Raw genomic sequence first — 115,343 nt, forward strand, 5'->3', positions numbered from 1 at the left:
AATCGCCATGCACCCCGACTGCATACTCCTTGACGAACCCACAGCTATGCTTGACCCTAAAGGACGCGAGGAAGTCATGAAGACGATAAAGCTTCTGAATTCCCAGGGCGTGACGATAGTTCTCATAACCCACTACATGGAAGAAGCCGCACAGGCTGACCGCGTTGTAGTCATCGACGGCGGCGAGGTCGTTATGGACGATGTGCCGCGCAAGATATTCTCGCAGGTGGAGAAGATGAAAGAACTCGGTCTGGACGTTCCGCAGGTGACAGAACTTGCATGGGAACTGCAGAAAGCAGGGTTCGATATATCCACCGAGATAATAGATGAAGATGAATGTGTTAAGAAACTGGCGGAGCTTTTTGGCATATAAGGATATCATCAATAGAAAATAATGACAGATGGAGACAGTTTAAAATAAGAGGTAAAGATATGTATGTGATCGGTTCGGTAGTATTGGCGGTATTGCTGATAGTGCTTATAAAGACAGGAAAACTTAAACTGCACAAAACTTCCGCGGCGATTGCGGCTATGCTTATGACAGCGGCATCAGCAGGGCTGTATTTTGCTGAGGGCGCAAGGATACCGGGTGCTCTGAGTGCGAAATTGTTCGGCACTAACATCAAGGAGATCGCGGACGTAAAGATGTACGGCGATACGTCAAAAGCGGCAATAGTAGCAAAGATCATTCTTATGATAGTCTGCGCAGTTCCCGTGGCGGCAGGTATAATATACTCGGTACAGGCACTGGTGCGCAGGGCGGCAGTGCGTGAGGGCTATGAGGCTGACAATGTTTTCAATTCAAGACGTGCCAAGGCTTCCGCCGCACATGGGATATCGGCATCTGTACTTATGATAATAATGACGGCGCTCATGGTGATGCTTGCTTATCCGCATATCGACGACCTTATGAAATCGATGATACTTGTGAACCCTGTGATACTGCTGATATTCTCTCTGCTGACCTTCGGTATCGCCATAATACCCCTGACAGGATATTTCCTGGCGATAAACGGAGTGCTGTTCATGATAGTCAGCGGACTTGGCGCGGCGGCAGTTGTGCTGTATATACTGTCGGTGCTTTTCGGTATTTCCTCAGCGGCAGGTGCGGCTAAAAGCGGAGCGGTAAGCAAGGGAAAAAGCACGATATACGGTCTGTTGAGTCTGCTTGCAGGCTGGAACATACTGGTATTCATAAGCCTGAAAAAAGAGATATCAAAGAACGCAGTGCAGTAAGGAAAAATATGGAGAAAGTAAAATGGCAGTGATTAAAACCGAAAAACTCACCTATGTATACGGTGAGGGCACGCCCTTTCGCAAGGTGGCAGTGGATAACGTCGATCTTGAGATAGAAAAGGGCGACTTTGCAGGGATAATAGGCCACACTGGCTCGGGAAAGTCCACGCTGATACAGCATTTCAACGGACTTCTCAAACCCACGAGCGGTGCGGTATATATAGATGGTGAAAAACTCTGGGACGACAAGGCTAAGCTTCGTCCTGTGAGATTCAAGGTGGGGCTGGTGTTCCAGTACCCCGAGTATCAGCTGTTTGAGGAAACAGTGGCTAAGGACATAGCTTTCGGTCCCAAGAACATGGGTCTTGATAAGGACGAGATAGCCCGCCGCGTCAAAGAAAGCGCGGATATGGTAGGGCTTTCGGCAAAAGCTTTGGAAAAATCCCCCTTTGAACTATCGGGCGGACAGCGCAGACGTGCGGCGATAGCAGGCGTTATGGCAATGGAACCCGAGGTGCTGATACTGGACGAGCCCGCATCGGGGCTTGACCCCAAGGGCAGGGAACAGATACTGGGCATGATAAAGGATTATCACAGGCAGAAAGGCAATACCGTACTGCTTGTATCCCATTCCATGGAGGATATAGCCAAGAATGTGGATAAGATACTTGTTATGAACGATGCGAAGCTGTTCTGCTATGATGAAACGGTGAAGGTATTCCACCGTGCAGAGGAACTTGAAGCCATGGGGCTTGCAGTGCCTCAGATAACGAGGGTGTTCAACAGGCTCAAAGCCATGGGGATAGACCTTGGAGAAGATGTATACACAGTCGGGTTCGGCAGAGACCTTCTGCTGGACAGGCTCGGGAAGAGGGTATAGGTTTGATAAAGGATATTACGATAGGACAGTACTTTCCGGGCAAGTCGGTACTGCACCGAATGGATGCCAGGGTGAAGATACTGCTGACAGCGGTGTTCATAGTCATGCTGTTCATGGCGAAAAGCATACAGGCGCTTTCGGTGGGGATACTGTTCACGGTGGTTACGTTCATAATATCGCGGATACCGCTTAAAATGATGGGCAAGAGCCTGAAGCCCATAGTCCCCATAGTTATATTCACGGCGGTGCTGAATTTATTTTTCATACGCACAGGCGATGTCCTGTGGGAATGGAAGATAATCAAGCTTACACAGGACGGCGTTGACACTTCACTGTTCATGGTGATAAGGATAATCTGTCTGATATGCGGAAGTTCACTGCTGACGTATACCACTTCACCGATAGAACTTACGGACGCTATCGAAAAGCTGCTGGGACCGCTTAAAAAGATAAAAGTCCCTGTGCATGAACTGGCTATGATGATGACCATAGCGCTCAGGTTCATACCCACCCTAATAGAGGAAACGGACAAGATCATCAGTGCGCAGAAGGCGCGCGGTGCGGATATGGAAACAGGCGGTCTGATACAGAAGACGAAGGCGCTTATACCTATACTGATACCGCTGTTCGTGGCAAGCTTCCGTCATGCGGAGGAACTGGCGCTGGCTATGGAATGCAGGTGCTATCACGGCGGTGAGGGCAGGACACGAATGAAACAGCTGAAAATGAGCATCACCGACCTATGGGGTAGTTTTTTCTGCGGAGTGTTCTTGGCAGGAGTCATAGCCGTGAATATTATCACTAAGTGATAAGGGTGAGCGGCTCGGGTACATAGTGTAAAAGCAAACGGAAATAAGGTGTAAAAATGGAGAGATATATCCGCTTTTGAGGAGAGTTTATGATGAATGATACTTATTACCCCGAACTGGGAATGAGCGAGAAGGAACTTATGAAGAAACTGCCGTTTACAAAGGCGACAAACGGTGCTACGGGAAAAACACTGGACTTTTCGTGGTACGGAAGGATACCGAAGGGCTGGCGCACAGCATTCGGTATGGATATGCTGAAGGAAATGGCAGCCGAATACAAGAATTTCACAAGACACGACAAAAAGCAGTGGCGTGTTACGGGCGTTATGGAGAAGTACGGTGAGCTGCGTATATACACAGGGCTTACTACACCGAACATGGATGCTATACTAGAAAAGTACACGTCGCTGAGCCATAAAAGGTGTATGGAATGCGGCAAACCCTGTGTTCAGCGCGGCGACGGCTGGATATATACCATGTGTGAGGACTGCTATGAGGCGATGGTTGAAAGAATGGGTCACGGTGCAGGCATAAGGACACCTTTTGACTGATAACATAGAAAGGAGAGGTCTGTTATGGGCGGTTTGATAACCGATATGGATCAGGATCACAAGATAATGATACTTGAGAAAAAATTACGCAGACTTGAAAACAAACTGAACGGAGGAAACGGTATGTCAAAAATACTTGAAACACTGATAGGACAGGATGTAACACTGAATATATCTTATGAAGAACTCAAATGCAGGGTGCTTGACTGCGATGAGGACTGGATAAAACTGCTGGTATACGGCAAGAAAAAGGATATCACAGTGATACGCCCCATTTACGAGATAACAAAAGTAACACTTGACAAAGACGGGATATAAGTTTATAATATGAGATACTTCAAAATGACGCTGGCTTATGACGGCAGCAATTATCACGGCTGGCAAAGACAGTCAAATGCACTGGCTGTGCAGGAGGTAGTGGAAGATGCTATCTTTAAGCTGACAGGCGAAAATGTGGTGGTGCAGGGCTGTTCGCGTACCGATGCGGGAGTCCATGCAAGGGAATATGTCCTTTCTTTTGGACTTGAACTGCCCATAAACTGCCGTGGCATACAGCTGGGGCTGAATTCATGGCTGCCCGATGATATAAGCGTCATAGGGTGCGAGGAAGCCGATGAGGGCTTTCACGCGAGATATATGTGCAAGGGCAAGGAGTATGAGTATATCGTACACAACAGCAGGATAAAAGACCCTTTCATGCGAAATACTGCTTTCAGGAACACTTATCCCATAGATGAGGTGCTTCTGGACAGGGCGGCAAAGTATTTTGTCGGTGAGCATGATTTCAAGGCATTCTGTTCAACTGCCTGCGACAAAGAGATAACGGTAAGGAAGATATATCGCTTCGATGTCAGACGTGAGGGCGACAAGGTGATCTTCACGGTGGCAGGAAACGGATTTTTATACAATATGGTCAGGATAATGGTGGGGACCCTGCTTTTCATAAACGAGGGCAAGATAGCCGCTGATGCTATACCCCGTATACTGGATTCAAAGGACAGGAAGAAAGCAGGCAAGACAGTACCGCCACAGGGATTATACCTGAACAAAGTTTATTATGATGAGGTATCGGTAGATTGAGCAATAAGAATAAGAACAGAAAAGGCAGAAAAAGGGATAGCCGCCCCGATGACATCATCAGGGAGTTGGATGAAGTGACCGAGGTCACCGAGGATACGGAGGAGCCTGAGGCAAAAGCCGAGGACACCGATGATGGTGCTGAGGAGAAGGCAGCGGTCAGGAAAGAGAAAAAAGTTCCCGAAAAAGAGGCTTTGAAAGATAAGCCCAACAAGAAAAAACACAGGCAGGCTCCGCCGGCGAAGAAAAATCCTCCGCCGACTAAGAAAAAAACTCCCCCGCGGGATGAAGCCGAGCTGGCGAGAAAGAGCATAAAGCATACCCGTACAGGCGGCATACCCGATGAGGAGCCGCGCAGACGACGCAGACGCACTGCACCCTCTGCCGAAGAGATACGTACAGCAAGACACAAGGAAAAGAGGAAACGTCAGATAAGGACAGTTGCAGCTGTGCTGATAGTAGCAGTGTTCGCATCGGGCGCATACCTCACAAGGGCTAAGTGGGTGCCTAAGCTGGAGAGCGTTCTTTACAGACCAAAGGAAACGATAGTGAACGATGGTGAGGTAAAGAAGGGCAACTTCCCCCTGAGCTTTGATGATGGCTCGGTAAACAGCATAAATTATACGGGCAGCTATCTTCTGTGTCTTGACAAGAACCAGCTGAGGTTCTATAATGAGGACGGTGTTGAGGACAGCGCCTTCAACCATAATTATGCGGACCCTGTTATGAGAACATCGGACAAGAGAGTGCTGCTGTATGACAAGGGCGGAAGCTCACTGATGGTAGTCGGCAGGAAAAACGAGCTGTTCACCAAATCAGTTAAAAACAGGCTGATAATGGCAGAACTGGCACCTAACGATAATGTGGCTGTAGTCACATCGGACGAGAAATATTCGGGTATACTGACGATATACGACGGCAACGGCAGGGAGATATACAAATGGTCAAGCAGTGCGGCAGTACTCAGCGTCACATTTGATGACAGCGGCGACGGCTGCTTTGTGACGACCTATTCTACCAAGAACGGTATGCTGGGTTCGGTGGTAAGGTATCTGACATTTGACTCGGAGAAACCTGAAATGGTCAGCGATACACTTCCCGTACTGGCACTTCAGGCGATGAAGAATGACAACGGTGATATCTGGGTAGCAGGTGATACGGCATTTTACAGGCTGAACGCCAACGGTAGGATCGTTACCGAATACAGATATGAAGGTAAGATCGCGGACTTTGCCCTTAGCAGGAGCTGTGCGGCGGTAGTGATCGGCGGAATGCAGCGGAGGTCATCGGAGCTGCTGATATTTGACAGCAGCACAGAGAATGACGAGCCTGACAAGAGGGTCAGGGATACTGATGGAGAGTCTGAAAGGCTGAAGATAAGCGACAGCAAGATAGTAGTGCTCAAAAATCACTGTATAGACTGCTATGACAAGTTCGGCAACCTTGCAGCCACAGCTGAGTGCAGCTCGGATTACAGCGACTTTGTATATTTCGATGATAATGTATACTTCTGCGATTACCGTGAAGTAAACAAGATATCCTTTACCACATAGGAGGAGGCTTATGGCTTTATTACTTGATATAGCTGTGATGCTGATAATGGTGGTGACCTGCATAGCAGGTTATATCAAAGGATTCCGCAGATATATAGTTGGTATGATCGCTGCTGTCATAGCAACAGTGGGTGCCTCGGTCTTTTCGGAGGCGCTGGCTGAACCCGTATATGACAGGTATATGCATGACAGGGTCAAGACCCATGTTATGAGGGCGATAGAGGATGCAGATCCCAAGCAGGTCGTTATGGATAAGCTGGCAGAACGCGGGTACGGGCAGTACTTCACGGAGGATGAGATAGGAGAAGCCGTCCAAAAGGGCGGCGATATCACGGATAATGTCAGCGGACTTATGAAAAGCAAGGGTCTTGGAGATGAGGCTGTAGGTGATGTTGACCGTGAGATCGACAGTTATTTTGACAACGAGCTTCCCGAGGAGATCGGCAGGCAGCTGGATAAGGCTGGATATTCCGGGTATTTCGACAGGATAAAGATATCATCTGAGGATATGCACGAATGTGTGAAGCGTGCAGCAACTCAGAGCAGGGAAGATGCTGCGGACTTCATAGTTGAGAAGGCAGTATCACCCTTATTTATCGGCATGATAAGGTGTCTGCTGTTTGTTATAACATATCTGGTGCTCATACTTCTTATAAAGCTGATAACAGCCATAGCAGGTGCCCTTGACGGAGAGGGCGAGGAAAAGGCGGCTGACCGTTTTGCAGGACTTCTGCTTGGCGCTGTTAAGGGACTTATGTACTGTGCGGTCATCGCATGGGCGCTGAGCAAGCTTTGCAGGGCTACCAGGGACAGCCTTAGTGTATTCAATTCGGGAATGCTTGAACAGAGTTACCTGTTCATATATTTCTTTGACTTTTTCTACGGCTGACGTAAAGTCGGTGTTATATAAATGATATTTACGGCTCTGCATTAAGGCGGAGCGGAAAGGAGAACGATATGATAAAGTGTTCAAGGTGCGGTAAAAGACCTGCGGTGGTATTCGTATCATCCGCAAACCCCAATGACCCCACAAAGGCTATGAAAAATGAGGGGCTTTGTCTTAGCTGTGCGAGAGAACTGAAGATCCCGCAGGTAGAGGACTACATCAAGAAGATGGGTATCTCGGATGAGGAAATCGAGGCAATGAACAACACATTTGATGAACTGGACGACGGCACGGATTTTGAGCCGGGCGGAAGCGGCACTATGCCCGATATACTGTCGAACCTGTTCGGCGGTATAAAGAATATGGCTGACAGCCTTGAGAAGAACCTGACAAACGGTGAAGGCTTCGGCAGCATGATGTCCGAAGCACCCAAGAAAAAATCTCCCGAGCAGGCAGAGAAAGAGCCGAGAGGCAAGAACGGCAAAAAGCTGAAATTCTTAAACAACTACTGTACTAACCTGACCAAGAAAGCCCGTGACGGTGAGCTTGACAATATCATCGGCAGGGACAGGGAGATATCGAGAGTTGAGCATATCCTTTCAAGAAGGCAGAAGAACAATCCCTGCCTGATAGGTGAACCCGGTGTCGGAAAGACTGCCATCGCTGAGGGTATCGCTCAGAAGATAGTTGCAGGTGACGTACCTTTTCATCTGCTGGATAAGGAGATATACCTGCTTGACCTGACATCACTTGTAGCAGGCACACAGTTCCGCGGACAGTTCGAGAGCCGCTGCAAGGGTCTTGTGGAGGAAGTAAAGGCAGAGGGCAACATCATACTATTTATCGACGAAGTGCATACCCTTGTAGGCACAGGCGATTCCGAGGGCAGCATGAATGCGGCTAATATACTCAAACCCAGCCTTTCAAGAGGTGAGATACAGGTCATCGGTGCAACTACTTTTTCGGAGTACCGCAAGTACATCGAAAAGGATTCCGCACTTGAAAGACGTTTCCAGCCTGTTACAGTAGGGGAGCCTACAGTTGAGGATACCATATCGGTGCTGGAGGGCATAAGCAAGTATTACGAGGAGTATCACAGGGTACACGTTTCAAAGGAGACCCTGAGAAAGTGCGCAATACTTTCCGAGAGATATATCAACGACAGATTCCTCCCCGACAAGGCTATCGACCTGCTGGACGAAGCCTGCGCCTGCACAAGCATACGCACTCCCGAGATAGCTGACTATATAAATGCCAAGGACGAGCTGAAAAAGCACACTGACCTTATAGATACCTACGAGCAGAAAGACGAGCCCGATTTTGAGATAATCGCAAGGGAGAAGAGCGAGATAAGCCGTCTGCAAAAGCAGATAGAAGACCTTGAGCAGAAGCTTTCCGAGGTATATGTTACCGACGAGGATATCTCCAAAGTCATCGAACTGTGGACTGGTATACCCGCCAACAAGATAGCCGAGAGCGAATTCGAGAAGATACGCAATCTCAAAGACGAGATGTCCAAGAGGGTCATCGGTCAGGACGAAGCTGTTGACAAGGTGGCTAAGGCTATCAAGAGGACAAGAGTACAGCTGGATAAGCGCCGCAGACCTGCATCTTTCATCTTCGTAGGTCCCACAGGCGTAGGAAAGACCGAGCTTGTAAAGGTGCTGGGCGAATCCCTCTTTGATGCTACAGAGCCCCTTATCAGGATAGATATGTCGGAGTATATGGAGAAGTACAGCGTATCCAAGCTCATCGGCTCACCTCCCGGATATGTGGGCTACGATGAGGCAGGTCAGCTGACTGAAAAGGTAAGGCGCAGACCTTACAGCGTGGTGCTTTTCGATGAGATAGAAAAGGCTCACCCCGATGTTATGAATATACTCCTCCAGATACTTGACGAGGGCAAGATAAACGATTCACAGGGCAGGAGCGTTTCCTTTGAGAATACTGTCATCGTTATGACCTCCAACGCAGGTGCCGCTGATAAGGACACTGGTGTGGGTTTCAACAAGACCGACACGGAGATAGCCGAAAACAAGGCTATGAAGGCACTGAGAGAGTTCCTGAAACCCGAGTTTCTCGGCCGTGTGGACGAGATAGTTATGTTCAACGCCCTGACTAAGGAGAACTACGAGAAGATAGCTGCGCTGATGCTGGACGAGATGAAGCAGCCGCTTTCGGAAAAGGCTATAAAGCTGGAGTATACCGATGCTGCGCTTAAACTTATCGCAGAAAAGAGCCATGGCAGAAAGCTTGGTGCGAGAGATATCCGCCGCGTGATAAGGGCAGAAGTCGAGGACAAGATAGCAGAAGTCATCGTTGAAAACGGTGAGGGCTGTATAGGTCTTGTTAAGGTAGACGCAGACGGCGACAAGCTTATCGTTAATACCGATAAGGACAGCAGCGTGAAGCTTGCCAAGTAAAATGTAAACCGAACTGCCTCCGCGGGAGAATATCCTGCGGAGGTTTTTTATTTGTTTAAGGTAAATTTTAGCCGGAGGTGTTATTATGTATACAGGCTTAAAAAAGAACACAAGAGCTAATGATAAGTATTCTCCTCTCCTGTAAAATAGTTTTACCGCAAAATAGTCCGCGAATCAGATTTCGTGGGCTGTTTTGTTTATGGGGATATATACAGTTGAGCAGCTGTGTATATACAGTCAGAGGTCTTGCAGTACAGTTGTGTGATGGAAATAGTGCATAATGCTGAGAAATACATTGAATATCTTGCACTGACTTGTGTCATCCTACAAAGAAAATGCTGATGTGTTGACAAATCTGTGCAAACTGTGTATACTGTATACATACAGTTCAAACTTAGTGAACAGTGAATACAGTTTTACACGAAAAAAACTGGTTATCCCGCTGACACACCCAATTAATTTGTGTAATATCAGAACTTGAAATACTTGGCGGTTATCCCGATGATTCATAGTTATATAACACTTTGTGGTGTGATAAAGATAATGCCATGAAAATATATAGACCCATGTGTAAAACTGTGAACGAAAGACAGGACACAGCAAAACAGAATGAAAAACATGAAAGGAGCGGCAGTTATGACAAAGATAAGAAAGATATTCGAGAGCAGCCCGAAAAACAGAGAAGCAAGAGGGCGCAGGATTTGTAGCACTGGGGCTTATGTGGATGCTGATGGACGGCATGATGCCCATTGGGATCGTATTTATGGCGATAGGCATCGGTGATATGGCAAGGGGCAGGAAAGAGAAAAAGAACAGAGGATAGTCTGCGGTAAATAACAGAAAGACAGGACATAAAAACGGAGGCAGCAAAATGAAAAGTACAGATAAGATACTGGATTCCATATGGAGCGTAATTCTTGTAGATGTTATGATTGCTTTGGCGCTGTTTTCGCAGGGTCGTACGGCAGGCGGAGTGATATTCACGGTGGGTGCGGCTATGATAGCGCTTATAGCGGCGGTGCTCGGCAGAAAAAGACAGAAAAACTGCTGAGCACAAAGATATACCAAACGAAAGATAGGAAACAGCAAAACGGAAAAGAGGACAACATGGATATAGAGATAGATGCGCAGAGCCGTCTGACGATAACAGAACAGATAGTCGGGCAGATAGAAAGGCTTATTACTGAGGGGAAGCTTAAAGAGGGCGATGTGCTCCCCGCAGTAAAGGATATGGCTGACAGATTACAGATAAGCCGTATGACTACTGCAAAAGCATATGCTCTGCTTTGTGAGAAAGGTCTTGCAGAACAGAGCGACGGACGATTTATGATAAGGGTAAAAAAGTGATGCGGATATACCCGCGTATGACAGGGGTGAACTGATGAACATATTTATTGATAACAAAAGCGGTGCGCCGATCTATGACCAGATATTCAATCAGATAAAAAGTCAGATAATCAGCGGGGCGCTGAAAGAGGACGAGGCTTTGCCCTCGATACGAAATCTTGCGAAGGACTTGAAGATAAGTGTGGTAACGACAAAACGCGCTTACGACGAGCTGGAGCGAGAGGGATTTATTTACACGATAGCCGCCAAGGGCTGTTTCGTTGCGCCAAAAAATGTTGAACTTATAAGAGAAGCCAATCTCAGAAAAATAGAAGAACTGATGGCTGAGATAGGAAAGCTCGGGGCAAGCTGCGGGCTTTCAAAGAAAGAACTTATTGAGATGTTTGAGTACATCACTGAGGAGGAGTAACAAATGGAGAATGCTATAGAGATCAGGGGTCTTGTTAAGGAATACAAGGATTTTAAGCTGGATAATGTTGACCTTACCCTCCACGGGGGATGCATACTGGGTCTGATAGGTGAGAACGGTGCAGGCAAATCCACGCTGATAAAATGTCTGCTGGGTATAATACACAAAAACGAGGGAAGTATCACTATACTCGGAAGAGATGCCGACAAGGAACTGGCAGATATCAAGGAAGATGTGGGCGTAGTTCTTGATGATGTGGGCATACCCGATACTTTCAAGTACAAGCAGATAAATTCGGTGATGAAATGTACTTACAGAAACTGGGACGAAGCTGTGTTCGAGGGATATATGGAAAAGTTCGGACTGCCAAAGAACAAGAAGTTCAAGGATTTCTCCCGCGGCATGAAGATGAAGATGGGCATAGCCATAGCACTTTCACACAATGCAAAACTGCTGGTGCTGGACGAAGCTACAAACGGTCTTGACCCTGTTATAAGGGACGAGGTAACGGATATCTTCTACGAGTTCACGAGAGATGAAGATCATTCGATACTCATATCCTCGCACATCGTAAGCGACCTTGAGAAGCTTTGTGATTACATATCCTTCATACACAAGGGCAGGGTACTGCTTAACGAGGAAAAGGACATACTCCTTGAGGAGTATGGTATACTCAGCTGTACCGAGGAAGCCCTGAAAGAACTTGACCCCCATGCGATAAGGGGCAAGAAATCGGGAAAATACGGTGTTCAGGCACTGGTAAAGCGTGACGGAGTTCCTGCGGGAATGGATATCAGCCCTGTGACTATCGAAGAACTGTTCGTGTTCATGATCAAGGAGATAGCCTGATGAAAGGTCTGCTGGTAAAGGATATGCTGTATATCCGACAAAACTTGGGAATATTTGCATTATCTTTATTCGTGACGGTAATTTGTGCTGTTATTACGGCGATCACGGGAAAGGTACCTGCGGGGATAGGTGTTGAGGCAACGGCATTCATAGGCATTCTTCCTATGGTGTTCATAGCGGACGACCGCCGTACGGGATATGAAAAAATACTGGCATATGCCCCCATATCAAAGGATGATATGGTTAAGGCAAGATATCTGATGATGTTGGCATTGAGTCTGGCTGGCGGCTTAATATTATCGCTGATACTGGGTATAGGCGCATGGATAGGTTCTGCACCTATGGGGAAAGTTTTGGCTGCGGCACTGTTGTTTATGACAACTATGCTCCTATTCTCGGCGTTATTCCTGCCGCTGGTATATTACTTCAAAAAATCAAACGCTGTAATGCTGATAGCGATGACAGTGAGCAGCTTCATAAGTATGGGTTCGGCGGTGATACTGTTAAAAAAGCAGTTTGATGTATCAGCGGGTGCGGCGGCTGTGATGTTCGTGACAGCTTTGGTGATGACGGCAGTATCTTACGTGATATCGGTAAGGGTATTCAGAAAAACAGATATATGAAAGAAATAAAAAGATGGTGATGATAAGATGAAAGGTCTGCTTGTAAAGGAAAGGTACAGTTTATTTAACACCTGCAAAGTGTTTTTGCTGATACCCGTGGTGATAAATATAGCACTGATGATAGGGATAATGGTGAAAAGGCAGGAGATATCGGGTTTCCCTGTGGGACTTATATTCGTGATGATGGGAATAATGCCTGCATCGGTAATAAATCAGGAGATGAGGAGCAACTGGCACGTCGGTGTGCTGACTATGCCCTACACCCGCACACAGATAGTCAGCGCAAAGTACATAATAACACTGATAATAACACTGCTGACACTGCTGATGAATGCGGCTTGCCTGGGAGTATGTCTTGCATTCAGCAGCGGTCTCAGTGCTCATAACATTGTGGAGACAGCAAAGATACTTTTCAGCGGTATCGGCATGGGGCTTTTGCCTACGATAATAATAATGCCCCTGACCTTTAAGTTTTACGGCAACGGTGTAAGACTTATGGGTGCGTTGTTGGGCGGATTCATAGGCGGCTCGAATATGATGATAATGGAAAATGCACAGCACGGCGGGTTATTCGGGAACGGCTTTATCTTCATGTGTGTTACGATAGTTCTGTTCTTTATATCATGGGGGGTATCCATACTCCTTTTCAGAAAGAGGGATGTGTGATATGACAGGCAGTAAGATAAAGGGATTGCTTCTCAACGAATGGTACACCATAGGAAAGATGTTCATAGCTGTATGTGTTATGGTTATAGCAAGCCTTTTCGGCAGTTTATGCATGGCAGCCGCTACGGGTGAAGCGGTGGTAGGATTTTCGTCGGTGACAGGCGGTATGGGTATTATGCTTCTGTCCTCGGGATTTTCATACGACAACTGGAAGAGTATAGGTTCATTCAAGAAGTCGATGCCCTATTCTGACAGTGAGGTGGTACTGGTGAGGTTTCTGCCGCCTGTTATCATCGCAGCTGCGGAAGCTGTATTTACCCCGATAATGCTTACTATAGGCGGCATGATACATGGTGATCTCAGTGATGGCTTTGCAGGTCAGGCGGCATTTGTGACTGTTGTAAACGTACTTTATACGGCAATACCCATGCTGATATTCTATCCGATGTTTTTTAAGTACAACTATCAGAAAGTGCAGACGATCTTTGGTCTTTTGGGCGGTCTGGCAGTTGCGAGTTCGGTGGTGCTTTCAGCGTGGAACCTGGATAAAAGTTCGGATAAGTTTACGCTTATCAGTATGCCTGTGCCTGTATGCGTTATCATTATCGCGGTAGTTGCGGTGCTGATAGTTGTGGCTTACAAAGTATCAGTGGCAGGATATTCAAAGAGAGATGACTGATGCGTATATAATAAATGACTGCTGTTGTCCGATGGTGCTGCGGACGGCAGCGGTCTTTTGTTTTGGAAGAAGCGGCGGTATAGTTGCATATATGATTATTATTGACAAATCTGCACAAAAATGATATAATGATCATATCAGAGTTTTACGTTTTATTCACAACAACAGGCGGTGCGGTAAATGGAAAAGATAAGGAAACATATAATATTCCGTGGCAGTGTACAGGGGGTTGGATTCAGGTATACTGCATACTACGCTGCACAGCAGTACGGTGTATCGGGCTGGGTGAGAAATCTTTATGACGGCTCGGTAGAGGCTGAGTTTGAAGGTACGCAAGCCGATATTGACAGCACTGTAGCTTGTATAGACAACGGAAGATTCATTCGTATAGAAAGTATGGAGGTAGAACGTATACCAACTGAGGGCGGCTCTGTGTTCAGTATTCGATAAAAAGGGAGCATACGGACTATGAAAAAAATAAATATAAACAAACTCAACGGCAAGGTGGCAGAACAGGGCGCATATATCGGTGAGTGCAACGAAAAGTACGAAAAGAAGCTTCGCCGTGCTGCGGAAAAGATAGCTGATGAGCACAGGGAACGTCCTATAATTCTGCTGGCAGGACCTTCGGGCTCATGCAAGACTACCACTGCGCTTAAAATAGATAATATGCTGGATACAATGGGGATACATACCCATACTATCTCCATGGATGATTATTTTCTGCCTAAGGGATATTTTGAGCATATAGTCAATGAGGACGGCACACCCGATTACGAATCTCCCATGCGGATAGATATCACCAAGCTCAATGAGCACATGGAGAAGATATCCAGATGTGAGGAAGTGATCATACCCAAGTTCAATTTTGCGGAGCAGTCATCATCGGACGGTTTCCCTTTCAAGCGCGGAAATGATGATATCATAGTATTCGAGGGCATCCATGCGCTTAATCCTCAGGTGACGGGCGGTGCAGGCGATTTCGCAAGATGTATGTACGTAAGTGTCAGGACACGTATAGAGCTTCAGGACGGCACACTTGTACATCCTTCCATGATAAGGCTCATGAGGAGGATAATCCGCGATGAGAGGTCTAGGGGCAGACAGCCTGCGGATACGATGGATATGTTTAAGAATGTTTCACGCGGAGAGGAGCGTTACATACTGCCCTTCAAGTACCGTGCCGAGGAGGAGAAGGACTTCTCGCTGGATACATACATAGGCTATGAGCCTGCGGCATACAAGGGATTGCTGCTGGAAAAGATGAGGGATGTAAGCAAGACCTACAAGGATTTTGACAAGTACAAGAGCATCCTCGGGCTGCTGGAAGAGGTAGACCCCATAGATACTGAGCTTATCGGAAATGACTGCCTGGTGAGAGAGTTCCTGGGCGGCAGCATATACACAGACTAGGCGGTGCGTAATGATAGGCAGACTGCTTAAACGTGAGGAATGTGCTGAGTGCAGGCTTTGCTGCTGCTTTGACAGCTATGACCTGTGGGAAACACCGATCATTGAAAAGGACATACATGACAGGATACTCAGTGAGTTCAAGCCTGATCAGGATTTCCTTGACCTGGAGGATCACTATCTGCTGAAAATGCAGAAGGAGCCTGACAGGGATCTGTATTACTGTTCGCTGCTGGATCACGGAAAGGGCTGCGTAATGGGTACGGAAAAGCCTTTTGACTGCAGGATATGGCCGTTCCGTGTCATGGACTTCAAAGGGACGAGAGTTATAGTACTATCGACGGTATGCCCTGTGGTGCAGACAAGACCGCTGTGTGAGATACAGGCGGTGGCGAAGGAGCTTGCTCCGCAGATATTCGCTTATGCGGACAGAGCGCCTTTCGCGGTGAAAAAATATATCAGCGGCTATCCCATAATGGTCGCGGAGGAGTGTTGAAAATGACTGAGATAGATGTTGCCTGCCCCATGTGCGGAGATATCAACCGTGTAGACGGCGGACTTTCCGCTGCGGTATGCCAGAGCTGCGGTGCGGCTTTTGCTGTGCCCATGCAGAAGGCTGATATATTCATACCGCAGCAGGAACCTGTGAATGAATGCCCTGAATTTGCGGTTCGTGCGGGAGTCCTTGAAAGCTACAACGGAAATGATCCTGTGGTGTATGTACCCGATGGTATAACCGCCATAGGCGCACAGGCTTTCAAGGACAAGGTGAATATCCACAGGGTAGTACTCCCCGAGGGCGTGACGGAGATACAGAGCGCCGGCAGCGGTATGTGGGGCGCATTTTTCGGATGTACCTCACTTGAAAGTGTTGAGCTGCCGAATAGTCTGACAAGGATAGGCTCGAATGCGTTCAACGGCTGTGTAAAGCTGGCAGGCATTGATCTTCCTGACGCGGTATCGCAGATAGGTGCGGGGGCATTCAACGGCTGTACGGATCTGTCATCGGTGAAGCTTCCAAAAAGTCTGCGTGAACTGAGCAACGATATTTTCCGCGGCTGTGTTTCGCTGACGGGTATAAAGCTGAACGGCAATATAAAGAATATCGGCAGCAACGCCTTTGCGGACTGCAGAGAACTGCGCGGACTGACCATACCACCCGGAATAAAGACAATAGGTGCGTATGCGTTCTCGGGATGCTACGGACTTACGGACATACTTCTGCCCGGTACGGTGATATCGCTGGGAGCATCGGCATTTACTGAATGCCGCAATCTTTCGGTGATAACTGTTCCTGCATCTATAGAAACCTTTGAGAATGACGGTGCAGGTGTCAGGACGTTTGCAGGATGCAGTTCGCTGCGAAGGGTGAATATGGGCAAGCTGCCGCCTAATTATATGGATGTATTTGCAACTACTCCGTGGCTCGATGAATTTCTGGTGAAGCAGGGTCTTTGCAGACACTGCGGCGGACAGTTCAAGGGAGTATTCAAAAAGACCTGTTCGGTATGCGGTCTGCCTAAGGACTACTGATATGGATATACGTCACGAGCTGGAGGAGCTTGCGGATAAGGAGTACCGTGATTTTCAGGGCAAGCTGCTGCCGGATGTACCCGATGAAAAATTCCTCGGTGTGCGCACTCCCGATATAAGGAAACTTGCCAAAAGGCTTATAAAAAGCGGTGAAGCTGACAGCTTTATGAACAATCTGCCCCATGAACTTTTTGACGAAAATCAGCTGCATTCACTGACAGTTACCGAGATAAAGGACTTTGGAAAAGCCCTTGATGAGGTGGAAAGATTTCTGCCCTATGTGGATAACTGGGCTACCTGCGATCAGATGAACCCAAAAAGCTTCAAGGGCAGGCAGGAGGAACTTCTTGCGCACATAAAACGCTGGATAGAAAGCGGCAGGTGCTACACGGTGCGCTTTGGCATGAAAATGCTGATGATGCATTTCCTTGGCGGTGATTTCAGGAAGGAGTACCTGGGGTGGGTAGCTGAAGTGCAGTCTGAGGAATACTATGTTAAGATGATGCAGGCATGGTTCTTTGCAGAGGCACTCGCGCTGCAGTACGATGCTGCGCTGCCATATATAACGGAAGGAAAGCTCGGTATATGGGTGAGCAATAAAGCCATACAAAAAGCAAGGGAGAGCCTGAAGATACCGGATTACAGGAAGGCATATCTTTTGGGCTTCAAGCGGAAAATGCCCAAATAGAACTTATAACCGGTGAGTAAATTTCTGTAAAAATGACATTGACAATTCTTACGGGATATGTTAAAATAATAATACTATAAGATAAGTATGGCAAAGACGCTGTAATATGATATTACGGCGTCTTTGTCTTTTTTTTGCGGAGGTGAGGGGATGACAGCCCCGATAAAAGTTCTGCTGGCGGAAAGCGATACCGTCAGGCTGAAGCGATATAAGTCGATGTCCCTGTGGAGAGAACTGGGGATGTCGGCTGAAAATACGGCATCTACAGCTTATGAAGCTGTGAAGATACTGGATAATGAGGAAATAGGTCTTGTGGTAGCGGTAGACCGTCCGCCTGTGAGCAGTGCGGATATCGTACTTAAAAAATGTGCAGAAAAGGGTATACCTGCAGTGGTCATAGTGCCGCGCACAGAGGGTGCGGGAATAGGCAGGTATTTCTCAATGGGAGCCTGTGATGTGATAGCAGAGCCGCCCTCTCGCACAAGGCTTCGCCATGCACTGATGACAGCACGGCGCTATACGTTAAAGGATCAGGCAGGGGAGGAATACTGCCGCGCTGCCGAAAAAGCTTTTGCGGTACTGAAACGCGGAGATCAGGGGTTCATATCAAAGCTGAAGGAGCTGATAGTCCGCAGTGAGGGCGAAACGGTTACTACGGGAGCGGCGGCGGAGTACTTCAGGTTCAACCGTGACTATTTCGGCAAGCTTTTCAAGCAGGAGACCGGTATGACCTTTAACAGCTTTTACAACAACTTCCGTATAGAGTACGCCAAGGAGCTGCTGGGAACAGGCAGGCTTAGGGTATGTGAGATCAGCGAACTGCTGGGCTTTTCATCGGTGGATTATTTTACGGGAGTATTCAGGCGGCAGACGGGTCTTACGCCAACAGGTTACCGCGCTGCCTGTCAATAGTTAATAATTGGAAAAAAATCTTCCGCCGACTGTTTTAGAGCAAGACAGAAGACTGTTATAATAAAAAACGAGTCCCATGCCGCAAGCAGGGACTCGTATATTTTTAAATAATGAATTTTTTTGCCTTATTTACGATGCTTCTGTCGTTCTCGTAGGCGAGCACCTGGCTGCAGCGGTCGATCTCGACCCAGCGAATCTCGGAGATCTCGTCCTCCTGAGGGCGGTAATCGGTGTTTTTGGCTTTGCCGATGAAATACACCACGATCTTCTGAGTATCCTTGCGCGGCGAATAAGACACTATCTCACGGAACGTGGTGTCAAGGTTGACTTCGATGCCTGTCTCCTCGAAGATCTCACGCTTGGCGGTCTCCTCCTCAGTCTCGTCACCCTCAACATGGCCTTTCGGGAAAGACCAGTGTCCGCTGTTGATGTGCTTTATCAGCAATATTTCCGTGTTGCCGTGGTACTTGCGGTACACAATGGCGCCACAGGATTTTTCATGCAGCATTATCCAGCTTCCTTTCTTTGCGAGCCTGCCCCATGCGCCAATGAAGCAGCTCCTTAGATATATCACACTAATTATACCACATATGTGACGATTTGTCTATACCTATCTTCAAAATTATTCACAAAAATCCCCTTTGAAGCAAGGCGAAATGACATGGAGGGAGATACGGATATCCCGAAAAATTAAGCTTTAACTGTATTTTATGTTAAAATTGATGATAACAATTTATAAAAGTTAATTAAATTAAAGTATAGCAGAGGTATCACAGCTATTAATAATTAAATTCTTTTTTTGATTTATCAGTTTTGCACATTTACACTAAAAAATGAGGTGCAAATTCTCCAAAAAATTAATTGACTTGTTAGGTTTTGTGTGCTATAATATAACATAACTAAAAGCGTGTTAATTAATTGTGATTGGTTTATGAATTTTACCGAAGGGTTGTGGTACTATGAAAAAGGTGGTTTCAATTTTTGCAGGAATGGCTATGGCAGGTATCATGAGTGCTTTTGCAGTATACGCTGATGATGTTGAGCTTGCTCCCAAGCACGCGCTCATACAGGAGAACAATGCGGTGTATACAGTTGAATCCTCAGAGCTTGCTGCGTCAAGATTCACAGAGGATACTGAGATAACAGTAGTATGTGACGGTGTGGCAGGTGATGTCAGCCCTGTCAAGCTGGTACTGGATTACTGGGATTACAATGAGATCACAGAGTTTGAAGCAGGTTCACCTGCATGGGTCGAGGTAGAGGCTTCCTCATACAAGGATGGTTCGGCAGTTTTCACTTATGCAGATATCGTAAAAGCTCTTGGTAAAAATGAGCTTTCGACAGTATATGCTATTGACGTAGCATCCGAAACAACTGATATAGTCTGCAGCGGATTCAATGCTACTAATGTTATCTCCGCAGAAGATGCAGAGGAAAATGATCTGCGTACTACTGTACGTATACATGCAAGAAGACCTCGTCAGACATCCGGCTGGGGACAGAGCATGACTATTACTGTAGATCAGTTCGATATCAGTAATATGGATATGGATTCAAAGATCATAGCACAATATGAATGTGATATGGAAAAGGACAATCCGAATTCACCTGTAGAGTTTATTCTGCAGAGTACAGACGATCAGATATCACCTAAGGCGAAAAGCGGTATCGTATGGGCTAAGGTACCTCCGATTATCTTCACCGACAAGTATGCAGAGTTCGACTATCTGGATATGGCGGATGCATACGGCACAGAAGATTTTTCCTATGTGACTATCATTCACGTGGGAGATACCGATAAGACACCTATAACCTGTACTGATGTATATGCGCTTAATGTAAAGATGAAGGTACCTGTAGTGCCTGAAGAACCTGAAGACAGCAGTGTGGCAGAAGAAGCTGAGGAGATCACAGCATCTGAGGACAGCGTTAAGCCTGTTGAATCAAAAGCACCCGCTGCTGATACTAAAGACAGCAGCTCAGCAGCTGAGGAGAACACAGGCAAGAAAAATATCGTGCTGATAGTTGTAGGCATAGTTGGCGGCATTATTGTTGCAGGTCTTGCAATATTCCTGATACTGGGCAGAAAGAGCCGTGAAACTTACGATGTTAACAAGCACAGATTTGTGAAGAAATAATATACCTCGTCAGATAATAATTTTGTTTACAAGAAAACTCCCCCGATTTTTTTCGGGGGAGTTTTCTGCTGTAAAAAAGCGGATTAAAAAAGTCTGTTTTATCAATAATTAAAAGCAAAAGTATGACCCCAAACCAAACAAACAAATAATCCCCCACCCTGTAGAGGGTGAGGGATCGGCCTGACCGGCCCTAGGTCTGGTGGAGATGAGGAGAGTCGAACTCCTGTCCGAAAGCCCATCCAAACGAATTTCTACGAGTCTAGTCGGTTATTTCAGCTTGCGCCGATTCCCTCGCCGCGGGCAAACAGACACGCCCCTCGGTTCGGTAGGCTGCGATACACCTGCGGGTCACAGCCATCGCCCGCAGACGTTCACCACTAGTCGACGCCTTTACCCGAGCCGTGGTACTCTCAGGCAAGACGGGCTGCCCTTAGGCTGCCATTGCAAAATTATCGTTGTCGTCTAATTTTAAAACGTACGCCGTTTAAGGAGAGTGCGCTCCTCCACTCGCTTATCGTCCTTCAAGACCCCCGTCGAAACCTTTACATCCCCTTTTTTGACTTCGCACGCTCGTAAATTAAGCGTCTGCGAAGTTTATTTTATATCTCAAAGCGATCGTTGCCGATCACTCCGATGTCGTTGTAATTTCTTAACGTAATGAATCCGTTGCTTCTTTGATTTTTTCGGCGTTATCATCCATCATTTCTTTGACTTCGTCTAGGTCAATATTAAATGGTTCGTCCGAAAATTCTGTCAGTGTGGATTCTTTATCGTCATCCATCGGTGTACATCCGCGACATAGCCAGCTGCCGTCAGGCTGTTTTTCAATTGCCCAGTAGGCTTTATGATATTTGCCTTGATCCTCGGGATTTACACTATTGCCATAGCCTGTATACATATATGATTCCAGATATATCCATTCGCCCTCGTTTTCGTCCTTTTTAAGTTCGTTGAGTTCTTCTGAATATCCAAGCTGCAAAATATATGTGCCGTTATAACTGTACCACTCTTCCTCGTAGCACTTTTGGGTAGCCTTGACTGCTGCCATGATATCATCGTGGCTGTGAAGTTCAGATGCGGGTATCGATACTGTGTAATCGGGTCTTTTCCACGGCAGTGCTCCAATATCTTTGTACAGCTTTGACATGGAACCGTCTGTGAAAAACAGCACCAGCGTTATCACAAACCAAAAGCCTACCAGCGAAACCAGTGTTATCGGAAAAGCATATTCTATCCCGAATTTTCTTTTCGTAGCCATTGTCAGTAATTCTGTCTGTCCTTGAGGGCTCGCTCGATCTCGCGGTCAGCGGCTTTTTTAGCCATATCGTCGCGCTTATCGTGCAGCTTTTTACCTTTGCAAAGCCCCAGTGCCAGCTTGACCCTGCTGCCTTTGAAATACAGCGAAAGCGGTATCAGTGCCAGACCCTCCTGCTGTACCTGTCCGAAAAGCCTCATGATCTCTCTTTTATGCAGCAGCAGTCTGCGGACGCGCCTTGGGTCTTTGTTGAATATATTGCCCTGTTCATAGGGACTTATATGCATACCCTTGACCCACATCTCACCGTCATCAACACTGCACCAGCTATCCTTGAGGTTAACGCCGCCCTTGCGGATACTCTTCACCTCGGTGCCGACAAGTTCGATACCGCACTCGATAGTTTCAAGTATAAAGTAGTCGTGCCGCGCCTTGCGGTTATCGGCTATCTGTTTTGTGCCTTTTTTGTCGATCGCCACAAGCGTGACCTCCCTTGATTTACTGACATAGAATAGTATACCACATATTCAATGTTTTGTCAAAGGGTATATCATATATTTTTCTCCGAAAAAATGTCGAAAAGGGATGTTGCAGGTTTAAATATTAACAAACCATTTTTATTAACAAATAGCATGAACGAGAGATTGTTATTAAAATATCATGCAATATGTCTTTGTTTTAATTATTTAACATAAAATTGACATAATGCATGATAAATAACCGAGACACACACCATTAATGAAATATCGGTTTCAAAAATCATAATATATGAAAGTAATTATATGTAGTAAACGTTTACATTTTAAAAATATGCATGAAAATACATATAATGGAAAATCGAGGTTTGTATTAAACACAATGCACAAAGAAATTATGTATAGTACATGTAGAAATTATATAAATTAATTCTTGAAAACTTTTGTGAAATATGCTATAATCAATTCAAGATTTAAACAGTGTGTTAAATTGCTTGCATTAAATTAACAAAACGCACATAGATATGACAAAAGAAAGGAATGATCGTAATGGCAGCCATGTTAGTATTTACAGTTCTGATGAATCTTTTTGCTTGGGCAGCGTACACCCTGACAGATGTTTTTCTCGGCGGATACTCCTTTGTGAACATGATAGTGCTGGCGGAGTGGTTCGTAATGCCTATGGCTGCTTCAGCGATATACAGAAGTGTTACCGAACGCAGGGCAGAGCGTGATTCTTCGGATAAAGTAATGTTTATGCTGGTATGGTTCGTGTTATCTACCGGATTTTCCGGGGTGATGTGCAAGTTAAGAGAATCCGGTTTCTGGTTTGAAGCATCGGTCTTCAACAAATTTGACTATCTTACCTATGCATCGGCATTGGTGTTCGGATTCATAGTTTATTCAATAACATATGAGATAATAGGGTTCTTTGTGGACGGTGGTTTTGCGGCACACAAGGCTGCGAGATGAAAAAGTGCTTTAATTAAGGTATATATGATTACGCCAACACCTATATTCTAAGCAGGACGTTCGCATAATGCGGACGTCTTGTCCATTTTTTCGGTTTTTCGGTTTAATTTAAGTAAAACATTTTCCTTTTTGAGAAAATATTTGAAAAGCCTTGACAATTGTGTTCGATTTATGTATAATAAATGTATATATAATGGGTAAATAGGAGGTGTTTTAATGGGGAGAGTGTCATGCCCCGATATCTGGGAAAAATACGGGACATGATAGATTACCTGCCAGCCGGTGTGATGATACAAAAGAATGGACAGGTCAGGTCCATCTCTGATGCGGAAAAAGATCTGCGGACAGCTTCGTACTTTTGGACAGGTATTTGGACAGGTAAATAAATCTTATGAAAGGAAATATGTAATGAAAAAGACATTTGGCAAAAGATTTATCAGTGGCATGACATCTGCTGTACTGGCTGCGTCTTTTGTGTTCGGCGGGTTCCCGGGTATTTCGTCTGTGATAATGTCATCCTCTGCAGAAGCTGTTACGGGCTTCAGCCGTGAGAATAATGATAACAGGATGAATTCGGGCAATACCAAGGTGAACATCAGATTCAGGAACACGACGGGCGAAAATGTGAATGTTGAGACCGCGGATAATACCTATTATCTTCTGGTGCACTGTGTTGGTGAGGATCCGGAGATAGCGGGCAGTACCGTAGAGTATTTCAACAACGGCGAGTCAAGGGATGCCTATGATCTCATAGAGATCAATGCCAACGGAACAGATTGGACTTCACCCGCTTTTTCACTTTGGGAAACACGCGAAAAAGAAGTGCCTTCGTGGGGCTCACAGAAAAGTGATGTTCGCCCTGACGTAGTCAGCATTGACGGTGTATTCCTGAAAAATTCCGCTCCCGACAGGGAACTTACACTGAGTGATGCGAAAGAACTCAGGAATTGTACGGTAGTGAATAATATCAAGGGCATGGAGCTTACTGACGGCGGCTATGAGGGTGACAGCTATAATGGAGGTACCTTCAGCTTTTATGCTACAGGCGGACAGACAGTAAGTGTAAACATCTTCGACTATAACGGAACGACTCTTAAACCGCTGACTGCAGGTGATGATGCAAATTACTATCTGCTGTCATGCTTGTTCGACAAGGGCACTGCGAACACAGATCCCTTCAGCAACAAGAATGGTATAGAGGGCTGGTCACTGACACAGTTCTATCCAGAAGATAATGCTAATACACAGATTAAACTCTGGGATTACACATCAGCAGGAAACACTTCCGGAACTTTACACTATGATCCCGATGCTTATGAGATCTCCTACACTGTTGTAAAAACACCTGACGGAAATACTGCTTTTAGCAGTCTTGATGACACCCTGAGAAACGGCAGTGACAATATACCTAACTACCGTACCGAAGGACCTACCACCTCAGGCAATAATACTGAACTCAGGCTGATCAGGGACGATGTAAGGTATGAAGCACAGCTGGATTTCGAGGAAGAGATCTCGATAACCGAGGCTGACAATATCTACCTGTTCATTGAGCTGGAGCAGACAAATTCAGAGTACAAGTATATCCTTGACAAGGTAACTGTTGACTATGATCTGACAAAGACGATTGAACTTGGTAATCTGGTGGACAGAAACGGTAATTCGTCACAGGATCACATCGGTTATAACGGTTCACCTGCTAAGGTAAGACTTCTGAAGGCAAACACCGGTAATCTGACAGTGAACAATGCTGTGAACGGCAGCAACTGCAGTGAGATCGCTGAAGAAGGATTTATCAAGGGATTTATCGTAAATTACGGCGATCAGACATCCAGCAAGGATCAGGATACTCACGTATCTACATATACTGAGCATATCAGATTCTTTAAGGTGCCCGGTTCCAAGAAATATGATTTCCGCTCGATACTGGGCGAGGGTCTGTACTATGGTATGACCATTGACAGATTTGAGCTGGGCAACCATACCGAGACCAACTACGCAGTTAACTTCTACGAGGGCAACGGTCAGCCGAATACTCCCGATATCAGCGGCAAGTTCGGCGGACATTTCTACTTTGCTGATTTCGTTCATTTCAATGATGAGATCAATGACTATGCAGAGCCTTCGGAATATGTGAACTTCGATTCAAGGGATTTCGACGTGGATCCCGACGGCACATTCTTTATCGACAACTCCGATGCTTGCTGTGAGGAGGGTGCTATCCTCCATTTTGACAGCGAGGACCGCATGAAGGAATCTGCAGGCAGAGATGGTATAGCGAGGGAGTACGAAACACCATCGGCTATGCATGGGGTCGTTGATTCTATCATAAAGAATATGCAGTCTGTATCAGAAGAACTGGCTGCTATACCCGTAAATGCGGAAGCTACAGTTATCGGCAACAATGCTTACATCAGCGGTGACGGTTATCCCGACAATGCTGTGCTGGTAGTTGACGGTGATAAGATAGCTCCCTATGTTGCTGAGAGCGGTAAGCTCCATATTGAGCTGAAGGGTGAGCAGATGGTCATATTCAACTTTGATGAACTGACCGAAGCAAGGATAGACGAATTCAACATCAAGAGAGCTGAGGATAATGATTATCAGATTTCTACAACACCTTCAAACGAGAATACTCTCGAACACGGCAAGAACTACTGGCTGGATCAGAACGCTACCAGATATGTGGTATGGAACCTGAAGTCAGTCAAGGCTCTTGATATCAACAAGGCAACAGGTATATTCCTTATACCCGATGATGATTCTGTTACACGTATCAAGGGTACAAGCTCGGGCTGGCTGGAATCTGCAGGCTATGTCAACAACCCTGACGGTGAGTGGCACTTCCTGTACACAGACCTGCCGAGAAATACCACTGTGATCTCTGTAGATAAGAAAGATATCACAGGAGAGGCAGAGGTAAAGGGCGCTCAGCTGCGCATAACCACTGCTGAAGGTGAACCTGTATTCTCATGGGAATCCGACGGTAATACACACGAACTCAGACTTGCACCCGGCGATTATGTGCTGGAAGAAACAGGCAACGAGTTTGAAGCTGATGACGGTACCATATATAAGGTAATACCTTCAAAGGTAAGCTTTACTGTAAAGGCTGATGCAGATCAGGAATCCTACGGCTGCACAGTTGAGAACGTAAAGGGCACTCAGCGTGCTGCTGACAGTGATTCGGACACAGGATATTATCTGTATAACGGCAGCAAGCAGCTGTTCACAGTATGTGATGCTGAGAGAGTATCTACCACAAAGGTAACTATCAACAAGCTTGATATAACAGGTGCTGAAGAACTGAACGGCGCAGTGCTGACCATAAAGGACAGCAAGGGCAGAACAGTAACAGGTACACCATGGACTTCTGCTAAGGGCAAGAAGCTTGAGGTCGAGCTTGCAGACGGTACATACACCCTGACCGAGACAGGCGACATGATCACTGATTCGGAAGGAAACGAGTACGAAGTAATTGACAGCACACTCACCTTCAAGGTTGAGGACGGAAAGGTCACTACAGTAAAGAATGATACTGTAGATGACGGTGTGAGCAGCTATTACGACGTTGACAGCTTTAACAATACTATCACTGTCAACGATGCTATGAAGCCTGCCGCAGCACCTGCTAAGGTCACTATAACCAAGACCGATATCACAGGTGAAAAGGAGATCATAGGTGCTATACTGACCATTGTGGATCAGAACGGCAATACTGTTGAGGGAACACCCTGGACTACCCGCAGGAACAACAACAAGCTGGAGCTTGAACTTGCTGAGGGTACTTACACACTGACCGAAACACAGGGCAACAACCATATCGTTGACGAAGATGGTAATGAGTATGAAGTGATCGAGAGCTCACTGGTATTCAAGATCGAGGACGGCAAGGTGACCGAGGTCATCAACGATACAAGCAGAGACAACGGCGAAGGCTTCTTCAACGTTAACAGTGATACCAACGATATCATTATCAACGATGCTATGAAGTCCAACGACATAGTTACTGCAAAGGTCAAGATAGGCAAGACCGATATCACAGGTGAGAATGAGGTCGAGAACGCAAGGCTCAGCCTTTCCGTAAAGGGACTTTCCTATGATATGATCCAGACTATCATTGATAGTAATGAGGGTAATGGCCTGAAGAACTGGACTACAGCTCAGAACGGCGAGATCTTCACAATGAGCTGGGTATCCGGCAATAAGGCAGCGAACATCAAGGGTCTTGTTCCTGCAACTTACACACTTACCGAAACAGGTGACGCATTCGAGTATAACGGTGTTACCTATGAGGTGCTTGATTCTGAGGTAGTATTTGTTGTCAATGAGAGCGGAAAGATCGTTTACAGATCAGTACCTGCTCCATCTGATGAGAGAGTTCCTGCGAATTCCACAAGAAGCTATGCTAAGGCAAGCGGTACTACCATAACGATATGTGATGCTGCCAGAACAGATATCACAGTTTCCAAGAAGGACATAACCGCTTCTGAGGAAGTAAAGGGCGCACATCTTGTTATTGCGAACCGCGTCGGCGATGTCATCGAGGAATGGGATTCAAACGGCACAGATCACATTGTCAAGGGTCTGGCAAACGGCACTTACACACTGACCGAAACAGCTGTTGATGCTGAACAGGCAGGCGCTGAGTACAAGATCATTGATTCTGTAGTTACCTTTACTGTACTTAACGGCAAGATAACTGATGTATCAAGCAGTGTACTTGCTGACAAGGCAGAGAACGGTTCTGAGGACGGTTTTGTTCTTTGCGACAAGGACAGCAACACCATAACCGTATGCGATGCAAAGAAGACCACCAAGGTAATAATCAACAAGTTCGACATAACAGGCAAGGAAGAACTGGACGGCGCAGTGCTGACCATCAAGGACAGCGAGAACAGAACCGTAACAGGCACTCCCTGGACATCACAGAAGGGCAAGAAGCTTGAAGTTGAACTTGAAAACGGCACATATACTCTGACCGAAACAGGTGACAAGATCACCGATGCAGAGGGCAACGAGTATGAAGTTATCGACAGCACTCTGACCTTCAAGGTAGAGGACGGCAAGGTAACAGTTGTTGAAAACAACACAAACAGCAACAATGGTGAAGGCTTCTATGCAGTAGATAGCGATACTAATACTATCACAGTAAATGATGCAAAGAAGACCACCAAGGTAATCATCAACAAGTTCGACATAACAGGCAAGGAAGAACTGGACGGCGCAGTGCTGACTATAAAGGACAGCGAGGGCAGGACAGTAACAGGTACTCCCTGGACATCACAGAAGGGCAAGAAGCTTGAAGTTGAACTTGAAAACGGCACATATACTCTGACCGAAACAGGTGATAAGATCACCGATGCAGAGGGCAACGAGTATGAAGTTATCGACAGCACTCTGACCTTCAAGGTTGAGGACGGCAAGGTAACAGTTGTTGAAAACAACACAAACAGCAACAATGGTGAAGGCTTCTATGCTGTAGATAGCGATACTAATACTATCACCGTCAACGATGCTAAGAAGACCACCAAGGTAATAATCAACAAGTTTGACATAACAGGCAAGGAAGAACTGGACGGCGCAGTGCTGACCATAAAGGACAGCGAGGGCAGGACAGTAACAGGTACTCCCTGGACTTCCGCTAAGAATAAGAAGCTTGAAGTTGAACTTGAAAACGGCACATATACTCTGACCGAAACAGGTGACAAGATCACCGATGCAGAGGGCAACGAGTATGAAGTTATCGACAGCACTCTGACCTTCAAGGTAGAGAATGGCAAGGTAACAGTTGTTGAGAACAATACAAATTCCAACAGCGGTGAGGGCTTCTATGCAGTAGATAGCGATACTAATACTATCACAGTAAATGATGCAAAGAAGACCACCAAGGTAATAATCAACAAGTTCGATATCACAGGCAAGGAAGAACTGGACGGCGCAGTGCTGACTATAAAGGACAGCAAGGGCAGAACAGTAACAGGTACTCCCTGGACTTCCGCTAAGAATAAGAAGCTTGAAGTTGAACTTGAAAACGGCACATATACTCTGACTGAAACAGGTGATAAGATCACCGATGCTGAGGGCAACGAGTATGAAGTTATCGACAGCACTCTGACCTTCAAGGTAGAGGACGGCAAGGTAACAGTTGTTGAAAACAACACAAATTCCAACAATGGTGAAGGCTTCTATGCAGTAGATAGCGATACTAATACTATCACCGTCAACGATGCTAAGAAGACCACCAAGGTAATAATCAACAAGTTCGATATAACAGGCAAGGAAGAACTGGACGGCGCAGTGCTGACTATCAAGGACAGCGAGGGCAGGACAGTAACAGGCACTCCCTGGACTTCTGCTAAGGGCAAGAAGCTTGAAGTTGAACTTGAAAACGGCACATATACTCTGACCGAAACAGGCGATAAGATCACCGATGCAGAGGGCAACGAGTATGAAGTTATCGACAGCACTCTGACCTTCAAGGTTGAGAATGGCAAGGTAACAGTTGTTGAGAACAACACAAACAGCAACAATGGTGAAGGCTTCTATGCAGTAGATAGCGATACTAATACTATCACTGTAAATGATGCTAAGAAGACCACCAAGGTAATAATCAACAAGTTCGATATAACAGGCAAGGAAGAACTGGACGGCGCAGTGCTGACCATAAAGGACAGCGAGGGCAGGACCGTAACAGGCACTCCATGGACTTCACAGAAGGGCAAGAAGCTTGAAGTTGAACTTGAAAACGGCACATATACTCTGACCGAAACAGGTGACAAGATCACCGATGCAGAGGGCAACGAGTATGAAGTTATCGACAGCACTCTGACCTTCAAGGTAGAGGACGGCAAGGTAACAGTTGTTGAAAACAACACAAACAGCAATAATGGTGAAGGCTTCTATGCAGTAGATAGCGATACTAATACTATCACAGTAAATGATGCAAAGAAGACCACCAAGGTGATCATCAACAAGTTCGACATAACAGGCAAGGAAGAACTGGACGGCGCAGTGCTGACTATCAAGGACAGCGAGAACAGAACCGTAACAGGCACTCCCTGGACTTCACAGAAGGGCAAGAAGCTTGAAGTTGAACTTGAAAACGGCACATATACTCTGACCGAAACAGGTGACAAGATCACCGATGCAGAGGGCAACGAGTATGAAGTTATCGACAGCACTCTGACCTTCAAGGTTGAGAATGGCAAGGTAACAGTTGTTGAGAACAACACAAACAGCAACAATGGCGAGGGCTTCTATGCAGTAGATAGCGATACTAATACTATCACCGTCAACGATGCTAAGAAGACCACCAAGGTAATAATCAACAAGTTCGATATCACAGGCAAGGAAGAACTGGACGGCGCAGTGCTGACCATAAAGGACAGCGAGAACAGAACCGTAACAGGCACTCCCTGGACTTCTGCTAAGAATAAGAAGCTTGAAGTTGAACTTGAAAACGGCACATATACTCTGACCGAAACAGGTGACAAGATCACCGATGCAGAGGGCAACGAGTATGAAGTTATCGACAGCACTCTGACCTTCAAGGTAGAGGACGGCAAGGTAACAGTTGTTGAAACAACACAAACAGCAATAATGGTGAAGGCTTCTATGCAGTAGATAGCGATACTAATACTATCACAGTAAATGATGCAAAGAAGACCACCAAGGTGATCATCAACAAGTTCGACATAACAGGCAAGGAAGAACTGGACGGCGCAGTGCTGACCATAAAGGACAGCGAGGGCAGGACAGTAACAGGCACTCCCTGGACATCACAGAAGGGCAAGAAGCTTGAAGTTGAACTTGAAAACGGCACATATACTCTGACCGAAACAGGTGATAAGATCACCGATGCAGAGGGCAACGAGTATGAAGTTATCGACAGCACTCTGACCTTCAAGGTAGAGGACGGCAAGGTAACAGTTGTTGAAAACAACACAAACAGCAATAATGGTGAAGGCTTCTATGCAGTAGATAGCGATACTAATACTATCACCGTCAACGATGCAAAGAAGACCACCAAGGTAATAATCAACAAGTTTGACATAACAGGCAAGGAAGAACTGGACGGCGCAGTGCTGACCATAAAGGACAGCGAGGGCAGGACAGTAACAGGTACTCCCTGGACTTCCGCTAAGAATAAGAAGCTTGAAGTTGAACTTGAAAACGGCACATATACTCTGACCGAAACAGGTGATAAGATCACCGATGCAGAGGGCAACGAGTATGAAGTTATCGACAGCACTCTGACCTTCAAGGTAGAGGACGGCAAGGTAACAGTTGTTGAAAACAACACAAATTCCAACAGCGGTGAGGGCTTCTATGCAGTAGATAGCGATACTAATACTATCACCGTCAACGATGCAAAGAAGACCACCAAGGTAATAATCAACAAGTTTGACATAACAGGCAAGGAAGAATTGGACGGCGCAGTGCTGACCATAAAGGACAGCGAGGGCAGGACAGTAACAGGCACTCCCTGGACTTCACAGAAGGGCAAGAAGCTTGAAATTGAACTTGAAAACGGCACATATACTCTGACCGAAACAGGTGATAAGATCACCGATGCAGAGGGCAACGAGTATGAAGTTATCGACAGCACTCTGACCTTCAAGGTAGAGGACGGCAAGGTAACAGTTGTTGAAAACAACACAAACAGCAACAATGGTGAGGGCTTCTATGCAGTAGATAGCGATACTAATACTATCACTGTAAATGATGCTAAGAAGTCTAATGTAACTATTACCAAAGTAGTTATCAAGAAGACTGATATCACAGGTACAGAGGAGATCACAGGTGCTGTACTGACAGTCAAGGATTCTGACGGCAATACTGTAACAGGTACACCTTGGACTTCCGGCAAGGACGGCAAGGAACTGGAACTCGAGCTGACAAACGGTACTTATACTCTTACTGAGGAAGCCGGCAACAATCATATAGTTGATGCGAACGGCAACGAGTACGAGGTGATTGAAAGCGTTCTGACTTTCAAGGTCGAAAACGGCATGGTAACTGAGGTCATCAATGATACTGAAAAGGGTAACGGCGAGGGCTTCTTTGAAGTTGATTCTGATAGCAATACTATCACGGTCAACGATGCTATGAAGTCCAATGAAACTACTACCATTGTAGTTATCAAGAAGACCGATATCACAGGTACAGAGGAGATCACAGGTGCTGTACTGACAGTTAAGGATTCTGACGGCAATACCGTAACAGGTACACCTTGGACTTCCGGTAAGGACGGCAGTGAGCTGGAGCTCGAACTTGAAAACGGTACATATACTCTGACCGAAACAGGTGACACCATTACCGATGCAAACGGCAACGAGTATGAAGTTATCGACAGCACTCTCACCTTCAAGGTTGAGGACGGCAAGGTAACAGTTGTTGAAAACAACACTGATAAGGACAGCGGTGAAGGCTTCTTTGAGGTTGATTCCGATAGCAACACTATCACCGTCAACGATGCAAAGAAGACTGATAAGACTACTACCAGAGTTGTTATCAAGAAGACCGATATCACAGGTACAGAGGAGATCACAGGTGCTGTACTGACAGTTAAGGATTCTGACGGCAATACCGTAACAGGTACACCTTGGACTTCCGGTCAGGACGGCAGTGAGCTGGAGCTCGAACTGGAGAACGGCACATATACTCTGACCGAAACAGGTGATACCATTACCGATGCAAACGGCAACGAGTATGAAGTTATCGACAGTACTCTCACCTTCATGGTAGAGGAAGGCAAGGTAACAGTTGTTGAAAACAGCACCGATAAGGACAGCGGCGAGGGCTTCTTCGAGGTCGATTCCGATAGCAACACTATCACTGTCAACGATGCAAAGAAGACTGATGACAGCTCGAAGCGTGATCGTGATGATGATTCTGCTACGGTAGAAGATAGTGACGATTCGGATTCCGCTTCTTCAAGCGGAGGTCCTGACAGCTCTAGCAGCAAGACTTCGACAACTTCGTCTTCAACATCTACCTCTACAAACACAAGCAACCCCAATACAGGTGCAAGAGTTCTGATAAATACAGCAGAATTCGTAGCAGCGGTAGGTCTGGGCTTCCTGGCTATCAGACGCAAAAAGAACGACGAAGACGATCAGTGATCGCTGAGCCGATAAAAGAAGAGCCACCCGCGAGGGTGGTTCTTTTTTGCCAAAAAATAACCGCAGCGATGTAATTTTCGCTGCGGTGTTTTTATTCAGTAAATTCTTCTCTGTGCCGAAGGACGTGAGCCTGATGCTCTGCCGTCCATTGATACATCAACGCCAGAGGCGCGTTCTTCGGGCTGGATGATCACGGTAGCAGGTGCCTGCGGAGGCCATTCAAACATATAGGATTCGCCTGAACTCTGACCGATGAAGTTTCTCCATGAGATATCCGTCCTCAGTGTGGGATCGGCACCTATCCAGCATACGGTTGCATCGGGGTCTGCTTCAAGTGTTGCCCCGGACTGGATATTTGAAAGCACCAGCGGGTTGCCGTCCACAAGGATAGCTACATAGGATTCATTTCCCTGACCTGTAAGCGTAGATGTTGCAAGACCCTTCTGTGAGATGACACCCTGTCCGAGAAAACGTACACCATACTTGCATTCACGGGAGAAAGCAAGGATATTTTCGCTTTCGATAGATATGGTTTCGTTGGGTTCAAGCTTGTATACAACTACGTGCTGCTGGTCATTGGCATAATAGGTCACGCTGTCACCCTGGAATTCTACCTTCATCAGCGGCAGGTTCTCACCGGTGATCCTACGGGTAAGCTGTCCCAGCAGCGCCTGCCCGAAGCCCTCCTGAGGACCAAGCATGACCTTGGTGAAGGTGTAGTTCTTGGGACCGATACATTCACCGCCTACGAACGCACCTGCCTTTGTATATATCAGATCTCCGCCGCCGCGGCAGGTTATTTTTAAACAAAGCTCGTTAACTGTTTCAAACATTACCATGATGATATTCTCCTTTTTGTCCTATTCGAGCGCAACGCCGTACATTCCGCAGAACGCCGCGAGATCCAGATTTTTACCTGCGCCTACCGCATTGAATTTCCATTCGCCCTTGTAGCGGTAAAGCTCACCCAGCACCATAGCTGTTACGGATGAATAGCATTCGTCCATTCTGAAGGATGCTATCTCCCTGTTGGTGCGGCTGTCGAGTATACGCGCATAAAGGTTCTGCACCATACCGAAATTGAGAGCGTGTGCGGCAGCCTCGTATATAGTGACCGCAAGTGCTATCTTTGTGACCCTTGCATCGACACGGGTGAGATCCATGATGATAGCCGCGTCATCGGGTGAATTGGGATCATCCTTGAATATCTTATAGTGCAGCCCGTTATCAGGACTGTCGGGCTGACCATAGAAAATGAACCACTCATCTCCGAGGACTTTTCCGCTGTCGCCAAGCATGAAAGCGGAGGCATCCAGTTCAACTCTGCCATCCTTGACGTCCCAGCCAAAGCATATTTTAAGCTGTTCGGCAGGTCTGCCGTCTCTGTCCTTTATGGAATATTTCTGTCCTTTAGCAAGTCTGTCGCCTGTGGGGTCTACACGGTTGCGTTTTACAGTGGGACGATTATTTGCAGGATTTGAAGCATAGCTTGCATTTGCATTGTTCACAGGCTGCTGCACCCCGAAATTGCCATGTCCTGTATTCGGAGTATTACGCACAGGTTCCCATGCGCCATGCTGCTGATTCTGCTGAGGGGGCTGAGGCTGTGAGAATATAGCATCCAGCGGGTCGCCGGATGGCTGATTATTGTAGCCATTGTTGGGATAGCCATTCTGCGGCTGATTGTTGTAGCCGTTGTTGGGATAGCCGTTCTGCGGCTGATTGTTGTAGCCGTTGTTGGGATAGCCATTCTGCGGCTGATTGTTGTAGCCGTTGTTGAGATAACCGTTCTGCGGCTGATTGTTGTAGCCGTTATTGGGATAGCCATTCTGCGGCTGATTGTTGTAGCCGTTATTGGGATAACCGTTCTGCGGCTGATTGTTGTAGCCGTTGTTGGGATAGCTGTTCTGTGGCTGATTGTTGTAGCCGTTGTTGGGATAGCCGTTCTGCGGCTGATTGTTGTAGCCGTTATTGGGATAGCCGTTCTGCGGCTGATTCATATTTCTGTTTACGCCGCCGTTCGGGTGGTCGATTCTGTTTGCGCCGTTAAGACCGCCGTTTTGCATGGCGCTCATAGCTACAGCGCCTACTGCTGCGCCAGTGACGAAACCTCCCACGGAGCTTGGGTTGACAATACCGCTGCCGCCCATATTACCCATCATGGGATTGCCCATACCCATTCCGCCCATCATGGGACCGCGGTTCATGATACCCATAAGGTCATTTATCGGCGGCTGGATAAAGCTGTTTGTACCGTAGTTGTTCAAGAGGTCGTTTCTGCCGAGAGCGCCTCTGGTTATCATAGGAACTATCAGACTCATGCTGCTGCCTCCCTTTTCCTTTGTGTCTGCCCGCTGAGCGGGAACTGTGTTTGTTTATATACAGTCATTATATCACAAATTATCTGATTTTGCAATACTTGTGCTGAAAAAGTCAAATGTATATGTCATCAGTGGAGCCTCATGCAGGCGAAGAATGCAGATCATAGGGATAGTACCGGATTTTAAATAATTCTGCAAAGAAAATTCATAAACATTTGCAGTCTGCTTATCAAAATTGCCTATTATCAAGGATAATGAGTAGGTTAGTTAGTGTAAAATGGAGATTTTTTGCAGGATTGTCGGTTTTCACTTGCAAAATCACGAAAAATGGAGTACAATACAATAGTCGGAAATGACACTATTTTAGCTATATGATTTCGGAGGGTTCGGAATATGAAACTGACAGAAATGTCCCGTGAACAGCTTGTTGAGTTCAAGAATAAGGTACAGGCGGAGTATGACGGCTACAAGGCTCAGGGCCTTGCGCTGAATATGGCAAGAGGTAAGCCTGCAGCTGAGCAGCTTGATCTCACTGAGGGTCTGCTGACCTGTGTTTCAAAGAGCAGTGACTGCTTTGATGATGATGGTCTTGATTGCAGAAACTATGGCGGCCTTGACGGCATTCCTGCTGCAAAGAAGCTTTTTGCACCTATGCTGGGTGTAAGCGAGAAGGAGCTCATCGTGTTCGGTAACTCCAGTCTTAATATAATGTATGATACTATCGCAAAGTATCTCCTTTTCGGTGTTGACGAGGAGTCAAAGCCCTGGAGAGATCAGGGCAAGATCAAGTGGCTCTGCCCCGTTCCCGGATATGACAGACATTTCCTTATCTGCCAGAAGTTCGGTATCGAGATGATAAATATCCCTACCGATGAGAACGGTCCCGATATGGATATGATCGAGAAGCTGGTCGCTGAGGATGACAGCATCAAGGGTATCTGGTGTGTACCTATGTACGCTAACCCCACAGGTGTTACTTACAGCGATGAAGTTGTAAAGAGATTTGCAAACATGAAGACAAAGGCTTCGGATTTCCGTATCTTCTGGGATAACGCTTACTGCGTACATCACCTGACAGATACTCCCGACAAGCTGCTGAACATTCTTGATGAGTGCAAGGCTGCAGGCAACCCCGAGAGAGTTGTAATGTTCGCATCTACTTCCAAGATCAGCTATGCCGGTGCAGGTGTGGCTATCATGGGTGCAAGTGAAGCTAATATCAAGTATATCCTCTCGCTGATGACAGTTCAGACCATCGGTCACGACAAGATCAATCAGCTCAGACACGTTAAGTTCTTCGGTGATTTTGAGGGACTTAAAGAGCACATGAAGAAGCACAAGGCGCTTATCGCTCCCCGTTTTGAGGTAGTACTGGATACCCTCGACAAGGAACTGGGCGAACTGGGCGTAGCTAAGTGGACAAAGCCCAACGGCGGTTACTTTGTAAGCTTTGATGCTATGAACGGTACTGCAAAGCGCATAGTTACTCTCTGCAAGGAAGCAGGCGTTGTACTGACAGGTGCAGGCGCAACATTCCCTTACGGCAAGGATCCCGATGATAAGAATATACGTGTAGCTCCCACATATCCCCCTGTTGAGGAGCTGAAGATAGCAGCTAAGCTGTTTACCGTATGTGTTAAGCTTGCAAGTGCTGAAAAGCTGCTTGCAGAATAAGCTTTCATCTCAGCCCCTTTGGGCTGACAAAATATACGATCATCAAAAACACCTCCGATCGGCTATGGTCGGAGGTGTTTTGCGTTTTATCATAACAGTACTGTATTGATATCAGTAGTGGTCAGAAAAAAAGAAAACGACATATATCTCAGTATATTCATCATTTATGTTCACTGAAACAGCAGTGCTCACAGATGATGGATACAGAAATAGATATGTCGTTTACTACAATTGTTCTGCTGTACATGATCCTCACTGCGCTATAAGGAGCGAGGAGGAACATCAGGCATTTTCTTCCAGAGCTTTTTCAACTGCAATAGCAAGCTGATCTGCGCAGGAAGTTCCTCTTCCGCTGCAATCGTTGCCTTTGAGCAGACGAACGGCATCTTCGGGGGCAGCGCCCTCAAGCAGCTTGCCTATGGCTTTCAGATTGCCGTTGCAGCCGCCTACGAAGCTGACATCATGGAGCTTGCCATCCACGATATCAAAGGATATTTTTCTTGCACATACACCGTGAGGTGTATAATCATAGGTAGCCATATTATCCCTCCTTGAAAAGCTACGGTCGTATGGTGGTCGCGAATATGACACGTCGGTACACCTGCGGCGCAATTAAGGCTTCGGAAGTATCCCTACAGGTCTGATAATATTATAACATATTTTTGGCAGGAAATCAACACTGCTATACCGACAGATATCGTTTAAGAAATAAAAAGTTTACACATTTTATGTTAAGCCATATAGCAGTTAAACTGCTTATGTTGTATACCAAACAGCACAGGGATACACTATGTTGAAAATATATGGCAGATATTAATAATAATTATCTTTACATTTTGGGGAAAATGTGGTATAATGTCCACAAAGCGGAGAGGGGCTCCGCTGAGATGAAGGATATGGTGATAATATGAAAATAACTAAGATCACAGCGCTGCTGACGGCACTTATAATGTCGGCAGGGGCAGCATCCTGCGGAGGAAAGCAGGATGACAGCAAGGCAGAGGTATCCTCGGCGGCGGTGAGCGGTGAAGAACAGGTGACAGAGAGTCAGCCTGAGAAACTGCCCGAAACAGACGAGGAGTGGGATGCTGCCATGATAAACAAGGCTATGACATCCTACGGCAACACCAAACAGATACGGGAAGTTATTGAAAAAGCACAGAGCGGCGAAGAAGTCACGATAGCGTATCTGGGCGGTTCAATAACTGAGGGTATATCTGCGGGCGCAGACCTTTGCTATGCAAAACTCAGCTATGAGCATTTTGCAGAGAAATTCGGTACAGGCGATAATGTAAAGTATGTAAACGCAGGCATAAGCGGCACGCCATCTAAGCTTGGTATACTGCGTCTGCAGAGAGATGTGCTAGCCTATGACCCTGATATCGTGTTCATTGAATTTGCTGTGAATGACGGCGGTGATGCTGAATTTCAGAATGCTTATGAATCCATAGTAAAGACCCTGATGCAGAAGGGAATAGCCCCTGTTTTGCTGTTTTCGGTTACCGAGGATGATCATTCCGCACAGGATTACATGAAGCAGATAGGTGAGGCTTACCGTCTGCCTATGATATCCTACTGCGATGCGCTGAGGTTCATGTTTGAAAACGGACGGATGACATGGAAGGATTTTTCAAACGATCAGTCGCACCCGAATACTGAGGGACACGCGCTTGTGGCAAGAATGATAGACCATTACTGGGATACTGTTATGGATATCGAGCCTGAGGGCGATGTGATAATGCCTTTTGAAGATGTATTTCATCCGCGTGAGATAGGTGCGGATATGCTGGAGAATGACAGGCTGACACCTATCGAAACGGGCAGCTGGACTATAGGCTCTGATACAGCACACTTCACAAACGGCTGGACCCATGACCCGGAGCTTGGAAACGAGCCTATAGTTTTCGAGGTCGAAGCGAAGTTCCTGTACCTTATATATAAAGAGGTCAGCGGAGGAAAGTTCGGTGATATGCACGTTCATATTACTCTTGACGGTGAGGAATATGCAGACCGTGATGTTACGGCGGTAACACCTGAGGGCTGGGGCGGACCCAACAGGTCGAATGTTGTAATGGAGCCTTCGCCTGCAAAATACAGGGTGGAGATATCAATGGCTTCAGGCAGTGAGGATAAGACAGCACAGCTGCTCGCGCTTGGTATAGTATAAACTTATAATAATAAACGGGTGTCACAGATCTCGCATTTATGCGAAACAGTGACACCCGTATTTTATGCATTGACTATCATTCCCAGTTTTTCCATATATCGGGACAGTAACCCACAGTAGCCTGTCTGCCGTTGCGGACAACTGGTGCGGCTATGAGTGAAGGTTCTTCAAGGAGTTTTTCCCGCTTCTCCTCCATGCTGCCCAGATATTTCAGCAGGTCGGCGGTCTCGCCTTTGGCTTTGGGGTCGATGAGTTTCTCGATATCGCCTACAGCCTTCAGCACCGAATCAAATTCGCCCTTGCTCATTCCCTTGCTCACAAGGTCGATGGACTGGAATTTAATGCCGCGCTCTTTGAAATAGCGCTCTGCCTTTTTGGTATCAAAGCTTTTTGCTTTGCCGAATATTTGTATGTTCATTATTTTCACCTCTGTATAATAATACACCGTCGTATGTGTGCTTTCAAGTATGGTTTTAAGCGACAAAGCTACAAGCTTGCCGTCATCGGAAACAGGAAAAATATAAGGCAGATGGCGGGAATCGAACCCGCGAGATCGCCGCAGATACCCCCGCCGTATATCACCGACCACGCATCCGCGACCGCGTTACCTCTTCGCCGCATCTGCCGAACATCTTCTGAAAATATTATACCACAGAATGCTGTTTAATGCAAGCTGGAACGCGGCTTTTGAAAAATGGCAAAAAAATAGCAGGTCAACGGTGACCTGCGGAAAATAAAACAAAAAAACTATGTGTAGAACAAAAGAAAGGAGACAACAAAACGGATGTTAAATCAATCTGATTATTCGATTTCCTTAACACCATTTATATTATAATCGGTTTTACGAAAAAAGTCAAGGGGTATGGGAATGTTTTTTTGGAAACTCGCAAATTTCAGCAACTTGCACAATTTTCATTTTTTTGTGTGGCTATTTGCTCTATATAATGATTTAACAGTATAAATACGCAGTTATTACATTGTTCTTATTAATATAAAGTATAAAAAGATTGTTTTATATATTTATAAACTTATGAAGAAAGCGTATACAAACTTTTTCGTCTTTGCCAAAAATTGCTCTTTTATTTGTGCATATTTCTTGATAAACTGTTCATAATAGTTTCAGCAACGGCAAACACACCGTAATGCTGAAGATCCAGCGATTTTATGCATTAACGGAACAGCCGAAAGAAAGGAATGGTATCAATGCTTGACAGGATAGCTCTGGCGCTGCTTATCGTCGGCGGTATAAACTGGGGGCTGCTGGGTATATTTGAATTTGATCTGGTGGCTTTCATCTTTGGCGGACAGGCAGCATTTTTATCGAGGATAGTCTACACACTGGTGGCGATATCCGCGGTATGGTGCATCTCACTGTTCTTCAAGGACAGGGAGCTCCTTCCCGACATGGTATAGCGCACTGCTCTGCCGTAGGATCAAGGCAGGGCAGAGAAGCTTCCGACCCAGAACGCACAAGGTACGGGCTTGCAGCGTTATGGGAGGGCTGCAAGTCCGACGGGAGCTTCTCTGTCCTGCTTTGCGCTGTTCTGTAGTAAAAAAATAAGGTTGTATGCCGTGAAAACAACAATAAAAAAGACACTTCCGGGCATTATCGGAAGTGTCTTGATATTAATGATCATTTCTTTGTAATGATCAGAGATTGTCTGCCGAGTTTAGTGTAGGTATCCATAAAGAAATCATAGGACATGGTCTGCACCTTGCCGTAATAGCTGCTGCTGTCGAAGTTTTCAACATTACCGAGTATAAAGCAGTTATTGGCATCGTCATAACCTGTCAGCACTGCAGTGTGCTGTCTGCCGTACCAGGTGAAGTTATATGTGCCTGAGCCGGGGTTAGAATACTTCTGACCTGCGGTGATCGTCTGGGTGCAAACAGCATAGGGCTCTACCTCAGAGTACCATACTATGGGGTTGTTGCCTTTGTCGATCTCAGTTTTAAGACCGTTGATATCAAGTCCGCCGCTGACGGCAGTATTTCCAAGGTCGAGTTTACCGGGATCGAATTTCAGCTTATTGACGTTGTTGCCTGTGTAATAATCGGTGTTCAGGGCGATGTTGTAGCTGTTGCGTACGCCGATATAATTAAGGTACTGGTGTGCAGATTGTGCTACAAGAGGAGCATAACAGCCGTAGCCCACGCTGCCTTCCATGCGGTAGGGTGAACCCCAGAAACAGTAGTTGGGGTCAACGTTGACAGCGCCGTTGTAGAATGCCTGTTCGGGCATATAGTAGTCGATCAGTGTGTTTTTGCTGACATTTATACCGAACTGGTAGTTAAGTACCGATGCAAGTGCGGTTTCCTCGCAGCCGAGAACAGCAGGATTTCCGCCGAGATAGCCGTCCTGGTTGATGACCGTCAGACCGCTGTTAGCGTAGTTTTTTACGCATGAAGTAGGAACATATCCCACCTGAGTGCCGTTTGAGTTAGGCAGGAAGATCTTAGTCCAGCCGTTAGCAGGGAGATCCGTCTGCATAACTGTGTTACCGACATAAAGATTGCCAAGCTTGGTACTGCCTGTGCTTGCGTTCGCATAAATTGGTGTAGCGGTCGTACACTTTACATAGCCGTCGGTCACAACTGTAACAGTGGTAGAATAAGAACCGTATGCCTTCTGACCGTTAACGGTCTTGTATGCGCGAACTCTTGTCTTGAAGCCTGTGCGCTGTGCAAGGTTTGTGAACTTGTAGCTTCTGGCGGTCTTTGCGTCATAAGCTTTCCACTTGCCGTCTATCTGTATAGAAGCTTCATAGCCCTCAGCGCCCGAAACTGCATTCCACATGAGGGTAGCAGTTGTGGTGTCGCTGTTGTAGAAATAGCTGTTGAATGTAGGTGCGGCGAGATCGGCTTTCTGCTCGGTCTGAGTATTGCTGTCTGCACTTACGCATGAAGTAGGAACATAACCGATCTGAGTGCCGTTGGAGTTAGGCAGGAAGATCTTAGTCCAGCCGTTAGTGGGGAGATCTGTCTGCATAACTGTGTTACCGACATAAAGATTTCCAAGCTTGGTAGAACCTGTGCTTGCGTTCGCATAAATTGGTGTAGCGGTCGTACACTTAACATAGCCGTCGGTAACAACGGTAACGGTGGTAGAATAAGAACCGTATGCCTTCTGACCGTTAACGGTCTTGTATGCGCGAACCCTTGTCTTGAAGCCTGTGCGCTGTGCAAGGTTTGTGAACTTGTAGCTTTTGGCGGTCTTTGCGTCATAAGCTTTCCATTTGCCGTCTATCTGAATAGAAGCTTCATAGCCCTCAGCGCCCGAAACTGCGTTCCACATCAGGGTAGCAGTTGTGGTGTCACTGTTGTAGAAGTAGCTGTTGAATGTAGGTGCAGCGAGATCGGCTTTCTGCTCGGTCTGTGTGTTTGTATCTGCGCTTACGCATGAAGTAGGAACATAACCGATCTGAGTGCCGTTGGAATTAGGCAGGAAGATCTTAGTCCAGCCGTTTGCAGGAAGATCCGTCTGCATAACTGTGTTGCCGACATACAGATTTCCAAGCTTGGTAGAACCTGTGCTTGCGTTCGCATAAATTGGTGTAGCGGTCGTACACTTAACATAGCCGTCGGTAACAACGGTAACAGTGGTAGAATAAGAACCGTATGCCTTCTGACCGTTAACGGTCTTGTAAGCGCGAACCCTTGTCTTGAAGCCTGTTCTCTGTGCAAGGTTTGTGAACTTGTAGCTTCTGGCGGTCTTTGCATCGTATGCTTTCCATTTACCGTCTATCTGAATAGAAGCCTCATAACCCTCAGCGCCCGAAACTGCGTTCCACATGAGGGTAGCTGTTGTGGTGTCACTGTTGTAGAAGTAGCTGTTGAATGTGGGGGCGGCGAGATCGGCTTTCTGCTCGGTCTGTGTGTTTGTATCTGCGCTTACGCATGAAGTAGGAACATAACCGATCTGAGTGCCGTTGGAATTAGGCAGGAAGATCTTAGTCCAGCCGTTTGCAGGGAGATCCGTCTGCATAACTGTGTTACCGACATAGAGATTTCCAAGCTTGGTAGAACCTGTGCTTGCGTTCGCATAAATTGGTGTAGCGGTCGTACACTTTACATAGCCGTCGGTAACAACGGTAACAGTGGTAGAATAAGAACCGTATGCCTTCTGACCATTAACGGTCTTGTAAGCGCGAACTCTTGTCTTGAAGCCTGTGCGCTGTGCAAGGTTAGTGAACTTGTAGCTTCTGGCGGTCTTTGCGTCATAAGCTATCCACTTACCGTCTATCTGAATAGAAGCTTCGTAGCCCTCAGCCCCCGAAACTGCGTTCCACATGAGGGTAGCTGTTGTGGTGTCACTGTTGTAGAAGTAGCTGTTGAATGTAGGTGCAGCGAGATCGGCTTTCTGCTCGGTCTGTGTATTGGAATCCGCACTTACGCATGAAGTAGGAACATAACCGATCTGAGTGCCGTTGGAGTTAGGCAGGAAGATCTTAGTCCAGCCGTTTGCAGGGAGATCCGTCTGCATAACTGTGTTACCGACATAAAGATTGCCAAGCTTTGTGCTGCCTGTGCTTGCGTTCGCATAAATTGGTGTAGCGGTCGTACACTTAACATAGCCGTCGGTAACAACGGTAACGGTGGTAGAATAAGAACCGTATGCCTTCTGACCGTTTACAGTTTTGTATGCGCGAACCCTTGTCTTGAAGCCTGTGCGCTGTGCAAGGTTTGTGAACTTGTAGCTTCTGGCGGTCTTTGCATCGTATGCTTTCCATTTGCCGTCTATCTGAATAGAAGCCTCATAGCCCTCAGCGCCCGAAACTGCGTTCCACATGAGGGTAGCAGTTGTGGTGTCGCTGTTGTAGAAGTAGCTGTTGAATGTGGGGGCGGCGAGATTTGCAACAGGGTCTTGCTTGGTAACTGTGCCGCCCGTCATTTCGGCATTGGCACCTTCTGCTTCGCCAACAGAGTTGAAAGGCACGATCAGCAGCTTTACAGTGCCGCTTTTGGGGAAGTCTGTGATAAGCTGATCGGTATCGGTATCTGCTATCAGCTTGGGCTTGCCGTCACTTGCTGTATTTGTCAGGTCGTAAACGTGATAGCCTGATGCGAAATCAGCCGCCAGCCAGTCTATCTTAGCTTTGCCGTTATTATCTGTAACGGTGATACTGCCGTTTATCGTTCCGGGTTTTATTTTCAGCAGATATCCTGTGGTATCGCCGTAGTCCTTTGTACGTATACCGTCCTCGGTCATAACGTATCTCAGGGGGGCTATCTCAACTGTCAGCTTACCGTCTTTGAACATATCATAAGGAATATCAGCTTTAAGCGAATGTGTGTCAAAAGACTTTGTCTTATCACCGTTGGTGAACTTTACGCTGTATGTATCCATATCAGCTGCAGCGTTCCAGGAAACAGACTTTGTATCCTTATCTACATTGAACTCTATCAGCTTGACATTTTGCTGCATATCTCGGGGATTCTTCACAACGGGAAGATCGGTATATACTTCGATTCTGCGCTTGCCCTTTACCTGACCTGCCAGCAGACCGAGATCGGTGATATTAACTTTGCCGTCTGCATTTGCATCGGCAGCCTTCAAACCTTTCTCATTCAGTGATTTTGCAGTTTTTATGTGTGCTGCTGCTTTTACAACATCAGTGATGTCGATCTTGCCGTCACCGTTTATATCGCCTGCAGCATAGGGCTTGTCACCTTCGGCGTATGGGGAAAAGTCCTGATCGCCTGTGGTATTGCTGTCAGCAGAAGCTGCTGATGCGGCATCACTGTTTTCACTGTTATCGGCAAAAGCTCCCACTGATAACTGACCTGCTGCTATAGCCAGCGAAACTGCAGCAGCGAGGATCTTTTTACATCTCATGTTTTTACCTCCGTACTTTTGTTCATGTCTGTTGATGCTTGTTGATGTTTAAACACCAACTTTCATTATAACACTTTTACAATGTAGTGTCAAGCAGAAAAGCCGCGTAAATATGTGTTTTTGAACTTTTATGTATATGCTCAGAAACTGATATTTATATCATACGTAAGAGCAGGGGAGAGATCGCTTTTTTCCATTCGGCTGTAAGTCTGTTGATGTCCCAAGCGGCGTTTGCAGGGCTGGTAGATGGCAGTTTTGCCGCGGGGCGATCAGTCTTCGGGAATATGTACTTATCATACAGTGAAGAAGCTGTACCTCCGTTTGCAAATACCGTTATATCGGGGCAGAGTGCCAGTATCATGGATATATCCGCTGCTCTGACATTTCTGATACTTGCATCTGAAGAACCGGATATATCGCATTCTGCCACTACGTCCCATACCGCTATATGTGTATCAAGCAGGAAGTTTTTCTTTTCTTCATTTGTCACAGGCACTTTTCTGCCTGTTATGGCTGCAGTAACAGCCCAGAAGCGGTTTCGTGGATGGCCGTAGTAGAATCCTGTTTCACGTGATTTTACCGAAGGCAGGCTGCCAAGTATGAGCACCCTGCTGTTACGGTCATATACGGGCTTGAAACTGTGTACTATATGCGTGTATACTGACATATTATCACCTCATAATCAATAGCAGTGCAACAGCCGCAGGGAAGTATACGTACTCCTGCGGCTGTAGTGTATTATCAGTTCGATGTATTGTTCTGATGTTTCTGTTTGCGTTCGGTACGCAGATAGGTATCGTTTGAAAGTACCAGTTTGATCTTCTTATCCATATACTCATTTGCCTGAGTAGCGTTGTGGACGGGTCTCATGCTGCTCTTCAGTCCTGCGTATACTATAAAACCGACTATCAGTGCAGCTACCAGAGGTGCCATAAGGCTCCTCATTATCATATACAATACCAGTAAAGTGCCAAATGCAGCAGCGACTGTTATCAGGCACAGTTTTGTATTGTCGATGGGGAGGTCACCTGTGAATTTGCCTGTCTGTCCGTTCATGGCGAAGTTCCACTGTTTGCCCTCCCATGATGTGGTAAGATACCATATCGGCAGCATGGCATATTTCTTTTTGGTATAGTTTACTTTGTAATCACCGCGTTTTTCGGTTACTTCATCGTGACGAACAGTTGCCTTGGTCTTTTGCTTGGCGGTATTTATAACTCGGTTTTCGGCTCTTTTCAGATCGTCCTCTTTCTCGACATCAAAGCGTTCTGCAAGGAATCCCGGCATATATGTCATGGAGAACGGTTTGAGATCACCGAAGTTGAAAGGTTCTACGGAATCCATGATATCATCGGGCATACGCTTTGAAGCATCAGCGGGGACGTTTTCAAAACCTATGGTGCCGCGGCGGTCAGCCTTGTATATCTTGCGGACGATCTCATTGTTATTTTCTGTCCTATCTGCAGCTTCAAATTCGGCATCAATATTTACAGCACCGTCATAAAGCCAGAACGGTACATATACGCCCTGTATCTCCTCTACCTTACTGCCTGTAAGAAAGTTCCTGGGTATCAGTTTGCGTTTTTCGTAATAGCCCTTGTATTTTTCCATAGCCTGTTCCTTGGTGAAGGAGAAAGGTATAACGAGGTCCGGTTTTATAGCGCCGGAGAACTGCGCTTCGATAACGGTGGTATTATCGCAGTAGGGGCATTTTGTAGCTGCGGTGTTCTGGTCGCAGATTATCTCTGCACCGCAGGTATTGCAGCTGTAGGCTTTCATGCCCTCGGCAAAATCACCCCAGTCGCTGCCCGAATCCTTGATATCCTCTTCTTCGTTCTGCTGGTTGAAGAAAGCCTCAGCTTCTTCCTGTGTGAACAATGAATCACAGAATATGCATTTCAGCTTGCCTGCCTGAGGATCAAACTGCAAAGTGCCGCCGCAATTAGGGCATACCACCTGTGTTGATGTCTGTGCCATACCATTACCTCCGTATATCATATATTATATATCATTGATCAGGATATGTGACCGCATGATATCTTACTATGGATCACATATATTCTTCATCGGCTGACTATTGCCGCTTAAATATTATTATAACATATAAACAAACTATTTGCTATATACTAAACGAAAATGACTATGTAAAATAGCAGGAGGTATTTTTGTGCATTGTGCATAAAAATAGTTGACTTTGTGAAACTCGATATCTCCCGAAAATAGGGCTTTATAGAAAAATGTTAAACATTGTGTGAATAAACACAAAATACTGCACAAGGTATTGCGGAAAATTTAGTCAAGCATACAAAGATTGTGTTCAAAGCCCGAGAATAGGGCATTTTTATTTGACAAAGCTATTGATATCGGTTATAATATCAACATAAATAATTCGCACCACTGTAAATCAGGTGTGAAGAAATTTTAAAAAAATGACTTTTATATTATTGGAGGTAGTAATCATGAAGAAGGCTGAACTGCTGGCTGCAATCGCTGAAAAGAATGGCAGCACCAAGAAGAACGCTGAGGCAGCACTCGATGCTGTTATAAGCACGATCACCGAGGCTCTGGAGAAGGGCGAAAAAGTAGCTATCCCAGGATTTGGCACATTTGAGGTAAGAGACCGTGCGGCTAAGAAGTCTATCAACCCCGCTACTAAGGAACCAATAGATGTACCTGCAAAGAAGGTACCTGCTTTCAAGGCTGCTAAGGCTCTGAAGGATGCTGTTGACAAGAAGTGATATCCCACGGGAGTATTTTACGACCGTATAATAGAAAAGGAGAACATGGAAATGGCAAACACAAAGAAAACTGCTACTAAGGCTGCAGAGGTCGCTGCTGAGGTCAAGGAGGTCGCTGCCAAGACCAAGTCAGCTGCAAAGAAGACTGCAGCAAAGGCTGCTGCGAAGACAAAGGCTGCTGTTGATAAGGTTGCCGAGAAAGACGTAGTTTACGTTGAATTTGCTGACAAGCAGCTTGACGTTGCTGCACTTGTTGAGGCTGCAAAGGCTGACTACAAGGCAAAGGGTCACAGGGCACCCAAGGCTGTAAAGCTGTATATCAAGCCCGAAGAAGGTGTTGCTTACTATACTGTAAACGATAAGGGCGACGCCGATCAGAAGATAGATCTTTAATTGTGTTCACATTGACCGCTCCGTTCGCGGGGCGGTCATTTTTTGCGCTGAGGTATTTTATGGAAATTTCTGCATACAAGGGATTATTTGAAGAAAATGGTATCGCCCTTTCTGCTGAACAGGCTGAAAGACTTGAAAAGTACGCGGATATGCTGGTGGAGTATAACAATATGGTGAACCTTACAGCTATTACTGATGATGAAGGTATAGCTGTGAAGCACTTTCTGGACAGCATATACCCCTTCACGCTTTTTGATCTTCCTGAGGGCGTTTCGATGATAGATGTGGGTACGGGAGCAGGATTCCCGTCATGTCCGCTGAAAGTATACCGCGGAGATATCAGGCTTACTCTGCTGGACAGCCTTAACAAGAGGGTGAATTTTTTACAGAGCCTGTCCGATACTATCGGGCTGGATGCTGAATGTGTTCATGGCAGGGCTGAGGAGTTCGGCAAGAAGGATGAGTACAGGGAGAGTTTCGATATTGCCACTGCAAGGGCAGTTGCTAATCTGACGGATCTGTGTGAGTACTGTCTGCCATTTGTAAAGGTCGGCGGACTGTTCGTTTCACTGAAGGGAAGCAGCGGCAGTGAGGAGCTCGATAAGGCGAAACCTGCAATTAAGCTTCTGGGAGGAAAGACAGAGAAGGTAGTGGAGTATACTCTGCCGGGCGGTGACGGAAGGACACTGATACTGATACGCAAGGTGTCCCCTACACCTGCAAAGTATCCCAGAAATGCGGGACAGATGAAAAAAAGATCCTTGTCATAAATAAGCAAAGACGGAAGTGCAGTGCATTCCCGTCTTTTTTGTTATATAAGCTTAGTGCGCATATACGTCAGCAGCTTTTTTTCGCGCCTTGATACCTGTACCTGTGTCATGCCGAGTTTTTCGGCTGCTGCTGTCTGTGTCATGCCTTTGAAGTAGCGCAGATCAATTAGTTTTCTGTCATCTGCAGAAAGTTCGGATAGTACCTGCCTGAGTGCAAGCCTGTCGGTGATATCTTCGTCGGGAGGTTCTGTGGGCAGATCGGTCTGACTTTCTCCGTCCTCGTCCCCGATAGTAAGGCTTACTGTGGGCTGAGAGGCATTCAGGGCTTCGATCACATCATCGGGATCAGCGCCTGTTATATCAGAAAGCTCGGATACAGTAGGTTCTCTGCCGTTTTTGTGAGCAAAGGTCTGTGAAGCGCGGGTTATCTTCAGCGAAAGCTCCTTCAGGCTGCGTGACACCTTGACTGTACCGCCGTCACGGAATAGCCGCTTTATCTCACCGAGGATAACAGGTACCGCATAGGTGGAGAACTTTACTCCGCGGCTTGCATCAAAGGCTCGTGAGGCTTTTACAAGTCCCATGCAGCCTGCTCCGTAAAGATCATCGTATTCTATCCCACGTCCGCGAAAACGGTTGGCGCACAGGTGAACAAGCCCGAGGTTGTCTTCGGGGCGAGTGCTTTCATCGCGGCTCATAGGCGTTTTTTACCTTGTATGGTGCGTTCGAGCTGTACGGTAGTGCCCTTGCCCTGTCTGCTTTTAACTTTCACCTTCTCCATAAATGTTTCCATTATGGTGAATCCCAGTCCTGCGCGGTCGTCCTCGGGAGAAGTGGTATAAAGCGGTGTCATGGCTTTGGCTATATCCTCCATACCGCAGCCTCTGTCCTGTATCTTTATCACTATTCGTCCGCCGCTGAATATACGAACCTGCAGTATGACTTCTCCGGGTTCATCACGGTAGCCGTGAACTATGGCATTGGTGACAGCCTCCGATACTGCTGTCTTTATATCTGAAAGCTCGGATATATTCGGATCCAGCTGAGATAGAAAACCGCTGACTGCAAGACGTGCAAAGCGTTCGTTTTCCGAGAGGGCAGGGAAAGTGACGGTCATTTCATTAAGTGGTCTGAGGGGTGGTCTGCTCAATATCATCTGCCTCCTTTTCTGTGAAATTATCGGTGATCGCTGCAAGACGGTCTATGCCTGCAAGGTGAAGTACTTTTTTTATGTAGGCAGGCGGTGCGGCGATGATGATATTACCGCCGTACCCGTTCATTATCTTGTATCTGCCCATAATAAGCCCGATGCCGGAGCTGTCCATGAAGGTGACGGCTGAGAAGTCAAGTACGAGCCTTGAGGGGTGTTTTTCTGATAATTCGCGGTCGATCTCGGTGCGCATCATTCTTGCGGAATGGTGATCGAGTTCTCCTGACAGCCGAGCGATAGTCAGGCTGCCGCAGGTTTTGATTTGTATCAATTTAACAGTCCTCCTTTTTGATATACAGATAATGGGTCGTTTATCCCTATGCCCGATACACACAGGATCTTTATGGGTGTTGCGGGTTCTGTACATTTTACTGTAAGTGCCGTGCGTACAAACTGTATGCGCGGCATACTTTGCATAATAATGATATCATAGGCGGAACGGGAATTTTGTCATAATACGGTATGCAGCAGTATGCAGACTGTGTCACTGTGAAAGTTATCTGCATAATATGACATCAGAGGGACTGATAAGTTCCCTGAAAAGAAATGGAGATGATATGATTGGAGAATAACGAGAAAAATATCCTGGAAAGGATATTTGATAATGACAGTGCCACTGAAAGCAGGTGCTGTAATGCAAAGGAGAGCACTTTGCCTAAGAAGCTTTCCTTTGCTATGGCTTATGTGCCATTTCAGCCATGGATCGAGCCCTATGAGGATGATGTGGCACTTTCACGCGGGACAGTATTCCCGTGTCTTGACAAACCTTTCATCGGAGAGGAGGCTGTGAAGAATGCCCGTACTGAATGATAAGCAGAAGCTTATGCGGAGGATCCAGCAGAACAGCTTTGCACTGACGGAAGCTGTTCTTTACCTGGACAGTCATCCCACCTGCAAGATGGGTCTGGAATATTTCAGAAAGCACAAGGCTGAGAAAGAGAAGCTTGAAAAGGAATATAACGAGAAGTACGGTCCCCTGACAGCGGAAAGTTCGGAGGGTACGAATAAGTGGGAATGGGTCATGAGGCCTTTTCCATGGGAGAGAGGTGAGAACTGATGTGGATGTATGAGAAGAAATTGCAGTATCCCGTAAATATAAAAAATCCCGATCCTGCGCTGGCTAAGGTCATAGTAAGTCAGCTGGGAGGTCCCGACGGCGAACTGGGTGCGTCGCTGAGGTATCTCAGTCAGAGATATTCTGCGCCCACAAGGGAAGTTCAGGCAATGCTGACAGATATCGGCACTGAAGAACTGGCGCACATGGAGATGATAAGTGCAATACTCTATCAGCTGACCCGCGGGCTTTCGATGAAAGAGATAAAGGAGAGCGGGTTTGACACTTATTTTGTAGATCACACCACGGGCATATACCCTGTTGCGGCATCGGGTGTGCCGTTCTCGGCGGATTATTTTCAGAGCAAGGGTGATCCGATAACCGACCTTAATGAAGATATGGCGGCTGAGCAGAAAGCGCGCACGACCTATGATAACATCTTGCGGCTGACCGATGACCCTGATGTGCGCGACCCGATAAAGTATCTGAGAGAGAGGGAGATAGTACACTATCAGAGGTTTGGAGAATGTCTGAGGATAGTGACGGATATGCTGGACAGCAAGAATCTTTATGCATTCAATCCGTCATTCGATAAATGACAGGCAAAGCAGTACAGAGGATAAAGCAGTACAAAGGATAGAATGCCAAGGAAGAGAGCTTTTGGTCAAGCTTTTCGCGAAAAGCTTGCGGAGAGCACGAGAGGCAGAGCCTCTCGGTCAAGGCGCAAAACCCAAATGCAAAGCAAGCATTAAGAACACAGCAAACTCCCGACCAAACAGGCGCGGCAATATAGGAATACAGAGCGTGGACAAAACAAACGTCCACGCTCTTACTATGTGCGGAGATATTGCCGCGCCCGAAATCAACGGCGGTAGCTCGTTGATTTCTCGACCCGTAAGGGGCGATATGATACCGCAGTACTCGGGATAAAAGTTCTGCACTCTTGCAGGTCATATAACAGATAGCTGGATTTTTATTTGTGGGCGGGGATTTGTAGGGCTGGTCGATGGTTTGATTTGGGAACATTGGTTTGTGAGTTTTCGTCCCTCTCTTCGTTCGGGTCGAGCCGTCAAAGACGCTTCGCTGTTTGACGGCGGGCGCGGGCAATATATTTACGCATACAGAAAGAGCGTGGACGTTTGATTGTCCACGCTCTGTATGCCTATATTGCCGCGCCTTATTGACAGGGTCGGGAGTTTGCTGTTCTATTTATAGCTCTTTGTTGCTACGTCGCCTTTGCACCTTGAGTTGAGGGCTCTGCCCTCAAACTCCCGCAAGCTTTTCGCGAAAAGCTTGACCAAAAGCTCACTTCTTGGCAGTTTACGCTCATGATTGAAGTCTTGAAACACAATAAACAAATTCTATTAATAACTATTGCATATTTTGTTGTGATGTGCTATAATGATCTAAAGGGTTTACGGCAGATGCTGTGCCCTGTGTTAAGAAAAAAAGACTAAAGAAATATGAGGTGACAAAAATGTCTGTTAATCCCGACCTTTTTATCCATGAATCTGATCGCACTGCGCTAAATGCCCTGAAAGCTATTCCCGGCTTTACTCCGCTGCTGAGAGGTTTCATGAAGATATGGAATGAAAAGCAGTTCAAGCTGATGAATATGTCTACGCTTGTAAGGATAAGCGAAAAGCAGATGCCTGAGTACTATGAGATGCTAAAACCTATATGCAAGCGTCTGGGTATAAAGGAGCCCGAGCTTTTTATGACCACTGACCCTTATCCGAATGCTTATACTTCCGGGGAGAACGATCCTTTCATAGTGATGACAACGGGGCTGGTGGCTTCGCTGCCCCATGAACTTATACCATCGGTGCTGGCACATGAGTGCGGACATATAGCTTGTCATCATGTGCTGTATTCTACAATGGGCAGGATGATACTGGGCGGCTCGGCAGGATTGCTGGGACTTTCACCGCTGTTGACTGCCCCTTTGCAGATGGCTTTCTATTACTGGATGAGGTGCAGTGAGTTTTCTGCGGACAGGGCTGCTGCAGTCTGCGGCGGTTCGGGTGACAGTGTTGTAGAGGTGTGCATGAGGCTTGCAGGCTGTGAGAAGGATTCTCCCGTACAGGCAAATACCGAGGCTTTTCTGGAGCAGGCTAAGGAGTACCGAGATATGGTCAGCGGCTCGGCATTCAACAAGACGCTGGAGTTCATGATGTTCTCCGCAAGGAGCCACCCCCTCAATGCGGTGCGTGCATACGAATGTAACGAGTGGTGCAAGACAAATGAATTCAAGAGTATAATCAAGTATCTTGATGAGGAAGAGGGAAGTGCCGTTCACGGTAATGTTCCCATGAACGAGAATGCAGGCAGCTATATAAAGAAAGATGCTTCAAAGACAGCTGACGAGCTGAGGACTGCAGGATTTACGAATGTTACGATAGTGCGTTCTGCCGAAGTTAAGGCAGGTGTGCCTGTGAACGGTGTAATATCTATTACAGCCAACGGCAGGACAGACATAAAGAAAGGCGAATGGCTTCCTGCAGATACGGCTTGGGTGATAACTGCTTATGTACCGCTTTCGGCAGAGGAAGAAAAGGCAGCTCACCCGAATGAGGTTTGTGTGCCTTATTCCAGCGTAGGCTACAGCGGCAGGGATTACCGCACTGTGATAGATGAACTGCGTGCACTGGGATTCACGAATATATCAGTATGTGAACAGCCCGATATCAAGGTGAAATTCCTGATAAAGGAATACAGCATAGCGCATATTTCAATAGACCATACAGACAGGTTCGACAAGAATACATGGTTCAGACTGGATGCACCTGTATCCATAAGGTATCACGTTATGGCACAGTGATAGAGTAGAGGAGGTCACGAGAATGGGGATTTTTGACAATATTGGTTCGCCCGCAGTACAGAATGCGCAGCAGAGTTCAGGCAACAGGACAGAAGATATTGTTTTTACAAAGCTGCCCGATAATTTTGCAGAGTTCACAGCACTGCCGCAGGCTGCTATGGATGACCCGTTCAAGACAGCAGCACTGACAGTACTTGCGCTGTGTTTTTATCCCACGGACAAGGATACCTGTATACAGATGCTGAATTTTCTCAAAGGACCTCAGCCTCTTTCAACCTATGAACAGCAGTTCCTGCGTGACAGGTTCATGGATGCTGACTATGTTCCGCGGAGTTATTTCAGCGGTGCTTCACCTGCTAATGATTATAAGCCGTCACAGCCTTATACGGTCAGGGTCAGTGAAAATCCATATTCATATCAGGACAGCGGTTATGCCAAGCTGTATTTGCAGTCGGGTGGTGCTGACAGTCCGCGTGCAGTACAGCTGAGGCTTGCAAAGGACGGCAAGTGGTATCTGTGGGAGCAGTTTTTGCTGGCAGGTATACGTCCTCCCGAGTCAACTGATCCCTGGGCATGATAAAAAAGTACAGACACTTCTGCGTTATACGATAGATGTGTCTGTTTTTTTAATTTTTTGTGTTATTGACATTTCGTGAGTGGTATAGTATAATTAAATATGAAATGATCTATGGGTTTATATAGTGTTGAATTTATGGTATATCCGAATGATAGGATATGGGGATCTTGCTGATAACGGAAAACGTTAAATTTGGGGTGATGATATGTATTATGTTGTACTGACAGTACAGTATCTCAGCATATTTGGCCTGCTGTTTGAGAGCGCTTATATATTCAGAAACTGGAAAAGCAGGATACACGGATATCTTCTGCTGAACTGTGCAGCTACGATGGTAAACAATGCAGGTGTACTGCAGGTCATGCTTTCTGACAGCTATGATGAAGCATTGACAGCTCAGAAACTTTCGTATGTGGGGGCGGTATGGATACCGTTCTCTCTGCTTATATTCATTGTGGAGCTTTGCGGTGTAAGGACGAAGAAAAACACCATGATGTTTCTTGGTGCCCTTCATGCGCTGACCTACGTTGCTGTTATGACAAATGAATGGCATCAGCTGTATTACAGGAATATGGGTTACGATAAAGGCGGTGTACATCCGCACCTTACCTATGATGCGGGACCGTGGCATCATGTGTATACACTTCTGCTTATAGGATATATAGTTTACGGTCTGCTGATACTTTTCCTGACGATACATAAGGAGAAGAACAAGAAGAGCCTGAAAAGGCTTAGATACATAGCTGCATCGGTCGTGGTGGAGGTAATATCATACATAATCTACCTGACGGGCATAACAAACGGATACAACCTGACTTCAATGGGATACTCAATAAGTACGGTAATAATGTATATAGCTATATTCAAGTATGACCTGCTGGATACCCTGGAGCTTACAAGGGAATACGTTGTAGATAAGCTTTCGGAAGGTCTTATAGCAGTGGATACCGAAGGCAGGGTCAGGTATTTCAATGAGCCTGCCAGGGAGCTGTATCCTCAGCTTGCAGATGCCCCTGAAGAAACGCTTGATATCATCGGGAAGGCAATAGAGGATGATGAGGTCATCACCATGGGTGAACGCAAATATACTCCGTGCATAGAAGCGCTGGAGTATGAGGGCGAGAATTTCGGACGTCTGTACAGACTGATAGACGATACCGAGCATTACAATTACATGGAGCAGCTGCGCGAACAGAGCCTTATAGCTGATAAGGCGAACCGTGCAAAATCTGCATTCCTTGCCAATATGTCCCATGAGATACGAACGCCTATAAACGCAGTGCTCGGTATGGACGAGATGATCCTTCGTGAGAGCGGAGAACGCCAGATAATAGGGTATGCTGAGGATATCAGGAACGCGGGCAGGACGCTGCTTTCGCTCATAAATGATATACTTGATTTCTCAAAGGTAGAGCAGGGCAGGATGGAGCTGATACCAACGCAGTACGAGCTGGGTTCAGCTATAAATGACCTTGTGAATATGATACGTCCCCGTGCTGATAAAAAAGGGCTCAGGTTCGATGTTAAGGTTGACAGCGGTATACCACATATGCTCGTGGGCGATGAGATAAGGGTCAAGCAGTGTGCGCTGAACCTGCTGACAAATGCTGTAAAATACACTGAGAAGGGCAGTGTGCACTTTGAGGTCGGGTATGAGAAAACAGGTGATAAAAGCATAAAGCTCAGATTCACTGTGAGTGATACGGGAATGGGTATCAAGCAGGAGAATATGGACAAGCTGTTCTCACCGTTCTCGCGTATCGAGGAAGGAAAGAACCGTTCCATCGAGGGTACGGGTCTTGGTATGAGCATAACCAGGCAGCTGCTTGAACTTATGGGCAGTGAGCTGGAGATAAACAGCATTTACGGAAAGGGCTCGGTGTTTTCCTTTGCAGTTGAACAGCAGGTCGCCAAGTGGCAGCCTGTGGGTGATTTTACAAAGCGTTTCTCCGGCGGCAAGGGAGTTGCTGTTTACCGTGAACTTTTCCATGCACCGACGGCAAGGGTGCTGGTAGTGGATGACAATGCCATGAATCTGACAGTGTTCAAGGGTCTGCTCAAAAAGACACTGGTGGGCATAGATACTGCTTCATCGGGAGCAGAGGCTTTGCGGCTTGCTGCGCTGAACACTTATGATATATATTTTATCGACCACATGATGCCCGATATGGACGGCATAGAAACAATGAAAAGGCTCCGTGCTATGGAGGGCAGGGAGGATGCTGTGTGCATCGCACTGACTGCCAACGCAGTATCAGGCGCAAGGGAGATGTATATCGAAGCGGGATTCAATGATTATCTTTCAAAGCCTATAGACGGTGAACGTCTGGAAAAGATGATGGCAGGTATACTGCCGAAGGAAAAGCTGGAGGTGCAGACAGTTACCGAGCGGCGTACTATAAAGACCGCACCGAAGGTACTGGTGGTAGATGATGATGCTGTCATCAGGACCACTGCTAAAAATATACTCAGCAAGGCATTCGATGTAATAACCTGCGACACAGGTGAGAAAGCGATAATGCTCACAAAAGGGCAAATGCCCGATGTTGTGCTGCTGGATATCAGCCTTACGGGTATGAACGGGTTTGAAGTTCTGGAAAAGTTGAAAGAAGATCCCGATATCAGGGATATACCTGTTATATTCGTTACAGGCGATGACAGTGCCGAGGCTGAGAGCACAGGTTTCAAAAACGGAGCGGCTGACTATGTTAAAAAGCCTTTCTCGCCGGAGGTGCTTTTGCAGAGGACGAAACACGCGGCAGAGCTTTATCAGCTGCAGTCGGGCTTGAAAAGCGAGGTTGACAGGCAGCAGATCCGAAGCGAAAGGCTGTCGCTGGAAATGATGATGGCGCTGGCTAAGACCGTTGACGCGAAGGATCATTACACCAACGGACATTCCAACCGTGTGGCGATATACTCGGCTGAACTTGCACGCAGGCTTGGTAAGAGCGAGGCGGAGCAGCAGCAGATATTCCGCATGGGACTTATGCACGATATCGGCAAGATAGGTGTCAGTGAGGATATACTCAACAAGACATCGAGGCTGACGGATGAGGAATTCATGCAGATAAAGCGGCACACTGTCATAGGCAGTGAGATACTGTCTTCCATAACCGAGATGCCGGGGCTTGCAACAGGAGCAAGATCCCACCACGAGAGGTATGACGGCAGCGGATATCCCGACGGTCTGAAAGGAAAGGACATCCCAGAAGCGGCGCGTATAATATGTGCTGCGGACTGCTATGATGCTATGACTTCCACAAGAACGTACTCAAAGCCCATGGAGCAGCAGAAGGTCAGGGATGAGTTCATCAGGTGCAGCGGAACGCAGTTCGACCCTGATGTTGCGGCGGCTATGATACAGATGATAGACGATGATACCGACTACAGGATGAACGAGCAGGATTTCACCAATGACATATGGCTGGGTAGCGCAAAGCTGGAGGAGCTTAATGCAGGTGAGAACGCTTTGGCAGACAAGGGTTTTAACGGCATTGATGGTCTTGATGCGGATACAGGCATAAAGCACTGCGGCGGTGAGGATAATTACAGGCTGACCCTTGAAGCGTTTGCCGATTCGGCTGAGGAATATGCAGAGAGCATACGCAGGTACATCGCGGAGGATGACAGGGAAAATGCTATGATAAAGCTGCATTCCCTCAAAGGTGCAGCCAGGACGATAGGCGCTGAAAGCTTAGGTGAGATGGCTTATGCGGGAGAGATGTACTACCGCGGCCGCACTGAGGATGAACCCGATATCGACGGTACACTTGCTGAGCTTGAGCGTATATCTGCGGCTGTAAGAAAAAGGCTTGATGTATGATATAAGCCCGTGAACGTTGATCAGCGTTCACGGGCTTTGCTTTCATATATTTTCAATTGCTTCGGTACGTTCGGCTCTTTCATCGGTACACGATTTTTTTTCGCGGCTCAGATTGTTTGAGGACAGCAGAGATATAAGTGCGAATATCATAAAACCTACCGTTACCAGGAACGGGAATCTTATAAGCGTATGCTGTGGTATCATGAACGGCAGCATACTTATAGCACCGCAGGGCGGAAAGTAAAATTCGGTTTTATCCACTGCCAGCAATACTGCACAACAGGTGATACCTGCGGCAGCAGCCATTGGAAGTCCTGCGATTTCACAAAGAAGTATCCGTGAAGAGCAGCCGATGAATGTGCACAGTGCCATCATGGCAGTTGCTGTAGTCATATTCTTTTTTATAGGTGAACCGGGCGTGGACATCTCAGCGTATGCGACCATCAGCGGCGGCATTATTAAGAATGGTTTGCCAAGGATTACGGGCAGAAAGCACACAATACCAATTGTTATCACCTGTTTGATGCGAAGCGTTATAAGCGCTTTGTCAGGCTCAATGTGAACATAACGGTGTTTGCTGCGCATTCCTGTTTTTTCAAGTATATGCTGTGCTGAAAGTATGAGCCCTGTCAGTATGAATATCGACAGCGGGTAGGTAAAATTTTGTGTGCTGTTCATTATCGGGAGTATGCAGGTTGATATGGCCGGCAGAAAATCTGTCTGCGAAATGGTAATGAGTGTCATCACCGCGGCAAGACCTATGGGGATCTTGATATACATAGGAACAGGCACAAATCTGACAACAGCCATTCCCAGAAGTGCTGAGGCGGTCATCAGAAGCAACAGCCGAAGTTTGCTTGTGTTCCACGAACGTACAGGTGCAGCCAGTGCTCCGAGGGCAACAGCGCATATCTCGGGAAAAATGATATCGGTGTCGCCTGTTATATCTGATACCGCTACCATAAGCGAGCATAGTACTGCGCTTATCAGTATGGGTATTATTTTTTTCTTATCGAACAATATGATCACCTCGTGATCTTTCACTGTAAACAAATCCTATAAAAATTATAACATAACCCATTATCCAATTCAATTAAGTTTTTTTGAACTTATTGGCTGTTATTTTTGTGTACGCTTAATTATCATGGATATCTGTCATGTCTTTTGTGAGTGTTGCAGGATATGTTGATATATTTAATAAATGATGATATTTGTATGTGTTAATAAAATGCCAATGTTTTACAGTGAAGCCCCTATATACAAAAGACCTCCCTCGATCATGGCTCGGGGGAGGTTAGTAGTTATTCGATAAAGGACTTCATGCCCTGTTCTCTTCTCCATTCAAGGAATTCTTCGTAGGTTCCTGCACGGTCGATACAGCCGTCGGGTGTTATCTCGATGATGCGGTTTGCAACGGTCTGTACTATCTCGTGGTCGTGGCTTGCGAATATAACAACACCCTTGAAATCACGCAGTGCGTTGTTTACTGCGGTGATGGATTCGAGGTCGAGGTGGTTGGTGGGGCGGTCAAGCAGGATAACGTTGGAGCCGAAAAGCATCATTCGGCTGAACATACATCTTACCTTTTCACCGCCTGAGAGTACCTCAACGGGCTTGTATATCTCGTCGCCTGAGAACAGCATACGTCCCAGGAATCCGCGGAGAAATGTATCTGTTACCTCGGAAGTGGAGTAGGGGCGAAGCCAGTCAACTATGCTTTCGGTGTGTCCGTTGAAATACTCGGAGTTGTCAACAGGGAAGTATGAACGTGAAGTGGATACGCCCCACTTGATAGTACCCTCATCGGGTTCGGTCTCCTCAGCGAGTATCTTGAAAAGTGCGGTTATAGCCTGTTCGCTTTCGCCTATAAATGCCACCTTATCGGTGCGGGAGAGTGTGAAGCTGACATTGTTGAGAAGCTTTACGCCGTCAACTGTCTTGGAGACATTATTTACTTTCAGTATATCCTTGCCCAGCTCGCGGTCGATATTGAAGCCGATGAACGGGTATTTTCTCGATGATGCGGGCATTTCCTCAACGCTCAGCTTATCCAGAAGCTTACGTCTTGCAGTAGCCTGACGGGACTTGGATTTGTTTGCGGAGAAACGGTTGATGAACTCCTGTAGCTCCTTGATCTTTTCCTCGGCTTTCTTGTTCTGGTTTTTGATAAGTCTCTGCATCAGCTGTGAGGACTCGTACCAGAATTCGTAGTTGCCCACGTACATCTTGATCTTGGTGTAGTCGATATCAACGATATGTGTGCAGACATTGTTGAGAAAGTGTCTGTCGTGGCTGACAACCAGTACAGTACCGAAGTAGTCTGCAAGGAAATCTTCAAGCCAGCGGATAGCGTCGATATCCAGGTGGTTTGTAGGCTCGTCCAGCATGATGATATCGGGATTGCCGAAAAGTGCCTGTGCCAGCAGTACCTTGACTTTCTCGTTACCCGATAGTCCTGACATCTGCTGATAGAGAAGGTCTTCGGAGAGACCCAGACCCTGTATCAGCTTGGAAGCATCGGATTCAGCCTCCCAGCCGTTGAGTTCTGCAAATTCGCTTTCCAGCTGACCTGCGCGGTCACCGTCTTCCTCGGAGAAATCTTCCTTGGCATAGAGGGCGTCTTTCTCCTGCATGATATCATAAAGGCGCTTGTTGCCCATGATGACTGTATCCAGTACGGTATACTCATCATACGCGAAGTGGTCCTGCTTCAGCACGGAAAGGCGCTCGCCCTTGGTGATAGCTACCTCGCCTGTGGTGGGTTCAAGTTCGCCGTTGAGTATGCGCAGGAATGTGGATTTGCCTGCGCCGTTGGCACCTATGATACCATAGCAGTTGCCGTTGGTGAACTTGAGGTCTACGTCCTTGAAAAGAAGCTGTCCGCCAAAGGACAGGCTGACGTTTGAAACTGTTATCATTTTACTTTACTCCTTAATATTGAATATCCTTACTTTACTCTTTATCGTTCCAGCGGTAGGTGATGTTATCCGCGGAAATTGTTATCGTAGCTTCGATATCGCCGTATTTGCCGCAGCCGAACAGGTCGCATTCGTAGAGATAGCTTTGATAGCCCTTGTACTCTTTGAGAAATTCTATCTTCATACCGCTGTTCATAAGTTTAACGAACTCCTCAAAGGGGAGATCTCTGCGCAGGCAGATAGAGTCGTCGCCTTCATCGCGCCATTCAAATATATCAACATGGATATTTCGGTGCATATCGGGGTAGACTGTATGGAATTCTATCTCGCTTTTGCCCGTATCACAGGAAAGCATGGCAGTCCCCTTGATATACCAGAAACCCTCTTCAAATCCGAAAGTCAGCGTGCTGTCACCAAAGGTAAGGCTGGTGGCACGGCAGTCATGGAGAGAAAAATTCTCCATATCGTTATCCGAATAATTAACATTCTTTTCTCCTTATTCAGTGGGGAGTATCATCTCATGTTCCATAGGTACAAATCCGTATCTCTCGTAGAGAGGTCTCCCCATATCTGTGGCTTCAAGTGAGATGAAAGTTATGCCTTTAGCTTTAGCGTCACAGGTAAGCAGGTCGAGTATTTTTGTGGCTATGCCCTGTCTGCGGTATGCGGGGTCGGTGTACATATTCATTATATAGGCTTTTCTCCCTGTGGGAACATCGCAGGTGGGCATTACCCTGTAATAGCTTACTCCCCCTGCGGCGATGATATCATCACCGACATAAACGAGATATGCGGTATGGCTGCCGTCCGTCAGGGACTGCCTGTAATATTCCCGGGACTGCTGTTCTATCACGGACATATCCGTATCATCGGGCAGTCTGTTCGCAGATATCAGAACTTTTATCCTTGATGAAACGAGTATATCAAGGTCGCTGATGTCAGCGCGTTTGTATTCAGGTCTCACAGGACACACCTCCGCATAATATCATACTTTAAGATTATAACATTTTACGTAAGCTTTGTAAATCGGCAAATCATACGGAAAAAACTAAAATCTGAACAAAGCAGTTGACTGTTTGGGAAAAATAGGTTATAATATATCTGAATAGATACTGCCCCTTTGAAGACAGGAGCAGGGAGTCTATACATGATCAATAAGAATAAGGATAGGACACGAGAGACAGAAAGAAAGCAGAGGAAACAGATATGCCTTTCACACCTGAAGCACCGCAGTTTTTGTTTGAAAACTATACCCGCAACGACAAGGAATGGTTCAAGGCGAACAAGGAGACCTACGAAAGGGAAGTGCTTGTTCCCATGCGGGAGATGATAGAGTATCTTACACCGCTTATGAAGCGCATAGACAGCAGGATCGTATGCTCGCCGAAGAAGATCAGTCGTATATATAAAGATGTAAGGCTGATGAGGGACGGTATGTTCTTCAAGAAAAGTATATGGTTCTCGCTTATGCGTCCCAAGGAACAGTATGTGAGCAAGCCTGAGTTTTTCTTCTGGATAAGTCCTGATGACTTCGGCTGGGGCTGCGGATATTATCATATACCCACGCCTGTGATGGATACTGTCCGCACACTTATACTCAACCGTGATAAGGCAGCGATGAAGGCTCTGGATGCTTACGACAGGCAGGAGAGCCTTGTGCTGGATGGTGAGCCGTACAAGAGAGACAGGTTCCCGAATGAACCGCTGCGATTCAAAAACTGGCTAAACAGGAGAAATCTGGCAGTGCTTCATACAAGTGACGATGCCGAGTTGTTTTTCGGTGATAAGCTTTGCGAAAGGGTCAAGGCAGACTTTGAAAGGATAGCCCCTGTTTATGAGCTTTTTATCAAGGCGGAAGATTCAGTGGCGGCAGAAGATACAGCGAAAACGAGGTGAGAATATGGTCTTGTATTTCAGCGGTACAGGCAATACCCGTTATGCGGCAGAGGTCATAGGACAGCTTCTCCGTTGTCAAGTCAAGGATATGAGAGACTTTATAAGGACAGGTGTCAAGACAAAGTTCTATTCAAAAGCGCCGTATATAATATGTGCGCCCATATATGCGTGGAGATTTCCGCCGCTGGTCGAGGGCTTTCTTGAACGTTCTGACTTCTGGGGAAGTGATAAGGTATACTTTGTGGCTACCTGTGAATCACAGACAGGTGATGCTGCAAGGTATCTGAAGAAGATATGCGATAAAAAGGGTCTTACTTTCATGGGATTTGCAGGCGTACCTATGCCGGAAAACTACATAGTCATGTATAAGCCCCCGAAAGAGGAAGAGCAGAAGCATATTTTCAGAATGGCTAACAGTGAACTGGTCGGTATAGTCAACACTATCAGCAGAGGTGAGGTACTGAAAGATCGTCTGGATATGAAGCTGCTGAAACCTTTTACGAAACTGGTGAATCCCTGGTTCTTCGGTGCCTGCGTATCAAGCAGAAAATTTCGTACCACCGATAAATGCACAGGCTGCGGCAGATGTGCGGATGTCTGTCCATACGGCAGTATAAGCATAGTTGGCGGCAGACCCGTATGGGGAGAAAAATGTATGCACTGTATGTCATGCATATGCGGATGTCCCACCGGGGCTATCGAGTACGGCAGAAGTACTGTGGGCAGGGACAGATATTTATGCAGGAAAAAGCCTAATATCACTTGGAGGTATAAATAGTTATCATGGATATAAATGATATGCAGCAGGTATGGCAGTATTCGCCCGAGCAAAAATTCGTGATAAAGCCGAGACTTGCAAGGGGCGAACGTTCGACAGGCGGCGGACTGTGGTTCATTACCCTGCTGCCGCTGATAGGTATGGTCATGGAGAGCTTCGCAGTGGATAAGTATTCGGGTGCGGTGCTGTGGCTGATGGTCATAGGTCTTATGTTTTTCGGATGCTATGCTGATCTCAGACACGCAGACGACCTTGACGATATGACAAGGCAAGGTTTAAAAAAGGCAGTGCTGATACCTCCTCTTTACCTTTACCGAAGGGATAAGGCGCGTGGAGTTGGAACCACAAAGGGTATCGTTATGGGTATACTTATGGTGGCAGCGTTTTTCTCAAACGGATTCGTGAAGGGTCTTACGGTCGATGCGGACAGTATCATCGAAAGGCTGGAGATGACACCTGTTTCAGTGCTTGGGTATAAAGAACCTGATGATGATAAGACTATCGGCAGTCAGCTGGAGGGCTGGTTCGATGATAGTAAGTACGAAAGTGATTGTACCCATACGGGAGATATCTACGCTGTTACATACAGCGGTACTCACGAAGGCAAGACTGCGGAGATCACTGTGAATGTTGAGCATGACGGTTACATATTCAAGGATATTACCCCTGAGGGCATTACGCTTGACGGCAAAGAGCTTGAAGATGATGAACTGAAGGATATGCAGAAAACCATATTTGTCGGAGATGAAGCCGATGATGAGGAGGAAAATTCCGAAGTATCATCCGAAAAAGCATCCGAAAAAGAATAATTGTACAAAAAATATCCCCTGTACACACAGCTGTGCGCAGGGGATATACTTATTTGTTCAGTTCTTCTATAACGGGTATAACATGGGCAAGGGTCTCACAGCAGGCGTACATCAGCCCGGAGATCTCATCGTCGGGCTGTGAAAGATCGGGTACAAATACAGGTACGCATCCTGCACCCTTTGCGGACTTTATACCGTTTGGTGAATCCTCCAGCGCGATACATTCAGCAGGCGGAAGACCCAGTTCAGCGGAGGCGGTTATATAGATGTCCGGATCGGGTTTGGAGCTTTTTACCATATTGCCGCATACCACCTTGTCAAAGTGGTGGTAAACACCTATTGATTCAAGATACAGCTTTGTCCTGATATTATCGGTAGCCGTTGCCACAGCAAGGCGCATACCGCTGTCCTTGCCATAGGCGATGAGTTCATCCAGTCCCGGCTTTTTTTCAATGCCGTTTTTTTCGATATATGCGTTCATAAGTTCAATTCGTTTAAGGCGGACTTTTGCGTAATCAAAATCGGGGCTTATCTCCCTCTGCAGCTTGGGACCTGCGTATTTTCCTGCAAGAGAGCGTATACCGAGTACGTGTTCCTGCTTCATCTCCCAACCGTAGAAAGCAGCAGCTTCACGCCAGAAACGGGTGAGCAGTTTTTCGGTATCGACCATAAGTCCGTCCATATCGAATATCAATCCGTTTATTTTCATTTTACTGACCTCACTTTTTAGCGAAAGAATTTCATTACCTTTTGATTTTAGCATACCGTAGCGGATATGTCAAGTCGGATATGGACCTATGAGGTATTTACTTTTTATGGCATATATGATATAATTGGTGCAGCGCAGTGTTCACACAAAACAGCGCAGTGGGGAGCGTTAATAAAGTATGGAACAGGGACTTAAAATACTGCTTGTATGCATTACAAATAAAAACTACGGAGATACGATAATTGCTGATTGTACGGAGTATCTTCTGCATAAAGCCCTTGGCAGGGCTGACAGCACCTGTAAGATCCTCAGGTACAGTATAACCGGTCTTGACCTATGGCAGATAGGCTATGCTGATGCTGTTGTGTTTGCCGGCGGCGGTTTAATAAAATATGAGCATGAGGAATTCTGTGAGCGCTTATCTGAGATAGTGGAAGAAGCAGAAAAATGCGGAGTTCCTGTGTTCCTGAATGCGGTTGGTGTTGAGGGATATGACGAGAACAATGAGCGCTGTCAGCGGCTGAAACGGGCACTGAATTCGGAAACGGTCAAGGCTGTGACCATAAGGGATGATCACGCTTTGTTCAAGAATGAATACGCTGTCCGCAAGGGGCTGAGGGTAAAGCCTGTGTTTGATACTGCGGTGTGGGCTGATAAAGTATATCGCATATCTCCTTCTGAAAGTGATGTGATCGGGCTGAATGTTGCCCGCGGAGATATATTCGCGGATTACGGCGCTGTCGGTATAGACGAGGAGTATATGCTGAACTTCTGGAAAGAACTTACAGACAAGCTGACAGAACGCGGCTTGAAATGGAAGATATTCACCAACGGTTTTGACAGCGATGAGAAGTTCGCTGTAAAGCTTTGTGAGATGCTGGGCTGTGAGAAGCTGCCGCAGGTGGGATCTGCGAGACAACTGGTGAAGTATCTGAGCGGATTCAAGGCTGTGGTGGCGGTGAGGATGCACGCTTGTATAACCTCCTGCGCACTGGGACTGCCATGTGTGGGGCTTGTATGGAACGACAAGCTGAGAATGTGGGGCGAGAAGATAGGTACTCCCGAAAGATATATCGAGCCAGAGGAACTTACTGCTGACAAGGTACTGCTGATGCTGGACAGAGCGATGTTCGAGGGCGGAAAGTCAGCGGGGGCTATAGCAAAGCTTGCCGCACCTTATGAGCTGAAAAGATTTTTACGGAAAGAATGTAGACCTCGTGGTGTTAAGTATGAGGGTAAGGCTGCTGACAAGATAATGGAGGTCGGACTTGGAGGTATACAGCACAAGTACAAAGCGCTGAACAATCTGAGCGAGATGAAGCGAAGACTCGATAAGGGCTGTACGGTTTTTGAAGCCGATGTTCGACTGACCTGCGATAATAAGGCAGTATGCATAAATGGCTGGTCAGAGAAGAACCTGAAAATGCTGGGTGCTGAGTACAACGAGAACAGTCGTCTTGGCATACCGTCTAAGGATTTTCTGACGGCTAAGTATGATGGAAAGTACAAGACCTGTAGTTTTGAAGATGTAGCTAAGGAATTTGCCGTCAGGGGCAACGCAAGGCTGATGATAGACATCGGTATACCGCCCAAGGAACAGCACGAAGCACTGCTACGAGAGATCGCAGGTATACTAAAAGCCACGGGTCTTGGCAAAAAGCGGACGATGATACGCTTTCAGCGGGAGAAGGACATAAAGTTCTGGAAAACGCTGGAATGCGACTGCACGATAGTATACTTCCTGAAAGATTCCACAGATCCTGCGGAGCGTGATGAGTACAGAAACAAGGCTTTCGCGGTGTGCAAGAAGTACGGGATAGATACTATATCCATGGTGGCACAGACCTACACCAATGAAACGGCGGAGCTTCTTAAAAGCAAAAAGCTGAAACCTGTGATACTCAGCTGTGACAAGGTAGGGGACGCTGTTGAAATGATAGAGCGCGGCGCTTATCTGGTGGGCAGCAATTTCTATTCTGCGAGGTACATAAAAGACCTTACATCATGATATCCAAAACAAAAGCCATAGCACGAATAATGTGCTATGGCTTGATTTTATATGCTTATCAGAGGTTATTGAGCATCTCGGTGAGATTAGCTACAAGTGCCTTAGCCTTGACCTCTTTCTCACGTATCTCGTTAACTACCTTTTCGGGTGCCTTGGACATGAACTTTTCGTTGTTCAGCTTGCTGTTTACAAAGTCCAGTTCCTTATTTGCCTTTTCGAGCTCCTTGGTGATACGAGCCTTTTCAGCTTCGATATCAACAAGCTCTCTGAGAGGCAGGAGCAGTTTTGCATCAGCGGTAGCAACTGTTACCATGCCGCTTGCATCAGCTGGTTCATCAGCGGTAACTGTTACCTCGGAAGCGCTTGCAAGTCTCTTCAGGAAGTCGGCAGCTTCGGCATAGTCAGCTGTATTTGCTGTAACTATGGTGATGTGTGCCTTTCTTGAATTGGGAACGTTATGACCTGAACGGCACTCACGGACAGCGCGTACAGCTTCCATGATCTTTTCCATTCTTGCCTCGTCAGCAGGAAAGTCGAGTTCAGCCTTGTACTCGGGCCAGCTCTGCATCATCAGGTAGCCCTCATCGTGGGGGAGTGCCTGATATATTTCCTCGGTTATGAAAGGCATGAAGGGGTGGAGCATTTTCAGTATATCTGTCAGTACATAAGCAAGAACGTTCTCTACATTCTTCTTAGCCTGTGCGTCCTCGCCGTTGAAACGGTTCTTTGCCAGCTCGATATACCAGTCGCAGAAGCTGTTCCAGATGAAGTCGTATACCTTCTGTGCGGCTACGCCCATCTCGAAGTGTTCGAGGTTGTAGGTAACTTCCTTTATCACCTTGTTCAGGCTGGAGAGTATCCACTTATCTTCGAGGGTCAGCTCCTTGGGAAGCTCGATCTTGTCGATGGTCATGTTCATCAGCAGGAATCTGGAAGCGTTCCATATCTTGTTGGTGAAGTTTCTCATGGCAACGATCTTTTCTTCGCTGTAACGCATATCGTTTCCGGGAGAAGAACCCTGTACCAGCATGAATCTCAGAGCGTCAGCACCGTACTGGTCGATCACCTCCAGAGGGTCGATGCCGTTGCCCAGAGACTTGGACATCTTTCTGCCTTGGGAATCTCTTACAATACCGTGGATAAGTACGGTATCAAAGGGTGCCTTGCCTGTATATGCAAGACCGGAGAATATCATTCTGCTTACCCAGAAGCCGATGATATCATAGCCTGTTACCAGTGTGCTTGTGGGGTAGAAGTAGTTGAAATCGTCACTCTGCTTATCGGGCCAGCCCAGTATGCTGAAAGGCCACAGTGCAGAAGAGAACCATGTATCCAGTGAGTCCTCGTCCTGAGTGAGGTTGGTGCTGCCGCACTTTTTACACTTGCAGGGAGCTTCCTTGGCTACGTTTATCTCGCCGCAGTCAGCGCAGTACCATGCGGGGATACGGTGACCCCACCACAGCTGACGGGAAATGCACCAGTCTCTTGTATTATTCATCCAGTTGAGATAGGTCTTGGTGAATCTCTCGGGAACGAACTTGATCTTGCCATCTTCAACTGCCTTTATTGCAGGTTCAGCCAGAGGCTTCATCTTAACGAACCACTGCTTGGATATCATAGGCTCGATGGTGGAGTGGCAGCGGTAGCAGGTGCCTACATCGTGCTTCAGGGGTTCAACTTCTTTCAGCAGACCCAGTGCTTCGAGGTCGGCAACGATGACCTTTCTTGCTTCAACTGTGGTCATGCCTGCGTACTTGCCGCAGTCGAGAACTTCGGGCTCACCCTCAGCCATCAGACCGCTGGCTTTCAGTTCTTCGTAAGCTGCCTTGTCCTCAGCGCCTGTCATATGGCCGTCATAGGTGAAGCATCTTACGCTGGGCAGAGAATGTCTCTGACCAACTTCAAAGTCGTTGGGGTCATGGGCAGGAGTTATCTTAACTACGCCTGTACCCTTTTCCATATCGGCGTGCTCGTCGCATACTATGGGTATCTCCTTGTCAAGCAGGGGGAGTATAACGTGGCAGCCGTGGAGGTGCTTGTATCTGGGGTCTTCCTCGTTGATAGCAACTGCGGTATCGCCCAGCATAGTTTCGGGACGGGTGGTAGCTATCTCAAGGAACTCGCCTGTCTCTTTTACCTTATAGAGTATGTGCCAGAAATTGCCGTCCTTGTTGTCGTACTCAACTTCCGCATCGGAGATAGATGTCTGGCATTTGGGGCACCAGTTTACCATACGGTTTCCGCGGTAGATAAGACCCTCTTCGTAGAGCTTTACAAATACTTCCAGTACAGCCTTTGAGCACTGGTCGTCCATAGTGAAATGCTCTCTCTCCCAGTCGCAGGAAGTACCTAGAGTTCTCAGCTGTTCAACGATACGTCCGCCGAACTTCTCTTTCCATGCCCATGCTCTCTCCATGAACTTGTCACGTCCGAGGTCAGCCTTTGTGATACCCTCCTGACGCATAGCTTCAACTATCTTGGCTTCGGTCGCGATAGCTGCGTGGTCGGTGCCGGGGATCCACAGTGCGGCATAGCCCTGCATTCTCTTGAAACGGGTGAGTATATCCTGCATGGTGTTGTCAACAGCGTGACCCATATGCAGCTGACCCGTTACGTTCGGGGGCGGCATAGCTATGGAATAGGGCTTTTTCTTGGGGTCGGCAACGCCGCGGAAACAGCCTGCTTCCTCCCATGCCTTATATGTACGGCTCTCAACTTCGCGAGGGTCGTAGGTCTTTGATAATTCTTTCATTATGATTTATCCTTTCAAAATCCATACCCCGCCTCCGCTTTGCGGAAACGGGGATATGGCTGTATAATTACTTTTTAAGTGCAACAGTTACCTTTCTGCCGTCCTCATACTCTACTTCATAGGAAGTATCAGCATCAGCAAAATCGCTGTTGTCGGAAAGTGTTTCGCCGCAGATGTAATCTACCCATGATGCAGGAACATCGCCTGTCAGCTTCATGGAGATCCTGTCGGTGATAGCGCAGCCCAGCTTACGGCGTGCGTCCTGAATGCTTCTTACGATATCTCTTGCAAAGCCTTCGTCACGGAGCTCATCGGTGATGGTGAGGTCGAGGGAAACAACGATGCCCTTATCGGAAGCAACGTGCTGACCTGCCTTAGCCTGATATGTTACCAGTATAACCTCAGCATCGAACTCTTCATCGGTACCGTTTATGTTAAGCACTGCCTTGTCGCCAAGCTTGAACTTGCCGCTCTTGACAGCCTTGATGATATCGGGTATCTTGTCGGGATATCTGTTTCTGATCTCGTTGAAGTTAGGAGCGTACTTGATCTCTGCAACGCTCTCGGCGCTTTCGAGTATCTTTACTTCCTTAACGTTCAGTTCTTCTGCGATGATATCCTTGAAGCTGTCGACAACTGCATTACCCTCGCTGTCGCTGAGTGCAACACACAGTTCGCTCAGTGGCTGACGGTTCTTAACGTTGTTCTTGCTTCTGATAGATCTTGCCAGATAGATAACATTTCTTACCAGCTTGACTTCGTCCAGCAGCTTGTCATCACGGAAGCTCTCGGGGATATCAGCCCAGCTCTCCAGATGTACGGAGTAGCCGCCTGTAAGTGTCCTGTACAGCTTTTCAGCGATGATAGGTGCAGCGGGGGCGAAGAGTTTGCACATATTAACAAGTACATAGTACAGTGTTTCGTAAGCATTCTTCTTGTCCTCGCTAAGACCCTTCTCCCAGAAACGTCTTCTGGAACGTCTGATGAACCAGTTAGTCAGACCGTCTACCAGTTCGATAAGGTTCTCGACATACTTGTTTACGAAGTATGCGTCCATATTCTTGCTGATAGCCTCGCTTGCCTCCCACAGCTTAGCCAGCATCCAGCGGTCGAGCTGGTTGTCGGAAGTCGGGGGTGTCAGGCTCTCAGGCTTGAAATCGTCTATATTAGCATAGCTGATGTAGAAGTTGCAGGCATTCCACAGTGGGAATATGATCTGCTGAAGTGCATCGGATATACCGTTGTCATCAAACTGGAGATCGCCTATCAGCATAGCGTTTGTCTGATAGAGGTACAGTCTGAATGCGTCGGTACCGAACTTCTTCATCAGTTCCATGGGGTCGGTGTAGTTTCTGGAGGACTTGGAAAGCTTCTTGCCGTCCTTAGCCAGTATAGTACCGTGTACTACGCAGTTAGAGAAGCAGGGCTTATCGAACAGCGCAACGGAGAGAACGTGCAGGTAGTAGAACCAGCATCTGATCTGACCTGTATACTCAACGATGAAGTCAGAGGGGAAGTGGCTGTCGAACCATTCCTTGTTCTCGAATGGATAGTGTTTCTGTGCGAAAGGAACAGAGCCGCTCTCGAACCAGCAGTCGAGAACTTCGGGTACTCTTACCATAGTGCCGTCGCAGTCGGGGCAGTCGCACTTGAACTTGATCTTATCCATATACTGTCTGTGCAGATTTGTGAGTCTTACGCCGCTCTTTTCTTCGATCTCGTCGATAGAACCGAGTACGACTCTCTTGCCGCACTTGTCGCACTCCCATATCGGGATAGGAGTAGACCAGTATCTGTTTCTGGAGATGTTCCAGTCACGGGCATTTTCGAGCCACTTGCCGAATCTGCCGTGCTTAACTGTCTCGGGTACCCAGTTGATATTCTCGTTCTGGGCGATCAGCTTGTCCTTGATCTTGGTAACATCGAAGTACCAGGCATCCATAGCCTTGTATATCAGAGGTCTCTTACATCTCCAGCAGTGAGGATAGTTATGCTCGATGGTACCGTCAGCAACAGCCTTGCCCTGCTCGTATAGGAAGCGGATAACTGTGGGGTTCATCTCGATAACGTTCTTCTCGCCGTCCTTCTCATAGAAGTCGGTCACTTCCTCGGTGAATCTGCCCTTAGCGTCAACAGGGTTCACCAGCGGGATGCCGTTGTTCTTGCAGGTCCAGTAGTCGTCCTCACCGAAAGCGGGAGCGGTATGTACGATACCAACACCCTCGTCAGCGCCGACATAGTCAGCTGTGACAACTCTGAATGCCTTATCTTTAAGATCAGCAAAGTAGGGGAACAGAGGCTCGTATGTCCTGCCGACCAGTTCCTCGCCCTTTGCGGTCTTTACTATCTTGGGTTCCTTGCCGAATATCTTGTCATATCTCGGCAGTACTGCGGTACAAGCTATGAATATCTCGTCGCCTACATCGCAGAAAGCATATTCAAGATCCTTGCCTACTGCCAGACACAGGTTTGAAGGCAGTGTCCAGGGAGTAGTTGTCCATGCCAGGAAGAATACGGGCTTGCCGTCGATAACTTCCTCGGTCTTGAATTTTGCGATTATCCATCTGTCCTGACGGGGTCTTGTGGAATCTGATTCTCTTGTATCAGATATAGAAAGTGAAGTTTCGCAGTGTGTGCAGTAGGGGGTAACTCTGTAATCCCTGTAAATAAGACCCTTGTCATAGCACTGCTTGAAAGCCCACATTACGGATTCCATAAATGTGGGGTTCATGGTCTTGTACGCACCGTCGTAATCTACCCAGCGCGCCATCTGTTCAACGTATTCCTTCCATGCTTCGTTATTGCCGCTTACCAGCTCAAAGCATTTATCGTTGAACTTGTCTATACCCAAAGTATTCTCGATGTAGTTCTTGTCATCGATACCCAGATCCTTCTCGACCTGATTCTCGATAGGCAGACCGTGGCAGTCCCAGCCCCATACTCTCGGTACCTTATAGCCCTTCATTGTCCAGTAGCGGGCAATAAGATCCTTTATGAATGATACCAGTATAGTACCGTGGTGAGGTTTGCCCGTAGGGAAGGGAGGTCCGTCATAGAATACGACCTCGGGGGCTTTCTTGTTGACTGATTTTTCAAATACGTTCTCGTCTTTCCAGAATTTCAGGACATCCTCCTGTATTTCCGGAATGTTCGGCTTTCCTGCCAGTTCTTCGTACTTCAAATATTTCACACACCTTTACTTAGCGGGGGCTGTTCTATTTAACCCGCGCCTAAAATATACAAAATTAATTATACCACTGTGTAGTATCAATGTCAAGCATTATTTATTAAAATTTGCCGAATTTATGGCAAAATCACGGTACGGAAAAAGGTCTGCATCCACGGCTTTGCGTGAAATGCAGACCTTGTGCTCATTACCGGTTTCTGTATTTTATTCTTCCACTATGGACTTCACGGGTGCAGTTTCCTCTTCATGCTTTTTGCGCTTTGCTGCACGCACTTTGATAATGATCCACCATACCAGTATACATAACTCCAGTACCGCTACCGCAGCCATTGGGTAATGATGCTTCATATATTCACGGTCGATATCCTTTATACCCTCATCAACATATACCTTGCCGAGCCTGTCGGTAAGATAGTTTATGAAATACTGTGAAGCTTTCAGATACAGTCCTGTTCCCACAGCGACAGACACGAATGCGGGGATATGCTTTTTCAGGTATTCTATGATAATTCCTGCCAGCACGATAGCATCACCTGCCAGCATCGTCCAGCCGACCCATTTAGGCGGCTGCGGCTCTATGAATCCGCCGAATGTGCCGAATATTACGATAAGTCCATAGTATATGCCGGACCATGCGAATGGTACCAGCATAAGCAGACGCAGAAACAAGAATCCCAACGGTTCTTTGCCGTACCTGCCGTATTTCGTCTTGTTAAGCAGCTTTTTCGCTGACTTGCTCTGTCTGTAACGGGCAGCCTCTCGCTCCTCGCGTTCTTCTTCTTCACGCTCACGACGCTCGCGTATCTGCTGCTGAGATCGTGCTTTAAGTCTATCCTTTTTTGACATTTTTTACCTCTTGAATGTGATATCATTTTTACTGTCTTAAATCACAGCTATAGTAAACGACATATTTATTTCTATATTCATCATTCGCAGATACTCCGCTTTTTGCGGCTGTGAGCGATGTCCTGAAATAATATATTGCCATGAAAGATATTATATCACATTATCTTTCAAAAGTAAAGACACCTGTGTTTTATTTTAGTAATATGATATATTTGAGAACCACGCAGGATATCAAGCAAAAAAAGAACAAACGTTCCATGTGGAACATTCAAGCTTTTTTTGATCGTTTTCAAAAAGCATAACCCAAAAGGAATAAACTGCTATTCGTGAAAGATATCTCCCTTTTTGTATCACAAATAATTCTTTATCATAAACGTGTATCAAATGCTTCGGACGGTCAAAAATAATCTCAGGTCATGGACGAAATATTTACAAAAAAGGAAGGTCAAAATGAAGATAAATGTTTATTTATTCAAACGTATAACCGCAGCAGCGGGGGCTTTAACCCTTTCGTTACTGGGGGTGGCAGGATTTTATGATAAAACTCTCCCTGATAATTTCAGCATCGAAAGGGACGGAAAGCTGGAACTGAACACTTTCTTTTCCATATCCTCACGACCTGTCAGGCATTCCTGCATGACAGCGCTGACAGGGGATAATGGCAGCAACGAGAGCACCCTCATGCTGCTTGGTGCTGTACCTGTAAAAAATGTTACAGCTGTCAGCAGTGAAAGACCTATGCTTGTGCCATGCGGTGAGACCTTCGGGATAAAGCTGCTTACTGACGGTGTTATCGTAGTAGAGCTTACTGATGTGGGCGGAAGATGTCCTGCAAGGGAGTGCGGCATAAGAAAGGGTGATATAATCATATCCGTAAACGGCAGGGATATACGCTCAAACCGGGATATCACAGATGAAGTCAGGCGGAGCCGAGATGAGGGCTGCGAGGTAGTCCTGCGGCGCGGAGGTACAGAAAAGACACTGACCCTTGTGCCGGCTTATTCCGAGGGCAGCTACAAGGCAGGTATGTGGGTACGGGATTCTTCAGCCGGTATAGGCACCCTGACTTTTTTTGACGATGACAGCGGTATCTTCGGCGGGCTGGGTCATCCTGTGTGTGACAGTGATACAGGCGGTATACTGCCGCTTTCGGAGGGAGCTGTTGGTGATATTGATATAACGGGTCTGATACCATCTGAGGAAGGTTCACCGGGTCAGCTGCTCGGAGATTTTTCGGGAGAAGATGTTCTGGGGGAGATAAAGCTGAACTGCGAGGAAGGCCTTTTCGGCACGCTGGAAAACTCTCCCGATGAGAAGGAGAAGGTGGAGCTTGGGTATAAGCAGGAGGTGCACCGCGGCAGCGCACAGATTTATTCCTCTGTAGACGGCGGAGCACCGAAACCTTATTCTGTACAGATAGAGTATATCGACCTTAGCCGTGATGCTGAGCATGATATGGTGGTACACATCACAGATGAGAGTCTTATCAGTGAAACGGGCGGCATAGTACAGGGTATGAGCGGTTCGCCCATAATGCAGGACGGCAGGCTGGTCGGTGCTGTGACCCATGTATTTATAGATGATCCTACCCGCGGCTACGGTATATTTGCAGAAGATATGTTCTTGCGTGCTGAAGAAACTACAGGATGAAAAAAAGGCAGTGCCGCGTGTTTCAAGCGGTACTGCCTTGCTGTTATCTTTTCTCGATATCTCTGTGGGTGAGCCTGATGGTCTTGCCCGTGTCAATAAGATGCTTTGCTACAGCCTCGGCAAAGGTTACGCTCCTGTGTTTGCCGCCTGTACAGCCGAAAGCTATGACCAGCTGTGCCTTGCCCTCTTTTTCATAAAGGGGGATAAGGAAGTCGATAAGGTCGGTGAGTTTGCCAAGAAGTGTCTGTGCTTCCTTGAAACTCATAACGTATCCCGATACTGCAGTGTCAAGACCTGTCTTATTTTTAAGCTCTGCAATATAGAAGGGATTAGGCAGGCATCTCACATCGAAGGTCAGGTCTGCATCATTCATCACTCCGTACTTGAAGCCGAAGGAGCGTACTTCTATCCTCATGGCTGATTGTCCTGCGCCTAAGAATATATCGTACATCTTTGCTTTGAATTCGGCAGACGAAGTAGTGGAGGTGTCGATATAGTAGTCTACATTGTCACGTACTGATTCCAGCAGTCTGCGCTCGGTCTCGATGGCATCGCGGATATTGCCGTTGGCTATCTCGTAAAGCGGATGTCTGCGGCGTGTTTCCTTGTAGCGGCGCATTATTACTTCATCACTGCAATCAAGAAACATCACTTTGACGTTTATGCCCATATCACGCATATCTTTTACAGCGTCCTTCAGCTTCATGAACAGTGCTCCGCCGCGGACATCGGCAACGAATGCTACCTTGTCGATATTGCCCTCGGACTGAGCGCATATATCCGCAAACTTTACCATAAGCTCGGGTGGCATATTATCTATACAGTAATAACCTATATCCTCCAGCACGTTGACAGCTGTGGATTTTCCTGCTCCCGAAATACCTGTAACTACTACGAACTGCACCTCATAACTCCCCTTTACTTTATGATCGAGGGAATATCGCCCTACGCCTCGTAGGGGATATACCTTACCTCACATTCCAGCTCAATGCCCGAATCCTTGTATACCTTATCCTTGACCTGTCTGATAAGCTCCAGCACATCAGCACTGGTGGCACCGCCCTTGTTTACTACGAAACCGCAGTGCTTTTCGCTTACCTGTGCACCGCCAACGGAGAATCCTCTCAGTCCGCTGTCCTGTATCAGCTTTCCTGCGAACAGCCCTTCGCCCTCGGGCCTTTTGAAGGTACTTCCCGCACTGGGCATATTCAGCGGCTGCTTATCGCGGCGGCGGCCCATAAGGTCTACCATCTTATCCTGTATATCATCATAGCTTCCCGAAGGCAGTTCAAATTCGCCTTCGACTATAAGTTCACCGCTTGCTATGAATCTGCTGGTCCTGTACCCGAACTTCATCTGGTCGGCTTTGTATTCAAACTGTCTTCCGTCGCGGTCAACAGCTCTGCCGTACTTGATAACGTCCTTTATCTCTCCGCCGTAAGCACCTGCGTTCATAAATATGGCGCCGCCCACGCTTCCGGGGATGCCATAAGCGAATTCCAGTCCGCTGAGAGAATGCTCGAGCGCAAATCTGCAAAGCTTCAGCAAAGGACAGCCTGCCTGTGCTACGATGGTATTATCATCCTTCATATATATCTTATCCATCGAGCTTCCTATCAGGAATATTATGCCGTTGAAGCCTCTGTCATCAAACAGTACGTTTGATCCGTTGCCCAGTGCCATAGTCCTGATCCCAAGGCGGTTCGCTTCCTCCCACAGCTGTGAGATCGCATCGGGTGAATTTATATCTATCATTGCCGTACATTGTCCGCCTATACGGAAAGTGTTATGCTTATCCAGCGGCTCATCGGGGAGCACTCTGCATTCAAGCTCCTCGGCAAGGTTCAGCAATGAACGTGTATTCATATCAAGTTCTTTCACTTGTGTTTCTCCTTACTATATATTTATGTAAAGCACCGCATGGCGGAGCGTATATCATTATCAGTATGCATCCCAGTTCTTTACAGACTCCTTGGTATCCATTTCCAGACCAAGATTCTGCAGAAGCTCGGCAGCTGCGTTATAGCCCATCTTTTTATGACGGTTGTTCATGGCAGCAACTTCAAGGATGACTGCAAGGTTACGTCCGGGCTTGATGGGTATAGTCAGGCTGGGCACCTTTATGCCGAGTATGGATGCATACTCGTTGTCAACGCCCATTCTGTCATATATCTTCTTGCTGTCCCAGGGTTCGAGCTGAACTACCAGGTCTATCTTCTCGGATATCTTTACGGCACCCATACCGAACAGACGACGGGTATTGATAATACCTATGCCGCGCAGTTCAAGAAAATGCCTGATATTATCGGGGGACTGTCCTACCAGTGTCCTGCTGGAGGTCTTTCTTATCTCGACGGCATCATCAGCTACAAGACGGTGTCCGCGCTTTACCAGCTCGATTGCAGTCTCGCTCTTACCTACACCGCTCTCGCCCACGATGAGTATGCCTTCACCGTATACTTCGATAAGAACGCCGTGACGGGTGATACGGGGAGCAAGCTCAACATTCAGGTAGCCGATAAGTGCTGCGATGAACGCGGTAGTACTGTCGGCGGTACGAGCTATGGGTACCCCGTATTTTGAGGCTATCTCTATCATTTCGGGATAAAGCTCATGGCTTCTTGCAACGATGAACATGGGTATCTTAGTGGCAAAAAGTGCATCTAGCCTCTGTCTTCTTACTTCTTCATCTATGGAAGCAAGATATGCAAATTCCATGTTTCCGCATATCTGTACACGCTCGGCATTGAAGTACTCATAAAAGCCCATAAGCTGCAGACCGGGACGGTTGCAGTCGTTGTCTGTGACGATAAGCTCGTCAATGTTGTCGGGTGCATAAAGTACCTCCAGCCCGAGCTGTTTTATTATCTCGTTTACGGTAACACTGAATATCTCAGCCATAGTTATCAACTCCTTGTTATTTTTTAATACGGTCGTATTTCAGTATGTCAGATAATATTTCAAAGCCCGTTTACAGGGTTATATTCCCCTCATTCAGCATCTCCTGCGCCGCCAGCATTATGCCCATTTTGCCGCTGGGATAGGTTATACCGCCCTGTAACCATACAGCGTAAGGTTCGCGTATGGGGGCATCGGCAGAAAGTTCGATGGAAGCGCCCATTGTGAATGCACCCGCCGCCATGATGACCTTGCTCTCGTAGCCGGGCATATCCCATGCTTCGGGAGTAACATAGCTGTCAACGGGGCTGCCTTTCTGTATGCCCTTGCAGAATGCTGTCAGGTTCTTCTCGTTTTCAAGCAGGATAGATGCGATGATATCCGTCCTCTTTTCACTGCTTTCTGGAAGGGTCTTGTAACCCAGCTTTTCAAAAAGTCGGCAGGCGAAAACGGAAGTTTTCAGGGCATTTGCTACTGTCTGCGGGCAGAGGAAGAAGCCCAGAAGTATCTCTCTGTTCATGTTCAGCGAACAGCCTACTTCCTTGCCCATGCCCACGCAGGTGAGCCTGTCTGCGCATTTTTCCACAAGGTCTGCACGTCCGCAGATGTATCCGCCTGTGCTTGCTATTCCGCCGCCGGGGTTCTTTATCAGCGAACCTACTATCAGGTCAGCACCCACTGCGAGGGGTTCTTTTTCTTCAACAAATTCGCCGTAGCAGTTGTCTGTGAGTATAATTATATCGGGGTTTGCAGACTTTGCTGCCTTTATTGCTTCGCCTATAACATCAACCGTGAAAGAAGGTCTGAGTGAGTATCCTCTCGATCTCTGTATATAGCCTACCTTTGCGCCCTTAGCCGCTTTAGCTATGGCTTCAAGGTCGGGAGTTCCGTCCTCTTTGAGTTCGACGATACTGCTCTTTACGCCGAAATCTCTCAGCGAACCGCTGCCCTTGTCGCCCTCTTTGCCCACAACGCCTTCAAGGGTATCGTAGGGTGCGCCTGTGAGAAAACACAGCTCATCATCGGGGCGGAGTATACCGAAAAGCGCAGTGGAAAGCGCGTGGGTGCCGTTTACAAAAGTATGCCTTACTATTGCGTCCTCGCCGCCCAGTGCCTGAGCATACACCTTATCAGCGGTATCTCTGCCAATATCGCCGTAGCCGTAGCCCGTAGTGCCTTTAAGACAGCCCTCGCTGACGCGGTTGTCGATGAATGCTTTCAGAACTTTCTGTCCGTTTATCTCAGCGATGCGGTCTATCTCCGCAAAGACTTCTTTGCATTCGCTCTCAGCCTGAGCTGCAAGAGTAACTATTTTTTCGTCTATTCCAAAAATGTTTGTCAATTATTTCACCTCATGTAGATCTTTTTCCGGCATAGGTTTCTCAACGTTGTATATCGCACCGTACCATCTAAAAATTATTGCGTCCGAAAGCTACTGTAAGAGCAGCGAAGATCGCCAGCAGAGTGAAGTTCACTCCACCTGTGCCCGGTACGAAATATTTTGACGGGTCATTAGGATCTATCATTATTTTTTTCTTGTACATATCGAATGCAGGAGTTGAGGACGAGGAGTTTTTGAACTTCGCTTCGCAAGGATACTTTTTTCCTTTGTACTCGTATATGCAGCGAACGGTGAAGTCCCGTCTTTCGATGCCGTCATCGTCCATATATTCATTCACATCATAGTCCACAGGCTGGACTTCAACTTCTACTGTACAGTTTTTAGGGCATTTTTTGCTCTGTATGCCGGTCACCAGCACTATTACCGTCAGCACGGCAAATATCAGTGCAAGAATTGTATTGATGTTAAATCCGGAACGTGTTTTTCTCATAAGATCCGCTCCTTTGAATTGATCTCCTGTTTTTGTTATTTAATGGCTGGGCTTTTCGTCTCGTCTTTCAAGAACTGTATCTATGCCCATGGCTTTGAAACCTATCTCTTCATAATAGCTGACTCTGTGAGGTCTTGCAAAAAGCTTTACAGCTATGCCCTGCTGCCAGAGTCTTTCGCCTATCCAGTAAAGCAGAGTTCTCGCGTGCATCTTTCCTCTTTCCTCGGGGATAGTGCCTACCTGACCTACCAGTGCTATCTTGTCTATTATATACTGTATGGTAGCGGTGGTATAGTCTCCCATAAGGAAAGACTGCGAAAGTCCCCGTCTTATGCGGTGGGAGGTATCTGTCAGCCACATCTCGTAGCTGTCTTCAAGTCTGGGGAAACACTGGGCGAGTATTTTGTATACATCGTCCAGCTTCGGCAGCTCGTCCACCTCCAACTGGGGCAACTTGCCTGTGGGAGAATATGTAAATTCTGTACGCTTTTCACTGCGGTACTCATCATCGAGGAGTACTGCAAGTTTTTCGCCGTACTGCCTTTCAAGCTCCACCGAGAAAGGTTTCAGCATACGCACAAAGCCCGAAAGCTCTTCCAGCATTTCCTCGGGCAGTTCTTTGCCCTCAAATGTGGATACCATAAGCGCACTGTTGAACTCGGAGAACATACCCAGTCGCTCGCCTTTGTATTCCATGAAGAAGAACCGCAGAAAATCGTATTTCGTGCCGTATGCGAGAAAATGCGACTTTATGCGTCTGCTGTAATTATTGTCCCTGAGCCTGTTTATCAGCGCAAGGTCGATATCTTTTGTCTGATATATCATTATAAGTCCTCCGTTCGGGGGATAGGATCATTTTACTTCATGGCTATCCTTTCAGCAAACCACTTAATGCGACCGTATGACATGGTACATTTATTGATGCGTATCCTTTCCGACGCTGCGGGTGTAGGAAGAAGGATACCGTTATTTATTATTGATCCCATAAAAAATGTTTTATGGGGGTGCATCAGTGGGATAGCCATATTTTACCTTACTATACTTTGCTCAGCTGAGTTCGTTTACCAGCTGTTTGAAATGTCTGCCTCTGTCCTCGAACATACGGTACATATCAAAGCTTGCGCAGGCAGGTGTCAGCGATACGATATCGCCCTCCTCTGCATATTCGCGGGCGGTGCGCACAGCTTCTGCCATATCCTTTACGGTGATTATCTTCAGTCCGCTGCCCTTGAAATTAGGAGCAGCTTCAACTGCTGCGCGTATCTTATCCTTGGTCTGACCCATGAGTATCAGCACCTTTACCTTTTCACAGATAGGTGCAGCCATAGGTTCAAAGCTTACGCCCTTATCTGAACCGCCCTGTATCATTATCTGCTTCTGGTCAAAAGCAGCAAGACAAGCCAGAACTCTCGTGGGGCTGGAAGCTATGGAATTGTTGTAATACTTAACACCGTCCAGTTCTCTTACGAACTCTATACGATGCTCAACGCCGCCGAATTCCTTTGCTATCTTAGCAACGTTTTCGGGCTTGACCTCACCGTATGTCATAGCTATGGCAGTGAGATAGTCCTCAACGTTGTGCATACCGGGTATCTTGATATCTTTCATATGTACATATTCGGTGACTTTTCCGCGCTCGTTGTAGCACAGCATACCGTCTTCACGGAGGAATGCGCCGTTATCGGGCTTTTCCTTTATGCTGAACCATGCCAGGTCACCGCGTACTCTGTCCTGAAGACCGCGTGTCACTTCATCATCAAGGCTCAGCACAGACCTTGCGTATGCGTTCTGGTGGTCGAGGATATTGCACTTGGCAAGGGTATATTCCTCCATAGTGCCGTGAACGTTCAGGTGATTTGGGCGGATATTTGTTATGCCCGCAACATCAGGGCTTTCGCGCATGGAAATCAGCTGGAAGCTTGAAAGCTCGCAGACTACCACATCTGTCTCGGAGATAGTCTCCACCAGAGGCAGGAGCGCCTTGCCGATATTTCCGCCCAGATGTACCCTCTTGCCTTCGGATTTGAGGAATTCGCTGACAAGGGTGGTGGTAGTGGTCTTGCCGTCTGAACCTGTAAGCGCATAGGTCTTGCAGGGGCAGAGGTCAAAGAAAGTTTCCATTTCGGAGGTTATAACTATGCCTTGCTTTCTGGCTTTTGTAAGTGTAGGGTCATTGTAGTACATACCCGGTGTGCGGAAAACTATATCGCAGTTGAATATCTCATCGAGATAATCTGCGCCCAGCGCGAACTCACAGCCCTTTGCCCTGAAATCTTCGATCAGCATAGGATCGAATTCATCCTCGTCACGCTTGTCGCAGATAACGCAGTTTATACCTTTTGAAAGGAATACCTTTATAAGGTCGGTATGGCTGACGCCTACGCCTATGAAAGCTACTCTTTTATCCTTTATCGCATTGAAATACTTTTGTGCCTTGGTCATCTCGATCTCTCCTTATTTACTATGTCTTTATGCCACAGGATCGTCTGTGCACATAAACTATCTATTATATTATACACTATTTTACAGCAAAACGCAAGGGGATAAAGGAAGAAGTTTGAAAAATTCCGTCGGAGAGGCATCCCATGAGGGCCGACGATAATGAAATTCGGTCGGTAAAGCAAGAAAACCCTGCATACGCAGAAGCGTAAAACAGGGCTTTTCCAAGGATGTTTTAGTGAATGGAAACTGTAAAGCGTAAAAGTATCAGATGCCGCTGGCACCGTAGTTTGAAAGGACTCTTGCGGAAGGGTCATTAACGTTGCAGCCCTCCCATTCTTTGTTTGGCATCCAGTAATCGGTGACCATAGCACTCTGTCCCGGGTAGAACTTTTCAAATATCTCTCGGTAGAGTAGGGATTCCTTTGTGAAGGGTGCAGGGTCGGAGTACAGTGCTTTTCTTTGCAGAAATTCTTCGTCGGTGTAGTATTTTTCGGCATAGGCTTTCAGGTCGTCCACCATGGAATGACCGACTGCATCGGAAAACGCAGCTTTTTCACGCATGAGTATATCCTGAGGCAGCCAGCTGCCTTCAAAGGCATGACGCAGGAGGTATTTGCCTTTGTTGTATATGTTCATCTTCTTTTCGGGGTCGATAGCCATAACGTATCTTACAAAGTCAAGATCACCGAAGGGTACTCTTGCTTCAAGGGAGTTTACTGAGATGCAGCGGTCGGCACGAAGTACATCGTACATATGCAGTTCGTGTATACGCTTGCGGGATTCTTTCTGGAATTCCTCGGCAGAAGGAGCAAAATCGGTGTACTTGTAGCCGAAAAGCTCATCGGATATCTCACCTGTCAGCAGTACGCGGATATCGGTCTGTTCGTGTATAGCTTTGCAGACAAGATACATACCTATACTTGCACGGATAGTGGTTATATCGTATGTTCCCAGATATTTTATGACATTCTCAAATGCTCCGAGAACATCGTCTTCGCTGATGATGACCTCGGTGTGGTCACTGCCGATATACTCAGCGACCTCACGGGCGTACTTCAGGTCTATGGCATCGGTGTTCATACCTATGGCGAAGGTGCGTATGGGCTTTTCGGAACATCTGGCAGCTATGGCGCATACCAGCGAAGAATCAAGTCCGCCGGAAAGCAGGAAGCCGACCTTGGCGTCGGATACAAGCCTTTTGCTGACACCCTTGATAAGCTTTTCACGGATGTTCCTGCATACGGTTTCGAGATCATCATAGCAATATCCGTCTGTAGCCGAGATATCCTCATAACACACGAATTCTCCGTCCTTGTAGTAATGGCCGGGAGGGAATGGCATGATCTTATCACAGATATCCACCAGGTTTTTAGGCTCGCTGGCGAATACGATATCACCGCTTGATGCATAGCCGTAATACAATGGGCGTATGCCGATAGGGTCACGGGCTGCTATGAACTCCTTGTTTTCACCGTCATAGATTATACAGGCGAATTCAGCATCCAGTTTAGCGAACATATCAGTGCCGTATTCTTTGTACAGCGGCAGTATTATCTCGCAGTCAGATCCGCTTCTGAATGTGTAGCCTTTTTTTACCAGTTCCGCTTTGGTCTTTTCAAAACCGTAAAGCTCACCGTTGCAGACAGCATAGCTGCTGCCCATAATGAAAGGCTGCATACCCTCGGGGTGAAGCCCCATTATAGCAAGGCGGTGGAAACCCAACAGTCCCTCACCGAGATTTACGGTCTGGGAGTTATCGGGACCTCTGGTAACAGTTGCTGCAAATCCCTTCATAAACAGTTCTTCGTCAAAACGGCTGCCGCACCAGCCCATGATTGAACACATATCTATTCCTCCATAACAAAAAAGACAGCGTCCCCGAAAAGGAACGCCGTCGTCCGAAAAATATTTTACGCCAATATTATATCCCCATGGGATCGAAATGTCAATGCTGTATCGGAGGATTTAACAGATATTTCATATTTAACAGAAATAAGTCGGAATACTATGGTAAGAAGTCTGCCTAATGATGTAAACATATATGGTGGAGTATGGTATAATATACTAATAAGAAATGAAACGAAGCAGAAGGTCTTTTGGAAAAAGGCTTTCTGCTTTAATTTTTATGTCTTCCAAACGGTACCTGATGATGCGAACGGTCATTATGGTACACCATGCCTGAAGGCATAATGTAATGGGACAGGGTAAGTATTATCGACTCTGCCTATACAGAAAATTTCCGACAAAGCCCTTGAAGAATCAGACAAGTTGGGGTTTTAAGGTATTTTTGGTATTGACAAATATCTTTTTTTTGTGGTATAGTAATGGACAAGCAAGGGCGCTGTGATGAAAATTTACGGCGTTCTTTTTTTATTTTAAGGGGAGGTTGGTCCAGTGAGCAGACTATACAGAGTGCTTATCGTTGATAACAATCTGGGCACATTCGACAGGCTGAAGAAAATGTCAGTGTGGCAGGAGAATGGCTTTGAAATATATTCCAAGACATCTGACAGTGAGAATGCTGCGGCGTACTGTCTGAAAAATTCGATAGACCTTATGGTATGCTTCAACCGCTTGCCGTCAATCTCCGCTGAATCGGTCGTAAGCGCTGTCAGGAATTCATCACCCAAGACGGTGTGTCTGGCGGTAAGCCCTTTCGATGATTCGGAAAATATGCGCAAATGTTTTCTTCTTGGGGTAATAGACTACATCAACGAGCCTGTAAGTGAATCAAGGCTGAACGAAGCACTTGCCCGTGCGGCGCAACTGATAGGGAGCACTTTTGTTGCAGGGGAGTATGCACTTACGGTGGAGGAATTTATTGACGGCTGTAAGACCGAGGACGAAAAGTTCCGTGAACGTCTGCGTGAATTCCTGAAGGGATGTGAGAATACCACTGCAACTACTGAGAATGCAGCCGATCATTTTGGCTTTAACAAGGATTATTTCGGAAGGCTCTTCAAATCAAAAATGGGTATGACCTTTGGCGAGTTTTACAAGCATTTCCGTATATTATACGCTGAAAAGCTGCTTCTTTCGGGCAGATATAAGGTATATGAGGTAAGTGCGATGCTGGGATTCTCATCTGTTGATTACTTTACTACTGTATTCAAGAAAATTACAGGAAAGACACCTTCGGAGTTAAAAAAGTGATATAAAAGTCGGTATCATGCTGTAATATGTATGGCGATTGTGGTGTTGGTACAGCGGAATATATGATATGCTGTAAAAAATACATAATTATAATGAAGATAATCACAAGCCTTATAAAAATAGCGCGATTTCCCATCTTATCTTAAATAGCGGGAACGGGGACAGACCTGAAAGGTCTGCCCCTGTTTTCGTTGCCTGAGCTTTTTGGATCTGTGATCTGATATTTAACAGGTCTGCATATTTTGGGTAAATGTCTGATTTTTATAGGATATGATAAATTGACTTTTGGCTGCAGATAATGTAGAATAATATACAGTTAAGGCAATGGCGCCGTTAGCAGTTCTTGAAAAAAGGACGGCTTTCGTCATTGCTTTTTATTTTTGTTATTTTTACAGTACTTTATTTCAGGAGGTAATGACAATGTCTTATGTAGACGAAATAATTGATCAGGTAATCAAGCAGAATCCCGCAGAGCCGGAATTCCATCAGGCAGTAAGAGAGGTTCTGGATTCTATCAGACCTGTTATCGATGCAAATGAAGCAACATTCCGCAGAGATGCTCTGCTGGAAAGACTGGTTAACCCTGAGAGACAGATCAAGTTCCGCGTGCCGTGGATCGATGACAAGGGCGATGTACACGTAAATACAGGCTACAGAGTTCAGTTCAACTCTGCTATCGGTCCTTACAAGGGCGGTCTGAGACTTCACCCCTCTGTAAATCTGGGTATCATCAAGTTCCTGGGCTTTGAACAGATCTTCAAGAACAGCCTGACCGGTCTGCCTATCGGCGGCGGTAAGGGCGGTTCCGACTTTGACCCCAAGGGCAAGTCCGACAGAGAGATCATGCGTTTCTGCCAGGCTTTCATGACTGAGCTGTGCAAGTATATAGGCGCTGATACCGACGTTCCTGCAGGTGACATCGGTACAGGCGGACGTGAGATCGGCTATATGTTCGGTCAGTACAAGAAGATCAGAAACGTATTTGAGGGCGTTCTGACAGGCAAGGGTCTGACATACGGCGGTTCTCTTGCAAGAACAGAGGCTACCGGCTACGGTCTGCTTTACCTCGTTGAGGAGCTGTTCAAATCTCACGGTCAGTCCATCGAAGGCAAGACTGCAGTAGTATCCGGCGCAGGCAACGTTGCTATCTATGCTATACAGAAGGCTCAGCAGCTTGGCGCTAAGGTTGTTACCTGCTCCGATTCAACAGGTTGGGTATATGATCCCGACGGAATTGATGTTGAAGCTCTGAAGCAGATCAAGGAAGTTGACAGAGCAAGACTTACCGAGTACAAGAAGTACAGACCCAACAGTGAGTATCACGAGGGCAGAGGCGTATGGTCTGTAAAGGCTGATATCGCACTTCCTTGCGCTACACAGAACGAGCTGGGCATCGAGGATGCTAAGCAGCTGGTAGCTAACGGCGCAGTAGCAGTTTGCGAAGGCGCTAATATGCCTACTACTGAGGAGGCTACAAAGTATCTGCAGGATAACGGCATCTGGTTCGTTCCCGGCAAGGCAGCTAATGCAGGCGGTGTTGCTACTTCCGCACTTGAGATGTCCCAGAACAGCGAGCGTCTGAGCTGGACATTCGATGAGGTAGATTCCAAGCTGAAGCAGATCATGGTAAACCTCTATCACAATATCGACGAAGCTGCTAAGAAGTACGGCTTTGAAGGAAATTACGTTGTAGGTGCAAATATCGCAGGCTTTGAGAAGGTACTCGAAGCTATGAACGCACAGGGCATCGTTTAAGCAGGAGTTGAAAGCATGGTAAATTCCGAAAATACAGGTTTTCTTCCGATAGTACCGTTCGAGGGCGTACACCCCGAAATGCTCATTGTGGTATATCAGAAGAATGAAGAAACATTCGGAAGCAGCGAATATGCTGCAAACACCGAATGCTGGGATTGACCTTCACATAGGGCACGGCAGCACCGTTATTTCGATGCTGCCTAGTGCTGTTTTCGGATAAACATGGTTTTGAAAGGAGTAAGTGATGAAGAAAATACTGGTATGTCGGGAGACGGATGAACGCGAAACACGAGTATCGCTCATACCTGACGACATAAAAAGGCTCATATCCATGGGGTATGAGGTGAAAGTAACCCGCGGAGCGGGAGAAAAAAGCGGCTTCAATGACGAGGCGTATGAGAAGGCAGGCGCTGTTCTTGTATCCTCGAATGAAGCGGGATATGAGGGCAGCGAAATTATTCTGAGGATAATGAAGCCTGCATCTGCGGCAGGTATACCTTCGGGTGCGCTGCATCTTAGCTATCTTGACCCCTTCAATGAGAAGGAACTGTTAAACGATTTCGCTAAGTCAGGTGTTCAGGCAGTATCTCTGGAAATGATTCCCAGAACCACATTAGCCCAGAAAATGGACGTTCAGTCTTCACAGACCTCACTGGCAGGATATACAGCTGTAGTAAATGCAGCAGCGAAACTTCCGAAAATCCTGCCTATGATGGTAACACCCTCGGGTACTATACAGCCCGCAAGAGTGTTCATAATCGGTGTCGGCGTTGCAGGTCTTCAGGCTATCGCAACTGCTAAAAGACTGGGCGCGAGAGTTGATGCTTTCGATACACGACCTGTAGTTGAGGAGCAGGTAAAGTCCCTTGGTGCGTCGTTTGTTAAGATCGACCTGGGTGAAATGGGGCAGACTGATCAGGGTTACGCTAAGGAACTCACCCCCGAGCAGATCGCTAAACAGCAGGAAGCTCAGGCTAAGGTCTGTGAGCGTTCAGATATAGTTATAACCACCGCAAAGGTTTTCGGAAGAAAGGCCCCGCGTCTAATCGGCAAGGATGTTCTTGACAGGATGAAGAAGGGTGCTATCGTTGTGGATATGGCAGTATCTACGGGCGGAAACGTTGAAGGCTCAAAGCTTTTCGAGGACGTTGTGACCGAAAACGGAGTAACCATAATGTGCGGAGATATGCTGGAAAGACAGGTGCCATACGATGCATCGAAAATGCTTTCGGGCAACTTCTATGCGTTCCTGACACATTTCTACAACAAGGAGAGCAAGGAGCTCGTTGTTAACCTTGAGGACGAAATAATGCGCGGATGCTTGCTCACACAGGGCGGAAAGATCATCCACGAGCGTTTCAAGGGTCAATAATATTTGCGATAGTATGATCGAAAATGTTTTCGTTAAATTTTAATGGAGGTAAAGAAAAATGGCGATAGGAGAAATTCTGCTCCTGGTATTCGTATTTGTAATTGCCGGATTTTTGGGAGTTGAGCTGATATCCAAAGTCCCCTCACAGCTGCATACGCCCCTTATGTCGGGTACAAATGCGATATCGGGCATAACGATAGTAGGTGCCATATCTGCAACAGCAGTAGCGCTCCACACAGACGGTATGGTAAGCAATATTTGCGGTTTTGCAGCAATAGTACTGGCTACCATAAACGTTATCGGAGGTTATCTTGTAACAGACAGGATGCTTGGAATGTTTAAGAAAAAGGGGGACGATAAGAAGTGAATACAGATACTTTGCGCACAGTGTGTACGACAATATTCTACATGATATCGTCCGTACTTTTTATAAGAGGCATAAAGCTTCTTGGTAAGGCAGACACCGCAAGAAAGGGCAATCTGATGTCCTCGGTGGGTATGCTTATAGCAGTAGTTACAGTGCTTTTTGAAAAGCAGGTGACATCAACGATAACCTACGGTCCGGCGCAGAACGCCTATGTATGGGTGGTCGCAGCCATAGTTCTCGGCGGTGCCATAGGTGCTGTATGGGCAAAGAAGGTCGAGATGACAGGTATGCCTCAGCTGGTTGCACTGTTCAACGGCTTCGGAGGACTGTCCAGTTTACTGGTCGCATTGACACAGTACATGACCGATGATAATATAAATATATTTTCATCAATAGCCCTTGGTCTGACCATAGCAATAGGTGCGATAGCATTCACAGGCTCCATAGTTGCATGGGGAAAGCTGAGCGGCAAGATGTTCAAGAAAAACGTGACCATACCTGCAAAGAACGCAATAAACGGTCTGCTGGCAGTCGTTGGTCTTGTGGGAGTAGTTATCTACTCGCTGAGCATCGCGGGTGTTGTTGATGCATCACTCGGAAACATTGGTATAATCATTGTTACAGCGGCATACCTGATACTCGGTCTGACCATGGTAGTTGCTATCGGCGGCGGCGATATGCCTGTTATAATCTCACTGCTGAACGCATTCTCGGGACTTGCAGCTGCATTCGCAGGACTTTCCATTTCAAACTCCGTGCTGGTAGTTTCGGGTTGTCTGGTAGGTACATCTGGACTTATCCTGACCCTCATCATGTGCAAGGCTATGAACAGAACACTTTACGCACTGCTTTTCAGCAGCTTCGGTGCTGCCAAGAAGGGTGCAGCAGGCGAGCAGAAAGAGCCGAAATCCATGTCTGTTGAAGATGCATATCTTATTCTTGAAGCTGCAAGCAGTGTAGTATTCATCCCCGGTTACGGCATGGCAGTTGCGCAGGCACAGCACGCAGTCAAGGAGCTTTGCGACAAGCTTGAGGCAAACGGCGCTGAGGTAAACTTTGCTATCCACCCTGTTGCAGGACGTATGCCCGGTCACATGAACGTACTTCTTGCGGAGGCAAACGTACCTTACGAGCAGCTGAAAACTGCCGATGAGATGAATCCTCAGATGTCAAACACCGATGTTGCCATTGTTATCGGTGCAAACGACGTTGTAAATCCCTCTGCGATAAATGATGAGAGCTCTCCTCTTTACGGTATGCCCATAATCAACGCATACGAGGCAAGGACAGTTTTCGTGCTGAAGCGCGGCAAGGGTACAGGTTTCTCGGGTGTTGAGAACCCGCTGTTCACAAATGACAACACTGTTATGATCTACGGTGATGCAAAGAATACTGTGGCTCAGCTGGTCAGTGAGTTTGAGGAATAAATGCATTGGGGCTTGATTCCCCGATCTTAGGGGGAGTATTATGACCTTTCATATCGGCGACAGAATAGAGCTTGCGGGCTTTGGGAAGGTGTCTGTTGAAGATACACCTGAGGATCTGCAGAACAAAACTGATAATGATGCGGATATTGTTCTGAAAAACGCTCTTGTGGTTGACAGCACTGGTGTTTATCCTGCGGATGTAAGTATCTCGGACGGTGTTATAGTGTCGGTAGGTACTTCGCAGAATGCCATGAAGACCTATGATGCGGATGGTTATGTGCTTACGGCAGGAAGGATATTTACGGGAAAAGTTTCGGAGGCTGGCAACGCTGAGGAACTGCTTTTCAGCGGATATTCTACCGCTATATTTGAGCTTGACTGCGGACGGGAAAGGGTAGCTGAGGTGCTGATGGAGAAAAATTCTCTGCCTGTCAATCTGGGCTTTATACCTTCTGCAGACAGCTGCAGATGCTTTGTTTCTGATGATTTCTGTCCTGTTTTGGATCGTGGGTCACATACTGACTTTGAAGGTGAAAACTCCGATATCATGAGGAGGATAGCCGAACAGACGATCCTTCCTGCTTTCAGGTGCGGTATATCTTCTCATGTGGGTACGATAGAGGTCGGAAAGCTGGCAGACTTGTTTTTATGGCGGCCTGAGGAATTTTTCAGGAAACCTGCAAAAATATTTAAAAGCGGCAGACTTGTTTTTGACAGTACCCTGACTGACCGACGTGATATTGTATATTCATTACTTTCGTGCAGTACGGAGTGGGGAGTCCGCAATCCATGTGCGTTCTTCACTTCTGTTGGTGCAGCAAAGGGCTATCTTGGCAGACGTATGGGCTGTGAGCGTAATGTTATAGCCGTGGAAGGCTGATTTATTCAATGCATATCTAAAGGGACAGCTTCGGCTGTCCTTTTTATGTTTGATATTGATTTATACATAAAAAAGGTGTATAATCATTTCTGGTGATGATATGAAAGATATGAAAAAAGAACTGGCTGTTTTTTCGGGAGCACTGATATGCTGCTTTTTGTGGGGGAGTGCTTTTCCTGCCATAAAGATCGGTTATGAGCTGTGGCATATAGGTGACGATGAGACGTGGAAAGTAATACGTTTTGCGGGGATAAGGTTTTTTATTGCGGGGATACTTGTCATACTGTTTGCTAGTATTATTCAGAAAAAACTGCTGCTGCCGCGGCGTGATGAATGGGGCAGTATAATGTTCCTGAGTTTATTCCAGACTATCGGTCAGTATATTTTCTTCTACCTTGGACTGGCTCATACTTCGGGCGTGAATTCGGCTGTTGTGGATTCACTTACAAATTTCTTTGCAATAATAATAGCGAGCATAGTATTGCACATGGAAAAGCTTACACCCCGGAAGATAGCAGGATGTATGCTTGGTATCGCAGGGGTGGTTATGGTACAGATCTCGCCTGCGGGCTTCACTTTCAGTCCTGCAGGTGACGGACTTGTGGCGCTTTCTGCACTGTGTTACGGTGTTTCTTCGACTATGATAAAAAGGTATTCTGCTGAGCATGATACGGTACTTTTCAGCGGATGGCAGTTCATGTTTGGCGGGGCTGTGATGACGGCGGCGGGTCAGGCGGGAATACTCTTCGTCGGAGATAGTTCGTCAGAAACAAATCCAGTGACGTTTGGAGCTGCTGCGGTGCTTATCTATCTGGCGCTGGTTTCCAGTGTTGCGTATACGCTTTGGGGCATACTTCTCAGGAATAATGATGTATCGAAAATATCGGTCTTCGGATTTATGAACCCTGTTATCGGTGTAATGCTTTCTGCTGTTTTGCTGGGAGAGGCAGATACACTTGGGATAAAATACGCAGCGGCACTTTTGTTGATATGTGCCGGTATTATCATAGTAAATCGCAAAAGCGCATCCCATAAAGGAGCGTAGAAAAAAGTTGATTTGTGAAAAGAATATGTCATATCTCTTGAAATTTCATTTTCTTTGTGATATAATAAATATATAATGAAGCTAATATTGCTTGATTAATGTATAATTTCTTTAAAAATCCCAAATAAATTTACCGATGCAGTTAATATATGTTGATATGAAGAAAATGGAGGAAGCAAATGGATCTTCAAAATGTTGTTGACAGCTTTTCCACAGCAGCCTGCGTAGTTTCTGTGGAGATGCTTCCGGATGGACATAGGGGAAAATTCCGCATTGTTACGGGCAACAGAGCTTACCTTGACACAATTGAGCGTCCTATGAATAATGTTCAGCTGCTCACAACAAAATTTGAACCGAACAGTGAGTATACCAAATACATGGAACGCGATCTTAACTTCGAGGATTCGTGTTATCGTGCAGCGGTTGAAAATAAGATCGTACACGCTTATGCACATCCGGCAAGATTTGATGTGTGGTTCAATATGTCTTTTCTGCCGCTAAGGTCAGATATACCGGGGATATATTATTGTATATATATGATGGAGATCAATTTCAAGCCTGAGGCTAAAAGATTGTCTGCCATCTCACCTGATATCGCATCTGCGGTACTGGAAACTTGCATCAAGCTGAGGAGTAATGCGGATATCGGATCTATAATGAGCGATATATGTGAAGATATACGTGAGCTTTGTGATTCCGAGCTTTTTTGTATACTGCTGATGGATGCGTCAAAGCGTTCGTGTTCTGTACTGGGCGAAGCTCTTTCTGATGATACAGATCTGGTATATATGGAGAATTTTTTGGATGATGGCTTTTATGATATTGCAGAATCATGGAAGGATACCATAGCAGGCAGCAACTGTTTGATAGTCAAGAATGAGTCTGATATGGAAGTAGTACGTGAAAGGAATCCTGTATGGCACGATTCGATAACGAAGGCAGGCGGCAGGACCATAGTACTTTTCCCGCTTGAATTCAGGAATAAAGCGCTTGGATATATCTGGGCATTGAATTTCAGCGCCGAGGTAGCAGACACGATCAAGGAAACACTTGAGCTTACCTCATTCATACTGGCATCTGAGATATACAGTTACAAACTGATGGATAAGCTGCAGATACTGAGTTCAAGGGATATGCTGACAGGTGTTATGAACCGCAATGAGATGAACAACTATGTCGATAAGCTTGTTGATATCGGTGAAGAAAGATCGGTTGGGGTTGTATTTGTCGATCTTAACGGACTTAAAATGGTAAACGATTCCCGTGGCCATACGTCGGGAGATACACTGCTTAAAAATGCAGCTGCTGCGCTGCAGGAGGTATTTGATGTAAGGGATATCTTCAGGGCAGGCGGCGATGAATTTGTTGTGATCCTCCTTGGTGTGACCGAGGAAGAGCTGCGAAAAAAAGTGGATGAGCTGAGAGAAGCTTCGGATAAATACATGGATCTGGTATTTGCTATCGGTCAGGCTTATGAGAGCGATGTGGGAAATGTTCGTAAGGCACTGCATACAGCAGATGAGAATATGTATCTGGATAAAAAGCACTACTACGCGCTCCACCCCGAAAGAAAACGTCATTAGCGGATAGAATTGGATTAATGAAAAAAAGGATCGTCGGAGTAAGACGGGTATCCATATAGAAGATTTGCCCCAAAGCACTTTATTGTGCTTTGGGGCATTTTTACTCAGGTGTTAAGATAAATCAGAATTTAGCTATATATTTTATTATCTATAAAATGTTCTGCGGCGGCTTCATATAATTCCAATGCGGACAGGGATTGGCTATTTGAAAGTTCTTCATAAAATCTAACATATTTTTGCTGTTCATTAAAAAGCTTTGTATCCCCCATGATTTTTTTAAGGTAATACTCTGCTAATCCTTCAGTCAGATCCCATGTTTCAAAAAACGCATCTATATTACCCGGAGCTTTAATTAACAGAAAAATTATAAATTCGTGTCCTATAAAATAAAAGGCATCTGTGTACGTTTTTTCTATACAAAACATATCTTGTTCGTTTGAAATATTTATTGCCTCTGCACCGCCCGCAACTGATGTAACAAGAGTTGCTATAAAATACTCGTTTTCTAAATTACCTACAAGTCTTTCAGCTTTTTCGGTAAACGATGATCTTTCAAAAAGATCAAGTAACTCCGGTATGTATTGCTCTATTTTCTTTTTTTCGGATTCCCATATATTTTCAATGTAATAGTCATAGTGCTTGACCATGATCTCTGAGATCTCAATAATTATCTCGGTATAAGGTATAAGTGCGCTCTCTATATTATCCGGAATATTGCCGTTGATAATATCGTTGCCTAATTGTATCAATCCGCTATAATATTCCTTTGCCGAAACATAAGCACAGGCAGGCTGAGAAACTATTATGCCGAACAATATACCGCAATGCTGTCCTCCGCAAACAGTCAGCAGGTCTTCATTTTTTTTGATCACAGACAGATCCTCCGGAGGATATATTTCACGATATTTTGCACCATATTCGTTATCGTAACCGCACTTTGCGGTCGATAACATATGAAAGACATAATTTGTATCTTTATTTGCAGCAAAGCGTATTTTGTTCATTTTTATTTTCTCCTTACAAATTCCGGTTTATATTCGTAACAATTATAGCATAGCATTGCTGCATTGTCAATAAAAACGCTATAGTACTTCTGACTGTAAATCAGAAATACTATGGCTTAAAACTTCTATATGAGTATCTTTCTTATGGTGCCGACAATACTTTTTTGGTATGGCTCTGCAGAGATGAGTACAATAAAATGTACGACATACATCGATATTATCCAACATGATACGTGTCTTTACTTTTTCTGAGGTATGTGATATAATATAAAGCGGAAAACGGATCGTTGGTATATTGAACGATCAGAGCTATTATTGCCGTGATGTAAGGAGAGAATGTTATGATATTACAGGGTAAATGTGTTGTTATCGGAGTTACAGGTTCTATAGCAGCCTATAAGATACCGAATCTGGCGCGTATGCTGAAAAAACAGGGGGCAGATGTTGAGATACTTATGACCCCTAATGCTTGCAATTTCATACATCCATTAACTTTTGAAAGTCTGCTGGGGCATAAATGCCTGGTGGATACGTTTGACAGAAACTTCCAGTACTCTGTGGAACACGTTGCTGTTGCAAAAAAGGCAGATGTTGTAATAATTGCTCCTGCTTCGGCAAATGTTATAGGTAAGGTGGCTTCGGGTATTGCTGATGATATGCTTACAACTACAGTAATGGCGTGCACCTGTCCAAAAATAATCTCACCTGCTATGAATCACAATATGTTCCATAATCCCATAGTACAGGATAATATTGAAAAACTTCGCGGATACGGCTATAGTATTGTTGAACCCGCAAGCGGTATGCTTGCTAACGGTGACAGCGGTGACGGAAGGATGCCCGAGCCTGAGGTCCTGTACGAATACGTGCTGCGCGAGATAGCCTGCGACAAGGATATGAAGGGCAAAAAAGTTCTTGTTACAGCAGGTGCTACCCGTGAATCAATTGATCCTGTGCGGTTCATCACTAATCATTCCAGCGGTAAAATGGGTATCGCCCTGGCTAAGGCTGCGATGCTGAGAGGTGCAGACGTTACCCTTGTGGCAGGTCATACAGAGGCTCAGCTTCCGCCTTTTGTAAATTATATACCTGTGGAAAGTGCGGAGGATATGTTCAATGCTGTAACGCAGCTGTCCGATAAACAGGACTTTATTATCAAGGCAGCAGCCGTAGCCGATTATACTCCAACGACAACAGCAGATAATAAGCTTAAAAAGTCGGATAAAGATATGGTGATCGAGCTCAAACGCACAAAGGATATACTAAAATATCTTGGAGAACATAAGCGTGAGGGACAGAAGATATGTGGTTTCTCAATGGAAACCGAGAATGTTATAGAGAATTCGTCCAAAAAACTTCACAGCAAAAATTGCGATATGATATGTGCTAATTCTTTGAAAACTGCAGGCGCAGGCTTTGGAGTTGATACAAATGTAATAACAATGATTACAAGGGAAGGTTCTGAAGAACTACCGCTGATGACAAAGGAAGAAGCTGCACATAAGATCCTGGATAAACTGATGGAAATGTAAAGGAATATCTTATGAAAAGAATACAGATATTTGAAAACGGTATAAACGTTGTATTTGAAATAACCGACAGGCAGGAGATCAGGCTGTTACACTTTTCGGCACTGCCGTTTGATGAAAGCACAATGACTTCAAGAACCGGCAATTCGGGATTCAGCCTTGTTGAACTGCAGGTGAGCGGTATAGACAGGGCAGGAGAACGTCATGGCAATAAGTATATCATTACGGCACCCGGATATCGCATGAAATATAAGGATCTTAAAGACACGAATAATGCGATCGGACGTAAGCTTGAAATAATATGTTATGATGAAGAAACGGGTCTTGAAACTGTATCACATATGCAGTTCTATTCGGGTACATCCGTTGTAAGGACATGGACCGATGTCAACAATTGCGGTACTGAAAAATGGACAATTGAATATGTATCGTCATTTTCCGTGACGGGTATTGAAAAGGAAGGGCTGCTGTCACAGGACGAGAAGATGCGGATAGGCATCTGCCATAACTCATGGCAGAGAGAGCTTCAGTGGCAGTTCTACAGCCTTGAACAGGTAGGACTCGGGCTGTCGCAGCCTGCTGGTTTTCAGCATTCTTCCAAGGTGCTTGGTGTGACAAATGTTGGTAACTGGTCGGCTAAGGAGTATATCCCCATGGGGTATCTTGAAAACACTGAAACCGCATCAGCGATGATGTGGCAGATAGAGCATAACGGCTCGTGGCACTGGGAGATCTCTGACCGAGAGGGACATTTGTATCTGCAGCTTTCGGGACCATCGGAGATAGAATCACATTGGTCTAAGGAACTGGAGCCCGGAGAAAGTTTCAGATCTGTATACTGCGGAGTATGTGCAGTAAAAGGCGGTTTTGATGAAGCTGTAGCAGAAATGACGAGGTACAGGCGGCTTATAAGACGCAAAAACCGCGATAATATGCGGCTGCCTGTAATATTCAATGATTATATGAACTGTCTTTGGGCTGACCCCACTACAGAAAAAGAACTGCCGCTGATAGATGCTGCGGCTGAAATGGGATGCGAATATTTTTGCATTGATGCAGGCTGGTATGCAGACGGTGTATGGTGGGACTGGGTCGGTGAATGGCAGGAAAGCAGGAAAAGATTCCCGAATGGTCTGCGTGAGGTCACTGACTATATCCGCAAAAAAGGTATGATACCCGGTGTGTGGCTTGAGATCGAAGTTATGGGTATAAAATGCCCTATGGCAGATGAACTTCCTGATGAATGGTTTTTTGTAAGACACGGAAAAAGGGTGTTCGACAGAAGCAGATACCAACTGGATTTCCGCGTACCTGCGGTGCGTAAGCACTGTGATGAGGTGATAGACAGACTGGTGCACGAATACGGTGTAGGGTACATAAAAATGGACTATAATATCGAGCCGGGCATAGGTACGGAAAACTGTTCCGACAGCTTCGGTGATGGTCTGTTGGAGCATGAGAGAGCCTATTTAGCGTGGCTTGACGGCGTTTTTGAACGTCACCCGAAGCTTATTATCGAAAATTGCTCCAGCGGTGGTCTGAGGATGGACTATGCTTTGCTTTCACGATGCTCGATACAGTCCACTTCGGATCAGGATGATTATCGGAGATATGCGACTATTGCTGCTAACGCTCCTACGGCGGTGTGTCCGGAACAGGCTGCCGTGTGGTCTTACCCGCTTACTTCGGGTGACAAAGAAGAGGTCGTATTCAATATGGTGAATGCGATGCTTTTACGTGTCCATCAAAGCGGACACCTTGCAAATCTTGATCCTGAACGAAAGGCTCTTGTCAAAGAGGCGCTTGATGTTTATAAAACTATAAGGGACGATATTGCGTCGGCTGTACCTTTCTATCCATTGGGAACATCAAGCTTTTCTGATAACTGGACAGTTCTTGGTCTGCGTACTGATGACAGGATATATCTTGCGGTATGGCGCAGGGAAGGGACGCAGAACTGTATCATTCCCGTCGGTGATGTTTTTGATGATGCAGAGGCAAGGTGCATATATCCTTTATTTAACGAGGAAAAATTTGCTTATGATACAATAAAAGGGACTCTTTCTGTGTGCTTTGATAATGCTTACACTGCACGCCTTTTTGTATTGGAAAAGAAGTAATAGCTTCTTTCAGCTGTATAGCTGAAAACTGTGACCGTTCATCGGTCAGATATTGCTGTGTTTTGTTATGGACAGAAGGGAGAAAATATGGACATTAAAATACCGCGATATGTAACTGCGGTCATAGAAATACTTGAACAGAACGGATATGAAGCTTATATCGTCGGGGGCTGTGTGAGAGATGCGATGATGGGTGTTGAACCCCATGATTACGATGTTTGCACTGATTGTACCCCTGATGATATGGTGAAAATATTCAGTGGATTCCACACCATTGAAACGGGACTGAAACATGGTACGCTGACGGTAATGTCAGAGCATATGCCTGTAGAGGTCACAACGTATCGCAGCGACGGGGAGTACACCGATCATAGAAGACCCGATTCGGTAAAATTTGAAACTGATCTTAAAGAAGATCTGAAACGCAGGGATTTTACTGTAAATGCGATGTGCTTTAATCCCAAAAATGGTACAGTTGATCTTTTCGATGGCAGAAATGATCTTAATGAAAAGGTCATACGATGCGTCGGTAACGCAGAGGACAGATTTGATGAAGATGCGTTGCGAATTATGCGAGCGCTCAGGTTTGCATCGACTCTTGACTTTCGGATAGAAGAATATACAGCTGCAGCTATGAGAAAAAAATCCCATCTGCTGAACGCAATTTCTGCTGAACGTATATTTTCAGAGCTTAAAAAGCTTCTGTGCGGTAAAGCTGTATGCAGGATAATGTTGGAATATTCCGATATAATCGGTGTTATACTTCCTGAGATCATCCCGTGCATAGGATGTGAACAAAACAATATACACCATTGTTACGATGTTTACGAGCATATCTGTCACAGCATCAAATACATTGAAGCTGATGAAGATCTGCGCCTGACTATGCTTTTTCACGACATCGGCAAACCGCAGAAGAAAGTCACCGATGATGATGGTGTCGATCATTTCAAGCTGCACCAGCTTTGCAGCGGTGATATCGCAGAAGCTGTTCTTACACGTCTTAAAAGCTCTAACAAGACTTTAAAAAGGGTGAGATCCCTTGTGATCGAACACGATAACAGGATATACCCGAAACGTCGTTCTGTCAAGAGATTTATTTCAAAATATGACCATGAGTTTTACGTGGATTGGCTGAAAGTGCGAAGAGCGGATACTCTGGCTCAGTCAGAATATATGAGGGCTGAAAAACTGGCTGAACTGGATCAGCTGGAAAAGCTTGGCGAAGAGATCAAAGAAGAAATGTGCTGTCTTAAAACATCAGACCTTGCGATCAATGGTCACGATGTGATAGCGCTGGGATTCAAAGGTGCAGAGATAAAAAATGCACTGAATGCTGCTCTTGATGCGGTTATCGACGAAGTGATCGAAAATGAACGTGATGCCCTGCTTGGTTATCTGAAGGAGAATTTCAATGCATAGCCGAACTTTTAATTATTTGAGATGGGCGGCTCTGATCGCCTTCTGTATTGTAATATTTGTTTTTTCGAGTTTTCGTGCGGACGAATCAACTTCGCAAAGCAACAGGATAGTTGATGCTATCATTGAATTTGTTTTCACTGATTTTGAGCATAAGCCGCTGCCTGAACAGGCAGCTGTTACCTCTTTGCTTACGGTGCTTGTTAGAAAAGGCGCACATTTCAGTGAATATGCTCTGCTTGCCAGTCTGGCTTTTATGGCATTTTATGGTATAAAAAGCAGTTTTCTCAGATGGTTCAGCGCTGTGGGATTTGCGTTCTTATATGCTTGTTCGGATGAATTTCATCAGACCTTTGTGCCGGGGCGTTCGGGTATGATCCGTGATGTGATAGTAGATACTTCGGGGGCTGTATTCGGGGCTTTGATAGCGTGCTTTATCGCTGTATTTCTTACTGCACGAAGTATCATTAAAAACTATAAAAATATGTGATATAACTTATTTTTCCGGTTTTGCGCCTTGTGTTTATAAGGCGCTTTTTTTGTACATCGGATCATATATGTTATAAAATTTTGTTATGATTATCTCACATGAAATAATGTCTGGAATTGTATGATGTGCACATTCTTTTTGCTGTATTAACTGCATTTATTGACATTTAATATTGTTTGTTATATAATAATAGTAGGTTTAGAAAGTGTGGTGTCGGCATTATGGGTAAATTTAATGTGCAGACTATTTTCAAGGCGGTTCAGAGAGGGACTGGTCTGGAAAAGCACAGTGAGTATGTCAAGGATTACTTCTTTGATGCAAATATGAGAGCCAGCATATATATGTCGATAATGGTTATTGTGCTTGAGGTCTGGATGATAATCAGGACGACACGAACACTGATCATCAATGATCTGATGGGGAAGTTTGGCCATTATTTTGAAAAATACTACATAAACTATATCATTCTTCTTCTTGCGGGTATCGTCATGTTTGTTTATGCCACCCGCTACCTGCGCCGCGGTAAAGGCAGAAAATGGCTTGGAAATCTGATAAAACTGGCATTCTCGGCTATATGTATATATTTTGGTATCAAGATATCCATACAGGATTATCAGAAAGGCGAGCAGATACTTACTTTTTTAACTATGGAGCTGTTTGTTGTATGCCTTCTTACATGGCGGCCGTGGGTCGGTTTTTCAATACTCACTTCGTCTTATGCGATATTCTTTTATATACTCTCACGTATGGAAGCTCCGAATACGGGGGAGGTCGGGTTAACACTGGCTACGCAGATCAATGGTTTTACTATGTGGCTGTCGACTATGGTCTTCTGCGTTTCAAATTATAATAAAACGCTTTCTCAGGCATTGAAGGATGAGCGACTTGAAAAGATGAACTCTCACCTTAGACGCATATCTGTTGAAGATGAACTTACCGGTATACATAATATGCTGTATTTCAGGAATGAGGCTGAAAAGCTTCTCGGTTATGTTACCACCGACAAGGAGAATGCGGTATTCCTGTTTTTTGACATTGAGAATTTCAAATCTTTCAATGAAAAATACGGTTTTCGCAGCGGAAACGAACTGCTGAAAAAGGTAGCACATATGATAGAGGATGCCTACCCGAATTCGCTGGTATCCAGGTTTTCGGATGATCATTTCGTGGTGCTGACCCATGCTGATGGATGTCGGGAAGCTGCTGACAAGCTTTCCGAAGAGATCAGCTCTCTGCAGAATGAAGTTCATCTGCAGCTTAAATGCGGCGCATATCAGATCACGAATGATGAAACAGATCCCAGCCTTGCTTGTGACAGGGCAAGATTTGCCTGCAACAGCATAAAGAAACACTTTGATGACAATTTCAGATTTTACGATAAGATGCTGGAGGATAAATTCCAGCTGAAGCAGTACATTGTTAATAGTATCGATAATGCTATAGCAAACAACCATATAAAGGTGTACTATCAGCCTGTGGTATCTACGCGAACAGGAGAGATAGTCGGGCTTGAAGCGCTTGCCAGGTGGATCGATCCAAGGTACGGTCTGCTGCCGCCCGGTGCTTTTATAGAGATACTTGAGGAATACAGACAGATACACAAACTGGATATCTGTATCATAGATACGGTGTGCCGTGATTATCGTGAAGCCTGCGAGAGTGGTGAAGTGGTAGTACCGGTATCACTTAACTTTTCAAGGCTTGATTTTGAACTTTGTGATATCGTTAAAGAGCTTTCATACAGGGCTGAAAAATACGGAGTGCCAAAGGAATTCCTTGATGTGGAGATAACCGAGAGCGCACTTGTAGACAGTCAGGGCGCTATGAAGAAAGCCATGGCAGAACTTCGTGCGTTAGGATATAAGGTTTGGCTTGATGACTTTGGAAGCGGATACTCTTCAATGAATGTTCTGAAGGATCACAGTTTTGATGTATTGAAGATAGATATGAAATTCCTTTCGGGGTTTGATGAAAATCCCAAGACAAAGCTGATAATCAACAATATTGTGGCACTTACCAAGGAGATAGATATGATATCTCTGACAGAGGGTGTTGAAACTAAGGAGCAGTTTGAATTTCTTGCTTCTATCAACTGTGACAGGGCGCAGGGCTATTTGTTCAGCAAACCTGTACCTATTGAAAAACTGCGTGAGCGTGCTGCAAAAGGAGAGTTGAAATTCTCCGAGGAATACAGACTACTGCACCTATAAGACGATTTGATGAAAAAGACATAAAAGGAGACAACATGATAAATGATATTTTTGATGAGCCTCTGGTGATCGAATGCGATAATATCAGGCTCAGACCCATAATGGAAGAAGATGCGGATGATCTTTACGAGATATTCTCAGATGATCAGGTGATGAAGTACTATGACCTTATGCCGCTGAAAAACCGCGATGAGGCAGACAGTCTTGCGAGGATGTTCATAAGAAGCCTTAAAGACAGGTCTATGGTGCGCTGGGGCATAGAGGAAAAATCCAGCGGAAAGCTCATTGGTACCTGCGGTTTTTTCTGTATCTCGGAACTGAACAAAAAGGCTGAGCTGGGTTATGAACTGAGGCGTGATCGCTGGGGCATGGGGATAATGTCCGAAGCATTGAGCGCTGCTATGAGGTTTATTTTCACAAAAACGGATATCAACCGCGTTGAAGCATTTGCAGAAGTACCGAATGTGGCATCTATGAAACTGCTGGACAAGCTGGGCTTTGTGAATGAAGGTACACTTCGCCAGTATGAAAGATGCAGGAATGCTCTGATAGATGTAACGATATGGAGCTATCTCAGGATAGACGGAAAATATTAGTATATCATATATAAAAGGCACTTCCTTTTGCGGGAAGTGCCTTGTTTTCGTTATTTTGTCTTTTCTGCGTAAATGGCTGCAACTTCATCGATGTCACCTGCGGCTATCAGTTCACCGTGTTCAAGGAGTATCGCTTTGTTGCATATCCTCTTTACCTGTTCAAGGGAGTGGGACACGAAAAGTACAGTCACGTTAGACTTGAACATACTCATTATCTTGGCTTCGCTCTTTTTGCGGAACTTTGCGTCACCGACTGAGAGTACTTCGTCAAGTATCAGTATATCCGGTTCGACCTGAGTAGCTATTGCAAATCCAAGCCTTGTTTTCATGCCCGATGAGTAGTTCTTTATGGGTACATCGATGAATTTTTCAAGCTCTGCGAACTTTACTATATCATCGAATTTTTTGTCAACGAATTCCTTTGAATAGCCCAGTACTGCGCTGTAAAGATAGATATTCTCGGCACCCGTGTACTGAGAATCAAAACCTGCACCGAGTTCAAGCAGAGGAACAAGTCTGCCGTGTCTGATGACTTCGCCCTCGGTAGGCTTGAAAACGCCTGCTATAACTTTCAGCAGGGTACTTTTGCCTGCGCCGTTAAGTCCGAGTATACCTACACGGTCGCCTTTTTCTACTTTGAAATTTACATTTTTAAGCGCCCAGAATTCGTTGTATTTCAGCTGACCTTTCAGCATTTTTATCACGTATTCTTTAAGGCTGTCAAGTTTTTCCTGACTGAGGTTGAACTTCATGCCGACGTTCTTTACCTCTATCGCATAATTAGACATTGAGTATTCCTTTCATTATGCCCTCTATGCAATCATGCAAAGAGGGCAGATGTTTTTATATATGAAGAATAAAATTATCCTGATGTTTCTTGAACATCAGTACGCCGACTATAACGGAAAGCACACTTACCGCCGCAGGCATTATCACCCATGCGGGAGAAGCGAACATATTCTCGCCGTATATTGCGGCTCTGAAATCCTTGATTATCGCATACAGCGGATTCAGCTTGAATATCCACTGATTAGCATTCAGCTGTTCGGGTACATAGAAGATAGCGCAGGTGTACATTATAAGCATCAGCGCAACATCCCAGAGATACTCAAGATCACGGAAGAATACCGACATGGTGGATAGTATCATGCCTGCCCCGAAGGTGAGCAGGAAAAGCATCATAAGGGGTACGATCGCTGTGAATATCCATAGCGTAGGCTTTACGCTGAAAACAAACATAGCGCCCACAAGCACTATCAGCGATATCGCAAATATAACAAAGTTGAAAAGCACGCCCGAAAGCGGGTAAATGTATTTTGGTACATATACTTTTTTTATCATGCCGGCGTGCTGCCGTATCGACTTCATGGCGTTTTTGGTTCCAGTTGAAAAACAGGTGTAAAGCAATCTGCCTGTCAGTATATAAACAGGAAAGCTCTTATCGCCTTTCTGGAAGAATTTGCCGAATACCAGCGAAAGCACACAGGTAGTCAGCAGCGGTTCGAGCAGTGTCCATAAAATACCAAGATATGAACGGCGGTATTTTAGCTTGATGCCTTTCTTTACTAATTCTTTCAGTAAAAAACGGTATCTTTTGAAAGTTTCTATCTGTTCTTTAAACATATTTTACCTCTCGATCGGTCATGCCTGTCGGCACAACATCTTTATATATATTACCATAACGGCAAATCAATGTCAACTATATATTCGCACAAAAAAGCAGAGGTGCTTGTGCGGTATTATGTTGAAAAATAGGCTTTTGTATCGTATCTGTCAGCCTTCGGAACAGAGGATATTTACATTTTCTGACATATAAATATGTTCGCAGAAAAAATTATAACGTATAGTATTGACAAATCGGAAATCTTCGGGTATAATAAGCCATGTCAGCAGGACAAAGATAAAAATACGAAAGGACGGTGAGTCAGATGAAAAAGATATATCAGTTTAGTAATGCAAACAACATAATATTACAGGAGACTCGCCGGTGCAGTCAGCGTTAAGCTGGAAAAATTTAGCATACAGGGTGTGTTTCCATATGGGAGCACACCTTTTTTTATGCCGTTTACTATAATTGCACCGACAGCTTAATCAATTGACAGACACAAAGGAGATAAATATGTTTGAATTAAACGGAAAGTACGGTACCGCAAAGGTATTCACCGATATATGCGATGAAACTGCCGTATCACAAATAATAGAGCTTATGAACCAGCCCATGTCCGAGGGACAGAGGGTGCGCATAATGCCCGATGTCCATGCAGGTGCGGGTTGTACCGTGGGTACTACCATGACCATAACCGACAAGGCTGTGCCGAATCTTGTGGGTGTGGATATCGGATGCGGTATGGAAACAGTTAAGCTGAAAGAAAAGCACATCGAGGTTCAGCAGCTGGATAAGCTGATATACCGCGAGATACCCTCGGGGTTCGATATACGTAAGAAGCCTCACCGCTTCAATAACAAGATAGACCTGACCGAGCTTTACTGCTATGAACACATTGATCATAACAAGGCGATACACAGCCTTGGTTCTCTCGGGGGAGGAAATCACTTCATCGAAGCTGACAAGGGCAGTGATGGCGGGGTGTACATCGTTATACACTCGGGTTCCCGTCATCTGGGGCTTGAAGTTGCAAAGTTCTATCAGGAGGAAGCATACAAGCGCCTGAACGGCTGTGCAAAATCTGATATCGATGCGCTTATTGCACAGCTTAAGGAAGAGGGCAGGGATAAGCAGATCCAGACCGAGATAACCAAGCTGAAAAACACCAAGCACACTGATGTTCCAAAGCAGCTTGCATATACCGAGGGTGAACTTTTTGAGCAGTATATACATGATATGAAGATAGTTCAGCAGTTCGCCATGCTGAACCGTCAGGCGATGATGGACGAGATAATCGACGGAATGAGCCTGCACGTAAAGGAGCAGTTCACGACCATACACAACTACATCGATACCGATAATATGATACTGCGAAAGGGTGCGGTGTCGGCACAGGCTGGGGAAGTTCTGCTGATACCCATAAATATGCGTGACGGCAGTCTTATCTGTACAGGCAAGGGAAATCCCGACTGGAATTATTCCGCACCCCACGGCGCAGGCAGGATACTGTCACGCTCGGCCGCAAAGGCTCAGCTGACACTTACGGAGTTCAAGAGAGAAATGAAAGGCATATACAGCACATCGGTAAGCTCGGCTACCCTTGACGAGAGCCCCATGGCGTACAAGAGCATAGATGATATAGTCGGCAATATAGGCGATACCTGTGAGATACAGGATATCATCAAACCCATATACAACTTCAAGGCTGGCGAAGCCGAGGAGCACGGACGTACAAGAATGAGATAGGAGGACATATGGAAGATAAATTTATACCATACGAAAAGATGAGCGCCAAAGAGCGCAGAAAGATTGATAACAAGCGCCGCGGTACATGGGGCGGTATGGTACCTGTAACACGGACAGTTCCGAGCGGAAAAACCTATACACGCAAGATAAAGCATAAAAACAGCGCTTTTGATCAGTGAAAAACATATAATAATGCCCCGAAGCGAGATCATGGTGATCGCTTTGGGGCATTGTAATGTTATTTCTGTCTGTAAGTGCTGAGGAAGTCCTTCATCTCTGCCATCGACAGTTTGAGCTGATCGATGCAGGGAAGGTATACTATCCTGAAGTGGTCGGGCTGTTCCCAGTGGAATCCGCCGCCTGCCACGAGAAGGATCTTCTTTGTTCTCAGCAGGTCGAGAACGAACTGTTCGTCACTGGTGATGCCGTACTTCTTTGCATCTATCCTCGGGAATATGTAGAATGCAGCTTTCGGTTTAACTGCGCTTATACCGTCGATATCGTTCAGCAGAGTGTAGATACATTCTCTCTGGTCGTATATGCGTCCGCCGGGGAGAAGTTCCTTATCCGGAGCGCCTGTGCCTTTCAGCGCCGCAGGGATAACGTACTGCGCCTGAACGTTAGAACACAGTCTCATGGAGGACAGCATATTCAGTCCTTCAATGTAGCCGCGAACATTGTCCTTTTTGCCGCTGAGCACCATCCAGCCTGCACGGAATCCTGCGGACATATGGGACTTTGATATGCCGTTGAATGTTATGCAGAACAGGTCGGGATCAATGGATGCGATAGAGGTATGTTCAACACCGTCCATCAGCAGACGGTCATATATCTCATCGGAAAATACGATCAGGTCATGCTCACGAGCCAGTTTTGCTATCTGCTCAAGTATCTCACGGGGATATACAGCACCGGTGGGATTGTTGGGGTTGATGATGACAACAGCCTTGGTCTTTTCGGTTATCTTGCTCTCCATATCCTTGATATCGGGGAACCATTCCGAACTCTCATCGCATATATAATGTACAGCAGTACCGCCTGCAAGTGTTACCGAAGCTGTCCACAGAGGATAGTCGGGGGCGGGTACGAGCACTTCATCACCGTTGTCCAGAAGACCCTGCATTACCATGGTAATAAGTTCGCTTACGCCGTTTCCTGTGTATATGTCATCAATGGAAGCAACATTTACGCCCTTGCCGCGGTGATAAGCAAGTATAGCCTCACGTGCCTGTGGAATGCCCTTTGAAGTGGAATAGCCCTGTGCATTGTGGAGATTGTCCGTCATAGTACCGATTATCTCGGGGGGAGCGTCAAAGCCGAAGGGTGCGGGGTTGCCGATATTCAGCTTGAGTATTTTTTCACCCGCCGCGATCATTCTGTCAGCTTCGTCCATTACAGGACCTCTTATATCGTAGCAGACATTGTCCAGCTTGTGAGATTTTGAAAAAGTTCTCATTTTACTTACCTTCTTTGTCATATTATATGTATCTGTAGTTAGCTTTGATCATCTGACACAGAACGTAATGACCCTCTGTGCCAAAGCATTTCAAATTACATTGTATCACCATTCTGCTGAAAAGTCAAGGACAAGCACGAACGAATAACGTACTTTAGCTAATTACACAATTAAACAAAATGTACAACTTTTATATTTATTGTTAATTGCTTGACATTTGCAGTTTTGAAAAAAGGAAATTGCAAATGTCAGGCGTGCTACGGTATAAAAAAGACTTTTCAAACCGCAAAACGAATCGCAGATGCTTGTTTTATTCAAAATTGCCAAAAACAGGCTGCCAAAATTTATATAATGTCTATGGCAGGGTACTTGACAATCAGTTGATAAAGTAATATAATTATAGTATTGATTTTATATTTTTAAAACAATGGAGGTCATTACAATGGGCAGAGTTTATAATTTCAGCGCAGGTCCTGCTGTTCTTCCCGAGGAAGTACTCAAGGAAGCTGCTGAGGAGATGCTCGATTACAAGGGCACAGGCATGAGCGTTATGGAGATGTCTCACAGATCCAAGGCTTATGACGAGATCATCAAGGAAGCTGAGAAGGATCTCAGAGATCTGATGAACATTCCCGATAACTACAAGGTAATATTCCTGCAGGGCGGTGCTTCTCTGGTATTTGCAGAGGTACCTATGAACCTGATGAAGAATGGTAAGGCTGCTTACATCATCACAGGTCAGTGGGCAAAGAAGGCTGCTGCTGAGGCTGAGAAGTACGGTGAGGTAGTAAGAGTTGCTTCCTCCGCTGACAAGACCTTCTCATATATCCCCGATTGTTCCGATCTGGATATCCCCGAGGATGCAGACTATGTTTACATCTGCGAGAACAACACCATTTACGGTACAAAGTTCAAGACCCTGCCTAACACAAAGGGTCACGAGCTGGTAGCTGACGTTTCCAGCTGCTTCCTGAGCGAGCCTGTTGACGTTACAAAGTACGGCGTTATCTACGGCGGTGTTCAGAAGAACGTTGGTCCTTCCGGCGTACAGATCGTTATCGTAAGAGAAGACCTGATCGCTGACGGTCCCGCATTCAAGGCTTGCCCCACAATGTGCGACTGGAAGGTACAGGCTGACAATGATTCTCTGTACAACACTCCTCCCTGCTACGGCATCTACATCTGCGGCAAGGTATTCAAGTGGATCAAGAAGATGGGCGGTCTCGAGGGCATGAAGGCTCACAACGAGAAGAAGGCTAAGATCCTGTATGATTTCCTCGACAGCAGCAAGCTCTTCAAGGGCACAGTTGTTCCCGAGGACAGATCCCTGATGAACGTTCCTTTCGTTACAGGCAACGAGGAACTGGACAAGAAGTTCGTTGCTGAGGCTAAGGCTGCAGGCTTCGAGAACCTGAAGGGTCACAGAACCGTTGGCGGCATGAGAGCTTCCATCTACAACGCAATGCCTATCGAGGGCGTTGAGAAGCTGGTAGAATTCATGAAGAAGTTCGAGGCTGAGAACGCTTAATAGAAGTTAATAATGAAAGCATAGCGCAGGGCGGTAAACGGTCTGCGCTGTTGCCGATTTAATAAGGAGTGATAAAATGGCTAAAAAGGAAAAGGTCATTCGTTTCGAGAAAGTCTTTTCTCAGGATAGCGGTCTGAGTTCTCCCGGCTTCTGCATCTTTGTTGATAAAGAAACAGGCGTGAACTATATCTACTCCTATTGGGGCGAAACAGGCGGACTTACTCCTCTGCTTGACAAGGACGGCAAGCCTGTTATCACTCAGGACGGCAAAGAGCTGTTATAATAATTTTATGTAAAAGGAATGATATCAATGTACAATATTCTTACAATGAACAAGATCGCAGCCTGCGGTACCGATAAGTTCGATAAGGCTGCTTATACTATCACTGATGAGTGCGCTGAGCCTACCGCTATAATGGTACGTTCCGCTAAGCTGCACGACTACGAGATGCCTTCTTCTCTGCTGGCTATCGCAAGAGCAGGTGCAGGTGTCAACAATATCCCTGTTGACAAGTGCGCTGAGCAGGGCGTAGTTGTATTCAACACTCCCGGCGCTAACGCTAACGCAGTTAAGGAGCTGGTAATATGCGCACTGCTGCTGGCTTCCAGAAGAATTACCGAGGCTGCTGCATGGGCTAACTCCCTGAAGGGCACCGAGGACGCTCCCAAGACTGTTGAGGGCGGCAAGGCTAAGTTCGCAGGCCCCGAGATCTTCGGCAAAACACTGGGCGTTATCGGTCTGGGCGCTATCGGCGGCAAGGTTGCAAACGCTGCTGTTGCACTGGGCATGAAGGTAATCGGCTTCGATCCTTTCCTTTCCGATGCTGCTGCTAAGGCACTGGATCCTACTGTAAAGGTAGTTGACAGCAAGGACGAGATCTACAAGAACGCTGATTATATCACTCTGCACGTTCCTTTCACTCCCGATGCAAAGAACAGCATCTCCAAGGAGCAGATCGCTATGATGAAGGACGGCGTTCGCATCATCAACGCTGCAAGAGGCGAGCTGGTAGATACTGCTGCTGTTGTTGAAGCTATCAAGGCAGGCAAGATCGCAAAGTACGTTACAGACTTCGCTGATGATATCGGTCTGGGCGAAGAGAATGTTATCACTCTGCCTCACCTGGGTGCTTCCACTCCCGAGAGCGAGGACAACTGCGCTATCATGGCAGCTGACGAGCTGATGGACTACATCGAGAGAGGTAAGATCAGAAACTCTGTTACTTTCCCGAACCTCGAACTTGCTAAGACAGCTGATCAGCTGGTATGCGTACTGCACAAGGCTGAAGTTACCGAGGACGCTGTAAAGGCTGCTGCCGGCGCTGATGTTGTAGCAAGCGCTTCTGCAACAAAGAAGGCTTGGGGCTACACTCTGCTGGACGTTAAGGGTTCTGCAAATGTTGACGCTATTAAGGCTGTTGCAGGCGTTGTAGGCGTAAGAGTTATCTGATAAACATCACGTAAGGGGGATACACCATGAATGTATTCGCGCTGATACTGCTTATCGGTATACCGATGGCTGTCATGCAGATATTGTACAGGCTGTACGATCCTGACGGCGTAAAAACGCTGGCACTTGCGGAAAAGCTGCCTGTACTCATGGGTAAGAAATTCCTTATACAGATAGTGTCTCCGCTGCTGTTTATAGTGGTATTCGGGCTGATCTCGGTTCTGCTGCATATACCGATCGCGGTATTCTATGTGGTATGCGGGACGGCGATAGGTATTATCAACGGCATGGCAGTTACGCTTATGTATCACAGTGATGATCTGAAATAATGTTCATAACAGCGGAGGATGTGTCCTCCGCTGTTTTTATATTGACAAATAAAAGTACCGGTGATATAATACGTTAAAGAAATGAATGATATGATCGGAGGATCTTATGATGAACAAAAGAATTATAGCAGGGCTGATGTGCTTATCTTTGGCATTTTGTGCGGTAGTATGTCCCGGTGCTGCAGATAAAGCTCTAATACCGTCAGCTGCGCAAGCAGATACTATTGATGACGGAGTTTTTGTTTACGGACTTACAGATGACCGTACGGGTGTAAAGGTCATAGAAACAGCTACATGGCCGTACGAAGGTAGGATACTTGAATCTGCAGATATCCCCTCTGTTGTCAGAGGACTGCCTGTTAAAGAGATAGGAGCGGGTTGTTTTGCCTCATACACCAGACTTGAAAAGGTCACACTGCCTGACAGTATTGAGGTCATCGGAGATCGTGCTTTTTTTGACTGTCGAAGTCTTAATACTATCAGGATGCCGGCAAAACTGAAAAAGATAGGTCAGAGTGCTTTCATGTTCATGAATCTGAAAACTATAGTACTCCCTGATGGCTGTAAGGAGATCGGGTCAAAAGCTTTCTATGAAAATGACGGGCTTACCGTAACTATACCTGACAGCGTGACCGTTATCAACGAGAATGCATTTCAGGGAACTGAAAATGTGACTATAAAGGCACATAAAGGATCGTACGCTGAAAAGTTTGTTACTGTGAATAATAAAAGGGCTGAAAAGCTGGAATTCACATACCCGATCACTTTTGTGGAGATAAACTACAGCACTGTAAAAGGTGATATCTCAGGTGACGGCAAGGTGGATATTACAGATATCGCAAAGCTATCCGCACATATCAAGAGTAAAAAATATGTTACTGATATCGGTTCGGCAGATATTAACGGTGACGGTATCATAAATATTTCAGACCTTACTGTGATCGCGGCGCATATCAAGGGCAAAAGGGCTATGAAATGACTGCAAGGCGTTTTGGTGCCAGTGTAGAACGTCTTTTGTTCATAAAAAGAACTTGACTTTTTTTCGGATATGTTATAAAATATATATACATGTATTTTAAAATCGTAAGGAGAATAATACCATGAAGAATACCGAAAAGACAATGGAAAAGATCGTCGCACTGTGTAAAGGCAGAGGCTTCGTTTACCCCGGCAGTGAGATCTACGGCGGTCTTGCAAATACCTGGGATTACGGTCCCCTCGGCGTTGAGCTGAAAAACAATATCAAGGATGCTTGGAGAAAGAAGTTCGTTCAGGAGAACAAGTACAACGTAGGTCTTGACTCCGCTATACTGATGAACCCCCAGACATGGGTAGCTTCAGGTCATATCGGTGGCTTCTCCGACCCTCTGATGGACTGCAAGGAGTGTAAGACTCGTCACCGTGCAGATAACCTCATTGAGGACTTCGACGGCACTAACGTTGCAGGCTGGTCAAATGAGCAGATGATGGATTACATCAAGGAGAAAGGCATTCCCTGCCCCAACTGCGGCAAGCACAACTTCACCGATATCCGTCAGTTCAACCTTATGTTCAAGACTTTCCAGGGCATCACCGAGGACAGCAAGAGCGAACTGTATCTGCGTCCCGAGACTGCACAGGGTATCTTCGTAAACTTCGCTAATATCCAGAGAACTACCAGAAAGAAAGTTCCTTTCGGTGTTGCACAGGTAGGTAAGAGCTTCCGTAACGAGATCACTCCCGGTAACTTCATATTCCGTGTAAGAGAGTTCGAGCAGATGGAGCTTGAGTTCTTCTGCAAGCCCGGCACAGACCTTGAATGGTTCGATTACTGGAGAAGCTTCTGCAAGAACTTCCTGCTGAGCCTGAACATCAAGGAAGAGAACCTGAGACTGAGAGATCACTCTGCTGAGGAGCTTTGCTTCTACTCCAAGGCTACTACCGACTTTGAGTACCTCTTCCCCTTCGGCTGGGGCGAGCTGTGGGGCGTAGCTGACAGAACCGACTACGATCTCACTCAGCACATCAACACTTCGGGCAAGAGCCTTGATTACTTCGATCCCGAGACCAACGAGAGATACATCCCCTATGTTATCGAGCCTTCTCTCGGTGTTGAAAGACTGTTCCTGACTATCGTTACCGAGGCTTATGACGAGGAAGATATCGGTACTCCCGAGAAGCCTGATGTTAGAACAGTTATGCACTTCCACCCTGCACTTGCACCTTTCAAGGCTTGCGTACTGCCTCTTTCCAAGAAGCTTGCTGAGCCTGCAGGTGAACTGTATGATACTCTCGCTAAGAATTTCAGCGTTGACTACGACGAGACAGGTTCTATCGGAAAGAGATACCGCCGTCAGGACGAGATCGGTACACCTTTCTGCATAACATACGACTTTGATTCTGCTGAGGACGGCTGTGTAACAGTACGTGACAGAGATTCCATGGAGCAGGAGAGAGTAAAGATCGACGAGCTGGTTGAGTATATCAACAAGAAGATCGCATTCTGATAAGTCAGATGTACAAATAAACGTACTAAATAAGCAATCCCCCGAGCGTTTGAAAAGCTCGGGGGATTAATATTTTTTCGTAGCTAAACCGGATCGGGATTCGGCTGTCGTTTTTCAATTATCATATCTTTTTCCGGTGAGTCTATATCAAATTTATCGTGATCAACTCGTATGATCGCTGTGC

Annotated in this window: 101 protein-coding genes, 1 tRNA gene and 1 other RNA gene (2 of these 103 only partly in view); 67 read left to right on the top strand and 36 right to left on the bottom strand. The window is 46.2% G+C overall.

Going from position 1 to position 115,343, the window contains the following annotated elements; genetic code table 11:
* The 23 genes from RUMAL_RS04695 to RUMAL_RS04805 all read left to right on the top strand — a co-directional run.
* A protein-coding gene (locus RUMAL_RS04695) for an energy-coupling factor transporter ATPase (protein ID WP_013497622.1) crosses the window boundary here: on the top strand, positions 1-373 show its final stretch. 482 nt of this gene lie to the left of the window's left edge; the window shows 373 of its 855 coding nt (coding positions 483-855); its start codon lies beyond the left edge, outside the window; its stop codon occupies positions 371-373.
* A 59-nt stretch (positions 374-432) separates the two neighbouring features.
* A complete protein-coding gene (locus tag RUMAL_RS04700) occupies positions 433-1,236 on the top strand; it encodes a hypothetical protein (RefSeq protein ID WP_013497623.1) in 804 nt (267 codons plus the stop codon).
* Between the two features lie 22 nt (positions 1,237-1,258).
* The gene (locus RUMAL_RS04705) at positions 1,259-2,116 is read left to right on the top strand and encodes an energy-coupling factor transporter ATPase (RefSeq protein WP_013497624.1); all 858 of its coding nucleotides are present in this window, start codon (positions 1,259-1,261) and stop codon (positions 2,114-2,116) included.
* 2 nt (positions 2,117-2,118) lie between these two features.
* Entirely contained in the window at positions 2,119-2,925 is an 807-nt protein-coding gene (locus RUMAL_RS04710; protein WP_013497625.1) for an energy-coupling factor transporter transmembrane component T family protein, read from the top strand.
* An 89-nt stretch (positions 2,926-3,014) separates the two neighbouring features.
* Positions 3,015-3,476 carry a hypothetical protein gene (locus tag RUMAL_RS04715; protein ID WP_013497626.1) on the top strand — a complete coding sequence of 154 codons (462 nt, stop codon included), beginning with the start codon at positions 3,015-3,017 and terminating at the stop codon, positions 3,474-3,476.
* A 24-nt stretch (positions 3,477-3,500) separates the two neighbouring features.
* On the top strand, positions 3,501-3,794 hold the full coding sequence (locus RUMAL_RS04720; RefSeq protein ID WP_013497627.1) for a hypothetical protein: 294 nt from the start codon (positions 3,501-3,503) through the stop codon (positions 3,792-3,794).
* A 9-nt stretch (positions 3,795-3,803) separates the two neighbouring features.
* The gene (gene truA, locus RUMAL_RS04725; protein ID WP_037304098.1) at positions 3,804-4,556 is read left to right on the top strand and encodes a tRNA pseudouridine(38-40) synthase TruA; all 753 of its coding nucleotides are present in this window, start codon (positions 3,804-3,806) and stop codon (positions 4,554-4,556) included.
* Positions 4,553-6,106 carry a DUF5711 family protein gene (locus RUMAL_RS04730; RefSeq protein WP_013497629.1) on the top strand — a complete coding sequence of 518 codons (1,554 nt, stop codon included), beginning with the start codon at positions 4,553-4,555 and terminating at the stop codon, positions 6,104-6,106. Before truA ends, RUMAL_RS04730 begins: the two co-directional genes overlap by 4 nt.
* A gap of 10 nt (positions 6,107-6,116) precedes the next feature.
* Positions 6,117-6,995, top strand: a complete 879-nt coding sequence (locus RUMAL_RS04735; protein WP_013497630.1) for a CvpA family protein — start codon at positions 6,117-6,119, stop codon at positions 6,993-6,995.
* Between the two features lie 68 nt (positions 6,996-7,063).
* Positions 7,064-9,415 (top strand): ATP-dependent Clp protease ATP-binding subunit, encoded by a 2,352-nt coding sequence (locus tag RUMAL_RS04740; protein WP_013497631.1) that lies wholly within the window; start codon positions 7,064-7,066, stop codon positions 9,413-9,415.
* An 871-nt stretch (positions 9,416-10,286) separates the two neighbouring features.
* On the top strand, positions 10,287-10,466 hold the full coding sequence (locus RUMAL_RS21680) for a hypothetical protein (RefSeq protein ID WP_013497633.1): 180 nt from the start codon (positions 10,287-10,289) through the stop codon (positions 10,464-10,466).
* Positions 10,467-10,522: 56 nt separating this feature from the next.
* Positions 10,523-10,762 (top strand): GntR family transcriptional regulator, encoded by a 240-nt coding sequence (locus tag RUMAL_RS21685; protein ID WP_013497634.1) that lies wholly within the window; start codon positions 10,523-10,525, stop codon positions 10,760-10,762.
* Between the two features lie 34 nt (positions 10,763-10,796).
* A complete protein-coding gene (locus RUMAL_RS04755; protein ID WP_013497635.1) occupies positions 10,797-11,171 on the top strand; it encodes a GntR family transcriptional regulator in 375 nt (124 codons plus the stop codon).
* 3 nt (positions 11,172-11,174) lie between these two features.
* Positions 11,175-12,020 (top strand): ABC transporter ATP-binding protein, encoded by an 846-nt coding sequence (locus RUMAL_RS04760; RefSeq protein WP_013497636.1) that lies wholly within the window; start codon positions 11,175-11,177, stop codon positions 12,018-12,020.
* Positions 12,020-12,643 carry an ABC-2 transporter permease gene (locus RUMAL_RS04765; protein ID WP_013497637.1) on the top strand — a complete coding sequence of 208 codons (624 nt, stop codon included), beginning with the start codon at positions 12,020-12,022 and terminating at the stop codon, positions 12,641-12,643. The genes RUMAL_RS04760 and RUMAL_RS04765 overlap by 1 nt, the downstream gene beginning before the upstream one ends.
* A 27-nt stretch (positions 12,644-12,670) precedes the next feature.
* On the top strand, positions 12,671-13,309 hold the full coding sequence (locus tag RUMAL_RS04770) for an ABC-2 transporter permease (protein ID WP_013497638.1): 639 nt from the start codon (positions 12,671-12,673) through the stop codon (positions 13,307-13,309).
* 1 nt (position 13,310) lies between these two features.
* Complete coding sequence (locus RUMAL_RS04775) at positions 13,311-13,988, top strand: ABC-2 transporter permease (protein WP_013497639.1); 678 nt, start codon at positions 13,311-13,313, stop codon at positions 13,986-13,988.
* 180 nt (positions 13,989-14,168) lie between these two features.
* Positions 14,169-14,438, top strand: coding sequence for an acylphosphatase (locus RUMAL_RS04780; protein ID WP_013497640.1), 270 nt, complete (start codon positions 14,169-14,171; stop codon positions 14,436-14,438).
* Between the two features lie 18 nt (positions 14,439-14,456).
* A complete protein-coding gene (locus tag RUMAL_RS04785; RefSeq protein ID WP_013497641.1) occupies positions 14,457-15,401 on the top strand; it encodes a uridine kinase family protein in 945 nt (314 codons plus the stop codon).
* Between the two features lie 10 nt (positions 15,402-15,411).
* Positions 15,412-15,894 (top strand): hypothetical protein, encoded by a 483-nt coding sequence (locus tag RUMAL_RS04790; RefSeq protein WP_013497642.1) that lies wholly within the window; start codon positions 15,412-15,414, stop codon positions 15,892-15,894.
* A 2-nt stretch (positions 15,895-15,896) separates the two neighbouring features.
* Positions 15,897-16,931 carry a leucine-rich repeat domain-containing protein gene (locus RUMAL_RS04795; protein WP_013497643.1) on the top strand — a complete coding sequence of 345 codons (1,035 nt, stop codon included), beginning with the start codon at positions 15,897-15,899 and terminating at the stop codon, positions 16,929-16,931.
* 1 nt (position 16,932) lies between these two features.
* Positions 16,933-17,619, top strand: a complete 687-nt coding sequence (locus tag RUMAL_RS04800; protein WP_013497644.1) for a DNA alkylation repair protein — start codon at positions 16,933-16,935, stop codon at positions 17,617-17,619.
* A gap of 150 nt (positions 17,620-17,769) precedes the next feature.
* Entirely contained in the window at positions 17,770-18,531 is a 762-nt protein-coding gene (locus RUMAL_RS04805; RefSeq protein ID WP_013497645.1) for an AraC family transcriptional regulator, read from the top strand.
* Between the two features lie 103 nt (positions 18,532-18,634).
* On the opposite strand, the gene RUMAL_RS04810 is transcribed toward RUMAL_RS04805, so the two are convergent.
* A complete protein-coding gene (locus RUMAL_RS04810; protein WP_013497646.1) occupies positions 18,635-19,039 on the bottom strand; it encodes a bis(5'-nucleosyl)-tetraphosphatase in 405 nt (134 codons plus the stop codon).
* Between the two features lie 451 nt (positions 19,040-19,490).
* On the opposite strand from RUMAL_RS04810, the gene RUMAL_RS04815 reads away from it, so the two are divergent.
* The gene (locus RUMAL_RS04815; protein ID WP_013497647.1) at positions 19,491-20,669 is read left to right on the top strand and encodes a hypothetical protein; all 1,179 of its coding nucleotides are present in this window, start codon (positions 19,491-19,493) and stop codon (positions 20,667-20,669) included.
* A 197-nt stretch (positions 20,670-20,866) separates the two neighbouring features.
* Here the strand turns inward: RUMAL_RS04815 and ssrA are convergent.
* The 3 genes from ssrA to smpB all read right to left on the bottom strand — a co-directional run bounded on the left by ssrA (position 20,867) and on the right by smpB (position 22,403).
* Positions 20,867-21,221: a transfer-messenger RNA gene (ssrA, locus tag RUMAL_RS21225) on the bottom strand.
* Between the two features lie 97 nt (positions 21,222-21,318).
* A complete protein-coding gene (locus RUMAL_RS04820; protein ID WP_013497648.1) occupies positions 21,319-21,927 on the bottom strand; it encodes a PHD finger domain-containing protein in 609 nt (202 codons plus the stop codon).
* Between the two features lie 2 nt (positions 21,928-21,929).
* Positions 21,930-22,403, bottom strand: coding sequence for an SsrA-binding protein SmpB (gene smpB, locus RUMAL_RS04825; protein WP_013497649.1), 474 nt, complete (start codon positions 22,401-22,403; stop codon positions 21,930-21,932).
* A 546-nt stretch (positions 22,404-22,949) separates the two neighbouring features.
* On the opposite strand from smpB, the gene RUMAL_RS04830 reads away from it, so the two are divergent.
* The 3 genes from RUMAL_RS04830 to RUMAL_RS04840 all read left to right on the top strand — a co-directional run bounded on the left by RUMAL_RS04830 (position 22,950) and on the right by RUMAL_RS04840 (position 33,499).
* A complete protein-coding gene (locus tag RUMAL_RS04830) occupies positions 22,950-23,372 on the top strand; it encodes a hypothetical protein (RefSeq protein WP_013497650.1) in 423 nt (140 codons plus the stop codon).
* 408 nt (positions 23,373-23,780) lie between these two features.
* Entirely contained in the window at positions 23,781-30,998 is a 7,218-nt protein-coding gene (locus RUMAL_RS04835; protein WP_013497652.1) for a SpaA isopeptide-forming pilin-related protein, read from the top strand.
* Between the two features lie 50 nt (positions 30,999-31,048).
* A complete protein-coding gene (locus RUMAL_RS04840) occupies positions 31,049-33,499 on the top strand; it encodes an MSCRAMM family protein (protein WP_013497653.1) in 2,451 nt (816 codons plus the stop codon).
* 95 nt (positions 33,500-33,594) lie between these two features.
* On the opposite strand, the gene RUMAL_RS04845 is transcribed toward RUMAL_RS04840, so the two are convergent.
* Together RUMAL_RS04845 and RUMAL_RS04850 are read right to left on the bottom strand one after the other, a co-directional pair.
* On the bottom strand, positions 33,595-34,338 hold the full coding sequence (locus tag RUMAL_RS04845; RefSeq protein WP_013497654.1) for an AIM24 family protein: 744 nt from the start codon (positions 34,336-34,338) through the stop codon (positions 33,595-33,597).
* A 21-nt stretch (positions 34,339-34,359) separates the two neighbouring features.
* A complete protein-coding gene (locus tag RUMAL_RS04850; protein ID WP_013497655.1) occupies positions 34,360-35,820 on the bottom strand; it encodes a TerD family protein in 1,461 nt (486 codons plus the stop codon).
* 393 nt (positions 35,821-36,213) lie between these two features.
* Between RUMAL_RS04850 and RUMAL_RS04855 the strand changes: the two genes are divergently transcribed.
* Positions 36,214-37,494: an aspartate aminotransferase type Ic gene (locus RUMAL_RS04855; RefSeq protein ID WP_013497656.1), complete on the top strand. Its 1,281-nt coding sequence runs from the start codon at positions 36,214-36,216 to the stop codon at positions 37,492-37,494.
* A gap of 282 nt (positions 37,495-37,776) precedes the next feature.
* On the opposite strand, the gene RUMAL_RS04860 is transcribed toward RUMAL_RS04855, so the two are convergent.
* Positions 37,777-38,034, bottom strand: a complete 258-nt coding sequence (locus RUMAL_RS04860) for a TIGR03905 family TSCPD domain-containing protein (RefSeq protein ID WP_013497657.1) — start codon at positions 38,032-38,034, stop codon at positions 37,777-37,779.
* Between the two features lie 367 nt (positions 38,035-38,401).
* Here RUMAL_RS04860 and RUMAL_RS04865 point away from each other — a divergent pair, with 367 nt between their 5' ends.
* Positions 38,402-39,661 carry an SGNH/GDSL hydrolase family protein gene (locus RUMAL_RS04865; RefSeq protein WP_013497658.1) on the top strand — a complete coding sequence of 420 codons (1,260 nt, stop codon included), beginning with the start codon at positions 38,402-38,404 and terminating at the stop codon, positions 39,659-39,661.
* A gap of 76 nt (positions 39,662-39,737) precedes the next feature.
* Here RUMAL_RS04865 and RUMAL_RS04870 read toward each other — a convergent pair whose 3' ends face one another.
* Together RUMAL_RS04870 and RUMAL_RS21690 are read right to left on the bottom strand one after the other, a co-directional pair.
* Positions 39,738-40,079 carry an arsenate reductase family protein gene (locus tag RUMAL_RS04870; RefSeq protein ID WP_013497659.1) on the bottom strand — a complete coding sequence of 114 codons (342 nt, stop codon included), beginning with the start codon at positions 40,077-40,079 and terminating at the stop codon, positions 39,738-39,740.
* Between the two features lie 106 nt (positions 40,080-40,185).
* Positions 40,186-40,286, bottom strand: a tRNA-OTHER gene (locus RUMAL_RS21690).
* A 578-nt stretch (positions 40,287-40,864) separates the two neighbouring features.
* Here RUMAL_RS21690 and RUMAL_RS04875 point away from each other — a divergent pair.
* The gene (locus RUMAL_RS04875; protein ID WP_013497660.1) at positions 40,865-41,074 is read left to right on the top strand and encodes a DUF378 domain-containing protein; all 210 of its coding nucleotides are present in this window, start codon (positions 40,865-40,867) and stop codon (positions 41,072-41,074) included.
* Between the two features lie 220 nt (positions 41,075-41,294).
* Here RUMAL_RS04875 and RUMAL_RS04880 read toward each other — a convergent pair whose 3' ends face one another.
* From RUMAL_RS04880 to RUMAL_RS04890, 3 genes are all read right to left on the bottom strand, one after another.
* Positions 41,295-45,497 (bottom strand): dockerin type I domain-containing protein, encoded by a 4,203-nt coding sequence (locus RUMAL_RS04880; RefSeq protein WP_013497662.1) that lies wholly within the window; start codon positions 45,495-45,497, stop codon positions 41,295-41,297.
* A gap of 154 nt (positions 45,498-45,651) precedes the next feature.
* Positions 45,652-46,164 carry a DNA-deoxyinosine glycosylase gene (locus RUMAL_RS04885; RefSeq protein WP_013497663.1) on the bottom strand — a complete coding sequence of 171 codons (513 nt, stop codon included), beginning with the start codon at positions 46,162-46,164 and terminating at the stop codon, positions 45,652-45,654.
* 74 nt (positions 46,165-46,238) lie between these two features.
* A complete protein-coding gene (locus RUMAL_RS04890; protein ID WP_013497664.1) occupies positions 46,239-47,474 on the bottom strand; it encodes a TFIIB-type zinc ribbon-containing protein in 1,236 nt (411 codons plus the stop codon).
* Between the two features lie 482 nt (positions 47,475-47,956).
* Between RUMAL_RS04890 and RUMAL_RS04895 the strand changes: the two genes are divergently transcribed.
* From RUMAL_RS04895 to rsmG, 3 genes are read left to right on the top strand one after another with little or no spacing between them, the layout of a single operon-like run.
* Positions 47,957-48,235, top strand: coding sequence for an HU family DNA-binding protein (locus tag RUMAL_RS04895; protein ID WP_013497665.1), 279 nt, complete (start codon positions 47,957-47,959; stop codon positions 48,233-48,235).
* A gap of 51 nt (positions 48,236-48,286) precedes the next feature.
* Positions 48,287-48,628, top strand: a complete 342-nt coding sequence (locus RUMAL_RS04900) for a DUF6465 family protein (protein ID WP_013497666.1) — start codon at positions 48,287-48,289, stop codon at positions 48,626-48,628.
* Positions 48,629-48,687: 59 nt separating this feature from the next.
* Entirely contained in the window at positions 48,688-49,398 is a 711-nt protein-coding gene (gene rsmG / locus RUMAL_RS04905) for a 16S rRNA (guanine(527)-N(7))-methyltransferase RsmG (RefSeq protein ID WP_013497667.1), read from the top strand.
* A 41-nt stretch (positions 49,399-49,439) separates the two neighbouring features.
* On the opposite strand, the gene RUMAL_RS04910 is transcribed toward rsmG, so the two are convergent.
* The 3 genes from RUMAL_RS04910 to RUMAL_RS04920 are packed head-to-tail and all read right to left on the bottom strand — an operon-like array spanning position 49,440 to position 50,879.
* On the bottom strand, positions 49,440-50,096 hold the full coding sequence (locus RUMAL_RS04910) for a sigma-70 family RNA polymerase sigma factor (protein WP_013497668.1): 657 nt from the start codon (positions 50,094-50,096) through the stop codon (positions 49,440-49,442).
* On the bottom strand, positions 50,093-50,515 hold the full coding sequence (spoIIAB, locus tag RUMAL_RS04915) for an anti-sigma F factor (RefSeq protein WP_423219326.1): 423 nt from the start codon (positions 50,513-50,515) through the stop codon (positions 50,093-50,095). The genes RUMAL_RS04910 and spoIIAB overlap by 4 nt, the downstream gene beginning before the upstream one ends.
* Positions 50,516-50,519: 4 nt before the next feature.
* On the bottom strand, positions 50,520-50,879 hold the full coding sequence (locus tag RUMAL_RS04920) for an STAS domain-containing protein (RefSeq protein WP_013497670.1): 360 nt from the start codon (positions 50,877-50,879) through the stop codon (positions 50,520-50,522).
* Between the two features lie 290 nt (positions 50,880-51,169).
* Here RUMAL_RS04920 and RUMAL_RS22375 point away from each other — a divergent pair, with 290 nt between their 5' ends.
* The 6 genes from RUMAL_RS22375 (at position 51,170) to RUMAL_RS04955 (ending at position 58,883) form a co-directional block, all read left to right on the top strand.
* Positions 51,170-51,418, top strand: coding sequence for a spore coat associated protein CotJA (locus tag RUMAL_RS22375; protein WP_013497671.1), 249 nt, complete (start codon positions 51,170-51,172; stop codon positions 51,416-51,418).
* A complete protein-coding gene (locus RUMAL_RS04930; protein ID WP_013497672.1) occupies positions 51,402-51,665 on the top strand; it encodes a spore coat protein CotJB in 264 nt (87 codons plus the stop codon). The genes RUMAL_RS22375 and RUMAL_RS04930 overlap by 17 nt, the downstream gene beginning before the upstream one ends.
* Positions 51,665-52,261: a manganese catalase family protein gene (locus tag RUMAL_RS04935; RefSeq protein ID WP_013497673.1), complete on the top strand. Its 597-nt coding sequence runs from the start codon at positions 51,665-51,667 to the stop codon at positions 52,259-52,261. Before RUMAL_RS04930 ends, RUMAL_RS04935 begins: the two co-directional genes overlap by 1 nt.
* 878 nt (positions 52,262-53,139) lie before the next feature.
* Positions 53,140-54,483: a M48 family metallopeptidase gene (locus RUMAL_RS04945; RefSeq protein WP_037304497.1), complete on the top strand. Its 1,344-nt coding sequence runs from the start codon at positions 53,140-53,142 to the stop codon at positions 54,481-54,483.
* 22 nt (positions 54,484-54,505) lie between these two features.
* Positions 54,506-55,060: a DUF6935 domain-containing protein gene (locus tag RUMAL_RS04950; protein ID WP_013497676.1), complete on the top strand. Its 555-nt coding sequence runs from the start codon at positions 54,506-54,508 to the stop codon at positions 55,058-55,060.
* Between the two features lie 205 nt (positions 55,061-55,265).
* Positions 55,266-58,883, top strand: coding sequence for a response regulator (locus RUMAL_RS04955; protein ID WP_013497677.1), 3,618 nt, complete (start codon positions 55,266-55,268; stop codon positions 58,881-58,883).
* A gap of 42 nt (positions 58,884-58,925) precedes the next feature.
* Here the strand turns inward: RUMAL_RS04955 and RUMAL_RS04960 are convergent, their stop codons facing one another.
* The 4 genes from RUMAL_RS04960 to RUMAL_RS04975 form a co-directional block, all read right to left on the bottom strand.
* A complete protein-coding gene (locus RUMAL_RS04960; RefSeq protein ID WP_419247551.1) occupies positions 58,926-59,912 on the bottom strand; it encodes a hypothetical protein in 987 nt (328 codons plus the stop codon).
* 272 nt (positions 59,913-60,184) lie between these two features.
* A complete protein-coding gene (locus RUMAL_RS04965; protein WP_013497679.1) occupies positions 60,185-61,801 on the bottom strand; it encodes an ABC-F family ATP-binding cassette domain-containing protein in 1,617 nt (538 codons plus the stop codon).
* 34 nt (positions 61,802-61,835) lie between these two features.
* Positions 61,836-62,264 (bottom strand): hypothetical protein, encoded by a 429-nt coding sequence (locus RUMAL_RS04970; protein ID WP_013497680.1) that lies wholly within the window; start codon positions 62,262-62,264, stop codon positions 61,836-61,838.
* Positions 62,265-62,297: 33 nt separating this feature from the next.
* Positions 62,298-62,765 (bottom strand): GNAT family N-acetyltransferase, encoded by a 468-nt coding sequence (locus RUMAL_RS04975; protein ID WP_013497681.1) that lies wholly within the window; start codon positions 62,763-62,765, stop codon positions 62,298-62,300.
* A 242-nt stretch (positions 62,766-63,007) separates the two neighbouring features.
* On the opposite strand from RUMAL_RS04975, the gene RUMAL_RS04980 reads away from it, so the two are divergent.
* From RUMAL_RS04980 to RUMAL_RS04990, 3 genes are read left to right on the top strand one after another with little or no spacing between them, the layout of a single operon-like run.
* Complete coding sequence (locus RUMAL_RS04980) at positions 63,008-63,697, top strand: DUF2461 domain-containing protein (RefSeq protein ID WP_013497682.1); 690 nt, start codon at positions 63,008-63,010, stop codon at positions 63,695-63,697.
* 4 nt (positions 63,698-63,701) lie between these two features.
* Complete coding sequence (locus tag RUMAL_RS04985) at positions 63,702-64,475, top strand: EFR1 family ferrodoxin (protein WP_013497683.1); 774 nt, start codon at positions 63,702-63,704, stop codon at positions 64,473-64,475.
* A gap of 5 nt (positions 64,476-64,480) precedes the next feature.
* Complete coding sequence (locus RUMAL_RS04990; RefSeq protein ID WP_028504303.1) at positions 64,481-65,284, top strand: hypothetical protein; 804 nt, start codon at positions 64,481-64,483, stop codon at positions 65,282-65,284.
* 49 nt (positions 65,285-65,333) lie between these two features.
* On the opposite strand, the gene RUMAL_RS04995 is transcribed toward RUMAL_RS04990, so the two are convergent.
* Positions 65,334-65,993, bottom strand: a complete 660-nt coding sequence (locus tag RUMAL_RS04995) for an HAD family hydrolase (protein ID WP_013497685.1) — start codon at positions 65,991-65,993, stop codon at positions 65,334-65,336.
* A 178-nt stretch (positions 65,994-66,171) separates the two neighbouring features.
* Between RUMAL_RS04995 and RUMAL_RS05000 the strand changes: the two genes are divergently transcribed.
* The gene (locus tag RUMAL_RS05000; protein WP_013497686.1) at positions 66,172-68,001 is read left to right on the top strand and encodes a polysaccharide pyruvyl transferase family protein; all 1,830 of its coding nucleotides are present in this window, start codon (positions 66,172-66,174) and stop codon (positions 67,999-68,001) included.
* 58 nt (positions 68,002-68,059) lie between these two features.
* Here RUMAL_RS05000 and RUMAL_RS05005 read toward each other — a convergent pair whose 3' ends face one another.
* The 3 genes from RUMAL_RS05005 to RUMAL_RS05015 all read right to left on the bottom strand — a co-directional run bounded on the left by RUMAL_RS05005 (position 68,060) and on the right by RUMAL_RS05015 (position 74,786).
* Positions 68,060-70,753: a valine--tRNA ligase gene (locus RUMAL_RS05005; protein ID WP_013497687.1), complete on the bottom strand. Its 2,694-nt coding sequence runs from the start codon at positions 70,751-70,753 to the stop codon at positions 68,060-68,062.
* Positions 70,754-70,820: 67 nt separating this feature from the next.
* Entirely contained in the window at positions 70,821-73,934 is a 3,114-nt protein-coding gene (gene ileS / locus RUMAL_RS05010) for an isoleucine--tRNA ligase (protein WP_013497688.1), read from the bottom strand.
* Between the two features lie 210 nt (positions 73,935-74,144).
* Complete coding sequence (locus RUMAL_RS05015) at positions 74,145-74,786, bottom strand: hypothetical protein (RefSeq protein ID WP_013497689.1); 642 nt, start codon at positions 74,784-74,786, stop codon at positions 74,145-74,147.
* Positions 74,787-75,236: 450 nt separating this feature from the next.
* Between RUMAL_RS05015 and spoIVB the strand changes: the two genes are divergently transcribed.
* Positions 75,237-76,436: a SpoIVB peptidase gene (gene spoIVB / locus RUMAL_RS05020; protein WP_013497690.1), complete on the top strand. Its 1,200-nt coding sequence runs from the start codon at positions 75,237-75,239 to the stop codon at positions 76,434-76,436.
* 43 nt (positions 76,437-76,479) lie between these two features.
* On the opposite strand, the gene rapZ is transcribed toward spoIVB, so the two are convergent.
* The 8 genes from rapZ to asnB all read right to left on the bottom strand — a co-directional run bounded on the left by rapZ (position 76,480) and on the right by asnB (position 85,453).
* Positions 76,480-77,340 carry an RNase adapter RapZ gene (rapZ, locus tag RUMAL_RS05025; RefSeq protein ID WP_013497691.1) on the bottom strand — a complete coding sequence of 287 codons (861 nt, stop codon included), beginning with the start codon at positions 77,338-77,340 and terminating at the stop codon, positions 76,480-76,482.
* Between the two features lie 41 nt (positions 77,341-77,381).
* Complete coding sequence (gene murB, locus RUMAL_RS05030; protein WP_013497692.1) at positions 77,382-78,317, bottom strand: UDP-N-acetylmuramate dehydrogenase; 936 nt, start codon at positions 78,315-78,317, stop codon at positions 77,382-77,384.
* Positions 78,318-78,377: 60 nt separating this feature from the next.
* A complete protein-coding gene (gene hprK, locus RUMAL_RS05035; protein WP_013497693.1) occupies positions 78,378-79,337 on the bottom strand; it encodes an HPr(Ser) kinase/phosphatase in 960 nt (319 codons plus the stop codon).
* A 70-nt stretch (positions 79,338-79,407) separates the two neighbouring features.
* Positions 79,408-80,676 carry a methionine gamma-lyase family protein gene (locus RUMAL_RS05040; RefSeq protein WP_013497694.1) on the bottom strand — a complete coding sequence of 423 codons (1,269 nt, stop codon included), beginning with the start codon at positions 80,674-80,676 and terminating at the stop codon, positions 79,408-79,410.
* A 67-nt stretch (positions 80,677-80,743) separates the two neighbouring features.
* Positions 80,744-81,166, bottom strand: coding sequence for a hypothetical protein (locus RUMAL_RS05045; RefSeq protein ID WP_013497695.1), 423 nt, complete (start codon positions 81,164-81,166; stop codon positions 80,744-80,746).
* Positions 81,167-81,205: 39 nt separating this feature from the next.
* Positions 81,206-81,991, bottom strand: a complete 786-nt coding sequence (locus RUMAL_RS05050; protein WP_013497696.1) for a hypothetical protein — start codon at positions 81,989-81,991, stop codon at positions 81,206-81,208.
* A 222-nt stretch (positions 81,992-82,213) separates the two neighbouring features.
* Positions 82,214-83,608 carry a UDP-N-acetylmuramoyl-L-alanine--D-glutamate ligase gene (gene murD, locus RUMAL_RS05055; protein WP_013497698.1) on the bottom strand — a complete coding sequence of 465 codons (1,395 nt, stop codon included), beginning with the start codon at positions 83,606-83,608 and terminating at the stop codon, positions 82,214-82,216.
* 264 nt (positions 83,609-83,872) lie between these two features.
* On the bottom strand, positions 83,873-85,453 hold the full coding sequence (gene asnB / locus RUMAL_RS05060) for an asparagine synthase B (RefSeq protein WP_013497699.1): 1,581 nt from the start codon (positions 85,451-85,453) through the stop codon (positions 83,873-83,875).
* Between the two features lie 549 nt (positions 85,454-86,002).
* Between asnB and RUMAL_RS05065 the strand changes: the two genes are divergently transcribed.
* The 9 genes from RUMAL_RS05065 to RUMAL_RS05100 all read left to right on the top strand — a co-directional run bounded on the left by RUMAL_RS05065 (position 86,003) and on the right by RUMAL_RS05100 (position 95,190).
* The gene (locus RUMAL_RS05065; RefSeq protein ID WP_013497701.1) at positions 86,003-86,761 is read left to right on the top strand and encodes a response regulator transcription factor; all 759 of its coding nucleotides are present in this window, start codon (positions 86,003-86,005) and stop codon (positions 86,759-86,761) included.
* Between the two features lie 420 nt (positions 86,762-87,181).
* Positions 87,182-88,516, top strand: coding sequence for an NADP-specific glutamate dehydrogenase (gene gdhA / locus RUMAL_RS05070; protein ID WP_013497702.1), 1,335 nt, complete (start codon positions 87,182-87,184; stop codon positions 88,514-88,516).
* Between the two features lie 15 nt (positions 88,517-88,531).
* Positions 88,532-88,675, top strand: a complete 144-nt coding sequence (locus tag RUMAL_RS21695; RefSeq protein WP_013497703.1) for a hypothetical protein — start codon at positions 88,532-88,534, stop codon at positions 88,673-88,675.
* Positions 88,676-88,760: 85 nt separating this feature from the next.
* Positions 88,761-89,888, top strand: a complete 1,128-nt coding sequence (locus tag RUMAL_RS05075; protein ID WP_013497704.1) for an NAD(P) transhydrogenase subunit alpha — start codon at positions 88,761-88,763, stop codon at positions 89,886-89,888.
* 58 nt (positions 89,889-89,946) lie between these two features.
* Positions 89,947-90,255: an NAD(P) transhydrogenase subunit alpha part 2 gene (locus RUMAL_RS05080; protein WP_013497705.1), complete on the top strand. Its 309-nt coding sequence runs from the start codon at positions 89,947-89,949 to the stop codon at positions 90,253-90,255.
* Positions 90,252-91,682 carry an NAD(P)(+) transhydrogenase (Re/Si-specific) subunit beta gene (locus RUMAL_RS05085; protein WP_013497706.1) on the top strand — a complete coding sequence of 477 codons (1,431 nt, stop codon included), beginning with the start codon at positions 90,252-90,254 and terminating at the stop codon, positions 91,680-91,682. Before RUMAL_RS05080 ends, RUMAL_RS05085 begins: the two co-directional genes overlap by 4 nt.
* 40 nt (positions 91,683-91,722) lie before the next feature.
* Positions 91,723-92,562: an amidohydrolase family protein gene (locus RUMAL_RS05090; RefSeq protein WP_013497707.1), complete on the top strand. Its 840-nt coding sequence runs from the start codon at positions 91,723-91,725 to the stop codon at positions 92,560-92,562.
* 100 nt (positions 92,563-92,662) lie between these two features.
* Positions 92,663-93,607, top strand: a complete 945-nt coding sequence (locus tag RUMAL_RS05095; RefSeq protein ID WP_013497708.1) for a DMT family transporter — start codon at positions 92,663-92,665, stop codon at positions 93,605-93,607.
* Between the two features lie 179 nt (positions 93,608-93,786).
* Entirely contained in the window at positions 93,787-95,190 is a 1,404-nt protein-coding gene (locus RUMAL_RS05100; RefSeq protein ID WP_013497709.1) for a GGDEF domain-containing protein, read from the top strand.
* A gap of 128 nt (positions 95,191-95,318) precedes the next feature.
* Here RUMAL_RS05100 and RUMAL_RS05105 read toward each other — a convergent pair whose 3' ends face one another.
* The gene (locus RUMAL_RS05105) at positions 95,319-96,194 is read right to left on the bottom strand and encodes a hypothetical protein (protein ID WP_013497710.1); all 876 of its coding nucleotides are present in this window, start codon (positions 96,192-96,194) and stop codon (positions 95,319-95,321) included.
* Between the two features lie 344 nt (positions 96,195-96,538).
* Here RUMAL_RS05105 and coaBC point away from each other — a divergent pair, with 344 nt between their 5' ends.
* From coaBC to RUMAL_RS05135, 6 genes are all read left to right on the top strand, one after another.
* Positions 96,539-97,726, top strand: coding sequence for a bifunctional phosphopantothenoylcysteine decarboxylase/phosphopantothenate--cysteine ligase CoaBC (gene coaBC, locus RUMAL_RS05110; RefSeq protein WP_028504284.1), 1,188 nt, complete (start codon positions 96,539-96,541; stop codon positions 97,724-97,726).
* Positions 97,727-97,737: 11 nt separating this feature from the next.
* On the top strand, positions 97,738-99,843 hold the full coding sequence (locus RUMAL_RS05115) for a glycoside hydrolase family 36 protein (RefSeq protein WP_013497712.1): 2,106 nt from the start codon (positions 97,738-97,740) through the stop codon (positions 99,841-99,843).
* An 87-nt stretch (positions 99,844-99,930) separates the two neighbouring features.
* Positions 99,931-101,265: a CCA tRNA nucleotidyltransferase gene (locus tag RUMAL_RS05120; RefSeq protein WP_013497713.1), complete on the top strand. Its 1,335-nt coding sequence runs from the start codon at positions 99,931-99,933 to the stop codon at positions 101,263-101,265.
* Positions 101,258-101,752, top strand: a complete 495-nt coding sequence (locus tag RUMAL_RS05125; protein WP_013497714.1) for a VanZ family protein — start codon at positions 101,258-101,260, stop codon at positions 101,750-101,752. Before RUMAL_RS05120 ends, RUMAL_RS05125 begins: the two co-directional genes overlap by 8 nt.
* Before the next feature lie 221 nt (positions 101,753-101,973).
* Positions 101,974-103,962 carry a putative bifunctional diguanylate cyclase/phosphodiesterase gene (locus RUMAL_RS05130; protein ID WP_013497715.1) on the top strand — a complete coding sequence of 663 codons (1,989 nt, stop codon included), beginning with the start codon at positions 101,974-101,976 and terminating at the stop codon, positions 103,960-103,962.
* Between the two features lie 35 nt (positions 103,963-103,997).
* Positions 103,998-104,558: a GNAT family N-acetyltransferase gene (locus RUMAL_RS05135; protein WP_013497716.1), complete on the top strand. Its 561-nt coding sequence runs from the start codon at positions 103,998-104,000 to the stop codon at positions 104,556-104,558.
* Between the two features lie 50 nt (positions 104,559-104,608).
* Here RUMAL_RS05135 and RUMAL_RS05140 read toward each other — a convergent pair whose 3' ends face one another.
* Both RUMAL_RS05140 and RUMAL_RS05145 read right to left on the bottom strand, forming a co-directional pair.
* Positions 104,609-105,346, bottom strand: coding sequence for an ABC transporter ATP-binding protein (locus RUMAL_RS05140; protein ID WP_013497717.1), 738 nt, complete (start codon positions 105,344-105,346; stop codon positions 104,609-104,611).
* A 55-nt stretch (positions 105,347-105,401) separates the two neighbouring features.
* The gene (locus RUMAL_RS05145; RefSeq protein ID WP_013497718.1) at positions 105,402-106,181 is read right to left on the bottom strand and encodes an ABC transporter permease; all 780 of its coding nucleotides are present in this window, start codon (positions 106,179-106,181) and stop codon (positions 105,402-105,404) included.
* A 496-nt stretch (positions 106,182-106,677) separates the two neighbouring features.
* Here RUMAL_RS05145 and RUMAL_RS05150 point away from each other — a divergent pair, with 496 nt between their 5' ends.
* Together RUMAL_RS05150 and RUMAL_RS22120 are read left to right on the top strand one after the other, a co-directional pair.
* Positions 106,678-107,910: an RtcB family protein gene (locus tag RUMAL_RS05150; protein ID WP_013497719.1), complete on the top strand. Its 1,233-nt coding sequence runs from the start codon at positions 106,678-106,680 to the stop codon at positions 107,908-107,910.
* 8 nt (positions 107,911-107,918) lie between these two features.
* Positions 107,919-108,089 (top strand): hypothetical protein, encoded by a 171-nt coding sequence (locus tag RUMAL_RS22120; RefSeq protein ID WP_013497720.1) that lies wholly within the window; start codon positions 107,919-107,921, stop codon positions 108,087-108,089.
* 59 nt (positions 108,090-108,148) lie between these two features.
* Here the strand turns inward: RUMAL_RS22120 and RUMAL_RS05155 are convergent, their stop codons facing one another.
* Positions 108,149-109,366: a pyridoxal phosphate-dependent aminotransferase gene (locus RUMAL_RS05155; RefSeq protein WP_013497721.1), complete on the bottom strand. Its 1,218-nt coding sequence runs from the start codon at positions 109,364-109,366 to the stop codon at positions 108,149-108,151.
* A gap of 442 nt (positions 109,367-109,808) precedes the next feature.
* Here RUMAL_RS05155 and serC point away from each other — a divergent pair, with 442 nt between their 5' ends.
* The 6 genes from serC to RUMAL_RS05185 all read left to right on the top strand — a co-directional run bounded on the left by serC (position 109,809) and on the right by RUMAL_RS05185 (position 115,159).
* On the top strand, positions 109,809-110,894 hold the full coding sequence (gene serC / locus RUMAL_RS05160) for a 3-phosphoserine/phosphohydroxythreonine transaminase (RefSeq protein WP_013497722.1): 1,086 nt from the start codon (positions 109,809-109,811) through the stop codon (positions 110,892-110,894).
* A gap of 76 nt (positions 110,895-110,970) precedes the next feature.
* Positions 110,971-111,177 carry a DUF6440 family protein gene (locus RUMAL_RS05165; RefSeq protein WP_013497723.1) on the top strand — a complete coding sequence of 69 codons (207 nt, stop codon included), beginning with the start codon at positions 110,971-110,973 and terminating at the stop codon, positions 111,175-111,177.
* Between the two features lie 27 nt (positions 111,178-111,204).
* On the top strand, positions 111,205-112,344 hold the full coding sequence (locus RUMAL_RS05170) for a 3-phosphoglycerate dehydrogenase (RefSeq protein WP_013497724.1): 1,140 nt from the start codon (positions 111,205-111,207) through the stop codon (positions 112,342-112,344).
* 26 nt (positions 112,345-112,370) lie between these two features.
* On the top strand, positions 112,371-112,673 hold the full coding sequence (locus tag RUMAL_RS05175; RefSeq protein WP_013497725.1) for a hypothetical protein: 303 nt from the start codon (positions 112,371-112,373) through the stop codon (positions 112,671-112,673).
* Positions 112,674-112,779: 106 nt separating this feature from the next.
* Positions 112,780-113,652, top strand: a complete 873-nt coding sequence (locus tag RUMAL_RS20595; RefSeq protein WP_013497726.1) for a leucine-rich repeat protein — start codon at positions 112,780-112,782, stop codon at positions 113,650-113,652.
* A 121-nt stretch (positions 113,653-113,773) separates the two neighbouring features.
* Positions 113,774-115,159 carry a glycine--tRNA ligase gene (locus RUMAL_RS05185; protein ID WP_013497727.1) on the top strand — a complete coding sequence of 462 codons (1,386 nt, stop codon included), beginning with the start codon at positions 113,774-113,776 and terminating at the stop codon, positions 115,157-115,159.
* An 83-nt stretch (positions 115,160-115,242) separates the two neighbouring features.
* Here RUMAL_RS05185 and RUMAL_RS05190 read toward each other — a convergent pair whose 3' ends face one another.
* On the bottom strand, positions 115,243-115,343 hold the 3' end of the coding sequence (locus RUMAL_RS05190; RefSeq protein WP_013497728.1) for a DUF2185 domain-containing protein. The gene runs 706 nt beyond the window's last position; 101 of the gene's 807 nt are visible here — the last part of the coding sequence; the start codon falls outside the window, past its right edge; it ends in the stop codon at positions 115,243-115,245.

Origin of the sequence: Ruminococcus albus 7 = DSM 20455 (genome assembly GCF_000179635.2) — a bacterium.
Classification (GTDB): domain Bacteria; phylum Bacillota; class Clostridia; order Oscillospirales; family Ruminococcaceae; genus Hominimerdicola; species Hominimerdicola alba.

What these genes read in the sequence shown, in the direction of transcription:
- RUMAL_RS04700 (WP_013497623.1), top strand. Translation starts at nt 433, where the DNA reads ATGTATGTGATCGGTTCGGTAGTATTGGCGGTATTGCTGATAGTGCTT.
- RUMAL_RS04705 (WP_013497624.1), top strand. Translation starts at nt 1,259, where the DNA reads ATGGCAGTGATTAAAACCGAAAAACTCACCTATGTATACGGTGAGGGC.
- RUMAL_RS04715 (WP_013497626.1), top strand. Translation starts at nt 3,015, where the DNA reads ATGATGAATGATACTTATTACCCCGAACTGGGAATGAGCGAGAAGGAA.
- RUMAL_RS04720 (WP_013497627.1), top strand. Translation starts at nt 3,501, where the DNA reads ATGGGCGGTTTGATAACCGATATGGATCAGGATCACAAGATAATGATA.
- truA (WP_037304098.1), top strand. Translation starts at nt 3,804, where the DNA reads ATGAGATACTTCAAAATGACGCTGGCTTATGACGGCAGCAATTATCAC.
- RUMAL_RS04735 (WP_013497630.1), top strand. Translation starts at nt 6,117, where the DNA reads ATGGCTTTATTACTTGATATAGCTGTGATGCTGATAATGGTGGTGACC.
- RUMAL_RS04740 (WP_013497631.1), top strand. Translation starts at nt 7,064, where the DNA reads ATGATAAAGTGTTCAAGGTGCGGTAAAAGACCTGCGGTGGTATTCGTA.
- RUMAL_RS21680 (WP_013497633.1), top strand. Translation starts at nt 10,287, where the DNA reads ATGAAAAGTACAGATAAGATACTGGATTCCATATGGAGCGTAATTCTT.
- RUMAL_RS21685 (WP_013497634.1), top strand. Translation starts at nt 10,523, where the DNA reads ATGGATATAGAGATAGATGCGCAGAGCCGTCTGACGATAACAGAACAG.
- RUMAL_RS04755 (WP_013497635.1), top strand. Translation starts at nt 10,797, where the DNA reads ATGAACATATTTATTGATAACAAAAGCGGTGCGCCGATCTATGACCAG.
- RUMAL_RS04760 (WP_013497636.1), top strand. Translation starts at nt 11,175, where the DNA reads ATGGAGAATGCTATAGAGATCAGGGGTCTTGTTAAGGAATACAAGGAT.
- RUMAL_RS04765 (WP_013497637.1), top strand. Translation starts at nt 12,020, where the DNA reads ATGAAAGGTCTGCTGGTAAAGGATATGCTGTATATCCGACAAAACTTG.
- RUMAL_RS04770 (WP_013497638.1), top strand. Translation starts at nt 12,671, where the DNA reads ATGAAAGGTCTGCTTGTAAAGGAAAGGTACAGTTTATTTAACACCTGC.
- RUMAL_RS04775 (WP_013497639.1), top strand. Translation starts at nt 13,311, where the DNA reads ATGACAGGCAGTAAGATAAAGGGATTGCTTCTCAACGAATGGTACACC.
- RUMAL_RS04780 (WP_013497640.1), top strand. Translation starts at nt 14,169, where the DNA reads ATGGAAAAGATAAGGAAACATATAATATTCCGTGGCAGTGTACAGGGG.
- RUMAL_RS04785 (WP_013497641.1), top strand. Translation starts at nt 14,457, where the DNA reads ATGAAAAAAATAAATATAAACAAACTCAACGGCAAGGTGGCAGAACAG.
- RUMAL_RS04790 (WP_013497642.1), top strand. Translation starts at nt 15,412, where the DNA reads ATGATAGGCAGACTGCTTAAACGTGAGGAATGTGCTGAGTGCAGGCTT.
- RUMAL_RS04795 (WP_013497643.1), top strand. Translation starts at nt 15,897, where the DNA reads ATGACTGAGATAGATGTTGCCTGCCCCATGTGCGGAGATATCAACCGT.
- RUMAL_RS04800 (WP_013497644.1), top strand. Translation starts at nt 16,933, where the DNA reads ATGGATATACGTCACGAGCTGGAGGAGCTTGCGGATAAGGAGTACCGT.
- RUMAL_RS04805 (WP_013497645.1), top strand. Translation starts at nt 17,770, where the DNA reads ATGACAGCCCCGATAAAAGTTCTGCTGGCGGAAAGCGATACCGTCAGG.
- RUMAL_RS04810 (WP_013497646.1), bottom strand. Translation starts at nt 19,039, where the DNA reads ATGCTGCATGAAAAATCCTGTGGCGCCATTGTGTACCGCAAGTACCAC.
- RUMAL_RS04815 (WP_013497647.1), top strand. Translation starts at nt 19,491, where the DNA reads ATGAAAAAGGTGGTTTCAATTTTTGCAGGAATGGCTATGGCAGGTATC.
- RUMAL_RS04820 (WP_013497648.1), bottom strand. Translation starts at nt 21,927, where the DNA reads ATGGCTACGAAAAGAAAATTCGGGATAGAATATGCTTTTCCGATAACA.
- RUMAL_RS04830 (WP_013497650.1), top strand. Translation starts at nt 22,950, where the DNA reads ATGGCAGCCATGTTAGTATTTACAGTTCTGATGAATCTTTTTGCTTGG.
- RUMAL_RS04835 (WP_013497652.1), top strand. Translation starts at nt 23,781, where the DNA reads ATGAAAAAGACATTTGGCAAAAGATTTATCAGTGGCATGACATCTGCT.
- RUMAL_RS04845 (WP_013497654.1), bottom strand. Translation starts at nt 34,338, where the DNA reads ATGGTAATGTTTGAAACAGTTAACGAGCTTTGTTTAAAAATAACCTGC.
- RUMAL_RS04850 (WP_013497655.1), bottom strand. Translation starts at nt 35,820, where the DNA reads ATGAGTCTGATAGTTCCTATGATAACCAGAGGCGCTCTCGGCAGAAAC.
- RUMAL_RS04855 (WP_013497656.1), top strand. Translation starts at nt 36,214, where the DNA reads ATGAAACTGACAGAAATGTCCCGTGAACAGCTTGTTGAGTTCAAGAAT.
- RUMAL_RS04860 (WP_013497657.1), bottom strand. Translation starts at nt 38,034, where the DNA reads ATGGCTACCTATGATTATACACCTCACGGTGTATGTGCAAGAAAAATA.
- RUMAL_RS04865 (WP_013497658.1), top strand. Translation starts at nt 38,402, where the DNA reads ATGAAAATAACTAAGATCACAGCGCTGCTGACGGCACTTATAATGTCG.
- RUMAL_RS04870 (WP_013497659.1), bottom strand. Translation starts at nt 40,079, where the DNA reads ATGAACATACAAATATTCGGCAAAGCAAAAAGCTTTGATACCAAAAAG.
- RUMAL_RS04875 (WP_013497660.1), top strand. Translation starts at nt 40,865, where the DNA reads ATGCTTGACAGGATAGCTCTGGCGCTGCTTATCGTCGGCGGTATAAAC.
- RUMAL_RS04880 (WP_013497662.1), bottom strand. Translation starts at nt 45,497, where the DNA reads ATGAGATGTAAAAAGATCCTCGCTGCTGCAGTTTCGCTGGCTATAGCA.
- RUMAL_RS04885 (WP_013497663.1), bottom strand. Translation starts at nt 46,164, where the DNA reads ATGTCAGTATACACGCATATAGTACACAGTTTCAAGCCCGTATATGAC.
- RUMAL_RS04890 (WP_013497664.1), bottom strand. Translation starts at nt 47,474, where the DNA reads ATGGCACAGACATCAACACAGGTGGTATGCCCTAATTGCGGCGGCACT.
- RUMAL_RS04895 (WP_013497665.1), top strand. Translation starts at nt 47,957, where the DNA reads ATGAAGAAGGCTGAACTGCTGGCTGCAATCGCTGAAAAGAATGGCAGC.
- RUMAL_RS04900 (WP_013497666.1), top strand. Translation starts at nt 48,287, where the DNA reads ATGGCAAACACAAAGAAAACTGCTACTAAGGCTGCAGAGGTCGCTGCT.
- rsmG (WP_013497667.1), top strand. Translation starts at nt 48,688, where the DNA reads ATGGAAATTTCTGCATACAAGGGATTATTTGAAGAAAATGGTATCGCC.
- RUMAL_RS04910 (WP_013497668.1), bottom strand. Translation starts at nt 50,096, where the DNA reads ATGAGCCGCGATGAAAGCACTCGCCCCGAAGACAACCTCGGGCTTGTT.
- spoIIAB (WP_423219326.1), bottom strand. Translation starts at nt 50,515, where the DNA reads ATGACCGTCACTTTCCCTGCCCTCTCGGAAAACGAACGCTTTGCACGT.
- RUMAL_RS04930 (WP_013497672.1), top strand. Translation starts at nt 51,402, where the DNA reads ATGCCCGTACTGAATGATAAGCAGAAGCTTATGCGGAGGATCCAGCAG.
- RUMAL_RS04935 (WP_013497673.1), top strand. Translation starts at nt 51,665, where the DNA reads ATGTGGATGTATGAGAAGAAATTGCAGTATCCCGTAAATATAAAAAAT.
- RUMAL_RS04945 (WP_037304497.1), top strand. Translation starts at nt 53,140, where the DNA reads ATGTCTGTTAATCCCGACCTTTTTATCCATGAATCTGATCGCACTGCG.
- RUMAL_RS04950 (WP_013497676.1), top strand. Translation starts at nt 54,506, where the DNA reads ATGGGGATTTTTGACAATATTGGTTCGCCCGCAGTACAGAATGCGCAG.
- RUMAL_RS04955 (WP_013497677.1), top strand. Translation starts at nt 55,266, where the DNA reads ATGTATTATGTTGTACTGACAGTACAGTATCTCAGCATATTTGGCCTG.
- RUMAL_RS04965 (WP_013497679.1), bottom strand. Translation starts at nt 61,801, where the DNA reads ATGATAACAGTTTCAAACGTCAGCCTGTCCTTTGGCGGACAGCTTCTT.
- RUMAL_RS04970 (WP_013497680.1), bottom strand. Translation starts at nt 62,264, where the DNA reads ATGGAGAATTTTTCTCTCCATGACTGCCGTGCCACCAGCCTTACCTTT.
- RUMAL_RS04980 (WP_013497682.1), top strand. Translation starts at nt 63,008, where the DNA reads ATGCCTTTCACACCTGAAGCACCGCAGTTTTTGTTTGAAAACTATACC.
- RUMAL_RS04985 (WP_013497683.1), top strand. Translation starts at nt 63,702, where the DNA reads ATGGTCTTGTATTTCAGCGGTACAGGCAATACCCGTTATGCGGCAGAG.
- RUMAL_RS04990 (WP_028504303.1), top strand. Translation starts at nt 64,481, where the DNA reads ATGGATATAAATGATATGCAGCAGGTATGGCAGTATTCGCCCGAGCAA.
- RUMAL_RS04995 (WP_013497685.1), bottom strand. Translation starts at nt 65,993, where the DNA reads ATGAAAATAAACGGATTGATATTCGATATGGACGGACTTATGGTCGAT.
- RUMAL_RS05000 (WP_013497686.1), top strand. Translation starts at nt 66,172, where the DNA reads ATGGAACAGGGACTTAAAATACTGCTTGTATGCATTACAAATAAAAAC.
- RUMAL_RS05005 (WP_013497687.1), bottom strand. Translation starts at nt 70,753, where the DNA reads ATGAAAGAATTATCAAAGACCTACGACCCTCGCGAAGTTGAGAGCCGT.
- RUMAL_RS05015 (WP_013497689.1), bottom strand. Translation starts at nt 74,786, where the DNA reads ATGTCAAAAAAGGATAGACTTAAAGCACGATCTCAGCAGCAGATACGC.
- spoIVB (WP_013497690.1), top strand. Translation starts at nt 75,237, where the DNA reads ATGAAGATAAATGTTTATTTATTCAAACGTATAACCGCAGCAGCGGGG.
- hprK (WP_013497693.1), bottom strand. Translation starts at nt 79,337, where the DNA reads ATGGCTGAGATATTCAGTGTTACCGTAAACGAGATAATAAAACAGCTC.
- RUMAL_RS05045 (WP_013497695.1), bottom strand. Translation starts at nt 81,166, where the DNA reads ATGAGAAAAACACGTTCCGGATTTAACATCAATACAATTCTTGCACTG.
- RUMAL_RS05050 (WP_013497696.1), bottom strand. Translation starts at nt 81,991, where the DNA reads ATGATATATCAGACAAAAGATATCGACCTTGCGCTGATAAACAGGCTC.
- murD (WP_013497698.1), bottom strand. Translation starts at nt 83,608, where the DNA reads ATGACCAAGGCACAAAAGTATTTCAATGCGATAAAGGATAAAAGAGTA.
- asnB (WP_013497699.1), bottom strand. Translation starts at nt 85,453, where the DNA reads ATGTGTTCAATCATGGGCTGGTGCGGCAGCCGTTTTGACGAAGAACTG.
- gdhA (WP_013497702.1), top strand. Translation starts at nt 87,182, where the DNA reads ATGTCTTATGTAGACGAAATAATTGATCAGGTAATCAAGCAGAATCCC.
- RUMAL_RS21695 (WP_013497703.1), top strand. Translation starts at nt 88,532, where the DNA reads ATGGTAAATTCCGAAAATACAGGTTTTCTTCCGATAGTACCGTTCGAG.
- RUMAL_RS05075 (WP_013497704.1), top strand. Translation starts at nt 88,761, where the DNA reads ATGAAGAAAATACTGGTATGTCGGGAGACGGATGAACGCGAAACACGA.
- RUMAL_RS05080 (WP_013497705.1), top strand. Translation starts at nt 89,947, where the DNA reads ATGGCGATAGGAGAAATTCTGCTCCTGGTATTCGTATTTGTAATTGCC.
- RUMAL_RS05090 (WP_013497707.1), top strand. Translation starts at nt 91,723, where the DNA reads ATGACCTTTCATATCGGCGACAGAATAGAGCTTGCGGGCTTTGGGAAG.
- RUMAL_RS05095 (WP_013497708.1), top strand. Translation starts at nt 92,663, where the DNA reads ATGAAAGATATGAAAAAAGAACTGGCTGTTTTTTCGGGAGCACTGATA.
- RUMAL_RS05100 (WP_013497709.1), top strand. Translation starts at nt 93,787, where the DNA reads ATGGATCTTCAAAATGTTGTTGACAGCTTTTCCACAGCAGCCTGCGTA.
- RUMAL_RS05105 (WP_013497710.1), bottom strand. Translation starts at nt 96,194, where the DNA reads ATGAACAAAATACGCTTTGCTGCAAATAAAGATACAAATTATGTCTTT.
- RUMAL_RS05115 (WP_013497712.1), top strand. Translation starts at nt 97,738, where the DNA reads ATGAAAAGAATACAGATATTTGAAAACGGTATAAACGTTGTATTTGAA.
- RUMAL_RS05120 (WP_013497713.1), top strand. Translation starts at nt 99,931, where the DNA reads ATGGACATTAAAATACCGCGATATGTAACTGCGGTCATAGAAATACTT.
- RUMAL_RS05125 (WP_013497714.1), top strand. Translation starts at nt 101,258, where the DNA reads ATGCATAGCCGAACTTTTAATTATTTGAGATGGGCGGCTCTGATCGCC.
- RUMAL_RS05130 (WP_013497715.1), top strand. Translation starts at nt 101,974, where the DNA reads ATGGGTAAATTTAATGTGCAGACTATTTTCAAGGCGGTTCAGAGAGGG.
- RUMAL_RS05135 (WP_013497716.1), top strand. Translation starts at nt 103,998, where the DNA reads ATGATAAATGATATTTTTGATGAGCCTCTGGTGATCGAATGCGATAAT.
- RUMAL_RS05140 (WP_013497717.1), bottom strand. Translation starts at nt 105,346, where the DNA reads ATGTCTAATTATGCGATAGAGGTAAAGAACGTCGGCATGAAGTTCAAC.
- RUMAL_RS05145 (WP_013497718.1), bottom strand. Translation starts at nt 106,181, where the DNA reads ATGTTTAAAGAACAGATAGAAACTTTCAAAAGATACCGTTTTTTACTG.
- RUMAL_RS05150 (WP_013497719.1), top strand. Translation starts at nt 106,678, where the DNA reads ATGTTTGAATTAAACGGAAAGTACGGTACCGCAAAGGTATTCACCGAT.
- RUMAL_RS22120 (WP_013497720.1), top strand. Translation starts at nt 107,919, where the DNA reads ATGGAAGATAAATTTATACCATACGAAAAGATGAGCGCCAAAGAGCGC.
- RUMAL_RS05155 (WP_013497721.1), bottom strand. Translation starts at nt 109,366, where the DNA reads ATGAGAACTTTTTCAAAATCTCACAAGCTGGACAATGTCTGCTACGAT.
- serC (WP_013497722.1), top strand. Translation starts at nt 109,809, where the DNA reads ATGGGCAGAGTTTATAATTTCAGCGCAGGTCCTGCTGTTCTTCCCGAG.
- RUMAL_RS05165 (WP_013497723.1), top strand. Translation starts at nt 110,971, where the DNA reads ATGGCTAAAAAGGAAAAGGTCATTCGTTTCGAGAAAGTCTTTTCTCAG.
- RUMAL_RS05170 (WP_013497724.1), top strand. Translation starts at nt 111,205, where the DNA reads ATGTACAATATTCTTACAATGAACAAGATCGCAGCCTGCGGTACCGAT.
- RUMAL_RS05175 (WP_013497725.1), top strand. Translation starts at nt 112,371, where the DNA reads ATGAATGTATTCGCGCTGATACTGCTTATCGGTATACCGATGGCTGTC.
- RUMAL_RS20595 (WP_013497726.1), top strand. Translation starts at nt 112,780, where the DNA reads ATGATGAACAAAAGAATTATAGCAGGGCTGATGTGCTTATCTTTGGCA.
- RUMAL_RS05185 (WP_013497727.1), top strand. Translation starts at nt 113,774, where the DNA reads ATGAAGAATACCGAAAAGACAATGGAAAAGATCGTCGCACTGTGTAAA.